The sequence below is a fragment of the Streptomyces sp. NBC_00536 genome (assembly GCF_036346295.1).
GTDB lineage: Bacteria > Actinomycetota > Actinomycetes > Streptomycetales > Streptomycetaceae > Streptomyces.
This window is the reverse complement of sequence record NZ_CP107819.1, coordinates 1,089,788-1,205,130: the sequence shown is the minus strand read 5'-3', so window position 1 is coordinate 1,205,130 and position 115,343 is coordinate 1,089,788. Positions and strand designations below refer to the sequence as shown.

General features: G+C 70.3%; 79 protein-coding genes and 3 pseudogenes (2 of these 82 running past the window's edge). 43 read left to right on the top strand and 39 right to left on the bottom strand.

Annotated features, from left to right (window positions below):
- The 9 genes from OHS33_RS05035 to OHS33_RS04995 form a co-directional block, all read right to left on the bottom strand.
- Positions 1 to 1,028: the 5' end (the start) of a bi-domain-containing oxidoreductase gene (locus OHS33_RS05035; protein ID WP_330329160.1), read on the bottom strand. 1,174 nt of this gene lie to the left of the window's left edge; 1,028 of the gene's 2,202 nt are visible here — the first part of the coding sequence; the start codon lies at positions 1,026 to 1,028; the stop codon falls past the left edge of the window.
- A gap of 51 nt (positions 1,029 to 1,079) precedes the next feature.
- Positions 1,080 to 3,008 (bottom strand): asparagine synthase (glutamine-hydrolyzing), encoded by a 1,929-nt coding sequence (gene asnB / locus OHS33_RS05030; RefSeq protein WP_330329159.1) that lies wholly within the window; start codon positions 3,006 to 3,008, stop codon positions 1,080 to 1,082.
- A gap of 3 nt (positions 3,009 to 3,011) precedes the next feature.
- The gene (locus tag OHS33_RS05025) at positions 3,012 to 4,532 is read right to left on the bottom strand and encodes a Wzz/FepE/Etk N-terminal domain-containing protein (protein WP_330329158.1); all 1,521 of its coding nucleotides are present in this window, start codon (positions 4,530 to 4,532) and stop codon (positions 3,012 to 3,014) included.
- Positions 4,529 to 5,956: a Wzz/FepE/Etk N-terminal domain-containing protein gene (locus tag OHS33_RS05020; protein ID WP_330329157.1), complete on the bottom strand. Its 1,428-nt coding sequence runs from the start codon at positions 5,954 to 5,956 to the stop codon at positions 4,529 to 4,531. Before OHS33_RS05020 ends, OHS33_RS05025 begins: the two co-directional genes overlap by 4 nt.
- A complete protein-coding gene (locus OHS33_RS05015; RefSeq protein ID WP_443065226.1) occupies positions 5,953 to 7,263 on the bottom strand; it encodes a glycosyltransferase family 4 protein in 1,311 nt (436 codons plus the stop codon). Before OHS33_RS05015 ends, OHS33_RS05020 begins: the two co-directional genes overlap by 4 nt.
- On the bottom strand, positions 7,253 to 8,569 hold the full coding sequence (locus OHS33_RS05010) for a nucleotide sugar dehydrogenase (RefSeq protein ID WP_330329156.1): 1,317 nt from the start codon (positions 8,567 to 8,569) through the stop codon (positions 7,253 to 7,255). The genes OHS33_RS05015 and OHS33_RS05010 overlap by 11 nt, the downstream gene beginning before the upstream one ends.
- A gap of 73 nt (positions 8,570 to 8,642) precedes the next feature.
- Complete coding sequence (locus tag OHS33_RS05005; RefSeq protein ID WP_330329155.1) at positions 8,643 to 10,106, bottom strand: sugar transferase; 1,464 nt, start codon at positions 10,104 to 10,106, stop codon at positions 8,643 to 8,645.
- Between the two features lie 728 nt (positions 10,107 to 10,834).
- Positions 10,835 to 11,203 carry a DoxX family protein gene (locus tag OHS33_RS05000; protein ID WP_330329154.1) on the bottom strand — a complete coding sequence of 123 codons (369 nt, stop codon included), beginning with the start codon at positions 11,201 to 11,203 and terminating at the stop codon, positions 10,835 to 10,837.
- Positions 11,200 to 11,739, bottom strand: coding sequence for a cupin domain-containing protein (locus OHS33_RS04995; RefSeq protein WP_330329153.1), 540 nt, complete (start codon positions 11,737 to 11,739; stop codon positions 11,200 to 11,202). Before OHS33_RS04995 ends, OHS33_RS05000 begins: the two co-directional genes overlap by 4 nt.
- Before the next feature lie 80 nt (positions 11,740 to 11,819).
- On the opposite strand from OHS33_RS04995, the gene OHS33_RS04990 reads away from it, so the two are divergent.
- Positions 11,820 to 12,791 (top strand): LysR family transcriptional regulator, encoded by a 972-nt coding sequence (locus tag OHS33_RS04990; RefSeq protein WP_330329152.1) that lies wholly within the window; start codon positions 11,820 to 11,822, stop codon positions 12,789 to 12,791.
- A gap of 3,939 nt (positions 12,792 to 16,730) precedes the next feature.
- On the opposite strand, the gene OHS33_RS04985 is transcribed toward OHS33_RS04990, so the two are convergent.
- The 7 genes from OHS33_RS04985 to OHS33_RS04955 form a co-directional block, all read right to left on the bottom strand.
- The gene (locus tag OHS33_RS04985; protein ID WP_330329151.1) at positions 16,731 to 16,925 is read right to left on the bottom strand and encodes a hypothetical protein; all 195 of its coding nucleotides are present in this window, start codon (positions 16,923 to 16,925) and stop codon (positions 16,731 to 16,733) included.
- Positions 16,926 to 17,970: 1,045 nt separating this feature from the next.
- The gene (locus tag OHS33_RS04980) at positions 17,971 to 18,507 is read right to left on the bottom strand and encodes a SixA phosphatase family protein (RefSeq protein WP_330329150.1); all 537 of its coding nucleotides are present in this window, start codon (positions 18,505 to 18,507) and stop codon (positions 17,971 to 17,973) included.
- A gap of 71 nt (positions 18,508 to 18,578) precedes the next feature.
- Positions 18,579 to 19,733 carry a substrate-binding domain-containing protein gene (locus tag OHS33_RS04975; protein WP_330329149.1) on the bottom strand — a complete coding sequence of 385 codons (1,155 nt, stop codon included), beginning with the start codon at positions 19,731 to 19,733 and terminating at the stop codon, positions 18,579 to 18,581.
- A gap of 26 nt (positions 19,734 to 19,759) precedes the next feature.
- Positions 19,760 to 20,803: an ABC transporter permease gene (locus tag OHS33_RS04970; RefSeq protein WP_330329148.1), complete on the bottom strand. Its 1,044-nt coding sequence runs from the start codon at positions 20,801 to 20,803 to the stop codon at positions 19,760 to 19,762.
- The gene (locus tag OHS33_RS04965) at positions 20,800 to 22,356 is read right to left on the bottom strand and encodes a sugar ABC transporter ATP-binding protein (RefSeq protein ID WP_330329147.1); all 1,557 of its coding nucleotides are present in this window, start codon (positions 22,354 to 22,356) and stop codon (positions 20,800 to 20,802) included. Before OHS33_RS04965 ends, OHS33_RS04970 begins: the two co-directional genes overlap by 4 nt.
- A gap of 123 nt (positions 22,357 to 22,479) precedes the next feature.
- Positions 22,480 to 25,359, bottom strand: coding sequence for a SpoIIE family protein phosphatase (locus tag OHS33_RS04960; protein WP_330329146.1), 2,880 nt, complete (start codon positions 25,357 to 25,359; stop codon positions 22,480 to 22,482).
- 148 nt (positions 25,360 to 25,507) lie between these two features.
- Positions 25,508 to 26,449 carry a cyclase family protein gene (locus OHS33_RS04955; RefSeq protein ID WP_330329145.1) on the bottom strand — a complete coding sequence of 314 codons (942 nt, stop codon included), beginning with the start codon at positions 26,447 to 26,449 and terminating at the stop codon, positions 25,508 to 25,510.
- Between the two features lie 287 nt (positions 26,450 to 26,736).
- On the opposite strand from OHS33_RS04955, the gene OHS33_RS04950 reads away from it, so the two are divergent.
- Genes OHS33_RS04950 through OHS33_RS04940 form a run of 3 tightly spaced genes read left to right on the top strand, consistent with a single transcriptional unit; the run spans position 26,737 to position 29,228 of the window.
- The gene (locus OHS33_RS04950) at positions 26,737 to 27,015 is read left to right on the top strand and encodes an ABC transporter permease (RefSeq protein ID WP_330329144.1); all 279 of its coding nucleotides are present in this window, start codon (positions 26,737 to 26,739) and stop codon (positions 27,013 to 27,015) included.
- Positions 27,016 to 27,047: 32 nt separating this feature from the next.
- On the top strand, positions 27,048 to 27,821 hold the full coding sequence (locus OHS33_RS04945; RefSeq protein WP_330329143.1) for a hypothetical protein: 774 nt from the start codon (positions 27,048 to 27,050) through the stop codon (positions 27,819 to 27,821).
- A 6-nt stretch (positions 27,822 to 27,827) separates the two neighbouring features.
- Positions 27,828 to 29,228, top strand: a complete 1,401-nt coding sequence (locus OHS33_RS04940; protein ID WP_330329142.1) for a hypothetical protein — start codon at positions 27,828 to 27,830, stop codon at positions 29,226 to 29,228.
- A gap of 66 nt (positions 29,229 to 29,294) precedes the next feature.
- Here the strand turns inward: OHS33_RS04940 and OHS33_RS04935 are convergent, their stop codons facing one another.
- The 6 genes from OHS33_RS04935 to OHS33_RS04910 all read right to left on the bottom strand — a co-directional run bounded on the left by OHS33_RS04935 (position 29,295) and on the right by OHS33_RS04910 (position 35,880).
- Positions 29,295 to 30,368, bottom strand: coding sequence for a M14 family metallopeptidase (locus tag OHS33_RS04935; protein WP_330329141.1), 1,074 nt, complete (start codon positions 30,366 to 30,368; stop codon positions 29,295 to 29,297).
- Positions 30,369 to 30,378: 10 nt separating this feature from the next.
- Entirely contained in the window at positions 30,379 to 30,705 is a 327-nt protein-coding gene (locus OHS33_RS04930; RefSeq protein ID WP_330329140.1) for a hypothetical protein, read from the bottom strand.
- 84 nt (positions 30,706 to 30,789) lie between these two features.
- Entirely contained in the window at positions 30,790 to 31,533 is a 744-nt protein-coding gene (locus OHS33_RS04925) for a TetR/AcrR family transcriptional regulator (protein ID WP_330329139.1), read from the bottom strand.
- A gap of 100 nt (positions 31,534 to 31,633) precedes the next feature.
- The gene (locus OHS33_RS04920) at positions 31,634 to 33,493 is read right to left on the bottom strand and encodes a peroxidase family protein (protein ID WP_330329138.1); all 1,860 of its coding nucleotides are present in this window, start codon (positions 33,491 to 33,493) and stop codon (positions 31,634 to 31,636) included.
- 39 nt (positions 33,494 to 33,532) lie between these two features.
- The gene (locus tag OHS33_RS04915; protein ID WP_330329137.1) at positions 33,533 to 35,485 is read right to left on the bottom strand and encodes a GMC family oxidoreductase; all 1,953 of its coding nucleotides are present in this window, start codon (positions 35,483 to 35,485) and stop codon (positions 33,533 to 33,535) included.
- Positions 35,482 to 35,880, bottom strand: a complete 399-nt coding sequence (locus OHS33_RS04910; RefSeq protein WP_330329136.1) for a hypothetical protein — start codon at positions 35,878 to 35,880, stop codon at positions 35,482 to 35,484. Before OHS33_RS04910 ends, OHS33_RS04915 begins: the two co-directional genes overlap by 4 nt.
- Positions 35,881 to 36,145: 265 nt before the next feature.
- On the opposite strand from OHS33_RS04910, the gene OHS33_RS04905 reads away from it, so the two are divergent.
- From OHS33_RS04905 to OHS33_RS04835, 15 genes are all read left to right on the top strand, one after another.
- Positions 36,146 to 39,268: a hypothetical protein gene (locus OHS33_RS04905; protein WP_330329135.1), complete on the top strand. Its 3,123-nt coding sequence runs from the start codon at positions 36,146 to 36,148 to the stop codon at positions 39,266 to 39,268.
- A 382-nt stretch (positions 39,269 to 39,650) separates the two neighbouring features.
- Positions 39,651 to 39,890 (top strand): hypothetical protein, encoded by a 240-nt coding sequence (locus OHS33_RS04900; RefSeq protein WP_330329134.1) that lies wholly within the window; start codon positions 39,651 to 39,653, stop codon positions 39,888 to 39,890.
- A 99-nt stretch (positions 39,891 to 39,989) separates the two neighbouring features.
- Complete coding sequence (locus OHS33_RS04895; protein ID WP_330329133.1) at positions 39,990 to 40,796, top strand: HlyD family efflux transporter periplasmic adaptor subunit; 807 nt, start codon at positions 39,990 to 39,992, stop codon at positions 40,794 to 40,796.
- Positions 40,793 to 43,066 carry an NHLP family bacteriocin export ABC transporter peptidase/permease/ATPase subunit gene (locus tag OHS33_RS04890; protein ID WP_443065224.1) on the top strand — a complete coding sequence of 758 codons (2,274 nt, stop codon included), beginning with the start codon at positions 40,793 to 40,795 and terminating at the stop codon, positions 43,064 to 43,066. The genes OHS33_RS04895 and OHS33_RS04890 overlap by 4 nt, the downstream gene beginning before the upstream one ends.
- A 1-nt stretch (position 43,067) precedes the next feature.
- Positions 43,068 to 46,013 carry an NHLP bacteriocin export ABC transporter permease/ATPase subunit gene (locus tag OHS33_RS04885; protein WP_330329132.1) on the top strand — a complete coding sequence of 982 codons (2,946 nt, stop codon included), beginning with the start codon at positions 43,068 to 43,070 and terminating at the stop codon, positions 46,011 to 46,013.
- A 233-nt stretch (positions 46,014 to 46,246) separates the two neighbouring features.
- Positions 46,247 to 47,170 carry a permease gene (locus OHS33_RS04880; RefSeq protein ID WP_443065415.1) on the top strand — a complete coding sequence of 308 codons (924 nt, stop codon included), beginning with the start codon at positions 46,247 to 46,249 and terminating at the stop codon, positions 47,168 to 47,170.
- Positions 47,167 to 47,982, top strand: a complete 816-nt coding sequence (locus OHS33_RS04875) for a TIGR03943 family putative permease subunit (RefSeq protein ID WP_330329131.1) — start codon at positions 47,167 to 47,169, stop codon at positions 47,980 to 47,982. The genes OHS33_RS04880 and OHS33_RS04875 overlap by 4 nt, the downstream gene beginning before the upstream one ends.
- A gap of 1,479 nt (positions 47,983 to 49,461) precedes the next feature.
- A complete protein-coding gene (locus OHS33_RS04870; RefSeq protein WP_443065414.1) occupies positions 49,462 to 50,967 on the top strand; it encodes a GMC family oxidoreductase in 1,506 nt (501 codons plus the stop codon).
- Between the two features lie 143 nt (positions 50,968 to 51,110).
- Positions 51,111 to 51,929, top strand: coding sequence for an inositol monophosphatase family protein (locus tag OHS33_RS04865; RefSeq protein WP_330329129.1), 819 nt, complete (start codon positions 51,111 to 51,113; stop codon positions 51,927 to 51,929).
- Positions 51,930 to 51,973: 44 nt separating this feature from the next.
- Positions 51,974 to 52,570: an NADPH-dependent F420 reductase gene (locus OHS33_RS04860; RefSeq protein ID WP_330329128.1), complete on the top strand. Its 597-nt coding sequence runs from the start codon at positions 51,974 to 51,976 to the stop codon at positions 52,568 to 52,570.
- 527 nt (positions 52,571 to 53,097) lie between these two features.
- The gene (locus OHS33_RS04855; protein WP_330329127.1) at positions 53,098 to 54,084 is read left to right on the top strand and encodes a helix-turn-helix domain-containing protein; all 987 of its coding nucleotides are present in this window, start codon (positions 53,098 to 53,100) and stop codon (positions 54,082 to 54,084) included.
- Between the two features lie 39 nt (positions 54,085 to 54,123).
- Complete coding sequence (locus OHS33_RS04850; RefSeq protein ID WP_330329126.1) at positions 54,124 to 54,372, top strand: maleylpyruvate isomerase N-terminal domain-containing protein; 249 nt, start codon at positions 54,124 to 54,126, stop codon at positions 54,370 to 54,372.
- Between the two features lie 496 nt (positions 54,373 to 54,868).
- Entirely contained in the window at positions 54,869 to 55,246 is a 378-nt protein-coding gene (locus tag OHS33_RS04845) for a hypothetical protein (protein WP_330329125.1), read from the top strand.
- A gap of 51 nt (positions 55,247 to 55,297) precedes the next feature.
- Positions 55,298 to 55,840, top strand: coding sequence for a hypothetical protein (locus OHS33_RS04840; RefSeq protein WP_330329124.1), 543 nt, complete (start codon positions 55,298 to 55,300; stop codon positions 55,838 to 55,840).
- Positions 55,841 to 56,456: 616 nt separating this feature from the next.
- Complete coding sequence (locus OHS33_RS04835) at positions 56,457 to 57,020, top strand: RICIN domain-containing protein (RefSeq protein WP_330329123.1); 564 nt, start codon at positions 56,457 to 56,459, stop codon at positions 57,018 to 57,020.
- A gap of 265 nt (positions 57,021 to 57,285) precedes the next feature.
- Here the strand turns inward: OHS33_RS04835 and OHS33_RS04830 are convergent, their stop codons facing one another.
- The gene (locus tag OHS33_RS04830) at positions 57,286 to 57,699 is read right to left on the bottom strand and encodes a transposase (protein WP_330329122.1); all 414 of its coding nucleotides are present in this window, start codon (positions 57,697 to 57,699) and stop codon (positions 57,286 to 57,288) included.
- A 152-nt stretch (positions 57,700 to 57,851) separates the two neighbouring features.
- On the opposite strand from OHS33_RS04830, the pseudogene OHS33_RS04825 reads away from it, so the two are divergent.
- The 5 genes and pseudogenes from OHS33_RS04825 to OHS33_RS04805 form a co-directional block, all read left to right on the top strand.
- A pseudogene (locus OHS33_RS04825) lies at positions 57,852 to 58,868 on the top strand (ISAzo13 family transposase); the annotation flags it as partial.
- Positions 58,869 to 59,420: 552 nt separating this feature from the next.
- On the top strand, positions 59,421 to 60,851 hold the full coding sequence (gene ltrA / locus OHS33_RS04820; protein ID WP_330329121.1) for a group II intron reverse transcriptase/maturase: 1,431 nt from the start codon (positions 59,421 to 59,423) through the stop codon (positions 60,849 to 60,851).
- Positions 60,852 to 60,975: 124 nt separating this feature from the next.
- Positions 60,976 to 61,692: pseudogene (locus OHS33_RS04815) on the top strand (ISAzo13-like element transposase-related protein); the annotation flags it as partial.
- A gap of 324 nt (positions 61,693 to 62,016) precedes the next feature.
- Positions 62,017 to 62,433 carry a hypothetical protein gene (locus OHS33_RS04810; protein ID WP_330329120.1) on the top strand — a complete coding sequence of 139 codons (417 nt, stop codon included), beginning with the start codon at positions 62,017 to 62,019 and terminating at the stop codon, positions 62,431 to 62,433.
- Between the two features lie 69 nt (positions 62,434 to 62,502).
- Complete coding sequence (locus OHS33_RS04805) at positions 62,503 to 62,820, top strand: hypothetical protein (protein WP_330329119.1); 318 nt, start codon at positions 62,503 to 62,505, stop codon at positions 62,818 to 62,820.
- A gap of 268 nt (positions 62,821 to 63,088) precedes the next feature.
- Here OHS33_RS04805 and OHS33_RS04800 read toward each other — a convergent pair whose 3' ends face one another.
- The 3 genes from OHS33_RS04800 to OHS33_RS04790 all read right to left on the bottom strand — a co-directional run bounded on the left by OHS33_RS04800 (position 63,089) and on the right by OHS33_RS04790 (position 65,894).
- Positions 63,089 to 63,292: a cold-shock protein gene (locus tag OHS33_RS04800; RefSeq protein ID WP_330329118.1), complete on the bottom strand. Its 204-nt coding sequence runs from the start codon at positions 63,290 to 63,292 to the stop codon at positions 63,089 to 63,091.
- A 342-nt stretch (positions 63,293 to 63,634) separates the two neighbouring features.
- Complete coding sequence (locus OHS33_RS04795) at positions 63,635 to 64,504, bottom strand: hypothetical protein (RefSeq protein ID WP_330329117.1); 870 nt, start codon at positions 64,502 to 64,504, stop codon at positions 63,635 to 63,637.
- Positions 64,505 to 64,731: 227 nt separating this feature from the next.
- Positions 64,732 to 65,894, bottom strand: a protein-coding gene (locus OHS33_RS04790; protein WP_443065222.1) for an IS3 family transposase whose coding sequence is annotated in 2 segments (ribosomal slippage) — positions 64,732 to 65,607 and positions 65,610 to 65,894 — 1,161 coding nt in all. Because the reading frame shifts where the segments join, the coding sequence is not laid out codon by codon here.
- A gap of 441 nt (positions 65,895 to 66,335) precedes the next feature.
- Here OHS33_RS04790 and OHS33_RS04780 point away from each other — a divergent pair.
- Together OHS33_RS04780 and OHS33_RS04775 are read left to right on the top strand one after the other, a co-directional pair.
- On the top strand, positions 66,336 to 66,719 hold the full coding sequence (locus OHS33_RS04780) for a profilin (protein ID WP_330329115.1): 384 nt from the start codon (positions 66,336 to 66,338) through the stop codon (positions 66,717 to 66,719).
- A gap of 297 nt (positions 66,720 to 67,016) precedes the next feature.
- A complete protein-coding gene (locus OHS33_RS04775) occupies positions 67,017 to 68,630 on the top strand; it encodes a YVTN family beta-propeller repeat protein (RefSeq protein ID WP_330329114.1) in 1,614 nt (537 codons plus the stop codon).
- A 239-nt stretch (positions 68,631 to 68,869) separates the two neighbouring features.
- On the opposite strand, the gene OHS33_RS04770 is transcribed toward OHS33_RS04775, so the two are convergent.
- The 7 genes and pseudogenes from OHS33_RS04770 to OHS33_RS04740 form a co-directional block, all read right to left on the bottom strand.
- Positions 68,870 to 69,418 carry a terpene synthase family protein gene (locus OHS33_RS04770; RefSeq protein WP_330329113.1) on the bottom strand — a complete coding sequence of 183 codons (549 nt, stop codon included), beginning with the start codon at positions 69,416 to 69,418 and terminating at the stop codon, positions 68,870 to 68,872.
- Positions 69,419 to 70,328: 910 nt separating this feature from the next.
- Positions 70,329 to 70,976: a 4'-phosphopantetheinyl transferase family protein gene (locus OHS33_RS04765; protein WP_330329112.1), complete on the bottom strand. Its 648-nt coding sequence runs from the start codon at positions 70,974 to 70,976 to the stop codon at positions 70,329 to 70,331.
- 63 nt (positions 70,977 to 71,039) lie between these two features.
- Positions 71,040 to 71,240, bottom strand: a complete 201-nt coding sequence (locus tag OHS33_RS04760; protein ID WP_330329111.1) for a hypothetical protein — start codon at positions 71,238 to 71,240, stop codon at positions 71,040 to 71,042.
- 250 nt (positions 71,241 to 71,490) lie between these two features.
- Positions 71,491 to 72,231 (bottom strand): 3-oxoacyl-ACP reductase family protein, encoded by a 741-nt coding sequence (locus tag OHS33_RS04755; protein WP_330329110.1) that lies wholly within the window; start codon positions 72,229 to 72,231, stop codon positions 71,491 to 71,493.
- Positions 72,232 to 72,668: 437 nt separating this feature from the next.
- Positions 72,669 to 73,371 (bottom strand): annotated as a pseudogene (locus OHS33_RS04750) (Clp protease N-terminal domain-containing protein).
- A 107-nt stretch (positions 73,372 to 73,478) separates the two neighbouring features.
- Positions 73,479 to 74,684 (bottom strand): cytochrome P450, encoded by a 1,206-nt coding sequence (locus OHS33_RS04745; protein ID WP_330329109.1) that lies wholly within the window; start codon positions 74,682 to 74,684, stop codon positions 73,479 to 73,481.
- Positions 74,681 to 75,358 carry a TcmI family type II polyketide cyclase gene (locus OHS33_RS04740; RefSeq protein WP_330329108.1) on the bottom strand — a complete coding sequence of 226 codons (678 nt, stop codon included), beginning with the start codon at positions 75,356 to 75,358 and terminating at the stop codon, positions 74,681 to 74,683. The genes OHS33_RS04745 and OHS33_RS04740 overlap by 4 nt, the downstream gene beginning before the upstream one ends.
- 206 nt (positions 75,359 to 75,564) lie before the next feature.
- On the opposite strand from OHS33_RS04740, the gene OHS33_RS04735 reads away from it, so the two are divergent.
- Together OHS33_RS04735 and OHS33_RS04730 are read left to right on the top strand one after the other, a co-directional pair.
- Entirely contained in the window at positions 75,565 to 76,506 is a 942-nt protein-coding gene (locus OHS33_RS04735; RefSeq protein WP_330329107.1) for an aromatase/cyclase, read from the top strand.
- 141 nt (positions 76,507 to 76,647) lie between these two features.
- On the top strand, positions 76,648 to 77,652 hold the full coding sequence (locus tag OHS33_RS04730) for a methyltransferase (protein WP_330329106.1): 1,005 nt from the start codon (positions 76,648 to 76,650) through the stop codon (positions 77,650 to 77,652).
- Here OHS33_RS04730 and OHS33_RS04725 read toward each other — a convergent pair.
- Positions 77,619 to 78,440, bottom strand: coding sequence for a TetR/AcrR family transcriptional regulator (locus OHS33_RS04725; RefSeq protein ID WP_330329105.1), 822 nt, complete (start codon positions 78,438 to 78,440; stop codon positions 77,619 to 77,621). The genes OHS33_RS04730 and OHS33_RS04725 overlap by 34 nt on opposite strands.
- Positions 78,441 to 78,527: 87 nt before the next feature.
- On the opposite strand from OHS33_RS04725, the gene OHS33_RS04720 reads away from it, so the two are divergent.
- The 6 genes from OHS33_RS04720 (at position 78,528) to OHS33_RS04695 (ending at position 85,984) form a co-directional block, all read left to right on the top strand.
- Positions 78,528 to 79,499, top strand: a complete 972-nt coding sequence (locus tag OHS33_RS04720) for an ATP-binding cassette domain-containing protein (RefSeq protein ID WP_330329104.1) — start codon at positions 78,528 to 78,530, stop codon at positions 79,497 to 79,499.
- A complete protein-coding gene (locus tag OHS33_RS04715) occupies positions 79,496 to 80,281 on the top strand; it encodes an ABC transporter permease (RefSeq protein ID WP_330329103.1) in 786 nt (261 codons plus the stop codon). Before OHS33_RS04720 ends, OHS33_RS04715 begins: the two co-directional genes overlap by 4 nt.
- A 117-nt stretch (positions 80,282 to 80,398) precedes the next feature.
- Positions 80,399 to 81,853 carry an FAD-dependent oxidoreductase gene (locus OHS33_RS04710; RefSeq protein ID WP_330329102.1) on the top strand — a complete coding sequence of 485 codons (1,455 nt, stop codon included), beginning with the start codon at positions 80,399 to 80,401 and terminating at the stop codon, positions 81,851 to 81,853.
- Positions 81,854 to 82,176: 323 nt separating this feature from the next.
- Positions 82,177 to 83,376: a cytochrome P450 family protein gene (locus OHS33_RS04705; protein ID WP_266975150.1), complete on the top strand. Its 1,200-nt coding sequence runs from the start codon at positions 82,177 to 82,179 to the stop codon at positions 83,374 to 83,376.
- A 99-nt stretch (positions 83,377 to 83,475) separates the two neighbouring features.
- Positions 83,476 to 84,741: a beta-ketoacyl-[acyl-carrier-protein] synthase family protein gene (locus OHS33_RS04700; RefSeq protein ID WP_330329101.1), complete on the top strand. Its 1,266-nt coding sequence runs from the start codon at positions 83,476 to 83,478 to the stop codon at positions 84,739 to 84,741.
- Entirely contained in the window at positions 84,734 to 85,984 is a 1,251-nt protein-coding gene (locus OHS33_RS04695) for a ketosynthase chain-length factor (protein ID WP_330329100.1), read from the top strand. Before OHS33_RS04700 ends, OHS33_RS04695 begins: the two co-directional genes overlap by 8 nt.
- 99 nt (positions 85,985 to 86,083) lie before the next feature.
- Here the strand turns inward: OHS33_RS04695 and OHS33_RS04690 are convergent, their stop codons facing one another.
- Entirely contained in the window at positions 86,084 to 87,088 is a 1,005-nt protein-coding gene (locus OHS33_RS04690) for a ketoacyl-ACP synthase III family protein (protein WP_330329099.1), read from the bottom strand.
- Between the two features lie 249 nt (positions 87,089 to 87,337).
- Between OHS33_RS04690 and OHS33_RS04685 the strand changes: the two genes are divergently transcribed.
- The 4 genes from OHS33_RS04685 (at position 87,338) to OHS33_RS04670 (ending at position 90,507) form a co-directional block, all read left to right on the top strand.
- Entirely contained in the window at positions 87,338 to 87,598 is a 261-nt protein-coding gene (locus OHS33_RS04685) for an acyl carrier protein (protein ID WP_266975142.1), read from the top strand.
- Positions 87,599 to 87,640: 42 nt separating this feature from the next.
- A complete protein-coding gene (locus tag OHS33_RS04680) occupies positions 87,641 to 88,450 on the top strand; it encodes a class I SAM-dependent methyltransferase (protein WP_330329098.1) in 810 nt (269 codons plus the stop codon).
- A 576-nt stretch (positions 88,451 to 89,026) separates the two neighbouring features.
- Positions 89,027 to 89,683, top strand: a complete 657-nt coding sequence (locus OHS33_RS04675) for a response regulator transcription factor (RefSeq protein ID WP_330329097.1) — start codon at positions 89,027 to 89,029, stop codon at positions 89,681 to 89,683.
- Positions 89,684 to 89,757: 74 nt separating this feature from the next.
- Entirely contained in the window at positions 89,758 to 90,507 is a 750-nt protein-coding gene (locus OHS33_RS04670) for an SDR family oxidoreductase (protein ID WP_330329096.1), read from the top strand.
- A 77-nt stretch (positions 90,508 to 90,584) separates the two neighbouring features.
- On the opposite strand, the gene OHS33_RS04665 is transcribed toward OHS33_RS04670, so the two are convergent.
- Positions 90,585 to 91,397 (bottom strand): AfsR/SARP family transcriptional regulator, encoded by an 813-nt coding sequence (locus OHS33_RS04665; RefSeq protein WP_330329095.1) that lies wholly within the window; start codon positions 91,395 to 91,397, stop codon positions 90,585 to 90,587.
- A gap of 221 nt (positions 91,398 to 91,618) precedes the next feature.
- On the opposite strand from OHS33_RS04665, the gene OHS33_RS04660 reads away from it, so the two are divergent.
- Positions 91,619 to 104,977: a type I polyketide synthase gene (locus tag OHS33_RS04660; RefSeq protein ID WP_330329094.1), complete on the top strand. Its 13,359-nt coding sequence runs from the start codon at positions 91,619 to 91,621 to the stop codon at positions 104,975 to 104,977.
- Complete coding sequence (fabV, locus tag OHS33_RS04655) at positions 104,964 to 106,163, top strand: enoyl-[acyl-carrier-protein] reductase FabV (protein ID WP_330329093.1); 1,200 nt, start codon at positions 104,964 to 104,966, stop codon at positions 106,161 to 106,163. The genes OHS33_RS04660 and fabV overlap by 14 nt, the downstream gene beginning before the upstream one ends.
- Before the next feature lie 75 nt (positions 106,164 to 106,238).
- Here the strand turns inward: fabV and OHS33_RS04650 are convergent, their stop codons facing one another.
- Positions 106,239 to 107,078 (bottom strand): NAD(P)H-binding protein, encoded by an 840-nt coding sequence (locus OHS33_RS04650; protein WP_330329092.1) that lies wholly within the window; start codon positions 107,076 to 107,078, stop codon positions 106,239 to 106,241.
- Positions 107,079 to 107,380: 302 nt separating this feature from the next.
- On the opposite strand from OHS33_RS04650, the gene OHS33_RS04645 reads away from it, so the two are divergent.
- The 3 genes from OHS33_RS04645 to OHS33_RS04630 all read left to right on the top strand — a co-directional run bounded on the left by OHS33_RS04645 (position 107,381) and on the right by OHS33_RS04630 (position 112,708).
- On the top strand, positions 107,381 to 109,174 hold the full coding sequence (locus OHS33_RS04645; RefSeq protein ID WP_330329091.1) for an ABC transporter ATP-binding protein: 1,794 nt from the start codon (positions 107,381 to 107,383) through the stop codon (positions 109,172 to 109,174).
- Positions 109,171 to 111,087, top strand: coding sequence for an ABC transporter ATP-binding protein (locus tag OHS33_RS04640; protein ID WP_330329090.1), 1,917 nt, complete (start codon positions 109,171 to 109,173; stop codon positions 111,085 to 111,087). Before OHS33_RS04645 ends, OHS33_RS04640 begins: the two co-directional genes overlap by 4 nt.
- Before the next feature lie 745 nt (positions 111,088 to 111,832).
- On the top strand, positions 111,833 to 112,708 hold the full coding sequence (locus OHS33_RS04630) for a hypothetical protein (protein WP_330329088.1): 876 nt from the start codon (positions 111,833 to 111,835) through the stop codon (positions 112,706 to 112,708).
- Here the strand turns inward: OHS33_RS04630 and exaC are convergent.
- The gene (gene exaC / locus OHS33_RS04625; RefSeq protein ID WP_330329087.1) at positions 112,705 to 114,228 is read right to left on the bottom strand and encodes an acetaldehyde dehydrogenase ExaC; all 1,524 of its coding nucleotides are present in this window, start codon (positions 114,226 to 114,228) and stop codon (positions 112,705 to 112,707) included. The two genes, OHS33_RS04630 and exaC, sit on opposite strands and share 4 nt — an antisense overlap.
- Positions 114,229 to 114,283: 55 nt before the next feature.
- Positions 114,284 to 115,343: the 3' portion of a GAF domain-containing protein gene (locus tag OHS33_RS04620; RefSeq protein ID WP_330329086.1), read on the bottom strand. 437 nt of this gene lie beyond the right edge of the window; 1,060 of the gene's 1,497 nt are visible here — the last part of the coding sequence; its start codon lies beyond the right edge, outside the window; the stop codon is at positions 114,284 to 114,286.

Here is a 115,343-nt window from a genome sequence, read left to right as displayed (position 1 = left end):
GAGATCAAGGGCTCCACGTCGACACGGCCGCGGGCGAGGAGATCGAGGAAGCACGCCAGATTGCGGCGCTCGGTCCAGCGCACGTAGCCGATCGGGTAGTCCCGCCCCTCCAGCTCGTACGCCGGGTCGTAGCGCCCGGGCCCGTACGAGCGCGAGAAGCGGACGTCCAGCTCCTTCTCGTAGTACGCGTTCCACGGCAGGTCCAGACGGCACTTGCCGATGTCGACGACCCGGCCGCGGTCCCGGCAGAGCTGCGCGGCCAGCTCGACGGGCTGGTTGCTGCCGCCCCCGGCGGCCAGGTACACCTGGTCCACGCCGTGACCGCCGGTGAGTTCGGCGACGGCGCCCGCCACGGTCGTGGACGCGGGATCGCCGCAGGCCGCGGCGCCCAGCCGCGCGGCCAGCTCGCAGCGCGCCGGGTCCGGATCCGCCCCGATGACCCGGACTCCCGCGGCGGTCAGCAGCTGCGCCACCAACTGCCCGATCAGCCCCAGGCCGATGACCAGCGCCACCTCGCCGAGCTGCGGCTCGCCCTGGCGGACGCCCTGCATCGCGATCGACCCGACGGTGCCGAAGGCCGCGTGCCGCGGCGCGAGACCGTCCGGCACCGGCGTGTAGAGGTTCTTCGGGACCCAGTTCAGCTCGGCGTGCAACGCGTGCTCATTGCCCGCACAGGCCACGAGGTCACCGACCGCCACGTCGTCGATCCCGGCGCCGACCTGCTCGACCACCCCGCACAGCGAATAGCCGAGCGGCGTGTACGAGTCCAGCTTGCCCATCACCTTGCGGTAGGTGGCGGGCACCCCGTTGGTGGCCACGCTCTGCATGACCTTGGCCACCTGGTCCGGACGGGAGCGGGCCTTGCCCACCATCGACATCCCGGCCTCGGACACCTTCATGAGTTCGGTCCCGGTGGAGATCAGCGAGTAGGCGGTCCTGACCAGCACACCGGCCGGCTTGCACCCTGGCACCGGCACGTCGAGCAGTGCCAGCTCGCCGCTCTTGTAGTTCTGCACAACCTGTTTCACCAGAACTCCTGTTGTTCTACGCCGTCACGTCAGTGCTCAGTGCTCAGTGCTTCAGTGGTCGGTGCTCCGGCCGGAGCCGGAGGTCGCGCCGCGGTACCAGTACTCAAGGGTCAGCACGTGCCACAGGTGCTTCGAGAAGTCCCGCTGCCCGGCGGCGTCCTCCGCGACCATGCGCGCCAGCGCGTCGCGGCGCAGGAACCCGGAGTTGACGAGCACCCCGTCGTTCACCACCTCGCGCACCAGCGGCGCCAGATCCCGGCTCATCCAGGCCCGCAGCGGGGCGCTGAACAGGCCCTTGGGCCGGTAGACGATCTCCTTGGGCAGGATCGAGGTGGCCGCCTCCTTCAGGACGGCCTTGCCCTGCCGTCCGACGATCTTGCGGTTGCCGGGTACCGCGAACGCCGCCTTGACCACCTCGACGTCCACGTACGGCACCCGCACCTCGGTCGACGCGGCCATGCTGGAGCGGTCCGTGTAGGCGAGGTTCAGGCCCGGCAGGAACATCCGGGCGTCGCCCAGGCACATGCGGTTGACGAAGTCGTCGAGGTCGTTGTCCTGGTAGACGTCCGCGTGCTCGGTCAGTACGTCGTCCACCGTCCCGGCCAGGTCCGGATCGATCAGGGCGAGCAGTTCGTCCTGGTCGTACATGGTGTAGCTGCGCCGGAACGCCGTCTCCTCCGGCAGATCCGCGAAAGAGAGGAAGCGCTTCGCGAACCGCACGGACCGGTACCCCCGGCGGGCCGTGGCGACCGGCAGCCGGTCCACGGCCGCCGACACACCGCGCCGCAGGGGCCGCGGCACGCGCTGGTAGCGCAGCGCGAGCAGGTTGGCCAGGTGCTTGCGGTACCCGGCGAACAGCTCGTCGGCGCCCATCCCCGAGAGCATCACCTTGACCCCGGCCTCCCGGGCGGCCGAGCAGATCAGGAAGGTGTTGATCGCGGCGGGATCGCCGATCGGCTCGTCCAGGTGGTAGGTCATCTGCGGCAGCAGGTCGAGGACGTTCGGAGCGATCTCGATCTCGTGCAGGTCGACCCCGAACCGCTCGGCCACCTGCCGGGCGTAGCGCAGGTCGTCCGGCATCGCCTCGAACTTGGCGTCCTCGGCGCGGAACCCGATCGTGTAGGCCGAGATCCCCGGGTGGTCGCGGGCCGCCAGCGCGGTCAGATAGCTGGAGTCGAGACCGCCGGAGAGGAAGGTCGCCACCGGCACGTCGGAGAGCAGGTGGTGCCGGGTCGACTCCTCGATGACGGCGGCGATGTCCGGCAGCTCGCCGGAGCGGGCCCGCTCCTGGCCCTCGGCGGCGACGTCCCGCAGGTTCCAGAACCGGCCGCGGTCCACTCGGCCGTCGGGCCGGCACCGCAGCCAGCTCCCGGGCGGCAGCTTCTCCGCCTCGCGCAGCGCGCAGCGCGAATCCGGCACCCAGTAGTACAGCAGGGAAGCCACCAGCGCCGCGTGGTCCACCTCCAGTGACCCGCCGGTGGCGGCGGCGAGCGCCTTCAGCTCGGAGGCGAACACCAGGCCCCCGCCGCGCCGGAGCAGGAACAGCGGCTTGATGCCGAGCTGGTCGCGGGCGAGCACCAGCTCACCGGTCCGCTCGTCGAAGATCCCGAAGGCGAACATCCCGCGCAGCCTGGGCAGGCAGTCCGTGCCCCAGCGCCGCCAGGCCTCCAGCAGCACCTCGCTGTCGGAGGTACCGCGGAAGCGCACCCCGGCGGACTCCAGTTCGGCGCGCAGTGCGGGCGCGTTGTACAGCTCGCCGTTGTAGGTGAGGACGAGTCCGTCCCTGACCATCGGCTGGGCGCCGGTCTCCGACAAGTCGATGATGGCCAGCCGGCGGTGCCCGAGGTGCACCTCGCCGTCACCGGCCGGGTGACCGTAGCGCCCCGCCCCGTCCGGACCGCGGTGGGCGAGGGTATCGGTGAGCCGGTCGGTCACGGCCTTCCCGTCCGGCCATCGGTACGTGCCTGCGATGCCACACATGTCCTACCGCGCTTCCTGGTCGATGTCCGGGACCCGTGCCCATGACGGCCGCTCCGGCCGCGGCCGTATCCCGTGCTGCCGGGCCGTCCGCTCGTTCTGGCCGTGCGGCGCGCCCTGCGGCCCGTCCCACAGCGTGCCGTCGGTCCGGTCCCGCGGATCGGGGTCGATCAGCACCACGCCGATCACCACGATGCCCAGGTCCGCGAGCTGCCGCGCCACGGTGTGCAGCCACGCGGCGCTGCCGTGCCCGGCGCGCACGACGAGCACGGTCCGTGTGCCGAGGTACTGGAGGTCGGTCCACGCCGTGCCCGGCGCCACCGAGCCGACCCCGATCCTGCGGTCCTCCGGCGCCGCGGCCGCGGCGCCCTCGCCGCTGACCACCGCCGGGTCGCCCGGCTTCGGGCGGCGGTTGGCGAGCGGCAGGCCGGGCAGGCCGTCGATGACCACCACCGGACCGTCCTGTCCCAGCGCACCGGCGAGGTCCAGGGTGATCGCACCCGTGCTGTGCGCACTGCCCAGCTCCAGCAGCGACACCGGCTCCGCGGAGCCGCGTACCGTGCGGGCCAGGGTCGCGGTGAGCCGGGTCCGTGCCGCCCGGGTCCGCCGGCGCTGCCACGGCCTGGCCGGCCGACGGGGCGTGCGCGGGAGTTCCGCGAGGACCGAGGCGCCGAGGTTCGCCGCGATCTCCCGGCGCAGTACGGGGCGGTCCGCGACCACCGCACCGACCGCGGCCACCGCGAGTCCGAGGACGAGCCCGAGGACGAGTCCGATCGCGGCATTGGTGGCAGCGGTCTTGGGCAGCGAGTGCCGCTCCGCGCGCGGCGCGTCCACGATCTGCGTCCCGGCGATGAGCTGGGGCGTACCGATCCGGGCCTCCGCGGCGCGCTGGCCGAAGTCGGTGATCCGGGAGGTGAGTTCGGCCCGGCGGGCGAACAGCGTCTCCAGGTTCGCCGAGGTCTTCGGCCCGCTCTGCGGGGACGCGTCCCCGATCGACTTGTTGACCTGGGTGAGTTCCTCCTGCATGCGGTCACGCTGTTCGAGCAGGGTCTTGGCCTCCGCGTCCGCCGCTTCCTGGATGCGCCGCACGTGGTCCGCGACGAACGCGTCGGCCAGCGCCTTGGCCCGGGCCACCGCTTCCGCGTCGCTGCCGCCCGTCACGGTGATCTGCAACAGGTTGTTGGACAGGCCGAGTCCCGAGTACTCCAGCATGAAGTCCTCCGGCTTCTGCGGGGACTTGAGGGTCTGGAGCGCCTTGCCCGCGATCCGGGTGGTCTGCAGCAGCCCGACGTCGGTGCGCATCAGCGTCCCGGGGTCGTTCGGCTGGTCCGCCTGATGCGCGACCAGCACCTTGGTCACCGCCGTCGGCGGGGGCGGCATGAGCACCGCCACCGCGGCGCCGAGGAGCAGCCCCAGCAGCGCCATGGTGCACCAGAGACGGCGGCGCCTGCGCACCGCGACCACCAGCGACTGGAGGTCCAGCAGCGGAGCGGCGGCCGACGGATCCGAAGCCGTGCTCGTCGTCACGCCGCACCTCCCGCCGCGTCGTGGCCCACCGAGACCGCCGGTACGACGGCTTCCGGGGGAGGACCGGCGGACCGCGCCGGACGGGCCCGGACCAGGCCGGCGAGGACGATCCCGACGACCTCCTGCCGGGCGTCCGCGCACGCCTCGGCGATGCCCGCGAGTTCCCCCGCGGTCCAGCTGCCCGCGCTGAGCACGACCACGACACCGGACTCGCCGTCGCGGTCCGGCACCAGGGGCCGGGACACCGACACCTCCACCACCCGCAGCACGGGGTACCCGCTGCCCGGAGAGCTTGCGGAGGGATCGGCTCCGGACCCGTTAGCGGACTCGTTCCCGGCTCCGGACTCGGCGACGAGCTGCCCCGCGGCCCGCAGGGCGGTCTCGTCCCCGTCCGGGACGACCACCAGCACCTGCCGGGTGGCCGGCAGCCGGTCCCGTAGATGGGCGCACACCCGCCGGTAGCGGATCCGCCGGTCGGCCTCGTCGCCGGAGGCCTGCGGGGCCGGCGTGTCCCACCGGACGTCGACCCCGAGCAGCCGCCGGATCCGGGCCCGCGGGCCACGGCCCTCCGGCCGGTGCGCGCGCCGCTCACCGGGTACGTCGACGGTGCCCAGCAGGGCCGAGCCCAGCGCCGCCGCGATCTCCGTTTCGGTGCGCAGCCGACGGCTCATCCGCGCGGCGGTGAGATGGCCGATGACCGCGGCCAGGAAGAACAGCAGCGCCCCGCCGCCGATGAGCTGCGTCCTCGTCGGCGGTGCCTCGCCGGGCGGCCGGGGGGCCGGCCCCATCACGACCATGTTGGCCTTGCTGGCGGCAGGGTCGACCTGGTCCAGCTTCTTGATGGCCTCCTGCAGCGCGGTACGCAGCTTCGCCAGCTCGGTACGGGTCTGCACGCTCTCCACTGTCTTCCCCGGATCGGTGGCATCGGCCAGCTCGGTGATGCGGCGGCTGGTCTGCGTCACCATCTGCCGCAGTGCCTCGGGCTGCGCCGCCGCCGCGGGATCGGTATTGGCGCCCGCGATCCGCGCGGCGAAGGTGACGAACTGCTGGGCCACCTGGTCGGAGAGCTGCTGTGCGCGCCCCGGAGTGTCCGCCGTACCCGAGATCTTGATGATGTTCCCGTCGGAGGCCGTGGCGGTCACCCGGTCCCGCAGCTCGCCGCCGCCGACCCCGCGCCAGCCGAGCGTGGCGGCCGCGCGGTCGAGCACCACAGAACTGGTCGCGACCTGAGCCTGGGTCAGCAGCTCGCGCTCCTGCCACGCCCCCGGCAGCAGCACCGATGCCGACGTCGTGTAACTCGGCGGGAACAGCAGAGAAGCGCCGTAGCCGACGAGGGCACCCACCAGGGCGAGGAGGGTGAGCAGACGCCAGCGCCGACGGATGATCCGGCCCATCGTGACCAGGCGTATCGTGTCATCGCTCAACGGTGCGGCCTCTTCCCCGCCCTGTCGGTGTCGCCCGCCGCCAGCGGAGCGCCGTCACCGCAGGCCGCGGCGTAGGCGGCGAGCAGCGACGCCTGCGAGTTCCGCCAGGAGAGCGGCCCGCTGATCCGCTCCTGGCCGATCTTGCCCATCCGGGCCCGCTGCTCCGGATCGTCCAGCAACCCCGCGACGAGCCGGGCGAATGCGGCCTCGTCGTTGGCGGGCGCGTAGACGGCGGCGTCTGCGGCCGAGACGCGCGCCTCCCGGAGGTCGAACGAGACGATCGGCCGCCCCATCACCATGTATTCCAGGACCTTGTTCATGGTCGACACGTCGTTGAGCGGATTGTGCGGGTCGGGGGACAGGCACACGTCCGCGGTGGACAGGTAGCGCGCCAGGTCGGCGTCCGGGATCCGCCCGGTGAACTGCACCTGCTCCGAGAGCCCGAGCCGCCGGGACAGTTGCACCATCGCGTTGAAGCTGTCGCCGGAGCCGATGAACACCGCGTGCCAGTCGCTCCGCCCCAGCTCGTCGCGCAGCTTCGCGAGGGCCCGCAGGGCGTAGTCGACGCCGTCCTGCGGCCCCATGACGCCGAGGTAGCACAGCAGATGGGGCTTGCCGCGCTTCAGCTCCGGCTCGGGCGGCACCGGCCGGAACCGGTCGGTGTCGGGCGCGCTGCGCACCACGAAGACGTCCTCGGGCCGCCGGCCGCCGCGGCGCAGCGCGACGTCCCGGTAGCTCTCGTTCGTGGCGAGCACGATGTCCGCGGCCCGGTAGGTCCGCCGTTCCAGCGCGCGCACGCCGCGGTACAGCAGGTCCTCGCCGCGGTTGAACCGGGAGAGGTACAGCTCGGGTACCAGGTCGTGCTGGTCGAAGACGAACCGCGCCCCGCGCCGCTTGAGCCACAGCGCCGGCAGGAACAGCAGGTCCGGCGGATTGCACGCGTGGACCACGTCGACGGGGCCGATCCTGCGGGCGAGGCGGACGGTGTGCCACAGCGCCGCCCCGTACTCCTGCAGGTAGCCGGCCGGTCCTCCGGTGGCCGCGCGCAGCGGGTAGCGGTGGATCCGCACCCCGTCGATCTCCGTCTCCAGTTCCGTGTCCCGCTTCGTCCCCCGGGGACAGATGACGTGCACCGTCCAACCCGCGTCGCGCAGCGTCGTGCACTCCTGCCACACCCGCCGGTCGAAGGGCACCGACAGGTTCTCCACCAGGATCAGCGCGCGACGGCCCCGCCCGCCGCGCCCGGCCGTGCTGCCGGACGCCGTGGCGCCCGACGCCTTGTCGTCGAACGCCGCGTCACCAGGCAAGGCCCACGTACCCCGGTTCGGCCCGGCGCGCGTCGGCGTCGGGAAGGTGGACGAGGTCGACGATCACCGGGGTGGCGCCGTGCGGCAGGGCCGCCAGCACCGCCGGGTCCCTGGTCCCGACCAGGCACACCTCGGCATGGTCGAGCACCTCCTCGACGGACTCCGCGAGCAGCTGCGCGAGGTGCGGCAGCCGGGTCTCGATGTACTCGCGGTTCGCGCCCAGAAGCCGGGAGAGGTTCACGTTGGGGTCGTAGATCCGCAGGTCGTACCCCTTGCCGAAGAGCCGCTCCGCCAGCTCGACGAGCGGGCTCTCGCGGAGGTCGTCGGTGCCCGGTTTGAAGGACAGACCGAACAGGCCCACCCGGCGCTTGCCGGTGCGCGCGACCAGCTCCACCGCGCGCTGCAAGTGGTCGGAGTTGGAGGGCAGTACGTGGGCGAGGATGGGCACCGAGACATCGGCCCGCTGCGCCGCGTGGAGCAGGCTGCGCAGGTCCTTGGGGAGGCAGGAGCCGCCGAAGGCGAAGCCGGGCCGCAGGTAGGCGGAGCTGATGTTCAGCTTGCGGTCGGCCAGGAACACGTCCACCACCTGGTGCGAGTCCACCCCGAGCGCCTGGCACACCGCGCCCAGTTCGTTCGCGAAGCCGATCTTGAGGCCGTGGAACGCGTTGTCCGCGTATTTGATCGCCTCGGCCGTCGGGATCGGCACCCGGAACACCTCGCCGGGCAGTCCGTCGTACAGCGCCGCCACCACGTCGCCGCTCGCCGGGTCCAGCTCGCCGATGACGGTCTTGGGCGGATCGAAGAAGTCCCGCACGCTCGTGCCCTCGCGGAGGAACTCCGGGTTGACCGCGACGCCGATGTCCACCCCGGCCGTGCCGCCGACGTGCTTCTCCAGGATCGGCACCAGCAGGTTCAGGCAGGTGCCGGGGAGCATGGTGCTGCGGAACACGACGGTCTGCCGACCGCCCCGCTCGGCCACCGCGGCCCCGATCTCCTCGGTGACCCGCTCCAAGTACGTCGTGCACAGGCTGCCGTTGGGCTCCGACGGCGTGCCCACGCAGACCAGCGACACATCGCTGCCCATGATCGCCTCGCGGACGTCCGTGGTGGCCCGTAACGCTCCGGTCCGCACGACCTCGGCTATGAGCTCGCCGATCCGCTCCTCGACCACCGGGGCCTTGCCGTCGTTGACCAGGTCGACCTTCACCTGGTTCACGTCCACACCGATGACCTCGTGGCCCAGGCTGGCCAGGCACGCGGCCGACACACAGCCCACGTAACCGAGCCCCAAGACGCTGACCCTCATAACCCGTTCCTCCCCCCAGGCAGGCCCTTGTGGCCTGCTGTCCGCGAGCCGACCGCGTGATGCCCCCCGCGCATCAGTAGGCCCCTTGTCCCTGCAGCACCGCACGCAGCGTCTTCCACAAGATCACCGTGTCGAGGGCGAGCGACCAGTCCTCCACGTACCGCAGGTCGAGGCGGACCGCCTCGTCCCACGGCAGGTCGCTGCGCCCGCTGATCTGCCACAGGCCGGTGAGCCCGGGCTTGACCAGCAGCCGCCGCCGGATGTCCGGACCGTAGGCGGCGGACTCCTCCGGCAGCGGAGGCCGTGGACCGACGAGTGACATCGATCCGGTGAGCACGTTGAAGAGCTGCGGGAGTTCGTCGAGCGAATACCGGCGCAGCACCGTTCCGACCCGCGTCACCCGCGGATCCCGGCGGAGTTTGAACAACAGGCCGGCGCCCTCGTTGCGGTCGGCCAGCCCGGCACGTGCCCGGTCCGCCCCGGCGACCATGGTCCGGAACTTGACGATGGTGAACTCGCGCCCGTCCTTGCCCACCCTGCGCTGGCGGTAGAACACCCCGCCACGGCTGTCGACGAGCACGAGCAGCCCGACGAGCACCATCAGCGGCGCGAACACCATCAGCAGGGCCGCCGCGCCCAGCCGGTCGACCACCTCTTTGACCGCCCGGCGCCCCCCGGTGAAGATCGGCATGCTCACCCGCAGCAGCGGGATCCCGAGCACCGCGTCCACGTGCAGCCGCGGCCCGGCCACCTCCATCAGCACGGGGGCCACGACCATCTCGGCGTCGCAGCCTTCGAGGTTCCAGGCCAGCCGCTGCAGCCGGTCCGGTGACCAGTGCGGGTCCGGAGTGAGCGCGACGACACGGTAGCCGTCGCGGCGCACGTGCAGCGCGACGTCGGCCAGTCGGCCGACGACCGGGACTCCGTCCAGCCGGTCACCGTCGAGCCAGAAACCGTCCGGCGTGCACACCGCCTCCACCCGCCACCCGAGGTGCGGGAACTTGCGGGTACGGGCGATCAGGTCGCGCACGGTGGCCAGGCTCCCGGCGGCGAGCACCGGGCGCAGGCAGCGCCCTTCCTGGCGCTGTCTGTGCAGCCAGACCCGCAGCAGATACCGCTCGGTCATGGTGACGAGCGCGATCGCCGGGATCGCGACGAAGATCCAGAGTTTGATGTTGTGCGAGGCGAGGGCCACCCCGCCGAGCGCCAGCACGACGGCCGCCGTGAACAGCGAACGTCCGAGCCGGCGGAACTCCTCGGCGCCCTGGCCGAGCACGGCCGGAGCCCACGCCCGGCTCACCGCCAGCGCTCCGAGCACCAGCAGCTCGGTGCCGAAGGCCAGGATGTTCCACTTCTCATGCCAGTTGGCCGCGTCCCGGACCCCGAAGAAGCCGCCTATGGCCGTCACCACGAAGGCGGTGGCCACGGTGTCGCTGGTGATCACCGCACGGCGGTAGCGCTGCTCCCAGTCGGTGGCGGGACGGCTGATCGCCCCGTCCACCGGAAGCCCGCGCACCGCTAAGAGCGGGTCGGCCAATTCCCCTTCCCTCTGCTTCACAATTCCCCCCCAGGTCGCCAGTGGACTCGACGTGTTCGTTCCACACGGTCACTCCCCCCGGGGGACCCGAGCCCCCCGCCCTGTTGCTCCCCTCGGGAGGCTCCGCCTCCCGCGCCGCGCTGTTCCTCACTCCGGGGGCACCCCTGTCCCCCCGCGAACGGCATGCCTGCCCGTGGCGGCGCTACGTGAACACCCCACCGGCCGACCGCGGATTCGTACGTCCTGCCCGAGTCCCGAGGAACGAGGGAACCTGACGGTTGCTCCCCACGTCCAGGGGCCCCTTCCCGGGCTCCAAGAACCGGTCACCCCCACGTTGGGCGCAGGGGCGACTACTGACTGTCCGAAAAGACGGACCTGTAGATCATGATTTGTCGCCTCGTGTCCAAGCATGCGAAGCAGGGTCAATCTAGAGCATGGGTACGGGTCTTGAGAGGGGAATGTATGCAACTTGTGCTCAGGCTTTGAAGGTTGGTGCGCCGCGTGGTGTCTGCACCTGCTTTCCGTGAAGCCGTGAAGTGCCGTGTGACCTGTGATGACGGCAGTCCTACGGGGCCACCGCACCGGCGGGAAGGAAGCGCCCCGGACCTCCCGGCCGGGCCGCCCCGGCGCACGTAGCGGAGCCACCCGGGCCGCCCCGGGCGGCGGACCGGAATGTGGCCACGTGTTGACCCTCCAGTGGGGTGGAAGCTTTACGTTCGTTACGTTCGTTACGCGAGTCCGGCGAACCCGGCGAGCGCGGCGGTCACGGCCGCGGCGGCCATGAGCGTGACGTTGAGGGCGATCCGACGGTCGCCCCGGCTCAGGTGAACCCTGGTCGCGCCGATCTGCAGGAGCACGAACCCGATGGCCGCGGCCAGGGCCGGCCAGGGTGCGATGCCGGTCAGCGGCGGGAGGACCAGCCCGGTCGCGCCGAGCACTTCGATCACCCCGATCGTCCTGATCGCCGGCATCGGCGTGGTGTCCACCCAGGCCATCATCGGACGGAGCCGCTCACGGCTCCGGACCGCCTTCACCGCGCCGCTGTAGAGGTAGAAGAGGGCGAGCGGGACCGCGACGGTCCAATAGGCGATGTTCATGATTCCCGGCCAAGGACACCGGTCGCGGGAGCGAAGTCGGTGGCGGGCTCGGTGGCGTAGCGGCTCATCGTCCGGACGGTCGCCCGCGGGGTCAGGGCCTCACCGGCGGCGATCATGTCCTGGAGGTCCCGGAAGTACTGCACGTACAGGTCCGGTGTGAACGTGCTGAGCATGACGGCCGGTTCGCCGGTCGTGTTGGCGAAGGTGTGCGGGGCTCCCGTCGGGACCATCACGAACGTGCCCGCGGTCGCCTCGTGGTCCTCCTCCCCGACCGTGAACCGCACCGTGCCGGAGATGACGTAGAAGCCCTCGTCGTGCTGGGCGTGGCGGTGCTGCGGCGGTCCGGGCGTGTGCGGCGCGAGGACGCACTCGGCGAGCCCGAGGCGGTGACCGGTGTTGCTGCCGTCCTCCAGGACGCGCAGTCGCGTGGTGCCCAGGACGATCGTCTCGCCGTCCCCCGGACCGACCACCGATACGGCGGGTCCGGCACTCGGCTCACCGGCTTCGGGTTCACTGGTTTTCGGTTCGTCAGTCATGCCTCGATTCCACCGCCGGGGCGTGCGGGCTGTCCAAGACCCATTCTGTGGCGCCGATACCGTACGGGTATCGTCGCGGCATGGAGCTACGTACGCTGCGCTATTTCGTGGCGGTCGCCGAGGAACTCCACTTCGGCCGGGCCGCTTCCCGGCTGCACATGAGCCAGCCGCCGCTGAGCCGGGCGATCAAGGGCCTGGAGACCGAGATCGGTGCCGCGCTCTTCGACCGGTCTTCCGCCGGGGTCGCGCTCACCGAGGTGGGCGCGGTCCTGCTGGAGGAGGCCCGGTCCCTGCTGGCCCGGGCCGAACGGGTACGCGTACGGGTCGCCGCGGCGGCGGGCGCCGCGACCGTCACCATCGGCATCCTCGGCGACAGCACCGACCCGGCGGCGACCCGGCTGGCCGACGCCTACCGCCTCCGGCACCCGCGCGTCGAGGTCCGCGTCCGGGAGGCCGATCTGGCCGACCCCACCTGCGGGCTGCGCGCGGGACTGGTCGACGTCGCCCTGACCCGGGCGCCGTTCGACGGGACCGGCCTCACCGTGCGGGCGCTGCGGGCCGACCCGGTGGGCGCGCTGCTGCGCGCCGACGACCCACTGGCCCGTCGCGCGGCCCTGGAACTCGCCGACCTGGCCGACCGCCGGTGGTTCCGCTTCCCGGAGGGCACCGATCCGCTCTGGCAGTCGTACTGGAACGGCGGCGAGCCCCGGGAGGGCCCGGTGGTGCGCGCCGTACAGGAATGCCGGCAAGCCGTCCTGTGGAACGGCACGGTCGGCATCACCCTCCTGGACCACGAGCCGGGGGAGGGCCTCACCGTGGTGCCACTGAGCGACATGGAACCGAGCCGTGCGGTGGTGGCATGGAACGCGACCGCCACCGATCCGCTTCTCCGCTCGTTCATCCGGCTCGCGACCGCCGCATACCGCGAGTCACCCTCCGCGGGGGCGATGGGGGCGGGTTCGGCCCGACAGCCTGGTGCCCGTTCAACACCTCCAGAACATCCCGCACCAAGGTCCGCACCGCCTCGCCGTCCAGGATCGCGAGTTCTCTGATGACCTTCGGGCCGAACGAAAGGGACACGGCCTCCGCGAGGAGCCGGGGGGAGTCCGTCGCGCGGGCGATTCCGGCGAGGGCGCGGGCCCGGTGGCCGGGGTGGGGGAGTGCACGGGCGAGGTCGAGGCCCTGACTCGGAAGACCTCCTTCGGCGAGGGCCACCGAGATCTCGGCTCGTGCCGCCTCTCCCAGCCTCGGGGCGAGGGCGAGGGCGAGAACAGGGCCGGACGCGCCTTCGCCGTGTCCGGCCCTGGCCGCGGCCACCGCGATGCCTGCCAGAGCGTCTGTCCTGTCGTCCTCGTCCGTGATGGTACGGGCGAGCTCCACCGCGTCCTGGTGGTCCCCGGCTTCCGCCACGGCGACGGCGATGCCTGCGAAGGCCTCGGCCCGCAGTTCGGCGTGCGGGATGGTACGGGCGAGGTCGAGCGCCGCGTCGCGTTCACCGAAGGCCGCCGCGAACCTGGTGATGCCCGCCAGGGTCCGAGCCTGAAGAACCGGAAGGGTGAGCGCACGGGCGGAATCGACGGCGGCCTGGAAGTCCCCGACCTCCGCCAGGGCCACGGCGATGCCCGCCCGCGCTTCCTGGCGCTGGGCCGGGTGGGGGAGAGTGCGTATGAGCTCGACCGCCGCGTCGTGTTCCCCGCCCCTGGCCATCGCCGCGACGATGGACGCGATGGTCCGCCCCTGCCATGAAGGGACGTCGATCGTGCGGGCGATCCCGATCGCGGCCTCGTGTCGCCCCGCCGCCGCCAGGGCCGTGGCGATGTCCGCGCACGCCCAAGCCCGGGGATCGCCGTAGGTGATGGACTCGGCGAGTTCGACCGCCGCGTCGTAGTCGCCGGCTCCGGCCAGCGCCCGGGCCACGTCGGCCAGCGCCCAAGCTCGCTCCTCATGGTGCGATACGGCCCGGGCCAGCCCGGGAATCGAGCGGGCCAACGCGGCGGCATCCGGTCCGAAACTGGACGCGGACCCGGCTCCCGCCACCACTGACGCCTCGATGGCGGCAGCCAGCAGTCGCATCCGGTGGGCCGTGGCACTGTCGTGGGCGAGGCGGGCCGCCCGCTCGGCCAGTTCCTTGCCGGCTGCCGCGTTTCCCGCCTCGGCCATCGACGCGGCCGTGATCCCGAGCAGGCCGAGGTCCGTGACGAGATCCGCGGCGTCACAGGCCAGTTCGACGGCCGCCTGGTGGTTACCGAGACGCGCGGCGGCCAGGGCGATGCCCTCGAACGCGCTGGCCCGGGCGTCGGCATCGGTGATGGTACGGGCCAGGGCGACCGCCGATCCGTGGTCCCCGTCCTCGGCCATCGCCCGGGATATTCCTGTGAACGCCCAGGCCTGTGTCTCGGGGTCGGTGATGGTACGGGCGAGCCCGATCGCACCGTCGGGATCCCGAGCTGCCGCCATCGCCCGCGTGATCCCCATGACCGCGCGCGCCTGCTGTTCGGGGTCGGCGATGGTACGAGCGAGGGTGACCGCCGGTCCGTGGTCCCCGTCCTCGGCTATCACCCGGGCGATCTCAGTGAACGCCCGCGCCTGTTGCTCGGGGTCGGTGATCGTACGGGCCAGTCCGATCGCGTCGCCCTCGTGGTCACATGCTTCCGCCATGGCCACCGCGATGCCCGTGAGCGCCTGGGCCCGCTGCCCGGGATGGCCGAGGTCGCCAACGAGCCCGATCGCCCGGCCGTACTGTCCTCCCTCCGCCATGGCCACCGCGATGCCCGCGAACGCCCAGCCCTGTTGCTCCGGGTCGGCGATGGTACGGGCGAGTGCGACCGCCCCGGTGTGATCGCCCGCCTCCGCCATGACCCACGCGATGCCGGTGAGTGCCAGAGCCCGCTGCTCGGGGTCGGTGATGGTACGAGCCAGCCCGACCGCATTCTTGTGCTCACCGGCCTCCACCATCGCCCTGGCCACGCTGGCGACGGCCTGGGCCCGCAGCTCAGGGACGGCGATGCTCCGCGCGGTCCGCACCGCGGCACCGAACTCGCCGGCCGCCCCCATCGCGACGGTGACGCTCGTCATGGCCTGCGCCTGCTGGTCGGGATCGGCCAGGGAGGAGGCCAGCCGGATCGCGCGCTTCCACTGGGAATCGGCGGCCAGGGCCTGGGCGATCTCCGCCAAGGCCCTGGACCGGGTCTCGGGAGTGGTGAACGCCTGGGCCGCCTCCATGACGTGCTCGCTCGCCTCCGCGGTGGTGCCGGCCGCTGTCAGGATGCTGCCCAGCAGTGTCTGCCCCGGGGTGGCAGCCAGTTGGCTCCGTTGCATGGCGGCTGTGATGGCCCGGCGCAGTAGGCCCAGTCGGGCCCAGGTGGTGATGACGGTCGTTGGCAGTGCGTCCGCGGTGTGCTGAAGGCCTTCCCGGTGATGGGCGAGCCGGGCGCAAGCGCCGAGGTCGCATGGGGCCGTGCTGGCGAGGTGGAGGCGGAAGGCGTCGGCGATCTCCGTGAAGGCCTGGCTGTCGGTGCCGGTCGTCTGCCACAGGCATTCGTGCCGGGCGCGGTCGGTGGCCAGCGCGGTGAGCCGCGCGGTGTCCCCGAGTTCGTGGAGCAGCCGGGGGTAGCCGTACAGCAGGTACTCGGATGTGGATGCCGGCCACCCGCCGCGCCGCGCGTGGTCGGCCAACGTGTGGATACGGGACCGGTAGGCGCCCAGGTCGGCAGGATCGAGGAGGCTGCGGGCACCGTGGAGGAGATCCTGGTGGGCGAACGAGTACAGGGCCTGCGCCCGGCCCTCGGCGTCGGTCACCCACTGGGCAGGCCGGTGCTCGAACGCCCTTCCTGTGCTGCCTCCGAGGACGAGTTCGATGCGCCGCTGTGCCACTCCACCGAGCTCGGCGAAGTCGGCAGGACTGAGCCCGCCCCCGGCGGCCGCGGTCAGGCCGACGAGTTCCATGCTCAGACCGCCAGAGGCGATGAGGGCTTCGAGGTTGCGTTCGGCGTCGGCGCGCACCGCCTGAGCCGCGGGCGAAGCGGCCAGCTCGTGGTCGATGGCGGTGCCGAGCAGGGGGCCGGTCAAGACATCGGCGGGGACTGGCGGATGGCGACGACCGGCGACGATGACCCTCATCCCGGCGGGTGGAGTGTGCGGCAGACAGGCGGCGATGCTGTTGCCGCCCACCGCACTGGGGACCCCGGTGTCCTCGTCCATGCCGTCTATCACGAGTACTACGCGACGCCCGGCGGCCATGGCCCGGGAGGCGGCCCGTTCCAGCCCGTCGAGGAATCCGCCGAGGTCGGTGCAGTCGATGCCGCCGTCCTGGAGGTAGGCGCGGAGTTGCCCTTCGAGCGTGCTCAGGAAAGCTGTACGGTCCGCGCGGCCGGCCATCCGCGCGGTGACGAAGAAGGCGAGGACGTCGACACCGGCAGGCGGGTTGAGCACGAACTGGGCCATCAGCGCCGTCTTCCCGGCCCAAGCGGGCCCCAGCCACCGCCAGTACCCACCGTGCCGTCCACCGCGTTCGTCGTCTTCGGCGGCCGACGCGAAGGCGGCCATGGCGGCGAGCTCCTCGTCGCGGCCCTCGAACCGGGTGGTGGCCGCGAGGTGCCGTACCTCACGCCAGTACGCCGACCGGGACTGCGGCGCCATGTGACCGAGGACGACATCACCCTCGATCCGAATCCTATTGCCGTCACCACTGACCCCGAGCCCGATCGAACCACCAGCGGCGACTGAATGCTCGACACCCACCACGGACGCCCGCTCCACGGGCCCCGAGTCGAGGACCGCGCCCGGGGGTGGGGCCGGTGGGCGTGCCTCGGCGGGGCTGGGCGGCCGCGCCTTTCCGCCTGGGTGGGGCGGGCCGGCCTGACCAGCCGGGTCGAACGAGCCGGCCGGCTCGGGCGTTGGAGCCGGCGATTCGACCGTGCGGGCGGGAGGGGCCGGCCGCGGCGCGTCCAGGACCGCACCACGGGGTCGCCACCGGCGGGATAACCGCCACCTCACCGCTGCTCGTTCCCATCGCCGGTGACTGCCTCACCGATACCGCCGGCCGCGGCGACGCCGCGCTCACCGGGAACGGGCGTGCCGGCGACCGGGGCCGAAGGCGTGCCGACGGCGGGCACCCGGGGCGCCGGCCCGGAGAACCGGTTGTTGTCACCGGTGACGGCGCGCCCGATGCCCTGCCCGGACTGCACCGAGCGACTCCCGGAAGCCGGCACACCGGCTTGTGCCTGTCGGTTCAGACCGTGCAGGGACAGAGCCAAACCAGCGACACCCGCCACCGCACCCACGACACTGGCAACTCGGTCCCCGGTGTCCAGATCCACCACGAGGGAAACGAGCACCAGGGCGACGGCCACCGCCGCTGACACGACGCAGACCGCCCACCAGACCCACCGTCCGCCCCCGAAACCGGCCATTGCCCGTCACCTCTCCCTTACGGCGCCGTCAGATCACACAGATGAGTGTCCGGCTTGCCACCGAGGTCTGCTACCCCTCCGTGGCCCACCCCTGCCTCAACCCAGTCGAGCCGAAGTGCTCGGGGAGGTCTTCTTGAGGCGGTCACCTCGGCTGTGCCACCTTGCTGAAGAAGCGGCTGAAGCGTTCGATGCCGACCGTGCCGGCCTTCGTCGCGAAGGCGCCGACGACGTCCCATTCGGGACGCGCCCTTGCCCGCGATGGCCCCGACGAACGCCCGCCCGCTCTGCCGGACGATCACGCCGGCGGCCTTGTTCGTGCGGGCCGAGGCCCACCCCGACCTCGGCGTCGGGATGGATCGCGCCCAGCGTGCGCGCCAGGCGCTCGACGGTGTGCTCGCCCGCCAGCTCGCTGGGCAGGGCGACGACCGTGAGGATCACCGAGCAGCAGGTCGGTGTTCTCCTCCGCGGAGGCGGCCAGGTCGAGGGCGGAGAACTCCTCGGGAACGGAGAACGTCAGCGGCAGGTCGACCCCGGCCCCCGCCGCGGGCACGCGCTCCAGCACCCACTGCCGGTACGGGTGGGTATCAGTGGGGTCGTCCCACACCTCGACCCGCGCACCCGCCGCGTCGTCGTGGTTGTGGACCTTGAGTCAGTGCCCTCCCGCCACCAGCTTCAGCGTCCAGGCATCCGTCCCGGGCGGTCTCCTTGACGACCTCGGTCTCCTTCAGCGCCGCAGGGGTGACGCTGACCTGCCCGCCGCCGGACCCCGGGCCCGCTCGGGCGGCATCCCTGGGCGGCCATTCGGACGCAGGCCCGTACGTCAGCGGGCGGCGCCCCGGGGGACGGCGAAGCGGGTCAGGCGGGCCGAGCCCGGCGCGAGTTCCTGCCAGGGGCCGGGGCAGGCGAGCACCGCGATCGCGGAGGTCGGGAACTTCTGGGACAGGCGGTCGATCTCCGCGGCCTCCGTGGGGTCCACGGCCTCCTGGGCGAGGCTGACGGCAAGGTCCGCCAGGCCCGGGTTGTGGCCGACGAGCAGCAGCGTCCGTACCTCCTCCGGTACCTCGGACACCACCTCCAGCAGGTCCTCCGGCTCGGCCGCGTACACCCGCTCGTCGAACCGCACCGGGACCTCGACGCCGAGCTGTCCGGCTGCCAGTGCCCAGGTCTCGCGGGCCCGCCGGGCGGTGGAACAGATGACCAGTGCGGGCAGGCAGTCGGCATCGCGCAGCCAGCGGCCCGCCGCGGGCGCGTCCCGCAGGCCGCGCGGGCCCAGTGGCCGCTCGTGGTCCGCGACGTCGGGCCAGGCGGATTTGGCGTGGCGCAGCAGCACCAGGCGGGCGGTGGCTCCCGTGCTCATGCCCCCAGCCTCGCACGGCCCACGGCTCCGGTCCACGGTCCACGGGACCGGGCGGGCTGCCGGGCCCCGGGTCACTTCACCCGCCAGATGCTCCGGTACGCCTCTTGGTAGCCCCGCGGGTCCCAGGACGTGGCCCCGCCGCTGTTCTCGGCCGTCACCACATGAGCGGGTGCGACGTAGCCGCTGGCGGGCCGGCCGGCGAAGGCGCGGTTGAACTCGTCGACGATCTGCCACCCCTGCTGGGCCAGCGGTTCCGGGACGGTGGCGGCCTGGAAACCCCGGCTGTTGATGCGCTGGAAGGCGGAAGGATCGCCGTCGCCCGCACCGATGTTGAAGGGCGGCCCCTCGCCGGGGCGCCCGGCGCCGCGCAACGCCGGGGCGGCGTCGGCGAAGTAGAGGTCGTTGATCGCGACGGAGTGGGTCCACCGGCCCCGGAAGCGGGACACCAGGGAGGAGACCTCCCGCGGGGTGCGCTGACTCGCGTCCGGGATGGGGATGTTCTCGGTCGCCAGCAGTGTCACCCCGGGGCAGGTCGCGAGCTGCCGTTTGATCAGCTCGGACTTGTCGCGGGCGAACGGGATGGAGTCGTCGGTGAAGAGGACGACCCCGGCGTCGCCCGCGGACCGGGCGATGACCCAGTCCGCGCTGACCCGCGCGACCTCCTCCACCTTCGTGGTGATGTTGGTGAACAGCCGGGGACTCGTGCTCGGCCCGGGGGAGCCGACCGCGTGCCAGCCGATCAGCGCAATGCCCGCGGCCGCTGCCAGCGCGGTCTGCTGCGCGGTGAGCAGGGGATCGAAGCCGCCGATGACGATGCCCGAGGGCTTGAGGGTGACCGCCTGGCTGAGCGCGGCCTGGATGCCCGCGGGGGTGCCGTCCCCGTCGATCACCCGGACCTGCCAGCCGATGGCCGCAGCGGCTTCCCTGACGCCCTTGGCGACTCCGGCGACACCGGGGTTGGTCATGGTCTGGGCGACATAGACGATGACCTTGTCGGGAACCGCCTCGGGGCCGGTCGTGGGGCCGTTCCAGGAGACGCCGGTGCGCTCGGCCCGCCCGACGGCCTCCTTGGCACGCACGAGAGCGGCCGGGCAGCCGGCGGCCGGGGGTGAGGCCGAGGCCGCGTCAGAGGCCCGCGACGAGTCGCCTCCGCAGCCCGCGACGAGGGTGGTGGCGGCCGCCCACAGGGCCGCGGCCGCGAGGACACTGGTGCGATTCGGGTACACGGTGCTCCTGACCGGCGTAAGTGGTTCTATCGGGCTTCGTCCGTCCGCGCCGCCGAGGGCCCGGGAGGTTCGTCGGGCGGGTGGGGGTCCGTCGCGGCCCGGGTGCGCAGCCGTCGCCTGGCCGCGTAGCCGGCCAGGCCGACCGCCAGCAGCAGGGTGCCCCCGTTGAACAGCGGCGTGGCCCAGAACTGGGCGCCGAGCTGGCCGATCCCGGCGAGCCCGATGGCGAGCACGCTGACGGCCACGAGGGTTCCGAGCGCGTTGGCGCGGCCGGGCTTGATCGTGGTGGAGCCGAGCAGCGCGCCGACGAAGGCGGGCAGCAGGTAGTCCAGGCCGACGCTCGGGTTGCCGATCTGCTGCTGCGCGGCGAGGAGGACCCCCGCGATGCCCACGACCAGGCCCGATCCGGCGAAGGCGTAGACGGAGTACCTGTGGGTGGGGATGCCGATGATGTCGGCGGCGCGGGGGTTGGAGCCGACGACGTACAGGTACCGGCCGAACGGCAGCCGTTCCAGCACCACCCAGAGGACGACGACGGTGGCGAGGACGTAGAAGGCGGGCACCGGCAGACCGAGGAACCGGGCGTCGTACAGGCTGGTGAAGGCGGCGGGCAGGCCTTCCGGGCCGGGCACGATCCTGCTGCCGTCGGTGAGCCATCCGGTGAGGGCGTACATGATGCTGCCGGTGCCGAGCGTGGCGATGAAGGAGTCGATCCGGGCGAATTCGACGACGGCGCCGTTCACGGCGCCGACCAGCGCCCCGCCGAGGACGACGGCGAGAGCGGCGAGCGGCCAGGGCGTCCCCTCCTCGACGATGAGGTGCATCACCAGTACGTGGGCCAGGCCCAGCCCATAGCCGATGGACAGGTCGAACTTGCCGGTGGCGATGGGGATCGTCGCCCCGAGTGCGAGAAGGGCGGGGACCGCCTGGTTGGAGAGGATCGAGGACACGTTGTCCCGGGTGGGGAAGGTGTCCGGCAGGACGACGGAGAAGACCAGGAAGAGCAGGGCGGCCAGGACCGGCAGACCGTGGGTTCCGATGACGTGCCCGCGCGGGGACCGGGGGGTCACGGGGCCGTCGTGCTTCCGGTGATCGCGGGCATGGCCGAGGCGGCACGGGTGAGTTCGGCGGGCGTCAGGGCGGCGCCCGCCGGCTCGGCCACCACCGATCCGCGGACGAAGACCAGAGCGCGGTGGCAGAGGTCCGCGACCTCCTCGAAGTCGGTGGACACCAGCAGGACCGCCAGGCCCTCGGCGGCCGCGTCGTCGAGCAACCGGTGGATCGCCGCCTTGGCGCCCACGTCCACGCTCGCGGTCGGCTCTTCGAGGATCAGCAGCCGCAGCCGGCCGCGCAGCGCCCGGCCGAGGACGACCTTCTGCTGATGGCCGCCGGACAGGGTGGCGAGGGGCACCTCGCTGTCGCGGGGGCGCACCGAGTAGCGCTCGATCAGGGCGGCGGCCTCGCGCCGCTCGCGCCGGGGACCGAGCCAGCGCCACGCGGGCACACCGGCCGCCCGGGGGTTGGCCAGGAAGTTCTCCCGGACCGTCAGATCGGGGGCGCAGCCCTCCTCCTGGCGGTTGGCGGCCACGATGCCGACGCCCCGGCCGAGGGCGGCGGCCACGGTGCGCGGGTGGTACGGCCGGCCGTCGAGCAGCGCCCGCCCGCCGAGCAGCGGCAGCGCGCCGGCGAGGGCGCGGCCCAGGTGCATATGGCCGGCGCCGGTCAGCCCGACCATGCCGACGATCTCCCCCGGCGCCAGATCCAGGCTGACGGGCCGGGTCCGCCGCGTCGTCACGGCGTCGAGGCTCAGGAGGGGAGGACGGCCGGCGGGCAGGACGGCGGCGGGCCCGCGCCGGGCCGGTACGCCGCCCGCGATGTCATGGACCAGGCGCGCGGGACCGTACCCGGCGAGCGGTCCGCCGCTGACGAGGCGGCCGTCGCGCAGGACGGCGAACGCGTCGGCGACCCGGTACACCTCGTCGAGCCGGTGGCTGACGTACAGGACGGCGTGCCCCCGGTCGCGCAGTGTGTGCAGCACGTCGAAGAGCCGGGCGCAGTCCGCGGCGGGGAGCGTGGCGGTCGGCTCGTCGAGGACGAAGAGTTCCGCCCGCCGCGCGAGGGCCCGGGCGATGGCCACCAGGGACCGCTCGGCGGGCGCGAGGTCCGCGATGCGGGCGTCGGCGTCCAGGTGTCCGGCGACGGTCCGCAGGGCCTCGGCGCACCGCTCCCGGGTCCGCCGCCAGGAGATCAGGCCGTGGCGGAGCGGGTAGCCCGTCCCCAGGGCGATGTTCTCGGCGACCGTCATCCACTCGACCAGGCCGAGGTCCTGATGGATGAAGGACATCCTTCCGGACGCTGCTTCGGACCCGAGCGGGTGCCCGGCCACCGTCACCTCGCCCGCGTCGGCCCGGTGGACCCCGGCGAGCACCTTGATCAGCGTGGATTTCCCGGCGCCATTGGGGCCGAGGAGGGCGAGCACGCTGCCGCCGCGGAGGTCGAGGCTGACCCCCTCCAGCGCGACGGTGCCGCCGAACCGCTTGCCGAGACCGCGTATCCGCACGAGCGGTTCCCCGCCGGAGTCCCCGGGCGGGCGGTTCGGCGAGGTGCCGGAAGTACCGGACATGTCGGAAGCGTCGTGAGCGTCATGCACGGATGTCTCCGGGGCCGACCTCGGATCCCCCTCTCGGAGGGTGGGACAGGCAGGATGCTACTGGCAGGAAAGCAGCAATTGCCCGTACAACGGCTGTTACGTCGCATCAAGGGCGCATTCGGCCCAGATGACCTTGCCGCGGGGTGTGTAGCGGGTGCCCCAGGACTGGGCCAGGTGCGCCACGAGGAACAGGCCGCGCCCGCCTTCGTCCGTGGTGGCCGCCCGCCGCAGGTGCGGGGCGGTGCTGCTGCCGTCGGAGACCTCGCAGATCAGCGCGCGGTCGTGGATCAGGCGCACCTGGATCGGCTCGGTGCCGTAGCGCAGCGCGTTGGTGACCAGCTCGCTCAGCAGCAGCTCGGCGGTGAACGAGAGTTCGTCCAGGCCCCATTGGGACAGCTTCCGGGTGGCGGCGGCGCGGATGCCGGACACCCGCGCCGGATCGGTCGGCAGGTCCCACGTCGCGATCCGGTCGGCGGGCACGGTGTGGGTACGGGCGACGAGCAGGGCGATGTCGTCGCGAGGATGCTCGGGCGCCATGGCGGCCATGACCGCCCGGCACGTTTCCTCGGGGCTCCGGCCCGCATGGGCCAGCGCCTGCCGCAGCGCGTCGAGGGCGACGTCGATGTCGCGGTGGCGGTCCTCGACGAGCCCGTCGGTGTAGAGGACGAGCGTGCTGTCCGGGGGCAGCTCCATCTCGGCCGTCTCGAAGGGCAGGCCGCCCAGACCCAGCGGGGGACCGGCGGGCAGGTCGGGGAAGGTCACGGTGCCGTCGGGACGGACCAGGGCCGGCGGAAGGTGGCCGGCCCGGGCCATGGTGCACTGCCGCGAGGTGGGGTCGTAGATGGCGTACAGGCAGGTGGCGCCGACGATGCCGGTGCTGCTGCCCGTGGTGTGGTCGTCGCCCTCCTCCCGGTCCAGCCGCACCAGGAGGTTGTCCAGGTGGGTGAGGAGCTCGTCGGGCGCGAGTTCGAGTTCGGCGAAGGTGCGCGCGGCGGTCCGCAGCCGCCCCATCGTGGCGGCCGCGTGCAGCCCGTGGCCGACGACGTCGCCCACGAGGAGGGCGACCCGGGCCCCCGACAGGGGGATGACGTCGAACCAGTCGCCCCCCACTCCCGACTCGGCGGGCAGATAGCGGTGGGCGACCTCGACGGCGCCCTGCTCGGGCAGACCGCGCGGGAGCAGGCTGCGCTGGAGCGCCAGGGCGAGGGCGTGCTCCCGGGTGTACCGGCGGGCGTTGTCGATGCACAGGGCGGCGCGGGACGCCAGCTCCTGGGCCAGCCGGGCGTCGTCGTCCCCGTAGGGGGCGGGGTCCTGCGCGCGGTAGAAGCTCGCGATGCCGAGGAGGACGCCGCGGGCCAGCAGCGGGACGGCGATCAGGGAGTGCACGCCGCGCGCCATGATCCGCCGGGCGCGATCGGGGTCCTGTGCGATCCAGCCGGCCGCGGACTTCAGCTCGGGTTCCAGGAACGTGCGGCTTTCGGTCAGGCAGCGCAGGACGGGGTTCGCGGAGCCGAGCTCCACGTGCTGTCCGGCCGGGTGGAAGGGGCAGTCGTCGCGGATGCCGTGGACCACCGTCCGGTACAGGTCGGTCCCGGGACCGGCGGGTTCGTCGCCGCGCAGCACCGCCTCGGGCAGGTCCACGGTGACGTAGTCGGCCAGGGCCGGGACTGCCGTCTCGGCGAGTTCCAGGGCGGTGCGGTTCACGTCCAGGGTGGTGCCGATGCGCGTGCTGGCCTCGGCCAGCAGCTCCAGGCGGCGCCGCGCCGCGACGGCGTACTTGCCGACCTCCGGCTCGCCCACGAGCACCAGGCCGCGGACCATGCGGGGGCGGGGCCCGACGGCGGGTGCCGATCCGGGGGGCGGCGATCCGGCGGACGGTGATCCGGTGGCCGGCGGTCCGGCAGGCGACGGTCCGGTGGCCGGTGGTCCGGCGCGGGAGGGTACGGGGCGGGGCGCGACGGAGAGGTGATGGACCGGAGCGGTGTCGCTGCTGAGCACGGCCTCGACGACCATTCCCCCCACCCCGGAACGGCTCGTGACGGGGCGGCTCAGCAAGGTGGCCTCCCGGCCGTGGGGGAGCACCACGTCGACGGCCGCCCGCCGGGACGAGGAGATCAGCTCGGTCGCCCTCTCCTTGAGGATCGCCTGATCGTGCGGGTCGAGTTCGAGATCGACCAGTTCGTCCAGGCCGTCCAGCCCGTTCAGCCCACCGGACCCGGACCCGGACCCGGACCCGGACCCGGACCCGGACCGCAGGGCCGGGGCGGTCGGCCCGGTGTGGTGCCCGTCCTGGGCGCCCCCGCCCGACAGGCCGCGCCGTTCGGCATCGAGGTACGCCCGCAGCAGCCCGCGCTCGCGCGCCGAACTCTGCTCGGTCAGCCGCCGCTCGATCGTCTCGGCCGCCCGTCGGAGCAGGACGGGGAGGGCCGGATGCTCGTAGGCGTGCGGGTACCCGAAGCAGAGCACGCCCGCGATGCGCCCGCTGAGCTGGTCACGGATGGGTATGGCGCAGCAGGCGTTGGACTGGGCGCGCTCGGCGAAGTGCTCCGCGCCGTAGACCTGGATGGGGCCCCGCTCGGCCAGGGCGAGGCCGATGCCGTTGGTCCCGCCGAACCGCTCGGCGAAGACGAAGCCGGGCACGCGCTGGATGGGGGGCAGGCTCCGGGCCAGGGAGGGATCGCCGAAGCGGCGTTGCAGCACCGTGCCGTCCGCGTCGGCGACCGAGACGTTCATCCGGCTCCCGGAGAACCGGGACTGCAACTGGTCGAGGACCGGACGGGCCGCCCGTACGAGCCGGCTGTCCGGATCGAAGTCGTCCCGGTACGGCAGCTCGGTCTGGTCCGGTGACAGCCCCAGCATCCGGCAGCGCAGCCACGAATTCAGGATCGGGCTCCGTACGCCGGTCTCGACCGACTCGCCCACCAGGAACCGCTCACGGGAGCGTGCGGGGCCTATCTGCTCTCCCGTGACCCCCATCTGCATCACTTCCCTAACCGCCCGGCGCGTCCGCGGTCGCTCCGAGCGATGATCCGCGGTCGCTCCGTGCGATGAGTCGAATCAGTCAGGTTTGAGTATATTCCTGACTACTTGCCTCCCGGCTATTTGACGCTTCACGCTTCACGCTTCACAGGAGAGCGACCGGATTGACCGGTGATCCCGTCCCGCCGGGGACGTCGAGGGGCGTCACGACGATCATGAACTCGTAGCGCCCCGCCTCCGCGCACGCGGCGGACAGCGCCTCCAGGTCCAGGTTGTCCAGCAGGGGCACCCCCATGGCCGCGACGGCGAGGGCGTGCACGGGGGAGTGGACGCCCTCGACCGGGGAGGGCCGGACGTCGCTGTCCCCGTCCGCGCCGAGCAGGCTGATCGCCCGCTCGGCCAGCAGGGGCATCGCGTCCACGTGGAAACCCGCGCTCGCCGCGTCGACGTCCCAGGGACCCAGCTCGCGGCGGCGCCGGAACCGGCCGGAGCGCAGCAGAACCGCGCACCCCTCGTCGATCGCGACGCCGAGCGCCCGCTCGGCGGAGATGACGTCACGGGCGTGGACCGCGTGTCCGGGCTCCAGCCAGTCGGTCCCGAGGACGACCGGCAGGTCGAGGAGCACGCCCCTGGTCACGAGCGGGCCCAGCGCCGCCACCGAGCCGAAGCGGGCACCGCCGGAGCCGATGACCTCGCGCGCCGGGATGCCCCCGTAGAGCAGCCCCCGGTAGGCGACGTGCGACAGCGCGTCGAGGTGGCTGACCGCCTTGCCGTGGTAGTCGACGGCGAGGAAGTCCTTGTGGGTGGCAGGTTCCGGGGGCTCCACATCGCCGAGGTCGGACATGTAGTGCAGGGCGGGCTTGGCGTTGTCCGGGCCGGGCCGGGTGTTCCAGGGCAGCCCCAGGGGCACCGCCGTACCGTCCCGGACCAGGGCGGCGGCCCGCCGCACATGATCCGGGGTGACCCGGTTCCAGGCGCCCCGGTCGGCCGCGGCCCAGCGCCCCCACGTACGGACCGAGTCGAAGAGGGCGTCGAATTCCCGCCGGGACACCCGGGGAACCCCGGCGGGGTCGGTGCTCACGGGCATGCGGCGCTCCAGTCTCGGCGGGCGGCGGGGCGACCCGCCGTTTCCGCATCCCTACCCGCTCCCGGCAGCGGCCGGACACCCGCGGGGCCGTCCGGCGGGCCTTGACCGGGTTTGCAGGCGCGCGGAGACTGGACGTAGTACGTGTGCATCGTAGGTATACGCCGCTCCGCTCCCTCTGACGGGCGCCGGCGGCGGCGAGGTCGCGGCTCCGCGACCCGAACCCTTGCCCCGAGCCGGTGCCCCGCACGGGAGACGCACCGGCACAGTCACAGAGGGGAGGCCGCGCGATGGCCCTCCACAGACTCCAGCACCACCCTGTGGGCCCGGTCCGCACGCGCTTCTGGGCGGAGACCGCCCTGGGAACCCTGTCCGGGCTGCTCTTCCTGGTCACGCTCGTCTGGCGCGACTGGATCGAGCTCCTCTTCGGCGTCGAGCCCGATTCCGGGAGCGGCGCCCTTGAGTGGCTCATCGTGGCCGTTACGGCCCTGGTCACCGTCCTGTGCGCCCTCGGCGCGCGGATGGAGTGGCGCAGAACCCACCCAGCCGGCGCGCTCGCCTCGCGGTAGCGGAGCCGGGCTGAGGCGAGAGGAGGATCGCCATGCCTGAGGACGTGAGGGAACTCATCCGGAAGACGCCGCTGAGCTTCGTCGGTACGGTCACGCGGCTCGGTGACGCGCGAGTGGCGGACGTACCGGTCGACGAACGGACCGCCGTGGTCCAGGTGGACGCGGTGCTGCACGCGCCCGACGCCTTCAAGAAGCTCGCCGGCAGCGAGGTCACCGTACAGCTGTCGGCGGAACTCGACCCGCCGGCCGTCGGCGACGCGGCCGCGTTCTTCACCGACGGAACGGTCTACGGCCGGGGACTCGCCGTCCATGAGGTCGGACGGCTGCCCGCGGACGCGGTCCAGCCGCACCTCTCCCGCGCCGCCAGAACCGCCGACGCGATGCCCTTCTCCGCGCTGGAGCGCGATATCGAGGACGAGGACATGGTCACGCACGCCGACGCAGCAGACGCGGTCGTGATCGGCGTCGTCGTGGGCCTGGAGCAGGCGGGCCCCAGCCGGGCGGGCGGCGAGCGGGCGAGCGCCGAGAACGTCTCGGAGCACGCCCCCAACTGGTGGCTCGCGCGGCTCGACGTGGGTCACGTGGAGCAGGGGGAGGTCGCCGAGGGGCCGATCACGGTGCTCTACCCGAACAGCCGGGACTTCCGCTGGTTCCAGGCGCCGAAGCCGCACGCCTCGCAGGAGGGAATGTGGTTCCTGCACGCCACCGAGGGCGCCCTGGCCGAGTGGGCCCCGTTCCAGATCCTCCACCCCGATGACTACCAGCCGGTGCAGAAGCTTGAAACGCTGCAGGCGGCACGGAGGTGAGCGGACATGCCCACGCTCAAAATCGTCAACATCACTCCCGTCGCGCTGAGCGGCGACCGCACCCAGGACGCCGAGCCCGACCTCGCCGTCAACCCTGAGCACCCCAACGAGGTGGTCGCGACCGCGTTCACCCCTGACCCGATGGGAGGCTCCCTCGCCCCGGTCTACGTATCCACCGACGGCGGCGACAGCTGGATCCTGAGGAGCATCGTCCCCGGCGGTACCCCGACGCTGGGCACCGGGGACATCTCGGTCAGCTTCGCGTCCAAGGGCGGCGCCCTCTACGCGGGCATCCTCAACGCCAAAGCCTCCCTGCAGGACATCCTGCGCATGCAGATCCTGCGCTCGCCGGGCATCTCCTCGACGGCGCCCATGGAGGTCCTCGTCTCCCGGGACAGGCCGGACCAGCCGTCCGTCGTGGCCGGGAGCTTCGAGGTCAACGGAGTCACCCGCGACCGCGTCTACGTCGCCAACAACGACCTGGGGCGGAGCCCCAGGAGCGCCGCCGTGGACGTTTCCGACGACGCCCGCACGGCGCCGGCGCCCGCCGGATTCGCGCGCAACCGCGTCGAACAGCGCACCCCGGACGGCCAGGACGGGCCGCCGGTACGGATCGCACTCCACCCCGAGGGGACGGTCTACGCGGCTTTCGAAAGCTGGCAGAACGCCACCAACGGCGGCGGCGACATCGTGAACGTCACCTTCGACGTCGTGGTCACCCGTGACGACGGCGGAGGCGTCGGGACGAACCCCTTCCAGGACCTGAAGGACGCCGACGACTCGGCCATCGGCCAGCGCGTGGCGACGGAGCGGGTCGAGAAGTTCAACGTGTTCATGGGCCAGGAGCGCCTCGGCGGCGATCTCGCGATCGCGGTGGACCCCACGGACGCGGCCCGCGTCCGGGTGGCCTGGTGCGACCGCGTCGGCGCGTCGGCGGGGGTCGGCTGCATCCTGCACGTCCGCCACTCGGCGGACTTCGGACAGGCCTGGTCGGACGACGCCCGTACCCTCACGAACGCCAAGAACCCGGCGCTGGCCGTGAACACCGACGGCTTGCTCGGACTGGCCTACCAGCAGTTCGGTCAGGGGCAGTGGGCGACGGTGCTGGAGCTGACGGCCGACGACTGGCAGACCCCGCCGGAGCGCCACGTGCTGCACCAGGCGCCGGCCAATGTGCCCGTGGCAGGCTTCCTGCCGTTCCTGGGCGACTACATCCGGCTGCTCACGGTCGGCCGCGACTTCTACGGGGTGTTCTCGGGCAACAACACGCCCGACCACGCCAACTTCCCGGAGGGCGTGACGTACCAGCGCCACGCGGACTTCGTGAGCCACCAGTTGCTCGACCTGGACAACGTGACGCGGGTACCCCCGTCCATCGACCCGTTCTTCTACCACCGGACCGCATAGGCCTGGACGTGGGCCTGGCGCGGTTGAGGCGCCCGCCTGGCGGGCGCCTCAACGTACGTCACGGCACTAGGTGCGAGCGGTCAGGCAGAACTGCACGAGCCCGGCGTCGACATCGAGGACGATCTTCTCCATCTCCGCCCACGGCGGGTGGAAGCTCTTGCCCCACTCGACCGTGAAGGCCAGGATCTTGCCCTTCTGCGGGTCGACGATGTGGCGCGCGTAGGCGTAGTCGTCGCTGGTTCCGCAGGTCGGGTACAGGTCGAAGGCGGACTGGGGGGTGTACACCTTGCCCCGGACGCCCTTCAGCGCCTTGCAGAACTGCTCGGCGAGCACGGCGGAGTCGTCGGCATCGGTCTTCGGGACGAACTCCGCGTAGAGCAGGTCCTGTTTCAGTCCGCGCTTGCCGTCGAAGGCGGGGTTCTGGAAGTTCCTGTTCGGATCGATGGACTGGTTGTTGTCGTCGCCCCACACATAGAGCATGTCCTGGGTGTAGCTGTGCACGTCGACGAACCAGCGGGTCCGCGGGAACGCGTCGAGCAGCCAGCGGACGTTGCGCGTCTCGGGCTCCGAGAAGGCGCTGGGCCCCTGGTACACCTGATCCAGGTCGCCCGGGTCGGTCGAGACCCGGACCGGGGCGTCCGGGTGGAAGGCGGTCCCGAAGTCGAAGAGGTGGTCGTAGTTGCGGTTGATGTCGACGCCGATCGCTTGCGGGTCGCCGCCGGACTGGGCCGGATCGCGGTTCCTGCGCCACATCGGATCGACGGTCTGGCTGTAGTGCCGGCCGTCCGGATTGACGAGCGGGAACACGACGACGTCGAGTCCGTCGAGGATGCCGCGCACCTGGGCGGAGCTGAAGCTCGTACCGCCGTAGGCGAGGCCCGTACCGCCGCTCCGCGCGTGCAGGAGGTCGGCCGCGAGGTTGACGAGGATTTCGCAGCTGCCCCATTCCCGGGCATGTGCGCCGCCGATCAGTACGACGGCGTCGTTGGCCCCTCGCTGGGCGGCGCCGATCCGCAGCGCGTGGGCGGCCCGGCCCTCGAAGGAGCGCTCGGGCAGGTCGATGAGGTCGCAGGTGTCGGGGAACGCGGTGGCCAGGCTGGTCACGGCCGACTCGACCTCGGTGATGTTCAGGTACGGCATGGCGTCCCTCCTAGGCGTACTTGGTGTCCTGCACCTTGAGGGCGAGTCCCTGGGGAACCGCGTCCGCGGGAGCGAACCGGTCTCCCTCGCCGACCTCGGCCTGCCGGGCGCGTCCGGTGGCGGCGGCGTCGCCGTCCAGGGTCCTGACCGTCACGCCCTCGCGGGGGAGGGCCCGGGCCTTCTCGGGGGATACGTAGGCGTCGAAACTCAGACTGCCGTCCTCATCCCGGCCGACCCGCCCGCCGACGTCGGGACGGGTATCGCGTAGGAGCGCGCGCAGGGTGTCGGCGTCCTTCACCGTGACCCGGACGCGGAGGATCGTGTACTCGTTGGACATGACGGGCCTCCTTCGGGCGCCGTCGGGCTCACATCAGCGGTACGTGTATGTCCGATGTGTATGTCCGATGTATACCTTGTACCCTCAGCCTGCGCTTCCGCCGTAGAACGAGTCAAGGGGCGCCTCGGGCACCCGGCTCAGCAGGGCGTCGAGGCCCGCGATCATTTCCTGCTCGTCGTCGTAATCGGCCAGTCGCGGGACGAGTGCGCGCAGCCGCGGGTACTCGGCGGCGGGCATCCGGTGCAGCCCCAGGCGCAGCATGAGGTCCGGCTCCTCGGGGTTGTCCACCGTCTGGCGCTTGTCGACGAGGAGGCAGCCGAGGATCCAGGCCACGAACGCGCGGTAGATCGTCAGCGTCGTGGCGTCGTCGAAGCCGGCCCGCCCGAGCACTTCGAGGATGTGCTCGGTGAGCCTGAGCACCGGCGCGGGGCGCCGGGCCACCGGCACGCTGAGCGGGCGCGTGGCCACCACGGGCAGGATCTCGGGGTGGGCGTGCACCGCGGCGGCGAAGGCGCGGGCGATCCGGCGCAGTTCGGCGCGCCAGGGCGCGTCGCCCGATGTGATCCCCCGGTCGGCGCGGATCTCTTCGGCCGAGGTCCGCAGCCGGTCGTTGACCTCGGCGAAGAAGGCCTCGACCAGGCCGTCGAGCAGGGCCTCCTTGCCGGCGGTGTACCGGTAGATGGCCATCGGCTCCACGCCCAGGTCGACGGCGAGGCGCCGCATGGTCAGCCGGGCGAGCCCTTCCCGGTCGACCAGGGCGACGGCCGCGGTGAGCACCAGCGGGCGGCTCAGGTGCCCCCGCCTCTCCGGGACGTCCTGTTCGGCCATGTCGGTACTCCCCTCACGGGCGACCTGCGCATGTAGGGATACCAACCAAATATAGTCCATAATTGTACGGAATATCCTGCCGCCGCTCGCGAGGCGCCCGTCAGGAGGGTGTGCCGCCGGAGGCGGTGTGCCAGGGCGCGAACGCGTTCTTCAGCCCGGCGAGAGACGTGCGCAGCTCCGGGTAGTGCCGTAGCAGGACGGTGATCATGCTGTTGTCGTCGATCCAGGCCATGCCGGCCTTGGAGTACACCTCGGGGGTGTAGTAGTCGGTGAAGAACCGGTCGCTGTTCAGCCGGCGCGAGGCCATCAGGATGAAGATGCGAAACGCCGTGTCGCTGAAGGCGAATCCGGCCGGGAGTTTCTCCGCGTACATCCCGACCGTCAGGTCGACCTTCTCGATGTCGCCGTCGTAGAGTCGCTTGATCTCCTTGGCCCACACGGGGTTGTCCGTCAGCTCCTCGAAGCTCGCCGCGGGCTTCAGCCGCAGCAGTCGCCGGAACGCGTTGTAGCGGGGGACGCCCAGTTCCCGGCTGCGCAGGATGTCCGTGGCAGCGAGGTCCTGCCGGTTTCCGTCGGGGCGCTCGAAGTCCTGGAGGAACGTGGGGAAGTTGTGCAGGGTCACCAGTCCCGGGTGGAGGGTGCCGAAGCTGTAGAGCAGGTTGGCCATCCCTTTGGTCTTCAGTACGTTGAGCGCCTCGGGCCCGGCGATGTCGCGGAAGGTGCACTCGCTGAGGGTGGAGTCGTCGGTGGCGGAGCGCAGGTGCCAGTCGTCGCGGATGAGCGGGTGCATGCGATAGACGGCCACGAACTCCTCCGTGAGGGAGTACGGGATGCCGTAGTGGTCCGTCTTGCTGCCGGGGATGCCGCTTACGGTCTCGCTCTCCGAGATCCGGCCGAAGAGGTCGTGGACGCGCTCGCCCGCGATGCCCCACCAGTTGGCTCGCAGGGCCTTGACGGTGGTGGGGTGGCTGATGACGGCCGGTGTCCACTCCGCCGTGTGGATCTTGGCGAGGAGCGCGGCGTTGACGAGCCGCGCCCGCTGGAACAGCTCCTCGTCATTCCAGGACGGGTAGGCGGAGTGCAGATGGTCGCAGATCGCGTTGTGCTCGTGGGCGAACAGGTTCTGCATCATGACGAGGCCCAGCCAGAAGCCGGGCATGCGCGAGGGGTCGCGGGAAGGATCGGAGGAGAGCGGGCTCGACGCGTTGTCGAAGAGGTGCAGTTTGCCCATCTTGCCGGTGCGCAGCTGGAGTTGTTCCGCCTCGTCCGTCCCGTAGATCTGGGACGCGTCCCACCAGTGGGACGAGACGTTGACATGGGTGTCGGGAGTCCCGGCGGGCGAGCGGGGGTCCCGGGTCGGGTCGTCCGGTGTCCGCATGATCAGCATCGGGCGGTCCGGCCACGGATCGTCGTCCATGAGGGGGACGTCCCAGGGCCGGTCCTTGGGGCTGGTTCCGTGACTGAACCAGTCGTGGACCATGAACTGCAGCCAGGCGGCCACCAGGGAGTTGACCGACTCGGCCGGGATCAGCTCGTGGCGGGTGAGGAGGGCGCGGCTGACCTCGCGCGGGTTCGGCCGCGACAGCACGCTCTCGGGCGTGGCCGGGACGATCTTGTCCAGCGGGATGTTCCGGCCGAAGCGGGTCCCCGCCATGCCCATGCGCGGTTCGTCGAGGTCGTTGTGGCTGCCGTCGGCGGTCCGGTTGACCCGGTGGCTCTCGGAGGGCGGCGCGGGTTCGGGGAGATTGACGGAGGGCAGTCGGGAAGTGTCGTGGAGGTTCTTCTGCCGGAGTTTGACCCGCAGCCCGAGAAGGACCAGCAGGCCGGGCGTGACCGCCAGGTTGTTCCAGCCGGTGCGCCGGTCGACGAACTCGGCGATGCGGATGATGATCCGCCAGGGCAGGGACGATCGGTATCCGGAGCCGGACCGCCCGGGGGCGGCGCGTCGTTGCGTACTCATCGTGGTGCTCCTCGGATGCTGCTGTGTGTGGGGGCCCGGTCAGGTCGGGTGTCGCGATGTGGCCACGGCGGTTCGCGTGCGCGACACGTCGCCGAGGATCACGTCGCTCGCCTTCTCGCTGATCATGTAGATCGGAAGGGCGATGAAGAATCCGGGAATGCGGGGGAAGACCGAGGCGTCGACGATCCGCAGGCGGTCCACACCGCGCACCCGGAACCGGCTGTCCACGACGGCCGAGGGATCGTCGGCCCGGCCCATCCTGCAACTGCAGGACGCGTGATGGCCCCATGCCTCGTCCTGTACGAAGCGGCGGACACTCTCGGTGCCGGCGACCTCCTCGCCGGGCCACAGCTCCTGGCGGATCACGGAGGCGGCGCCGCGGTTCATACCGCGGACGAACTGCACGGCGGAGACCATCGCTTCGAGGTCCTGGGCTTCGTCGTCCGTGCCCTCGGCGAAGGAGTGGAAGTTCACCAGCGGGGTGTCCCGGGGGTCGGCGGAGCGCAGTCGCACCCGGCCGTTGGTGTTGTGGGTCCGGCTCTTGAGGATGGCCCACGTGAAGCGGTCCCGGTGGCGGGTCAGGTCGCGTGAGTAGCCGGGGTAGTAGCCGCGGAAGTCGAAGGGGCCGCCGAAGACGAACAGGTCGGGGGCGTCCAGCGACGGGCGGGACTTGCGGGTGATGCCGACGACGGCGCCGTTGGTCGTGTACAGGCCTTCCCCGTACTGCCAGGCCCGGTAGCAGCGGTCCGGTTCGGCTCCCGGCCGCGGCGCGTGGAAGTCGCAGTCCTTGATGACCGGGAACGCGCGGTCCATCTGGCTCACCACGCCGATCTCGTACCGGTCCTGGAGGTTCGCGCCCACGCCCTGGAGCGCAACGCGTACGGGAATGCCGTGCCGTTCCAGCTCCTCAGGCGGCCCGATGCCCGAAAGCATCAGCAGTTGGGGCGTGTTGAAGGCCCCCGCGGCCAGGACCACTTCACGGCCGGCGAGCGCCCTGCGCAAGGCCGGCGGCGCGGGACCGTCATGGGCGCCGTCCTGGGCTCCGGGGTCGGCGCGGTAGGCGTGCGGCTGGTCCAGGTAGTCGACCCCGGTCGCCGCCCCGTCCTCGTCCAGCACGACCCGCGTCACCAGTGCGTTCGTCCGGACGACCAGGTTGTCCGGGTGGCCGCGCTGTACGGCCCGCACGCGTTCGCGGGCGGCGCTGCGCCGGCCGTCGGCCGTGGAGACCGGGATCTGCCACAGCCCTTGCAGGCCCTCGGTCTGCACGCTCCAGTCATTGGGATCGACGAAGGATCCGAGCCCCTCCAGAGGGGACAGCGGCCGACCGAGGAAGCCGACGAGCGTGTCCTCGGCGGCGGACAGGATGACCTTCAGCAACTCCTTGTCCTGGATGATCAGTTCGGGGTCGGCGAGATGGGTCGGCAGCCACCCGTCGAACCCGTGCCGTGAGTCGTTGCGATACCGGGCCCCGACGAAGGGGAGAAGCTCCAGGAGGGCGGCCAGCAGCCGATTGCCGGGGGGCTCCTTGGGTCGGGGGCGGTACGTACAGCGCTCCAGCCGCTCGAAGTACCGGCGCATGGCATCGCTGCGCCATGACGCGTCACCGGTCTCCCGCGCGATCTCGTCCCAGTCGCGGTTGTACGGGTAGACGGTGATCAGCGCGTGATGCGCGGTGCAGCCGCCGACGGTTCCGGCCCGCGGATAGAGGATGCCCTTGCCCGGTACGAGCTTGCTGTCGCGCAGTTGCTGCTGTTCGTCCGCGTAATGCCGTACGAAGTAGTCCCAGCGCTGGACGGGGTCCTCGGAGGCATCGGCGTGGAAGGCGGGCACCAGGTAGTTGTCGTTCTCCTCGGCGCCGCCCGCGTCGAGGAGCAGGACGCGCATGCCCGCGGCGGCGAGGTTGGCCGCCAGCGGTCCACCGCCGGCGCCCGCGCCGACGACGATGTAGTCGAAGCCCGTCTCGGCCGGCGGGGCACCGGACCCCGTGGTCACTTCCCTTTCCTCTTCCCGAAGCCGGCCGCGCTGGCGGCCAGGGTCGTATTGACCGCTGAGATGAGTGTGGTCAAGGCGGCGGTGCGGGGCGGCAGTTGGCCGCGGATACCGAGCAGAGCGGCGGTGGCGGTGTCACTGCCGTGGATCAGGACGCCCTCACGAAGGTCTTCCTGGAGCCGCTGGCCGCGGTTGGTGAGCAGATCGAGACCGAGCAGGATCGTACGGATCCCGAAGAGCCGGAATGCGTAGACGGCCGCCGGACTGAGGTCGCGGTCGGGGTCGAGGCGCCGGATGAGCACGGTGGGCGTCAGCAGTCCGGTGATGCCGTTGAAGAGCCGGATGCCGGCCAGTGCGTAAACCGAGGCCGGACGGCGGGCAGCGCGTTGGCTGGCCATGGTGTCTCCCTGGAGTGCAGCGGCTTCTGCGGCACAACTAGCCCCCGGGAATGAACTTGAATGACATGAATTACCCCATAGCGATAGTAGTGGGGTGGCTTTGCGCTTGCATGTCGAGGCCGACCGACCGGCCGGCTTCGAGGCGCACCCGTTCGGCGGCTTACCCCTGATCACCACCGGTGACCACGATGGGGCGTGTCGACCGAGTGGGAGCGCCCTTATGCCCGAGGAAGTGAAGCGGTGGCCACAGAGGATGCGGTGGTGGGTGGCGCCGGCACTGGTCCTGTTGACGGTCCTCTTCATCGCCGCGGGCCGGGTGGACGCCGGTCTCGGCCGGATCGAGGCACCGGGATCCCCGTCCGCGACCTGGGGAAGTCTGGTCTCGCTCGACCCGAGCTCCGAGGAAGCCCGTACGGAGGCGCGCACGGCCTGGTGCGTCTGGTTCAGCACCCTCCCCGACCGGCAGAAGCCGCTCATCACCCAGGACACGGACAAGGGCTCCGATCCGGGTCCGCGCGTGCAGTCCTGCCTCGACGCGTTCACGAGCGGGGGACACCGCCGGGTCTTCACCCCACCGACCGGGGGAGCGGAGGCGCGACTGCTGATCCGCTGGTACGTCGGAATCGACGCGGTTCTCGTCCTGCTGTACCTCCTGCTGCTCTCCCGGGCCCTGATCGCCCTCCGCGCCCTGATCCCCCAGCCGGTGGACCCGACGAGCGTCTCTCTGCTCTGGGCCGCCGCGCCCTCCCGGCGTCGGCTCCTGATCGGTGCTCTGCTGCTGGCGGAAGCGGTGGAGGACACAAGCCAATGGAGGCTGTCCGCGCACGGCACGACACCGGACCGGATCGATGACCTCTACCAGATCGTGGGCTGGTCGGCCGTCGCCAAGTGGGCCCTGGTGGGTCTGGCCGCGCTGCTGCTACTGGTGCTGATCGCCCGCACCAGGGTGCTGACGACGCTGCCCTGGCGGGAGAACCTCGGGGTCCTGCGCGTGCAGGTCTTCGTATCGGCCGTGCTGTTGCTGCTCATCGCCGGAGTCGGGACCGATCAGGTGCCGGACATCCAGCTGGGCCTGCTCGACCACATGTCCACCGCGGTCGCCACACCGGTCGCGGTCTTCGTCCTCTCGCTCCTGCTCTGGCGCAGCGTGCACCGTACGGCCCTCACCCAGGACAAGGCGCTGGCCCCGGTCGGACAGTGGTGGGTGCTGGGCGCGGCACTCGTCAGCGCGGCCCTGGGTTTCACCCTCGCCCGTGGCCTACTGGGACTCGCCATCGTCCTCGGCTTCGTCTTCTTCCTGTCCTGGATCGGAGGTGCGACCTTCGGGTCCGACGCGCAGCGGGTCGCCGGGGCCGCCAAGGCCAGGAGGACGACACAGAACCGCGCCGACATGATCACGGGCAGGCGGCGGAGGAGTCTGAGGACCACCGCACGGCTGCTCGCCGCGCTGCCGCTGCTGGTCCTCGGGGTGTTCGCCGTACGTTCCGCCGTGGCGCCGGCCATCGTCGGCCCCCGCCGCTGGCCGGCGGCCCTCCTCATCCTCCTCGGACTGCTCGCGGCCCTGACCGGGCTCGTCCTGCCGTACCTGTTGAAGTGGGCTCACTGGAAGCGGTGGCGCTGGGCGATGCCGCCGTCGAGGAGGCACAGCAGGTCCGGCCTCTATCTCGTACTCTCCCTCGTCTGCGGGCTGTTCGTCGCGTCCTCGGTCGCCACGCTCATCTGGGACCGGACATGGAACCTGCCGGTCTGGGCGGGCCCGATGGCCGTGCTGTCGGTGTTCCTCGGCCTGGCGCTGGTAGGGCTGAACGAACTGCAGCGGTGGTCCGAACGGGCCACACCGGTCCCGGGATTCCGGGCCCTGACGCTGGAGCGCACCCCCGTCTTCGTCCTGTTGGCGGCCTGGTTCCTGATCGCCTCGGTGGTCGACCAGCAAGGCCATCACCAGGTGCGCATCCGGAAGGCCGAGGCCGGGTCACCGGTTCTGTCCAACGGCATGGACCTGGACGCGGCGTTCGAGAGATGGGCCGCCGCCAACTGCGCGACGGCGGCGTCCCCCGCCGATGTGGCGGGTGATCCCCGGACCAACCCGTCCGTGCCCCTGGTGATCGTCGCCGCATCGGGTGGCGGTGTCCGTGCGGCCTACTGGACCAGCTCCGTGCTCGACGAGCTGTTCCCCCCGGGGCCCGTCCGGCCGGCTGCCGGGTCCGGGTGCACCCCGTCGGACGGACGGGCCCCGGTCTTCGCCGCCAGCGGCATTTCGGGCGGCAGCCTCGGAGCGATGTCCTGGATCGCACGGACCGCACCCGATGTCCCGGGCCGGACCCCGAGCCACAAGGAGGTCTTCGGGCACGATCACCTGTCCGGAGCCGTGGCCTGGCTGGCGTACGTCGACCTGCCGCGGGCGTTCATCGGCTTCGGCGGGAAGGACCGGGCAGCCGTGCTGGAGCAGTCCTGGGAGCACCGGCAGAAGGAGCTGAAGGACCCGTTCTACGCGACCTGGCAGACCCGGACCGCCACCGCTGGCTGGACACCGCTGGCGCTGCTCAACGGCACCGCGGTCGAAAGCGGATGCCGGGTGCTGACCTCCCCCGTCCAGCTCGGCGCCTTCGACCGGCCCGTCGGGGCGACCTCCTGTACGCAGCGCCCCGAGCAGCCCCGCCGGTCCGCCGCCAGTCAGGAAGAACCCCAGGTGGGCGGGCCCACCCTGATCGACCTGCGCGGCGGATTCCTGTGCGGGAAGCAGGACGTCAACCGGTCCACCGCCGCGCTGCTGTCCGCACGCTTCCCCTGGATCACCCCTTCCGGAAGGCTCGTCGACGGCACATGCGGGTACCCGGGAACCGGGCTGTCCGTGGTCGACGGAGGCTATGTCGAAGGAACCGGCAGCATGACCGCCGTCGATCTGCGTGAGCGGCTCGACCGGGTGATCGCCTGCCACAACCAACGGGTGAAGGGCGGCCCGGCCGTGGTGGGCTGCAAGGCCACCGGCGGCGCCGTCCCGGCCCGCCCGGTGGAGGTGGTGCTCGTCCAGATCGACAACGGCTACAACAGCGTGGCGACAGCCCCCTCGCCGGGCCGGCCGCGGGAGCTCCTGGTACCGGTCCAGGGCAAGGCGGCAGCGGTGAACACGACGGACGCGAACGTACGCCAGCGGGCCTACGAGGCGTTCGGCTGCGCCAACTATCTGCCGTTCGCCAACGTGCGGGGCCCCGGCACACAGGCACCCCTGGGCTGGGTGCTGTCGAAGAGCGCCCAGCAGGACCTGGACGACCAGTTGAAGAGGCTGAAGGACAAGGCATCGGGTAACAGGCTGACGTTGAGCGGTCAACGTGCCGACACCGCGGCGGCGTGCAGGACTCACGGACAGGTCACGGGCTGGAGCCCTTGAGGTGACGGGCCCGTCACGCCACGTGCTTTCGGGAAATCTGCACATCGTGTGCGTGGCGGGGTGATCGGCCTGCGCGGTTCCGCGAAATGCCGGACTTGTCCCATGCGTTTCGCTTGTGTTCGTCCCTTTGATTCCGTGTGGGTGACGGGTCGCCCGTATCTGTTACTCGATCTTGCGGAGAACTTGTCACCATTCGGTGAATGAAACGCCACACCGGTCGTCCGAGGCGGCCGTTTATGAGTGAGGGGGAGCCGGCCGGATTGGCTGGGTGGCCCGTTCGCGTGCTTTCATCTTGCCCGCTGCGGCCGTCGAAAGAATGGTGGCCAATTTTCGGTCAGCCGGGCCGCCGCTGAATCCCCCCAACAAATGAAAGGTGCGCATTATGCGTAACGACATCGAGACCCGTGAGATCGCCGACGCCGAGCTGGACGCCGTTTCCGGCGGCATCATCAGCGTGTCCGGTGGCCTGGTCGGCGCCGTGACCAGCGACGTCAGTGACGTCGTGGGCGTCGTCGGCTCCCTCCACACCGTCCAGGCCGCGACCGGTCTCGTCTCCCACGTCCCCGGCCTGGTCTCGGGCATCACCGGCGTTTCGGTGAACCCCGGTCACGCCGGTCTCTGATCGGGATAAATCCATGAACCCCGGATCATCCCCCACGGCTCCGGGGTTCATGGGCGCCCGCGTGCCCGGCCGATACGAACGCAGTTGAAGGAATAGTCCGTGCAGTTTCGCCAAAAGGCTCTTTCCCAGCTGCAATCGCCCGAGGAACTCGATCTGCCCGTACGCTTCGCGCGCCCGCAGGGGCGGCTCGTGCTGGCCGTCACCGTCATCGTCATGGCTGCCGCGAGCTTCTGGGCCCTCACCGGCACTGTGTCCTCCAAGCTGAGCGCACCCGGCATCCTCACCCACGCCGAGGGCAGTTACGTACTGCAGAGTCCGGTCGCGGGACAGGTGACCGGCGTCCTCGCCGAGGAGGGCCGACTGCTGGCCGCCGGTGCACCCCTGCTCACCGTCCGTACCGAGCAGGGGGACCGCTCCGTACGCGTGGTGACCGGCGGCCGGTTGACGACACTGGTGGCCAAGGTGGGTTCGGTCGTCGCCACCGGTGCGGACGTCGCGACCGTCGAACGGGTGAAGAACCAGGACGAGCCCCTGGTGGCCATGTTGTACGTGCCGGGCGGCGACGGCTCGACGATCGCGGTGGGCGCCCCGGTCGACCTGAGCGTCCAGTCCGTCCCGCGGCAGCGGTTCGGCGTGCTGCACGGCCGGGTCAAGGCGGTCGGCCGCGCGCCCCAGACGCCGGCACAGATCAGCGGCTTCCTCGGCGACAGCGGGCTCGCCGGACAATTCTCCCGGCACGGCAACCCCGTCGCGGTGCTCGTGCAGCTGGAACGTTCCTCCGCCACCACCTCCGGCTACGAGTGGTCCTCCGCGGACGGGCCCCCGTACGCCGTCGACTCGACGACGCCGGTCACCGGCGCCGTCCACCTCGCCGCGCAGCGCCCCGTCGACTGGCTGCTGCCGTGACCGCCCAGCGGTCAGCGGCGCCCCAGCTGCCGCCCGCCGGGCGCCGGCGCCACCGCCCCGAGCCCAGGGGCGGCACGCGCCGCAAGCCCGCCCCCGCCCCCAAGGGCATGACGCCCAGGACCGTACGCACCCCCACCGTGCTGCAGATGGAGGCGGTGGAGTGCGGTGCCGCGGCCCTGGCCATGGTGCTCGGCCACTACGGCCGCTTCGTCCCGCTGGAGGAACTGCGCATCGCCTGTGGCGTCTCCCGCGACGGCTCGCGCGCCAGCAACCTGCTCAAGGCCGCCCGCGGTTACGGGCTGAAGGCCAAGGGCATGCAGATGGACCTGGCCGCGCTCGCCGGGGTGAGCGCCCCGGCGGTCCTCTTCTGGGAGTTCAACCACTACGTCGTCTACGACGGCACGGGCCGCCGCTTCGGCCGCAGGGGCGTGTACGTCAACGACCCCGGCAAGGGGCGCCGGTTCGTCTCCATGGACGAGTTCGACACCAGCTTCACCGGTGTCGTGCTCACCTTCGAGCCCGGCGACGGCTTCCGCCGCGGCGGCCGCAGGCCGGGCGTCCTGGGCGCCATGCCGGCCCGCCTGCGCGGCACTTCGGGCACCATGGCCGCCGTCGTGATCTCCAGCCTGCTGCTGGTGGCGGTCGGCGCGTCGGTGCCCGCACTGAACCGTACGTACATCGACATGTTCCTCATGGGGGACCAGACGTCCCTGCTGGGCGTGCTGTTCGCGTCGATGGCCGTCACCCTGGTGCTCACCGCGACGCTCACCGCACTCCAGCAGGCCAATCTGCTGCGCGGGCGGATCATCTCCGCCACCCTGGGCAGCGCCCGCTTCCTGCGGCACCTGCTCAGACTTCCGGTCACCTTCTACTCCCAGCGCAGCCCGGCCGACCTGGTCCAGCGCCTCCAGTCCAACGACGCCGTCGCCGAGACCCTCGCCCGTGACCTGGCCGCTGCGGGCGTGGACGCCGTGGTGGTCCTGCTCTACGCGGTGCTGCTCTGGACGTACGACCCCCAGCTCACCGTCCTCGGCGTGCTGATCGCGCTGCTCAATGTCGTGGCCATGCGGATCGTGATCCACCTGAGGGCCACCGGCACGCAGAAGCTGCGCGCCGAGAGCGCCCGGCTGACGAACACCTCGTACAGCGGTCTCCAGCTCATCGAGACGATGAAGGCCACCGGCGGCGAGAACGCCTTCTTCCGCCGCTGGGCCGGACAGCACGCGGTCACCCTCGACGTGCAGCAGAGGCTCGGCGTGCCCAGTGCGTGGCTGGCGATCGTCGCGCCGGCACTGGCCGGCCTCAACAGCGCGCTGATCCTGATGATCGGAGGCCTGCGGGCGGTGGAGGGGCATCTCTCCGTCGGCCTGCTCGTCGCCTTCCAGGCCCTGGTGACCAGCTTCACCGCGCCCATCTCCCGCCTGGGCGGCGTCGCCGGACGCATCCAGGACTTCGCGGCCGATGTCGCCCGCCTCAAGGACGTCGAGAACTTTCCCGTCGACCCGGTCTTCTCGCGGCGCGAGCCCGCCGCGGGCACCGGCACCCGCCGCCTCAAGGGCCATGTGGAGCTGGACCGCGTCACCTTCGGCTACAGCCCGCTGGACGCCCCGCTGCTCAAGGACTTCTCGCTCTCGGTCGGCCCCGGACAGCAGGTGGCGCTCGTCGGCGGTTCCGGCAGCGGGAAGTCCACCGTCTCCCGGCTGATCTCCGGCCTCCACACCCCCTGGGAAGGGGCCATCCGCATCGACGGGATGCGGCTGGAGGACATCCCGCGCGGCGCGCTGGCCGCCTCCGTCTCCTTCGTCGACCAGGACGTCTTCCTCTTCGAAGGAACCGTCCGCGACAATGTCACGCTGTGGGACCCCTCCATCCCGGACGAGGCCGTCGTCGCCGCGCTGGAGGACGCCGCCGTCCACGACGTGGTCGCCCGCCGCCCCGGTGGCATCCACAGCCGTGTCGAGCAGGACGGCCGCAACTTCTCCGGCGGCCAGCGCCAGCGTCTGGAGGTCGCCCGGGCGCTGGTGCGCCGTCCCAGCATCATGGTCCTCGACGAAGTGACCAGCGCCCTGGACGCGGTGACCGAGCAGGTCATCATCGACAACCTGCGCCGCCGCGGCTGCGCTTGCGTGGTCATCGCCCACCGGCTGAGCACCGTACGCGACAGCGACGAGATCGTCGTCCTCGACCGGGGCACGGTCGTGGAACGCGGGCGGCACGAGGACCTGCTGGCCGCGCGGGGCCCGTACGCCCGACTGGTCGAGGAGCACTGACGTGACGTACCCGCACCACGCCACGGCCGCCCCCGCACACCCGGACCGGGCCGCGGCCCGGTCCGCGGCCAGGGACGTCGACGCGGTCGTCGCGGCCCTCGGCGGACTCGGTGCGCCGGTCGACTGCACGGGCCTGCGCAGCCTGTCGCTGGAGGGCCCGCTCGTGCTGTGGCTCGTCGTGCACGGCGAGCTGGACCTCTTCGCCGTCGACGCGGCGCAGGCCGGCCACTGGCACTTCCTGGGCCGGCTGGAGGCCGGCACGCTCCTGCTGGGCCCGGCCGAGGGCCCTGAGCACACCCTGGTCGCCCGGCCCCTCCAGGGGTGCCTGCTGCGCCGCATCGAGCTGCGGGAGCTGCCCGGCCCGGAGTACGGCGCCCCGTACCAGCAGGGGTGGGCCGACCAGGCGGCGTACGGCGCCCCCGCGCCCCGGCTGAGCCCGCTCGACGACGCCTTCGCGCGGGGCATCGGCCGCGGCTTGCGCGTGCTCTACCAGGCACCGCTGGACGGCCGCGCCACCACCGGGCAGGGCGGCGGGGCCGACGACGACATCCTGTGGATGCAGATCACCCCGGGCTCCGTCCAATACGGAGCCGCGTACGAGACGGAGGCGGTGGGCACCGTCCTCGTCGACACGGCGATGTGGCAGGGCATGGTCGAGCAGCAGTACCGGCTGCTGTACGCCCTGGACCGCTGGATCGAGCAGCTCGAACGCGCCCACGAGGACCGTACGGCGGCCGGTATCGAGGCCGGTCAGGCCGCGCGTACCCAGGCGGACCGGGCGCTGCTGGCCTCCATCGGCCGCTCCGGCGGCCGCTCCCGACGGGGCGCGGGCGCCGACGCCGACGCGACCTTCGCCGTGTGCCGCCTGGTCGCCCACGAGGCCCGCATCACGCTGTGCGAACCGGGGTCCGAACCGGGGTCCGCACCGGGCGGGGCGAGTTCCGCTTCCGATACCCCTTCCGGTACCCCTTCCGAGCGGATGGACCCCGTCGAGCGCATCGCGCTCGCCTCGCGGATCCGCACCCGTACGGTCAGGCTCGGCGGGCCCTGGTGGCGGGAGAACAGCGGCCCCCTGGTGGGCCGGCGCGAGCAGGACGGGACGCCGGTCGCCCTGCTGTGGCGGCGCGGCGGCTACGAGGCGGTCGACCCCGCCACCGGCACCCGGGAACGCATCGGCAAGGCAGACGAAGCCGCGTTCGCACCGCGCGCGGTCATGTTCTACCGCCCGCTCCCCGACGGGCGGGTGGGCTTGGCGGCGCTGCTCCGTTTCAGCGTCCGCGGCACCCTCCCGGAGTTGCGCGGCCTCATCCTGGGCGGGCTGGTCGCGCTGGTCCTGGGCGCTCTGGTGCCCATCGCCACCGGCCAGGTGCTCGGCCGGTACGTACCCGATGCCGAGAACGGCCTCATCGTGCAGACGGCCCTGGCACTCATCGCGACCGGCGTCGTCTCGGCCGCCTTCATGCTGCTGCAGAACATGTCCATCCTGCGCATGGAAGGCCGCATCGAGGCCACCTTGCAGCCCGCGGTGTGGGACCGGCTGCTGCGGCTGCCGACGAAGTTCTTCGCCGGCCGCTCCACCGGCGAGCTGGCCAGTGCGGCCATGGGCATCAGCGCCATCCGCCGCGTGCTGTCCGGTATCGGCTCGGTATCCGTACAGGCGAGCGCGGTGGGCACGACGAACCTCGTGCTGCTGCTCGTCTACAGCGTCCCGCTGGCGATGGCCGCCGTCGCCATGCTGGCCGTCATCGCCGCGGTCTTCCTGGGTCTGGGGCTGTGGCAGCTGCGCTACCAGCGTCGGCTGATCAAGCTCGGCAACCGGCTCAACAACCAGACCTTCCAGACCCTGCGCGGGTTGCCCAAGCTGCGCGTCGCCGCGGCCGAGAGCTTCGCCTACGCCGCCTGGGCCCGGGAGTTCGCCCGTACCCGCGAGCTGCACCAGCGCATAGGCCGGATACAGAACGTCATCACGGTGCTGGGCGCGGTCCACCTGCCGCTGTGCACGCTGGTGATGTTCGTACTGCTGGCCGGACCGGCGCGCGGCGCCATGTCCGCCGGCGAGTTCCTCACCTTCAGCACCGCTCTGACGATGCTGCTGTCCTCGGTCACGCAGCTGACCGGCGCGCTCATCTCGGCCGCCACGGTGCTGCCGATGTTCGAGCAGGTCAAGCCGCTTCTGTGGGAGCTCCCCGAGGTGGCCCCCTCCAGCACCCGCCCGGGCGAGCTGACCGGCGCCATCGAGGCGGAGGACCTGTCGTACCGCTACAGCGACGACGGCCCGCTGGTCCTGGACGACATCAGCTTCCACGTCCGGCAGGGCGAGTTCGTCGCGATCGTCGGGGCCAGCGGCTGCGGCAAATCCACCCTCCTGCGCCTGCTGATCGGCTTCGACAAGCCGGTCTCGGGCAGCGTGCTGTACGACGGCCAGGACCTGGCGGCGCTCGACCAGGCGGCCGTGCGCCGCCAGTGCGGCGTCGTCCTGCAGAACGCCCAGCCCTTCACCGGGTCCCTCCTCGACTGCATCCGCGGCGCCGGGACCTTCTCGCTGGAGGAGGCGTGGGAAGCCGCCGCGATGGCGGGCCTGGCCGAGGACATCAAGGCCATGCCGATGGGCATGCACACCATGCTGTCCGACGGCGGCACCACGGTCTCGGGCGGCCAGCGCCAGCGGCTGATGATCGCCCAGGCCCTCATCCGCAAGCCGCGCATCCTGTTCTTCGACGAGGCCACCAGCGCGCTGGACAACGAAGCCCAGCGCGTGGTCATCCAGTCCACCCGCGCCCTGCGCACCACCCGCATCGTGATCGCCCACCGGCTGTCCACGGTCATGGATGCGGACCGCGTGCTCGTGATGTCGGACGGCCGCATCGTCCAGCAAGGCCCGCCCACCGCCCTGCTCGCCGACACGACCGGCCTCTTCCACGACCTGGTCCGCCGCCAGCTGAGCTGACCCGCTGAGACGAAGCCGACCTTCTCCGGGGAGCAGGGCCGCATCAGCAGACGAATCGCGGACGAGCGGGCAGTCGGTCCAGTCCTCCTGGCCTGACACCGGCTATATTTCGATCCGAACGTCCGACATGCGGAGATGGCGTGCACAAGATGGCTGAGGTTGCCGGGGTCGCCGCCCCATCCGACGGCGCCTCCATCCGCGAACCGGTCCCCGGCTGGGTGTACCTGTGGGCCATGGCGATGGCCGTTTGCGGTGTCGTGATCCTGGTCGGCGCCGGATGGCTGGACGCGGCGGCGGTGCAGGCCTGGCGGACCGTCTGTCTCGCCGTCATCGTGCAGGCTCTGCCGTTCCTGCTGCTCGGCACGGCGCTGTCCGGTGCCATCAACGCCTTCGTGCCCGAGGGCGTGTTCACCCGGGTGCTGCCCAAGCGGCCGGCGCTCGCCGTCCCCGTCGCCGGCCTGGCCGGAGTGGTCCTGCCCGGCTGCGAATGCGCGTCGGTCCCGGTCGCCAACAGCCTGATCGGCCGAGGAGTCACCCCGGCCGCGGCCTTCGCCTTCCTGCTGTCCGCCCCCGCCATCAACCCCGTCGTCCTGACCGCCACGGCCATCGCCTTCCCCGGCAGTCCCGCCATGGTCCTGGCCCGGCTCCTCGCCTCGCTCGCCACCGCCGCGGTGATGGGCTGGCTCTGGCTCTGGCTGGGCCGCGAGGAGTGGCTGCGTCCTGTCGCGCGGTACGCCGGTCATCAGACGGGGCGCAGCCGCTGGAGCGAGTTCCGGCTCGGTTTCCAGCACGACTTCCTGCACGCCGGGGGATTCCTGGTCCTCGGAGCGATGGCGGCGGCCACCTTCAACGTGGCGGTCCCGCGCTCGGTCCTCGACGTGGTCTCCGGCTCGCCCTGGCTGTCCGTGCTCTTCCTTGCGGCCCTCGCCATCGTCCTCGCGGTGTGCTCCGAAGCCGACGCCTTCGTGGCGGCCTCACTCACCGGCTTCTCGCCCCTGGCGCGGCTGGCGTTCATGGTGGTCGGCCCGATGGTCGACCTGAAACTCATCGCCCTGCAGGCGGGCACCTTCGGCCGGCCCTTCGCGGTCCGCTTCTCCACCGCCACGACCGTCGTGGCGGTGCTGTCCAGCGTCCTGATCGGAGGAGTGCTGCTGTGAAACGGTCGGCACAGGCGTTCCTGCTCCTCCTCATCGGCTCCGGCCTGCTGCACGTCTCGCTGTTCACCGACCTGTGCCTGAGGTACGTCAAGCCGGGCATGCGGCCCGTACTGATCGTCTCCGGTGTCCTGCTGCTGGTGCTGGCGACGGCGGACGTCTGGTCCCACCGCGGACCGAACGCGTGGCGCAGGCCCACGAAGACCCACGAGCACGCGGCCGCCGACGGCGACGAGCCCAACGACACGGTCCAGCCCGCGCACGCACACGCCCACGGCCACGGCCACGGCCACGACCATTCCAGCGTCCCCCGGGTGGCCTGGCTGCTGTTCCTGCCCGCCCTGAGCCTGCTCGTGTACGCCCCGCCTGCCCTCGGCTCGTACACCGCCTCCCGTGAGTCCGCCAAGGTCGTCACGAAGCAGCCGAGCTTCGAGGCGCTGCCCGCCACCTCACCGCTGCCGATGACCCTCACGCAGTTCACGCGACGCGTGCAGCAGGACAGCACCCAGGCCATCAAGGGACGGACGGTCCAGATGAGCGGCCTGGTCACCCTCGGTCAAGGGCACGACGGCTGGTACCTCACCCGGATCATCATCTCGTGCTGCGCCGCGGACGCACAGTCCGTAAAGGTCCACGTCCAGGGCGCACCCTCCCTACCCGCCGACACCTGGGTCGCGGTCACCGGCACCTGGCACCCCGGCGGCACGCTCGGCACCCAGTCCGCCCCGGTCGAACTCGACCCCGCCACGGTCGAGGAGATCGACCCGCCGGTCAACGGGTACAGCGACAGCCTGCCGCTCGTCCCCTCGCGTTGACAGCCCACTGACGGCAGCCCCGAAACGAAGGCGGGCCTGAACGGACTGGGTCGCTGGGTCGCCGGGTTCCGAAGTCGCACCAGGTCTGTCGAGGCGATCGACGAACCCATCCTGCTCTCCCCTGAGCAGAGTGGCGCGCTCATTCGGTGGGTGGGTGAGCAATCCGAGTACGGGCATAAAATGCCTGCGTTCTGCCTGTCGTTGGCAGCGCCGCGCTGAGGCCGCCAGAGGCCGCCGGGCTTCGCGTCCGAGACGCGACCTTGCCGAGCTGGGCCTTGGCGAATGGGCGATCCCTCACCGGCGGCGCGAGCAGGCTGAGGGTTTGTCGGCCCGGGCCGTGGCCCGGGAGCAGAAGGCGCCTGCTGGGCAAAAGCCCAGGTCAGGCGCCTTCTTTTGTGTGCTTAGAAGAAGCCGACCTTCTTCGGGGAGTAGGAGACCAGCAGATTCTTCGTCTCCTGGTGGTACGGGAGGCACACCCATGCTGACCAGCGGAAACGTCAGTTGATGCGCCCCCTTGGTCTGGGCTGGTCCGGAGCTGGTCCGGATCTTTGCCCGGGCGCTCCTGGCGTGGGTGGGCCGGGAAGTTCTGGGCATGATTGCTGGGAGGCTTCCGTCGTCCGCCGCGCGGACAACCGCGCGGCGGACCATCGTCTCGTACCAGCCGGAGCCCCACCACTCGCCGATCGACTCGGTGTGGGAGCCGTGCAGGAGAGCAGGCGGAGGGTGGCTTCCGGGCCGAGGTTCTCGTCGACCTGCTGCCAGAGGTCGATCTCTCGGTGGACGGACGTCAGGATCGACGCCCATCCCCGATGCCACGGGCCCGCCGTGGCCGGAACTGCGGCCGCCCAACGTCCTTGCTGCCGACCCAGGTTCACGCGGCCGTCGGTGGGAAGGGGCGGCCTCCTGAGGCAGGGCAAGAAGTCGGTCGGCGTGTACGAGCAGCCTGACCCAGTGCTGTGTGACGCCGACTGTCTCGCCACACGTATGGCGCTGAGGTTCCGAACGAACGTCGCGGAGGTTCAAGTACGCGCCGCGTCCGTATTCCTAAGATTCGACGGCAGAAGGGAAACCCGGGCTGTTCCAGGACGGGTACACACCAAGGACAAGAAACGCGTGAAACAAGAGAAGTCCAGCCGGAAGGCCGTCATCGCAGGCACCGGCGCCGGCATGGACATCCCCAACGGGGTGATCGGTAATGGCCGGACCGGGCGCTCCCAGGCCCGTCGGATCAAGGTGATCGTTTGCCGCCGGGCCACCTCGGTGTCCGTCAGCACCAGCAGCGCGCGCGGCCTTCCTGCGGACAGCCCCGCTCCACTGGAGCCCGCTCGCTGCTGATCAGCCGGTTCCACGCCTTCTGCGCGCCGGGCTCGGACTTCTCGGCCCCTTTAGTACGTGCAAGCAATCAGCTCTTTGATCGTCGAGGAGCCTTTTTCTGAAACCCGGTGGCCGGACAGTGCTGCCGTGGGAAGCGGAGACATGATGGGCCAGAGTCCTTATGACTATGTCGTGGTGGGAGCGGGGACGGCGGGGTGCGTGATTGCCTCCCGGCTTTCGGAACGCCCGGGCGTGCGGGTGTTGTTGCTGGAGGCGGGAGCCCGGGACGCGACCGAGGCGATGGCATCTCCTTGGGGGTTCCTGGGGTTCGACCCGTCATCCCTCTGGCTGGGCGCCTCGACCGTGCAGGCCGGTACAGGCAGGGCCGCTGACGTGCTGCGCGGTAAGGCGCTCGGCGGATCGTCGAGCATCAACGGCCTCTACCACCTGCGGGGGCACCGGTCCGGTTACGACGAATGGCCCGGACTCGGTGCTCCGGGCTGGGGTTTCGACGATCTGCTGCCTTATTTCCGCCGCAGCGAGAGCACTCGCAGTCGTGATGCCTCCGTGCGGGGCACGGACGGGCCGGTCGCGGTCGCCCCGGTCCCGGAACCCCATCCCCTGGCCACTGCGGGCGTCGACGCCGCAGTGGAGGCTGGGTTCGCACGCGCCGATGACATCGGCAGCGGGCTGGAGACCGGGTTCGGGTGGAGTGACATGAATCTGCCCGGCGGCGCCCGCCAGAGCGCGGCCGACGCCTACATCCGTCCGTTCCTCGACCGGCCGAACCTGGACGTCGTCACGGACGCGACCGTCCAGCGGCTGCGCATCACCGCCGGCCGCTGCACCGGCGTCGAGTACACCGTGGGTGGCGAGCACCTGTTCCTCGACAGCGCCGAGGTCGTATTGACCGCGGGAGCCATCGGTTCCGCGCACCTCCTGATGCTGTCGGGGATCGGCCCGGCCCAACACCTTGAGGAACACGGTATCGACGTCGTCGCCGACCTGCCGGGAGTGGGATCCCATCTGCAGGACCATCCGATGGCGGGCGTGGTGTACGAGGCCGACCAGCCCGTACCGTTCGTTCCTGCCAACCCGCCGGCCGAAATGATGGGCCTGCTGTTCAGCGATCCCGCCGCGGCCCGGCCGGACCTTCAGGTCTACATCGTCGCCGCACCGCTCCCGTCGGCTTGGGGCCGGCCGCCGGCCAACGGCTACTCCATAGCGTTCTCCGCGATGGCTCCGCACAGCAGCGGCACCGTGCGCCTGGCGGACGCCCATCCCGCCAGTGCTCCCGTCGTCGACCCGGGCTACCTGAGCGACGACCGTGACCTGGAGGTCATGCGCAAGGGCCTGGCAGTGGCACGCCGCATCGGCGAGGCCGACGCGTTCGCCGACTGGCGCAAGCAGGAAGCGGTGCCTGGCTCCGGGACGAGCGGCGAATCCGCAGACGAGTTCATCCGCAAGGCCACCGGCCCCTACTTCCACTTCACCGGCACCTGCCGCATGGGAACCGACGCCGATGCCGTCGTCGACCCTGCGAACCTTCGCGTGCACGGAATAGCCGGACTGCGGGTCGCCGATGCCTCGGTGATGCCGTCCATCCCCTCGGCCAACACCAACGCGACCGTTTACGCCATCGCCGAACGGGCCGCCGAACTGATCGACTGAGCCGCCTTCCGCGCCCACGGCGCTTCCACAACGCGCTTCATCCCCCCGTCGTCCGTCGTCCGTCGTCCGTCGTCCGTCGTCCGTCGTCCGTCGAACGCGACCCCGACCGGCCTCATCACCCCTCCTCAGACAGGAGCACCACCATGCCCGAAACGCTTCAGACCACTGACGTCGTCACCTCCGACGCCGACCTGCTCGACCGCACCGCGACCGCCGTGCGCGCCGCCGGTGCGGCGCTGCGCGAGCGTTTCGGCGATGTGGTCCGTTACGAGACCCGTGACGAGCTGATGCGTGCGCTCGCCGTCAACGACGACACGGCCCTGGACATCCTGCGCCCCCGCCTCACGAGCCTGCGCCCGGAGGCCGGCTGGGTGGAGGACGAGCTGGACGGCGGGGCGCTGCCGCCCGGCGAGTGGTGGGTCGTGGACCCGGCCGAAGGCAACGTCAACCACCTGCACGCGCTGCCGGAGTGGGCGGTGACCGCGACCCTCGTGCGTGAGAACCAGCCGGTGCTCACCGTGGTCCACCTGCCGCTGACCGGCGAGACCTACACCGCGCTCACCGGCGCCGGCGCCTACCTCGACGGCCGGCCGCTCCACGTCTCCCCGACCGCGGACCTGGCCTTGAGCATCGTGGCCACCAGCCAGGCCCGGCCGGACGAGGACGAGAGGGTCGTACGGCGCGTCGGCTCCTCGATCACCGCGATGCTCTTCGACGCGCTCGTCGTCCGCACCGCCGTGCCCGCGACCCTGCACCTCACGAACGTGGCCGCCGGCCGCATCGACGCCTTCTGGCAGTTCGCCGGCGCCCGAGCGGACCTGCTGCCCGGCGCGCTGCTCGTCACCGAGGCCGGCGGACAGATCTCCGACGCCGAGGGCCGCCCCTGGACCCCGCAGAGCGAGAGCTTCCTGGCCGCCGCGCCCGGCGTCCACGCCGAAGCCGTCGCCACGCTCTCCCGCTGACCCCGCACACCACAACCCGCACCCAACGCAAGGACCAGAACATCATGACCACGATCGCAGTTCTCGGAAACGGCCGCGTCGGCGGCAACCTGGCGAAAGCCCTCACCCTGGCAGGGCACGAGGTGACCGTCGCGGACCGCGCGCCGGGCGCCGCCGCCGATGCCGCCCGGGCGGCCCGGATCGTCATCAACGCCACCCCGGGCGCCGGCTCCCTGGAACGTCTCGCCGCCCTGCGCGAAGAGCTGCACGGCAAGATCCTCGTGGACGTCTCCAACGCCACCGTCGACGGACCGGACGGACTGCCCGCCGCCCTGATCCACCCCGGTTCAAGCCTCGCCGAGCAACTCCAGGCAGCGCTCCCCGAAACGCACGTCGTCAAGACGCTCAACACCATGCTCTTCCCGGTGATGACCGCCCCGGCCACGCTCACCCAGACGCCAACCGCCTTCCTCTCCGGCGAGGAACCGGAGGCCAAGCGGACCGTCCTTGAACTGCTCATCGACCTCGGCTGGCGCAAGGAATGGATCACCGACCTCGGCGGGATCCAGACCGCCCGCGCCACGGAGGCCGCGATACTGTTCGTCCCGCACGTCATCCGGTCCATCGGATTCACCCCCTTCGCGATCTCGATCGCCCGCTGACCGTCGAGCCGCGCAACCTGCAGGTGACCGGAGCCGGCACAGGCACGGATGGGTTCCCGGTGGGACACGACCGCGACAGGATGATCTCGGCCGACACGGCTTGGCAGGCCGATCGGCATGGCCCGCCGGCCTGGGCGTGGCCGACGCCATCGGCCCACACGGCGAACTGCGCGCCGGCCACTCACCGTTACCTCCGGAGAAAGGTCCGACCGAGGTGGCGAAGACGTCCCCGGCACGAGCCCATGAGGGAGGACCGAGCGCGCGTGCGACCCCTGACGATCAGGCTGCGACCTGATCGTCAGGGGTCGCGTCGTTCATCTCGCCGCATCAGAAGCATCAGCTCTGCCTCCCGGCCGCTGCAATGCGAGCCGTCTATAGGAAGATTGGCACGGTGTCCACATGGGTCATGGCGCCGTCCTGCGGAACACGACCACCACAGGACGGCGTTGAAGCAATGAAGACGAGGGGATCGCAGAGGGATGCACGGTACTGGAGCGGAGGTCGACGGCGCGCGCGGGGTGTTCGCAGTGGACTCGACCGCCCCGGATTCCGCACCGCGGGGACTCGACGTTTTCCGGCGCGGGTGGCAGACGCAGGTCGGCGACGATGTCTTCCAACTGCCGGCCTTCAGCCCGGACACGATCGGTGACTTCCGGGTCAAGGGCAAGGTTGCCAAGGTGCATGGCGCGGCGATCGCCGATCTCCACGCCGCGTCGGCAACCCGGACCGCGGACGTCCCGGGCGGCGATCAGGATCTGGTTGCCATGTATGTCGTGCGGAGCGGCGCATGGACTCTGGGCGGCCCGTCCGGCTACGGCGACCAGACCGTGTCGGCCGGGCAGTTCCTCGTCCGGCACCTCGGGCGCCTGACGGCCTTCGAGACGACGGCGCACCTCACGGCGAAGTTCCTCGTCCTGCCCCCCGGCGAGCTCAAACCCCTGCTCGGGAACCGGGTCGTCACCGGGCCGGCGGACTCGGCCGAGGTGCGCTTGCTGACGGCCCTTGCAGACATGATCCACATGACCGTGGCCGACCTCGGCCCGGCCGGTGTGGCAGCTGCCCAAGGTACCCTGATCGAGCTGACCAAGGCGGTGGTGAAGGGCCGGTTCGACGACGTAGAGCCCCGGTTGGCTCCCGCGCTCACCCAGGCAGCCAAGGACCTCGCGGACCGTCGGCTCGCCGATCCCGAACTTTCTCCGGCGATGCTTGCGCGTGAACTCAACGTCTCCGTCCGCACGCTGCACCGGGCATTCGCCGCGGTGGGAGAGCAGGTGAGCACCTACATCCGCCACCGGCGACTGCATGAGGCCCGGCTCGCCCTCGTCTCGCCGTCAGGGCGCCTGAGCATTTCGGAACTCGCCGCACACTGGCAGTTCGCGGACGGCAGTCACTTCACCCGCGCCTTCAAGAAGCACTACGGTCAGACTCCCACCGAGTACGCCCGCTCGACCGGACCGGCCTCGCTCTCGCCGAACCGGCACCCGCCGGGCCACGGGTCGGCCGATAGCGCGTGACCAGAGGTACGGCCGCAGTTCAGCGGATGCCGCCGACCCGTGTCCCAAGCAAGGCAGCGGGGCGCTGTGGGCGGCCTGGGCCGCCCAGCACGGAGCGGCCTTCGCAGCCGAGACCGCCGCATTCGTCGCCACGGTCACGGGAGCCGACCCTCCACCCCGCAGCCGACCTGCCCCGGCGGGACTCTCGGGGACCTCACGCGGCACGTCGGCAGCGAGCACCGGTGGTTCAGTGAGCTGCTTCGCCGACGCATCCAGCAGCAGCCGACCAGGTTCGCAGTAACTGACTAGAACGTTTTTGGAGTGCTGGTGGTACACGCGCCACACAGTTCCTGACCAGGCAAAATGAAGGTATCGGCCTTCTGTGGGCCGGTGCTGGCCCGCAACTGGCCCGGATCTTGGTTGTGGGGGGAGCGAGGGCGCACTGTCGTTCCGTGGCCAGGGCCCGCAGCGATGGTCGTCGGTGGAGGGCCTCAGAGCTCGGGCTGCGCCGACGGCGTGCCTGCGAGTGGCGGCAAGTTATTGCCAGCCCACGCCGGCGGTGGTGGCGAACGTGCCGGGAGCCGATAGAGCCGGTCGTCCAGGTGCTTGACGACCGGTTCCAGCTGTGGCGTGGTCGTCATCCCGACGATCCGGCGTCTACGGATGAAGCCTCCAGGCAGTGTCAGTCGGACCCTCGGCGTTGACGAAGGACGGAGCGCGGCGCGAAGTGACCGCTCGAAAGCACTGTCCGGCGCCATACAGTGAGCGGCCCATCGGGCGCGCTCGACGGGCGAAGGCGCTGGAGTTGGTCGAGCGTCTGGTCGCCGAGGCGCGCGTCCGTCTCGCCGACCCCGATGACGACGAGGTTGCGGAGTGGCGGCGCGTAGTCGATTACGCCAAGCGGCACGGCCTGGAACCGAAGGGCAGACGCATCGAGAAGGCCCGCTTCGGCGCACGCGGGCTGGAGATGTTCCTCACCGAGGGCCCGCATCCCAACTCGCGGACTCAGCGGCCGAAGGCCGATGCTTCGGTGGTGCCGGTCCCCACGCGACCGAGTTCTCCCCATCCGGCTGTGGCTGCGCTCAAGGACGATGACGGACAGCCGGTCATTCCCGCTGTGCTTCGTCGCCGATCACTCTTGATGCTGCAGGCGCTGGCTTCCGAGACGGTGCGGCGAGGGTAGGAGGTCAGGCAGAGCCGGTCGTGCTATTCGCGGCGCGAGGCCGGAGTGGACGTGGTGGCCGACGGCTTCGCGTGCGCCATCACCGTCAGGCAGGAGTTTCCGCAGTCGACGAATCCAGAGCGCTCCGCGCGCCTTGTCGTCGAGCTTGACCACGGCCGGTCCGGTCGGTCGGGGCGCTGGCGAGATGGCAAGAGCAGGGTGCTTGAGGACGCCTTGGGGGTGATCCTTGGGGAGATCGAGGCGCGAGCGCTGGAGGACACTCGAAGCAGGGAGTGCGAGGAGCGGGCCAGGGCAGAGGGCGAGGTCCGCTGGCGGGCGGCCATGCAGGAGGCGAGGAGGCGAGTTGTTCGGGATCAACTCGCAGAGGTGCTGAGCGAGGAGGCCGGACGCCGGCAGGAGGCCGCCGTGCTCAGAGCGTATTGCGATGCTCTGGAACGCCGGCTTGCCGAACCGGGCAGCGGCGTGGACGAGCTGGCACTGAAATCGGCCAGAAGCTGGTTGGAGTGGGCACGTGAAATGGCCCCGGCATCGAGCAGTGGCATGTCGGCTCACTGTCAACCGCCCGGCGGCCCTCAGTGCACGTTTTCCCGATGACTCATCATGTCGAGTGCGTCGCGATCCTTGAGCCCGTTGGAAAGAGCCTCTGACCTGCAAGTTAGGGCAGTGTGCATTATGTGCGCTGTGTGCGTTACGGGCGATATCTTGACGCAGATCTGACGCACGCGACGCACGTTTGACGCACGCCGTCGGCGATGACTGATGAGTCGTCAGGTGTGGATGGGCGCCTTCAACGGCAGCCGGTCGACCGGCGGCCAGAAAATTGCGAGCATGACCTCGCACGGTCCGGCACTGGCCTCCCACTTCGGACAGCTCCACCACGTCCACCACGGCCCACAACAACAGCCGGATGTGGCACCGCACCTGGGGCAGCACCAACGGCTGGAGTTCGGATCGCCAAATGCCCTGCCCATGAGACCGTGTCGAATCCGGCACTGGTGGACTAGCGGTCGCCGGGCCCTCGGCCACCGACGGTGTTGCGGGCTGTCGGCGGCTCCCGCATGGTTGATCCGCCTACCTCGGCGGCCATTTGAGCATACTTGCGCCCCTCAGGGGTGAATCGCGTACACAATCCCTTCTTCCGTTTGGCGATCCGCGCTCTTCTAGGTCGTGCTTCCCGTACCAGGGGGGTGCACAGAGAAGGGGATCCGTCATGAACCTCAAGAACGGTGCCAGAAGGTGCGGGTTCGTAGCAGCGGCCGTGCTCAGTTCAGCCGCGCTGGTCTGCGTGCAAGTCGCTCAGGCATCTACGGTCAGAGACGAGAAGAGCCGCAGCGTCAGCCGCGTTGGATCTCAGGGCTCGGAGAGGCTTGCGAGTCGGGTCCTCTCACTGGTGCCCTATATGGCCACGGGACGGTGTCTGGAATCCCCTGGATCCGACACGGCCAACGGAACCCCGGTGGACATCTTGGACTGCAACGGCGGGAACAATCAAAAATGGAAGTTCGATCCGGGTTGGCCTAGTTCAGCAGTTCTTCAGGTCGGAATCTCCAAGTGTCTGGACGTGAATGGAGGCGTCCTGGCCCCGGGGGCACGGGTCGTCATCGCGGACTGCAACAACTTGGAGAGCCAAATCTGGGCAATGCAAACGGACGGAACGATCCACGCGGCGGTCTCGGGCCTGTGCCTGGGCTTGATGAACAGCAGCGGCAGCGGCAGCGGGGTTCGAATCTGGACCTGCGACGGATCGAACTGGCAGAAATGGGAGGCCAAGTGATCCGCTAGCAGCCTCACGCCCCTCCCGTTCGATGACGTAGCGGAGCTTGCCCAGGCTGTGGATGTCGGGTGAGCCTTTGCGGGAGATGACCGGCAGGATTCCGTGTTTCTGCAGTTCACGCCGGTTTGGGTTGCTGTCGTAGGCCTTGTCGCCCCGCAGGGCGTCCGGACGTTGCGGCGGCGGCCGGGCCGGCCGGCGACGGGTGGGATGCCGTCGACCAGATTCAGCGTCTGCGTGACATCGTTGACGTTGCCCGCGGTGGTGATCACCTTGAACGGGGTGCCTTGCCGTCGCAGATCAGGTGGTGTTTGCTGCCGGTCTTGCGGTGGTCGACCGGCGAGGGACCCGTCGCCTCGCCCCCTTTTTTCGCCCGCACATGGGAGGTATCCACGCAGACGCGTGTCCAGTCCAGCTCTCCGGCCACATTCAGCTCGGCCAGTAGAAGGTGGTGCAACGCGTCGAAGACGCCGGCCTCGTGCCAGCGGCCGAGCCTGCGCCAGCAGGTCTGGTCGGAGCCAAAACCGAGTTCCAACGGCAGCTGCTGCCAGCCGATGTTGCAGTACAGCACGTACAAGATGCCCTGCAGACACCGTCGGTCATCCACTGGCCGAGGGCCCGGCGACCGCTCTGGCCACGGCGGCAGGACCGGCTCGATCAGCGCCCACAACTCGGCATCCACGATCCACGGCCTGATGCTCACGAATCACGAGCGGCCGCATCGTCGTACCGGTCACGCTTCACCAGCCGCGCTCACCGTGATCGCGTTATGAGCTTTAAGGGCTTGCCGGGAAACAAGTCGTGGCTTCCAACGGTCGGACTCGTTGTTCTGGTATGGGGAGACCAGAGGGGATCGAGGATGTCCTGGCGGCGAAGTTCCAGTTGTTGTTGCCGCATCTCGATGAGCGTCAGCGTCGGCTGGCCATAGGAGCGGAAGCGCTATCGCTGGGGCGTGGTGGGATCAGGCTCGTCGCCGCGGCGGCCGGGGTTCGGGAGGGTACGGTCTCTCGCGGAGCGGCCGAACTGGAGTCTGGCCAGGCGTCGTTGGGGCGGATTCGTCGACCTGGTGGTGGCCGGAAGAGGGCAGCGGACCTCGATCCGGGGTTACGGCCGGCTCTGCTTGGGTTGGTCGAGCCGGACGAGCGGGGTGATCCGATGTCGCCGCTGCGCTGGACGACGAAGTCGACCCGGAAGCTGGCAGCGGAGCTGACCCGGCAGGGCCATCGGGTCTCCGCCGACACGGTCGCCGGCCTGCTGCGGGAGGAAGGCTTCAGCCTGCAGGCCAACGCCAAGACCATCGAAGGTGCTCAGCACCCCGACCGGGACACCCAGTTCCGCTACCTCAACGAGCAGGCACGAGACCACAGGGACGCCGGTGACCCGGTGATCAGCGTGGACAGCAAGAAGAAGGAACTGATCGGCGACTATAAGAACGCCGGGCACGAATGGCAGCCCGCAGGGCAGCCCGTGAGGGTCAAGACCCACGACTTCCCCGGCCAGGCCGAGAAGGCGATTCCGTACGGAATCTACGACATGACAGCGAACACCGGCTGGGTCAGCATCGGCACCGATCACGACACCGCGGCGTTCGCTGTCGCCTCGATCCGGCGCTGGTGGCAGGCCCGCGGCCGACACGACTACCCCCGTGCCCGCCGGCTGCTGATCACCGCCGACGGCGGGGGCTCCAACGGCTACCGCACCCGCGGCTGGAAGACCCACCTCGCCGACCTCGCTGCCGAGACCGGCCTTGAGATCACCGTGTGCCACCTTCCGCCCGGCACCTCGAAGTGGAACAAGATCGAGGTGCGCCACGAGGCGCCACTGTTACCGGGCAGGGGTGCAAGACCCCTGCTGCCGGACTGTCGCAGCAGTCCGGTGAAGCTGAGGGCAGCCGATCCGTGGAGACGCACGGGGAGGTAGGAGCAGCCCTGACAACGACGGAGCGCGTCGGTACTTCCAGACGGCGCGGGTCCGGCAAGCAAGACGAGACGCCGTACGAGAGGAACCAGTGCCTGACGTCCCGTAAGTGTTCCACCGGCTCCAATCTGGAGGATATGGGCCGGGTGCAGCGCACGCCGCCTGTCGGGCGGCGACTTCGAAGCCGGTCTTTCGATGCTGGTGAGGAGGCCACGTTGAATGCCTGCGGCGTAGGCGTGGCGATGCTGTCGGGGTAGAGCTGGGCGGCTCGCTCGTCGACCGGTAAGTGGTGAACGTGGGAAGCGTGCTGGAACCGCCCTTCCCGGCTGATATCCAGTCAGCCGGTGGGCAGGCCCGTTGTCGGCTGATGGCTCCAGTACGTGGCGGAGGCCCCGTAGTAGTCCGAGCGCGTTAATGGCGCGTACATGGCGAAGGGGGCCAGTAAGTCAGTGGCCGAAGTGCTGGAAGACCAGGAGGTTCTCGCCGGTGAATACCGACGAACTTGAGGCCGTCACCTATGGGGCGGAGCGACGGGTACTGGAGATCCAGACCAAGCTGCACCGTTGGGCCCGCGATGATCCTCATCGCAGGTTCGATGACCTGTTCAACCTCTGTGCCGATCCCGCGTTCCTGCTGGTCGCGTGGGATCAGGTGCGGGGTAACAAGGGTGCGAAGACCGCCGGGGTGGATGGCCGCACCGCGGCGTCCATCGCGGAGCGGACGGGCGTCGAGGAGTTCCTCGGCAGACTGCGGGAGAGCATCAAGAACCGTAGTTTCCGTCCGCTGCCGGTGCGGGAGCGGATGATCCCCAAGGCGGGCGGCAAGTTGCGCCGTCTGGGGATCGCCACGATCGCGGACCGGGTGGTGCAGGCATCCTTGAAGCTGGTGCTGGAGCCAATTTTCGAGGCGGATTTCCTGCCGTGTTCCTACGGGTTCCGTCCGAACCGCCGGGCTCATGACGCGGTGGCCGAGGTGCGGTTCTTCACGTCCAAGTCGTATGAGTGGATCGTGGAGGGCGACATCAAGGCCTGCTTCGACGAGATTTCACACTCCGCTCTGATGGACCGGGTGCGCAAGCGCGTCGGAGACAAACGTGTCCTGATCTTGGTGAAGGCATTCTTGAAGTCGGGCATCCTCGGTGAGGACCGTGTACTTCGAGAGACCACCGCCGGTACCCCACAGGGTTCGATTCTCTCGCCGTTGATGAGCAACGTGGCGCTGTCGGTCCTGGACGAGCACATCGCCCAGTCTCCGGGAGGCCCGAGGTCCACGCCTTGGGCGCGGACCAAGCGGCTTCGTCAAGGTCTCCCCAACTACCGGCTGACCCGGTACGCGGACGACTGGTGCCTAATGATCAAGGGCACCAAGGACGACGCCGAGTCTCTGCGCGAGGAGATCGCGGAGGTATTGTCCACGATGGGCTTGCGCCTGTCCGTGGAGAAGACCCTGATCACCCACATCGACGAGGGACTGGACTTCCTCGGGTGGCGCATCCAGCGCCACCGCAAACGAGGTTCCAGTCGCAGCTACGTCTACACCTACCCCTCGCGCAAGGCCCTGACGGCCGCGATGGGCAAGGTCAAGGCGGTACGCCGCAGAACGGCCACCGGCCTGCCACTGGACGAACTGCTCATCCAGATCAACCGGATGCTGTTCGGCTGGTGCATGTACTTCCGCCCCGGGGTGTCCAGCGCGACCTTCCAGTACCTGAGCTCGTACACGTGGAGCCAGGTCATGAAGTGGCTGCGTCGCAAACACCTCCGGATCAACAGGAAGGATCTCCGCCGTCTTTACTGCGGCGGGGGATGGTGGCCGGCAGGGGAGGAACGGACACTGTTCGATCCCGGCAAGGTACGCACGACGCGCTACCGATACCGGGGAACGGTCATCCCTTCCCCCTGGCCGACCATCGGATGAAGATCAACAGGGGCAGTGAGACGGGACTTGTGGAGCGCCCGGTGCCATGAGAGTGGCACGCCGGGTGCGGGAAGAGGCCCGAAGAAACGGCTCGCTCGAAAGACGAGACCGCGCTTCGGGCCTACTTCACCACAGACTGTTCTCCCACATCACCATGAACTGGCGAGGCAGGCCCCTGACCAGCCACGAAGTCATGATTCAGACCATCGCCGCAACCACCAGCCGGACCGGCCTCACCGTCCAGGCTGAACTCGACAGTGGCGAGTACCCCACCGGCATCCGCATCAGCGACGACGAGATCGCTGCCCTGCCCATCACCCGCCATCGCTTCCACGGCGACTGGAACTACACCCTCCACTCCCAGCCGGTGGACGCGGCGGCCAACGGCACCACACCGGACGAGGCCCTGGCGGACCGACCGACTCACCTCACGCGGCATGCACTCCAGGACCCGGAACTGACCGGAATGACCCGCCGGCAACTCAGTGAAGTCATCGACGCGTTGATTCCAGAGATGGAGCTTCAGCGTGAGCAAGTACTCCGTGCGCGTCGAGGCCACGAGCGCAGGGTCGCCCCTGGCGCAGGTGCCAAAGCCAAGCTCACCTCAGCTGACCGGGTCCTGGCCACCGTGCTCCACCTGCGAAAACTCGCGCCCATGGACCTCCTGGGCCAGCTCTTCAATACCACCGCCATGACCATCAGCCGCGCAGCGAAAGACGTCCGCCCGCTCCTGGAAGCCCATGATGTTCACCCCACCGCCTCAACAGCCCGTTTCCACACACCGGAAGACGTCGCCAGGTTCCTCGACACCGACAAATCCAAGATCAAACCGGCGTGTTGATTCCCGGCAAGTCCTAAGTAGGCCAGGGGGAAATGGCTGCTATGTGGAGGCCGCCCAAGAAGTCGGTGGCGGTCTTCTCATAGCGGGTGGCGACGCCCCGCCACTGCCCTGAAGGGTTGATGCATCCTCCGGCGGTGTTGCGCTGCTTGCATGTCTCACGGTCGATGGCGGGCGGCCGACCGCCGTGGCTTCTGTCACAGGCCGCCCCTTTGCGTCACCTTGTCGAGATCCAGCCGTTCCGTCGAGAGTTATTGTCCGTACACATTGGGTGCTGCGACGCTCTGACCGGGCCGGCAACGCGTTGGCCAGGAAAGGGCACTGGGCATGGCAGACGAGCAAGCGGCACCCGAAGCAGCTGACTTGGGCGAAATTCAGAGCAGCAACGGCGCGGACACCAGCGGCATTCAGCAGATCCCGGCACAGCTTCAGGTACAGGAGTCACCGACTGTTGCGGTAGCCCGTGAACGGCTCGTAGAGGCCATCGGGCGGGAAGCCGCATTCCTCGTCGACCAGCGGGCCGGGCAAGCATCCGCAGGCCTGGAATCCCTCGCTCGCGCCTTCAGCCTCGTGGTTTCCGGACCCATGGTCGGCGTGACCGCAAGCCAGGCAGAGCCCATCACGGCGGCCCTCCACGGCAGGTACCTCGAAGAGCTTTCGCCACCGAACGGGTCCCCGATCGGAGATGACTACGTCGTCACCGATGTCCCCAAGCCCATCATCAGGCCCACCACTACGCGATAGCCCCAGCAACCGGAGAACTCCAAGTTCACCACCGATCGGCGCCATGTCATGTAAGCAAAGGACGCACGCATGTCTGAGACCGAAGCAACTGACTCGGGGCCGATGCTCTCGCAGGCCACCGCGACCGGGTCACCAACCGTTGCTGTAGCCCGCGAACGGCTCGTAGAAGCCATCGGCCGCGAAGCGGCATTCCTCGCCGACCAGCGAGCCGGACAGGCATCGGCGGGACTCGAAGTACTGGCCCGAGCCTTCACGCTGGTGGCGCCAAGCCCGTCTCTGGTCAGCCCTGGTGGGCTCAACCCCTCCGCCGGAGACACAAGTGCACCGCAGAGCCGCATGATCATCAACCACAACATGAACGCGATCAACACCAACCGCGTCTACTGAACTCACCGGCCTCTCGCCCTGACGTACGTTTCCCGCCACCCTGCCGTGCGGGGGCCGCGCTGCAGGGCGAGGGCGGGAGCCGAGGTAGCGATCGGGTCTGGGAAAGCCTCAAGCCACCGACCCTGGCCTCGTGTCCCACCAGGCCGGATACCAGTTGGCGAAGTCCTCGTCGACACACACTCGTCCAGGCGGTCAGGTCAGATCGGCGGTCAGCATGCCGCGATGCCCCGCACCCACCAACCGGTGCGGGGCATCGCGTCCACAAGGGTCAGGCGGGGATGATGTTCTCCGCCTGCGGGCCCTTCTGGCCCTGGGTGACGTCGAAGGTCACCTTCTGGCCTTCTTGGAGTTCGCGGAACCCCTGGGCGTTGATGTTGGAGTAGTGGGCGAAGACGTCAGGGCCGCCGCCATCCTGCTCGATGAAACCGAAGCCCTTTTCCGCGTTGAACCACTTCACTGTTCCGCTGGCCATGTGTTGCTCCCAAGGTCGGGGGCGAGGTAGGCGCCGGTGCCTACCTCAAGGGATGAGGTGATCGCCTGGGTCCTCCGACTGCTGGTCGAGCGGTACAGCGGATCCACGACTGCCGGAGTGGACGCTACCCCCAGGGGCCCCGGATATGAGCTCTTCTGCGATCTTCGGTGGGCAGCCACGGACCGGCAACGTGCGAGGGACCGCGGGCGTTCCATGACAACTTAAGATCATTCACGGCATGGCGGCGCGACGCTCGGCCAACGGTCCCGTCTCGGCGAACCTCAATCGTTCTCTCCGATTGACTGCCTGGTGCTGGAAGCCCGGCACCGGGGCTCTGGGGCATCAGGCCGGCTTCCAGGTGATCTTGACTCGGCCATTGCTGGCTTCGTCGCGGTTGGTGGACGGCTCGATGGTCGTGTTGCCGGTGCCGCCGCCGATACTGGTGCCGCCCTTGCCGGGCTGAAGACTCTTGCCGGGAGCGCCGTCACCACCCCGTTCGATCAGCGTGGAGTTGCAGGCGGAGTTGTCCTGGCGCAGACCGCCGCCGCCGTGCCCGCCACCACCGTGGATGGTGCGGTCGAAGGAAGCGCCGCCGCCCCCGCCGCCTCCACCGGCGGTGACGTATCCGTCGAGGGACGTCGCGCCGCCCCCGCCCCCACCGGAACTGCCGGTGTAGGCGCCGCCGACGTGGGCGTTCGCCCCTTCACCGCCCTTGCCGGGGTGGTCGCTGAGCGCCTGGCCTGGCGCTGCACCTTTGCCGCCGTTGCCCCGGCCGGCGATGTTCATGAAGGCGCCCCCTTCGCCGGCGCCGCCGGTGGTCACGGGGCCGGAACCTTCCCCGCCGCGCCCTCCGGGATCGCCGACGCCCCAGGCGCCGTTGTGGCCGCCGCCGCCGACGAAGCCGGTGATGGTGCCACCCTGGAAGTTGTAGATCTCGCAGGTGACCGTGCCGCCGCCTCCGCCGCCGCCCCCCGAGGAGTCCTTGTGCTCCGTATTGATGCTCCCGCCCGCGCCGCCCCCGCCCCCGCCGGCGACAATGATGACTTTCGAACCTGCCGGGATCTGGGGGCTGTTGAACGTCCCGAAGGTCGTCGTGGTGAATGTGCCGCTCGGTGCCGGAGCTGCGGCGGGGGCGCCGGTCGCGGTGCACAGCGTCAAGACGGTGGCGCCGATGACGCAGCCCAGCGCCGAACGGCCAGTAGTGATCTCCATGGAGAAGTCAACGATCAAGCAAGCGCCGGGGCACGAGATCCGCGGTGATCGAGGCGGGCGCTCGACCTGAGCGGCGCCGATAGGTACAGCTCCGGGCGCGACCGCCGTTACTGACTTCGGCGCTTCAGGGTGAGGCTGGGTTGTCGAAGGTGAGGCTGGTGCCGGCTATGAAGCCGTCGAGTGTGTGGGGCCGGTGGGTCTGATGCAGGTTTGGGTGACAGGTTCGGTTACGCGGCCTGGAGGGCCGGTGTCGTCATGACGGTCTCGAATTCGACGGGGGTCAGCCGGCCGAGTGCGGCTTGTCTGCGGCGGCGGTGGTAGGTCCTCTCGATCCAGGTGACGATCGCGATCCGCAGTTCCTGGTGGGTGGTCCACGTCCGGCGGTCGAGGACGTTCTTCTGCAGCAGGCTGAAGAAGGACTCCATGGCCGCGTTGTCGCCGGCCGCCCCGACCCTCCCTATCGATCCGGCCATGCGGTGCCGGTCGAGCGCCCGGACGAATTTCCGGGACCGGAACTGCGATCCGCGGTCGCTGTGCAGGATGCATCCGGCGACGTGTTCACGCCGGGCCACGGCGTTGTCCAGGGCGGCGACGGCCAGGCGGGACTTCATGCGCGTGTCGATGGAGTAGCCCACGATCCGCTTGCTGAAGACGTCCTTGATCGCGCAGAGATACAGCTTCCCCTCGCCGGTGGTGTGTTCGGTGATGTCGGTGAGCCACAGCCGGTTCGGGCCGGTCGCGGTGAAGTCGCGGCGAACGAGATCGTCGTGCACCGGTGGGCCGGCCTTCTTGTTCCTGCCACGCTTCTTGCCGAACACGCTCCACCAGCGGTTGTCCCGGCAGATCCGCCACGCGGTCCGGTCGGCCATGCCGGATCCCGCGCGGCGGGCCTCGTCGGCCAGGAAGCGGTAGCCGAACTCCGGGTCCTCACGGTGGGCGTCGAACAACGCGTTCGCGCGAGCGGCCCGCTCGACCTCGGCATCGGTCACCGGCCGCTCCAGCCACCGGTAGTAGGGCGCTCTGGCGAGCTTGAGGACCCGGCACGTCACCGTGACGGGCACCCCGTCCACGGCCAGCTCTTTCACGAGCGGGTAGATCCTTTTCCCGGAAGGTTCGCCTGGGACAGGTAGGCCGCGGCCCGGCGCAAGACCTCGTTCTCCTGCTCCAGCAGCTTGATGCGCCGACGCGCTTCGCGCAGCTCCGCGCTCTCCTGGCTGGTTGTTCCGGGCTTGGCCCCGTCGTCGATGTCCGCCCGGCGCATCCACTTCCACAGCGTCATCGCATGGACTCCGAAGTCGGCGGCCACTTGCTCGACCGTCACGCCCGGGCCGCGGTTCCTCGCGACCCGCACGACATCCTGACGGAACTCTTCCGGATAAGGCTTGGGCACAGCGACATCCTTCCCACCTACCCCACAGGGCAAGCCAGATCAGATGTCACCCGATCGTGCGGCAGACCCGGTATTTTGACGGCTGCCTGGGCTGTCCCGTTCGAGCACGCTCTTCCCGTACGCGCCTCCACGTCCTACCGCCGGCAGCGCAACCTGCCGGGCCCGGTGGTGGTCGGCGACGACGGGCGGTCGCGTGGGATACGAGTCGTGGCTGGAGCGGGACCAGGTGATGCTGCTGGACTTCGATCCGGCGGTTGTCGTCGACTGCCGCCCGGCCGAGCGGCGCCGTGCCCGTGATCAAGCCGGACCGGCCAACAAATCTCTGTTTCCGGCCGCGCAAGTTGATTTCCATACTTTGCCCACCCACGGTCCAGAACACTTCGCTAGACCGGGCCAACTGCGGCCAGGGTTCCTGACGTTGCCCTGGAAAGTAGGTATGCCATGTCCTCCTGGCAAACGCTCGTCGATGACCTCGTAGCGTCCGGCAAGGTACGGGGAGCAGCCATCATCAGCGCCGCGGACGGGGCGGTCTGGGCCAACACCCCCACGCTCGTCCTCAAGGCCGGCGAGGGTGCGGCCCTCGTCGCCCTCTACAAGAACCCCACCCTGGTCTTCAGCTCTGGCGTCACCGTCTGCGGGGTGACGTACCAGGGCAACAAGGGCGACGAACGGTCCATCCGGGGTGCGAGGAGCACCGCTGGCGTCGGGCTGGCCCACACCGGACAGGCCATCGTCATCGGCTGCTACACCGCGGGCCAGATACCTGGCGAAGCCTATAACCGTGTGGAAGTCACCGCCGACTACCTGATCGAGAACGGCTACTGACCGTCGCAGCCTCGCACCTCCTGTAGCCCAGCGACGGGGTGCCTCATCGGTTCAGGAACGCGTCAGGCCCGGTCGTCAGGCGGGTTCGTGCGGCCGTCGCCTCGGGTTCCCGTGGCGACGGGGTGGGGACGTTCCAGGGCCTGGGGAGTGGGGCGTCTGGCTGGATCGCGTCCATACCGGTTCCCAGGGGCCTTCGGCCCCGCTGGTGTGTCGCGGCACGTGAGGGGGAATTTCGTCATGGTTGCAACTGGTACGTTGCGTTCTTCTGCGCGTGGGCGGTGGTGGTCACGGTGCACCGTGCTGACCCTGGTGATGATGCTGGGCCTGGGCGGGGCTCTGACCGGGGCCGGTCCGGCCCTGGCCGCCGCCGGGGAGCGGCTGTACGTGGTGGATCACATCGGCCAGGACGTAAAGGTGCTGGACGCGGCGACCCATGCGGTCTTGAACACCATCCCGGTGACCGGCTACCCCGAATCGATCGCGGTCTCCCCGAACGGCACGCGGGCCTACGTCACGAGCATCAACGACAATGACGTGGCCGTCATCGACACCACCAGCAACAGCGTGCTGACCACGATCCCGGTCGGTGGCGGGCCGGACCCGCTGACGATCAGCGCGGACGGCTCGCGGCTGTACGTCGTCAACCAGAACGACGGCACGGTCTCGGTCGTGGCCACCGCCACCAACACCGTCACCGCGACGCTGACCGGGCTGAGCACCCCATGGTGGCCGGCGCTCAGCCCGGACGACACCCGCCTGTACGTCTCCAATGTCGGCGACAACACCGTGAAGATATTCGACACCGCCACCAACACCCTGGTCTCCACCCTCACCGGGTTCAACGGACCGATCGACGTCGGATTCAGCCCCAACGGCGCCACGGCCTACGTCGCGAACAACGGCAACAACACCCTGGCCGTCGTGAACACCGCCACCGGCACGATCACCGCGACCGTCCCGGTCGCTTACGGACCCTGGAATCTGGCCGTCAACCCGGCCGGCACGGCGGTGTACGTCGTGAGCCAGAACAGCGGCGCCGTCACGGTCGTCGACACCGCCACCAACACCACTGCCGCCACCATCGCCGTCGGCAGCTACCCGCAGAACCTGGCGTTCTCCCTGGACGGCGCCACCGCCTACACCAGCAACCTCGGCAACGACACGGTGTCGGTCATCGACACCGCCACCAACACCGTCACCACGACCCTTCCCGGCTTCAACCAGCCCTACGGGATCGCGTTCGGCCCCGCCCCGCTGCCGCCGGCCCCGACGGTGACATCGGTCAGCCCGGCCTCCGGCCCGACCGCAGGCGGCACCCCCGTCACGATCACCGGCACGAACCTGACCGGGGCCACGGCGGTCACCTTCGGCGGCACGGCCGCCACCGGCATCACCTGCACTGCGACCTCCTGCACCGCCACCGCCCCCGCCCACCCGGCCGGGACCGTTGATGTGCGCGTCATCACCCCGGGCGGTACCAGCGCCGTCACAGCAGCCGACCAGTACACCTACCTGGCGCCGCCCGCCGACCTCGATGTCGACCTGAGCGCACAGCCGCACCTGGGCATCCTGGTGCCCTACCTGACCTACACCCTGACCGCCCACAACACCGGCCCCGGCGCCGTCGCCTCCGCGACCCTGACCGCCACCCTGCCGCCAGGCGCCTCCGCCACCAACCTGTCCGCCGGCTGCACCACTGCCGCCACCACCGTCACCTGTACCTACGGCGCCATCCCCAACGGTACGAGCGTGAACAAGACGTTCCGCGTCCCGCTGCACCTGCTGACCCTGGGCCCGGTCACGGTCACCGGCCTGCGCACCACCTCCGCACCCACCGACCCCAACCCCGCCAACGACGCCGCGAGCGCGACCTGCACCGTCCTCTCCATCGTCCTGGTCACCTGCCCCTGACCGCCCGGTGACCTCGCGTCCCCGGTAAGCGCGGCCCTTCACCAGCCCACAGGCCGGTGGAGGGCCGCTGCACTCCGCTGACGAACTCAGGAAGGTGCCGTTGGCCCAGCCACGGGCGCGAACCCGTCGTCGTATGCGGTGGAGTGCGGCCCCGACGTGGGCCACGCCCATCGTCGCTCCTACGAAGAGAAAGGGGTCGAAGCCAGCCCGGGAGCCTCACCCGGGCGCCGCCGGAGCGCTTACGCTCCGAGGACGTTTTCGAAGTAGCCGGGGCCCGAACTCGGTACCACCTCGGGGGCGCTGGTGTAGCGCAGGGTCTGGCTCTGCCAGGCGCTGTAGCCGCTCATCCAGGCGGTCATCACCTCGACGTACGTGTCTGCCGCGACCCGCTCCCAGGAGGTGAGGCCGAGCTGGTCGCACACGGCCGGCACCTGGCCGGCCAGCTCCTGGAAACGGGCGCAGCGCCGGTGCACTTCCTCCCCGGCAGTGGCCACCGCTGCCTGCCGGGACACCTGCCGGTCGTTTTCGAGGAACAGGACGAGGTTGTCGACGTCGCCGCGAGCCTCCTCCTTCTCCAGCGAGTACACGTCGTTGCACATCAGCGGGACGTCCACCGCCAGCTCCCGCATGATGCGCAGTTGGGGACTGTGAAACGCTGTTGCGGGGACATCGATGCCGGCGGCCCGCTCGCCCATGGACACCGTCAGAGCAGTACCGGCGATACCACGGCGGGCCTGGAGGATGGCCTCGTGGGCCTGGGACGCGAAGTAGTACTCCCACCCATGCAACCCATGCGCTGGTGCGTCCTGGCACCGACCTCGGCGCCATCCCGTCCGGCGAGGCCCAGCCGCTGGGTGATCTACCGGTCGTACGCACATGCAGGCAGGGACTCTCGGCAGGTCGGCGATGGGACTTGCACAAGGCAACATCGGGTCGTCCCCGTGTCGTTGTTGTCCGCGCCCGCGCCCGGTGAAGTCAACCCGCCTGGCCGGTCGCGCGACTGCCTCACGCACGGTTACGACAACGCGGCCGATCCGCGATCTGGACGATCAGGGCCAGGAAGGCGCGGGGGCGAGTGGCGTCGGGAGCCGTCGCCGCGGTGCTCGGGCGGGTAAGAAGCGTCAGGCCACTGCGCATGCCGCACACTCTGCACGTAACGCACACCGGCAGCCTGTCCGAATTGCGCTACACGAGCCTTTGACCTGGGGTTTCCATTCACATGTTTTTGATAGATCTTATTTCAAGGACCCACCACGTGGAGTGCGTGGCGATCCTGGAGCCTGCCGAAAAGGGCCGCTGACCGGCTGTTTCTCCGAGTGTGCATGATGGGTGTTACGTGCGTTATGTGCGATATCTTGACGCATGTTCGACGCACGTTTGACGCACGAACGGCGCGATTCCTGACGGTTCGTAGTGCGCGATTGATGGCCGCCGGGTGAAGCGCTCGCGCGGCGTGGACGAGTCGCCAAGCCTTGGTCGACCCCGTCCACTCGCCTCTCGGTGCTGACGTCCCGTGATGCTCAGTGGGGCGTCACACGAGTGGCGTGTTCGGCTGCACCGGTCTGAGGGGCTGTCGGCCTGGGCGGGGCGCGAGCTGCGGCCGGCCTGTTTTGCCGATGGATCCCGTTTCGCGGGCCTTCTGCCGGCCTTGCGGGCTCGCCCACTGGTCAACCGGAACCGGTGGCGAGGCCCCTACACCTACTCCACGGCCACGGCCGTGAGCACATGTCCGCTGTCGGCGGCCCAACGTCCGTGCACACAGGCGAGTTCGGGCGGGGCGGGGACGAGGATGCGGGCGGTGAACGTGCCGTCTGGGGCGAGTTCGAGGAACGCCTCCTGGAAGTCCAGCCGACGGCGGGTCACCGGGTACCACGCCTTGTATACGGACTCCTTGGCGCTGAACAGGAGGCGGTCCCATGCGGGCCCGGCCGCCGCGGCGGGTAAGGCGGCAAGTGAGGCCAGGGCGGAGCGTTCCTCGGGGCGGGTTACGGCTTCCAGTATCCCTTCCGGAAGCGGGGAGTTGGGCTCGGCGTCGATGCCGAGCGCGGTCATCTCATGGGCGTGGGCCACCGCGGCGGCACCGTAGCCTGCGCAGTGCGTCATGCTGCCGACGACCCCGGGCGGCCAGCCCGGGGCGCCCCGCTCGTCCGGGAGCAGCGGAACCGGAGCCAGGCCGAGCGCGGCCAGTGCCTCGTGGGCGCACGCGCGGACGGTGGTGAACTCGTTGCGCCGTTTCGGGACGGCTCTCGCGATGAGCGCCTCTTCCTGAGGGGACAGAGTGATGTCCAGCCGATGGGTGAAGGACTGAATGGCGCGGGCGGCGGGGGGCAGGAGGGAGTCGATCATGCGACGGTTTCCGTGTTCGCGTTCGTGGTGGTGTCGGGCCGGTGCGGGACCTGCTGGGCCAGGTCAGGCATGGCCCGAGGCGGCGCCACTCCCGCGGGTGGCTGAGGGGTACTTCTTCGAACGGCACGCCTCGTAGACGGTGTTGCGGGAGATGTGTAGAAGCCCGTAGACGCAGGTCCGTACATCGAAGTGGGTGTGCCAGTGCGCGGTGCGCACCATGCCGAATTGCCGGATGATCACGTCGAGGCGGAGGCGCATCGCCACCAGGGCCTTGTAGCGCCGTACTCCACGCAGTGGGCTGGTCTCCTGATTGACGGTCCACAGTTCGTGATTGAGCTTCCGATGACGATGCGGCGGGGGTTGGTCATGTCGTGGTCCTTCCTCGGCTTCAGTACGGGCTGGAGGGGATGCTTGCGCCTCCACAGTCAGGTCCGGTTCCGGTGACGGGACTTCGCACGCGGAAGGCTCCGCGGACTCCTCCAGCGGGGCGCGCGGTGGCCGTCCGGCACGGCGGTCACGAGATCGACATGCCCCCGTCGATGGACAGCACCTGACCGGTCATGTAGTCGGCGTCCAGCAGCAGTTCGATGCCACGGGCCACCTCGTCGGGCGTGCCCATGCGGCCGAACGCGGTCCGCGCCACGAGCGTGGCGCTGACCTCGGGCGGCAGGTCCTCGGTGAGCGCGGTGGCCATGAGGCCGGGTGACAGCGCGTTGACCGTCACATTGAACCGCCCGCACTCCAAGGCCAGGCTCCTGGTCATCCCCAGCACACCGGCCTTGGCCGCCGAGTACGCCGTCTGGCCCCGGCTGCCGAGGAGGCCGGCGGGCGAGACGACGTTGATGATGCGTCCCCAGCGGCCCCGCATCATGTCCGGGAGTACCGCCCGGCAGGTATGGAAGGTGCCGATCAGATTGACAGCGACGGTCCGGGTCCAGTCGTCGACGGACTGGGTGGCCATGAGACCGTCCCGGCGGATCGCACCCGCGTTGACGAGAACGCTGATGCCTCCCAGCTCAGCGCGTACCCGGTCGACCATGTCCCGGGTGGCAGCCCAGTCGGCGACATCCGCCCGCACGAGGGTGCTCGGCCCGCTGAGCGTGGCCGCTACCTTGCGGGCCCGGTCCTCACCGCTGGTGTAGTGCAACGCCAGCCGGTAGCCACGGTGGTCGAGGACCCGCGCCACAGCGGCGCCGAGTGCTCCCGAAGCGCCGGTGACGAGAGCGACACGGCCGTCGGTACTCGGCGTCGCCATCAGACGGGCGCTCCCGTACGCGCGCCGACCGGCCGGCGCGGCGCGGTCGGGTAGGCCGCCGGTGCGAGGCTTCCCATCGCGGTCTTGCGTTGACGTGCCCTCCGTAGGCGCCGAAGGCCGAATATCCGCGTCCGGTCGAAAGTCATCACACCACTCCGCATGCACGGGGTCGGGAAAGGGAGACGGGATCCGATCCTCCACGGGAGGTCCGGCCGCCATCGCACCCGCGTAGGCGGTTCACAGCGCACAGGGCGCGACGGGCCGAGTCCGGTAGGGGGTCGGAGCGGGGCGCGAGGACATCCGGGCGGGGTGTCACCTTTGACAGGCTCCACCTCGCCCGGAGCTCCCGTTCCGTAACCGTTCGGTTCCCGTGCCGTTCCCATTCCGGGAGTCCGCCACTGTTGGCCGACGTCCGCGGACGGACGCGGTCGGTTTCGCTACGAGGCGACGGACGATTCGTCGGCGGCTTCCGCCACGAAGCGCTCGGCCGCCGCCGTGTCGAGGCCCAGCGAGGCCAGGACCCCGGCGCCGTCCCCCTCCTCCAGCAGCCAGCAGCATGTGGCCGGTGCTGACGCTGTCCTGGTCGAGGCGGAAGGCCACCCGCGACGCCAGTTCCAGCGCCTTCTTCGCGTGGGCGTCGTACGGGATCAGCACCGGATCGGCGTCACTGCGCGGCGGCAGGGCGGCCACCGCCGTGTCTCGCGCCTGGGCGAGGTCGATGCCCTGCGCCCGCAGGACGCCGACCGCACTGCCCTCGGTGCCGAGCAGGCCGAGGAGGACATGCGCCGGGACGATCTCGGCGTTGCCGGCCGCCTTGGCCTCGTTCATGCCGGCGATGATCGCGCTGCGGGCGGGCTGGGAGAACTTCTCGAAGGCATTCGACGGCTTGGCGTCGGGCTTGCCGACGAACCGCTTCTGGGCTGCCTGCCGGGTGACACCCATGCTGCGGCCGATGTCGGTCCAGGACGCGCCGGAGCGACGGGCCTGGTCGACGAAGTGGCCGATGAGATGGTCGGCGACCTCGCCGATGTGGTCGGCCAGCAGGATCGCGCCGCTGAGCTGGTCGAGGGCGGTGGTGTGGTTCTCGGTGATCGCCGTGATGAGCTCGTCGAGCTCGACCGGCGGAGTGATGTGGCTCAAAGTGTCAACCGTAGGTTGTCGGTCGGGTGATGTCAGCCCGAGGTTGTCATTTCTCTCGGTCGGTCCTGGGTCCGCGTGGCCACCGCGCTCCGCGGCGGCCTTCGCCGCTACCAGGTGACCGGCATCTCGGCCGGGCCGAACGCCTGGATCGAGTGGTACTTGTACGTCAGTTCCGCCTCGGGCACGGCGAGCGCGAGCGTCGGGACCCGCTCGAAGAGCGTCGTGTAGACGATCTCGAGCAGGCTCGGGACCAGGCGGTCCGCCGGACACTTGTGCGGTCCGTGACCGAACGCCAGGTGCCGGGCGGGCTCCTCCCGCATGATGTCGAGCTGATGGGGATACGGGCACACCGACGGGTCGCGGTTGACGGGCAGCGTCGGCGCCGCCACGCCGTCACCGGCCCTGACCAGTGTGTCGCCGATGAGTATGTCCTCGGTGGCGAGCCGCATGGGGGTTCCGTCGTTGACCGAGAAGTACCGCAGCATCTCGTCCACGGCGATCGTCATCCGGTCCGGATGGGCGAGCAGCGTCGGCCGCTGCTCCGGGTGGCTGAGCAGGGTGAGCACGCCCAGCGAGATCATCGCGGACACCGAGTTGTGAATGCCCTGGGCGTTCGACAGCATCAGAGGCGCGAGTTCGTACCAGTCGACCTCGCCGTGCTTCTCGCGTTCCTGCAGGATCAGACGACTCATCATGTCGTCGCCGAGGTGCTTGGCCTTCTCCTTCAGGACCTCTTCCGCGTGCCCGTTCAGGCGGTCGGCCGCTTCTCTCTCCTCGGCCTCGGTGGTGGTGCCGAGCAGTAGCTTCCAGACGTTGTCCCGCATCGTCTGCAGCTCGGCCGCGGGGATGCCGAGGAACATCTCCTGCAGCCGCCACGCGATGGGGAACGCCAGCTCCTTCACCAAGTCGACCGGCTTCGTCGGCTGCCGCAGCATGTCGTCGATCTTCTCCTCGACGTCGACCCGCAGGCGTGGCAGCAGCCGGGCGAGTCCTTCCGGGGAGAACTCGTCCATGATGGACTTCTTCTTCTTCAGGTGTTCCGGACCGTCCAGGTTGATCATGAACGGTGCGCAGTACCGCAGCTTCATCAGCGAATTGGGTGTCAGCTTCGGAAATCGGTCATCCGTCTTGTCCGAGCTGAACCGCGGGTCGGAGAGCACGATGCGGGCGTATTCCGGCCTCACCACCATCCAGACGAGTTTGCCCGTGGGCAATTCGACCTGGCCGATGCCTCGTTCTCGCAGTGTCTCGTACTCGGCCGGTAGCACGCCGGGGAGCTGCCGACGAATGGGGTGGGTCGGGAGTTTCGTCATGCTGACACCTCTGCAGCCCAGTGGTAGAAACGGGTGGCCAGTGAATTGCCCTGCGGGTCGTACGGCGGAATGATCTCCGTGAGGTCGTCGACGAGCTGGAGGAAGCGGGGATCTCCTTCCGTCCACACCTCGCTGATCGCCTCCATGCTGTTGGCTACGGCGAAGTCCTGGATGTGCAGGTAGATTCCGCGCCACAGATAGATCTGGCGGCGCAGCGTGCCCATCTTCTGCGGGATGTCGGTCGCGTCCGACTCTGCGAACAGCCGTGACGCCTCGGGGATGTGTTCCTGCCGCTGGGTGTTGACGATCACCGCGCTGTACGTCTGCTCCAGGTCGTCCAGTCGCTCGGCCGGCCACAGGTAGAAACGCTCGGCCGTCGGCTGGTCGACCGGGCCGTCCCAGTCCTCCGTCGCGGCGTGATTGCCGAAATGGGTCGACAGGCGTTCGTTCAGCCGCGTGCACCGGGGGTCGGTGCTGATGATCCGGTATGCCTCGTCGGCGTCGGCGACGTCCCAGTCCTGCATGTGCACGTAAAGGTCGCTGTAGCTGAATACCTGGCGGCGGCGCAGCTGGGGCAGTTCGGACGCGACCTCGCCGTCGAACTCCTGAAGGATCTTGGTGACGTCGGCGACGTTACCACTGTCGAATGTGCCGACAGTGACGATGCTCGGCATAGCGTCTCCTCACGAATAGGCGGGGTGCGTTTCGGGGGTGCGCCCAGCTTGCGCCCGCGCCTTCGACGCCGGATCGACGCCCGGTCAACGGCCGGGACCGACCGCGGACGGCGAACTCGAAGGGTCCTCGAATCGAGGTCGATCGAGGACGGACATCGTCGGTCGCGACGGATCCGGATGTGACGACGCTTGTGAGGTGTCTTGTTGTGTCGAGTACACAGCGGCGAGTTGACCACGCCATCACCATCGAGGCCGACGTGGAGACGGTGTTCGACCTGATCGCGGACATCGCGCGGTGGCCGCAGTTCCACCGGTCCGCGGTGCACGCGGAGACGGTCCACGCCAACGAGAAGGGAGAGTTGGTCAGGCACTGGGCTCTGGCCGGAGACGCCGCCGTCCGCACCTGGCAGACCGTGCGCCGCACGGACCGGCCGGGGCGCCGCATCACCTTCGCGCACATGGAACCCGAACAGCCCGCCACCGACCTCCGCGGCGAGTGGGTCTTCACCGAACTGACGCCGAACCGGACCCGGGTCGAGCTGAGTCACCAGGTCGTCGCGCCGGCCGACGCTGATCTCGGCCCGTTGCCGGACAGGATCGCGCAGGAGAGCGAGGACTGCCTCGCCACGCTCCGCGACACGGCCGAGCGCCGGGCCGACCTGGACGAACTCGTCGTGTCCTTCACCGACCCGCTGTTCATCGCCGGCTCCGTCGAGGACGCCTATGACTACCTCTACCGGGCGGACCTGTGGCCCGAGCGCATCCCGCACGTGGTGGGGCTCGCCATGACCGAGGACGTGCCGAACGTCCAGTTCTTCGACATGGACACCAAGGGCCCGGACGGCAGTACGCACACCGTCCGCTCGGTGCGGATCTGCCTCCCGAACCACCTGATCGTGTACAAGCAGATCTCGCTTCCCACGATGCTGGACGCGCACACCGGCCACTGGCGGTTCACCGAGACACCGGAAGGCGTCATCGCCGAGGCCCGGCACACCAGCACGATCAAGCGCTCGGCGCTGTCCCAGCTGGGCAGCGCGACGACGGTCGCCGAGGCGCGCCGGTACCTGCGACGGCTGCTGAGCGGCAACAGCATGAGCAACCTCCGCCTCGCCAAGGCGTACGCGGAGGAGCGCGCCGGCTTCTGAGCCGGCCGCACCGGCCTCCGAGAGACCTCGCCGCAGCGCGAGGGGCGAGGAACCACCCGGCCGGACGTGAGCTGCCGCACCGGCACCGACACCGTCCCGGCCGGGTCCCACGAACAGAGAACCGTCGAGTCAGGAGAAGTCATGGCCAAGGAGACGACCCCCCGAGGCGGGGGAGTGTGGGCAGCCGCCGATCTGCTGACCCCGATGGCCGTCCGGGTGGCGGCGACATTGCGGCTGGCCGACCACATCGCCGCGGGCGCCCGGACGACCGAGGCGCTGGCCGAAGCCGTCGGCGCCGACCGGGACGCGCTGGGGCGGCTGCTGGACCACCTGGTGACCGCGGGCGTGCTGTCGGGCACCGGGCACGGCGCCTACGACCTGACGGCCATGGGCCGCCACCTGTGCGAGGGCGCGCCCGAGGACATGCGGGCCATACTCGACATCGAAGGCGCCTTGGGACACGCAGAGTTGAGCCTCGTCCACCTGTTGCACACGGTACGTACGGGTGAGGCCGCGTTCCCGCAGCAGTACGGTGTGACGTTCTGGGACGACCTGTCGTCCGACGACGGGCGCGCCGAGTCCTTCGACACCTTGATGGGCGCCAGGCTGACGGCGCACTCGCCGGCCGTGGCCGGGGCGTATCCGTGGGGAACGCTCCGTCATGTGGTCGATGTCGGCGGTGGCGACGGCACCATGCTGATCGCCATCCTGCAGTCCTACCCCGATCTGAGGGGGACGGTCGTCGACCTGCCCGGCCCGGTGCGCCGCGCCGAGAAGGCCATCGCCGCGGCCGGTCTCGATCACCGGGCCGACGTCGCGGCCGGCAGTTTCTTCGACGATCTTCCCGCCGGAGCGGACGGATATCTGCTGTCGAGCATCCTGCACAACTGGGACGACGCGGCGGCCGCCCGTATCCTGCGCCGCTGCGCCGACGCGGCGCAGACGACGGGACGTGTGCTCGTCGTGGACTACTTCGGTGACCGGACCGTGCAGACGGAGGGCGACCTGCGCATGCTGGGCTACTTCGGAGGCCGACAGCACACCCTGGAGCAACTGGCCGAACTGGCGGGAACCGTCGGCCTGCACACCACCTCGGTCACGTCGGCCGGCCGTTACTCCGTCGTCGAACTGCGTGCGGTTGGCTGACCGTTCGCGCGTCGCGCCGCCGGCGCACCGCCGCCGGTGTCGCCGACCCGCCGGCGCGATCCGTCCTTCCCGATGGCCGTCGGGAAGTGGGCTTCGATTCCGTCCAGGACGATCTCCAGGCCGTTCGCGAACCGCTCGTCCGCCTCCCCGATCTCGGAGGCCTGGACCATCCGGCTCAGGTGCGGGAACTCACCGGTCTCCAGTAGGGACTTGAGGTACGGCTCCATCCGCAGCCGCCAGGCATGGCGATCGAGGCCGGACTGATTCGCGGTCGCCCGCTCGGTCAACTCGGCCTGCACGGCGCCGCCGACCCAGGAGTGGAGCAGGTTGAGCACGTGGATCGTGTCGTCCAGGCCCAGACCACAGCCGGCGAGAACGGCGAGGTCGCGTTCCATGCCGCGCATGAAGTTGGGGCCCATGATCGGGCGGGTGGCGAGGAGCGGGGCGAGCCAGGGGTGCCGCAGGAAGATCTGCCGGCGGCGGCGTGCCAAGGTCGTCAGATCCGCACGGAGATCGCCGGTCGGCTCCTGCGGCTCGAAGCCGGTCGCCTCGTCGATCATCACCGTGTACAGGTCTTCCTTGGTCGGCAGGTAGCGGTAGAGGGTCATCGCACCGGTGCCGAGTCGCTTGGCGATGGCGCGCACCGACGCGGCTTCGATGCCTTCGGAGTCCGCGATGTCGATCGCCACCGCGGCGATCTGCCCACGACTGTGCGCCGGCGCGGGGCCTCTCGCCGGCTTCTCCGGTCGCATCCAGATGATTGGTTTCGAGTCCGACACGACAGTCATCCTACGCGTCCGCCGCAGAGTTGCGTACGACGCACTCAGTTGGCTACGCTAAAATCGCGTACGCCGTACTCGGTGAGGGGTTGATGCATGGAAGACGCGATCATGTACACCGAGGATGTGAGGAAGCAGTACGGGGACGTCGTCGCGCTGGACGGCCTGGACCTCGTGGTGCCATCGCACACCGTCTACGGCCTGCTCGGCCCGAAGGGCGCGGGGAAGACCACCACCGTGCGGATCCTGACCACCCTGACCAGGCCCAGCAGCGGGCGGGCCGTCGTCGCCGGCTTCGACGTGGCCCGGAATCCGGCTGATGTGCGGAAGGTGATCGGCCTGGCGGGTCAGGACGCCTCGTTCGACGACGGACTGACCGGCCGGGAGAACCTGCGGATCCTCGGCCGCCTCTCGCGGCTCGGCTCGCGCGGCGCCCGCCGGCGCGCCGACGAGCTGCTGGAACGGTTCGGTCTCGCCCACGCCGCTGATCGGCTGGTCGGCACGTACTCCGATGGCATGCGCCGCCGGATCCACCTGATCGCCAGTCTGTTACGGGCTCCCGCGGTGCTCTTCCTCGACGAGCCGACCACCGGGCTCGACGCCCCCAGTCGCGCCGAGATCTGGGAGAGCGTGCGGAGACTGGTGGCTGACGGCACCACGGTCCTGCTCACCACCCCGTGTCTCGAGGAGGTGGAGCGGCTCGCCACGGCGGTCGGCGTGATCGACCGCGGCCAGCTGATCGCCGAAGGCAGCCCGGCCCAGCTCAAAGCCCAGATCGGCCGTCACATCGACGTCGTGGTCGAGTCGGCGGACCATGTGCCGAGTGCCATGGCGAGGCTGGAGCGGCTGACCGGCCGGTGCCCGGAGGCCGACGGATCGCGCATCGTCGTGGCCGCGGTGGATCAGGCGCCCGCCCTACCGCTGATCGTGAGTGAACTGGACGCGTCCGGCGCGGTGATCAGGCACATCGGGATCCGCGAGCCCGGCCTGGACGACGTCTTCCTGACGATGACCGGGCAGACCGTCGAACCGGCGCAACCGGTCGAGACGCCCGAGGCGGTGTCGTGAACCTCCTGGCCGACGGCTGGACGCTGACCCAGCGAAGGCTGTTCCGGCTGCGCCACGAGCCCTCCATCCTGCTCACCATGCTGATGATGCCGAGCGTGTTCGTGGTGCTGTTCGGCTTCGTGTTCGGCGGCGCGATCGGGGTGCCGGGCACCTCGAACTACCGCGAGTTCATGATGCCCGGCCTGTTCGTGATGACGACCGGGACCGCCCTGTCCACCGCCATGGCGGAGGTGGCGACGGACCAGGCGCGCGGGGTGATGGAGCGCCTGCGTTCGCTTCCGATCCACCGGGTGTCCGTGCCGCTCGGCCAGAGCGGCGCCGAGGGGATCCTCGGGGCCTACGGCCTCGCGGTCCTGATGGTGTGCGGTCTCGTCGTCGGCTGGCGGCCGCACGACGGCGTTCCGCGGGCGCTGGCCGGCATCGGCCTGCTCCTGCTGTTCCGCTGCACGCTGGCGTGGGTCGGCACCTACCTGGGCCTTGTGGTGCGTTCGGCACGGACCGCGGCTCGGCTGGCACCGCTCACGCTGTCGCTCACCATGGTGTCCAACGCCCTCGTGCCCACCGACCGGATGCCGGTCGGCCTCCGGGCGCTGTGCGAGTGGAACCCGCTCAGCTCCGCCGCGGCCGCCGCGCGCGAGCTCTTCGGTAACCCCGGTGCTCCCGGGCCGGACGCCGCGTGGCCGCTGACCCACCCGGTGACCGCGAGCCTGCTGTGGGCCGGCCTGCTATTGCTGATCTTCGTGCCGCTCTCGGTGCGCCGCTTCGCCCGCGCCGGACTCTAGATCCGTACGCGCGTCTCCCGCCCGGGGACGCGACGGGTGAGCGGAGGCGTCTCCAGTACCGCCACGGGTGCGACGTACCCGTGAGGAAACACCGTTCTCATTCTCGGAGGGACAAGCATGCGCGTAGTGATCGTCGGAGGCGGCACGGTCGGGTTGTGCACCGCCGTCTTCCTCGCCCGTCAGGGTGTCTCGGTCCATGTGCTGGAGCGCCGGGCACAGCTCAACGACCATCCGCGGGCCTTTGGCATCACGGACCGGTCGGCGGAGATCCTCCGGGAGGCCGGCATCGACATCGAGACGGACCATCTCGTCCGGGGCCTCATGACGGGCACGAGCCTGGCCGATCTGACCACCGTCACGGCCAAGTTCGAGCCGCCGGAGATCGGCCCGGCGAAGCTGGGAAGCTGCCCGCAGGACCGGGTCGACCGGGCCGCGCTGGCACGGCTGCGGGAGTTCGGCGGCCAGGTGGACTTCGACAGCGAGGTGGTCGCGGTGACGGACGGCGGCGTCACCACCGCGGACGGCAGGACCGTCACGGCGGACTACGTGATCGCCGCCGACGGAGTCCGCAGCCGGATGCGTGACCTGCTCGGCATCGGCGTGACCGGCCCGGGACCGCTGAGCAGTTCGCACATGCTCAACGTGCTGTTCCGCGCGGAACTGCCCACCCCGCCGACGTCCATGACGTTCCTGCGCAACGAGCGGGCGTCCGGGATCCTGCTGAAGGTCGACGAGACCGCCCGCTGGGTCTTCCACATCCCGAACGGTGACCCGCAGACCCCCGTCGAGCGGATCCAGCAGCAGATCAGGGACGCCACCGGCGTCAGCGACATCGAGCCGGAGATCATCAGCCTGCTGCCCTGGTCGTCGACGGCGCGGGTCGCCGACCGCTTCCGGCAGGGCAACGTCTTCCTCGTGGGTGATGCGGCCCACGTGGTGCCGCCGGTCGGGGGTCTCGGACTCAACGTGGGTATCGCCGACGGCCACAACCTGGCGTGGAAACTGGCCGCCGGCGGTGACACCCTGCTCGACACCTACGAGGCCGAGCGCCGGCCGGTCGCGCTGTTCACCATGCGGCAGACCGTGCTCCGCGCCGAGAACCGTGACCTGCACTGGGACAACGACGCGAGCCGGGCTGCCGACCGGGCGGCCGTGGGCATGGCGGGCATCATGATCCCCGTGATCGGCTACCGGTACGACTCCGGCGCGGTGGTCGACCCGGAGCCGCTCTCCGACATGGAGAACCTCGTCCTGGACGGCGCCCCGGGCAGCCGCCTGCCGCACCGGTGGCTTCCGGACGGACGGTCCACGGTCGACCTCGTCGACGGATTCACGCTGATCACCGGGACCGCGGCCGACCACTGGCTGGACGCGGCACGGGACCTGGGCATCGCGGCGCACGCGGTCGAAGGGTGGGCCGAAGCCGCCGGCATCAAGGAGGACGGCGCCGTGCTCGTCCGCCCGGACGGGTTCGTCGGCTGGCGTACGGCCACCACACGGCATGCCGTGGAGACCAGCACGCAGCACCTGCGGGACGTCCTCGACCGGATCCTGTGCCGGCAGAAGGCCTGACGCGGATCCGTACCCCTGGCATGCGGTCGACACCGGCACGGTCGGTGTCGGCCGCATGCTGTCTCGGCGCCGGGAGGCGCCCCGGACCGCCTCCGTACGCCCCCCTCCTTGGGTCGAACCACACACGAACTCGCCTCGAACCGCTGCCGCGAGCATCGGCGCCATGTGGTCCCTCGACCACCGACCTCAAGCGAACGTGCGCTCGGCGCGCCCTGTTCGCGGATGTTCCCCGCGCGATGGTGAAGGCCGGGCCGGCAGGGATCAGGTCCGGGTGGGACGCGAGGCCGGTCAGGAACCGAACACCGAGGCAGAGGAGGCGGAGGATGGATTTCGGCGCTGATCCCTATCCCGAGTACGCGTGGTTACGTGCGGAGGAGCCGGTCCGGCAGGTCCTGGAGGGCCGCGGCCTTTACGGACTGCTGGTGACCCGGTACGAGGACGTGCGCAAGCTGCTGTCCGATCCCCGGATGAGCAAGGACCCGCGCAACGCACCGCTCGACTGGCAGGAGGCGGGCAAGGGGAGACCGCTGGAGGACCGGACCGGGCTCGGGACGCATCTGTTGACCACGGACGCGCCCGAACACACGCGGCTGCGCCGGCTGGTCTCGACCGCCTTCACCGCCCGCCGCGTCGAGGGCCTGCGCGCACAGGTGCAGCACATCACGGACGGGCTCCTCGACACGATCGTGCCCCGCGGGCAGGCCGACCTGATCGGCGACTTCGCGTTCCCGCTGGCGATCACGGTGATCTGTGAACTGCTGGGAGTGCCCAAGGCGGACCAGGACGTGTTCCGCCAGTGGACGAAGGACTTCCGGCGGTGGACGAACACCGACTCCGCCCAGGCCGACCGCGGTGACGCGCGGCCGGTCGGACTGCGCGACCTCCTCGAATATCTGACCCGACTGGTCGAGAAGCGCCGTCAGGACCCGGCCGACGGACTGGTCGACGCGCTGATCGCGGCCCGGGACGACGACGACCGGCTGAACGAGGCCGAGTTGCTGTCCATGATGTCCCTGCTGCTGGTCGGCGGCTTCGAGACGACGGTCAATCTGATCGGCAACGGCACCCTGGCTCTGCTGCGCCACCCCGACCAACTCGCCCTGCTGCGCGAGCGACCGGAACTGGTGGACTCGGCGCTGGAGGAGATGCTGCGGTACGACGGGTCGTTCGAGACGGCGACGTGGCGGTTCCCGCTCGAACCCATCGAGGTGGCGGGCACGCGCATCGAGAAGGGCCACCCGGTGCTCCTGTCCCTGGCATCGGCCAACCGGGACGGGGCGAAGTTCCCGGCACCGGATGACTTCGACGTCACCCGCGCGGACCCCGCGCATGTGGCCTTCGGGCGGGGTGCGCACTTCTGCCTCGGTGCTCCCCTGGCCCGGCTGGAGGGCCGGATCGCGTTCCACGGACTGCTGCGCCGGCTGCCCGGCCTTGCGCTGTCCGTACCGCCGGAGCAGTTGCGATGGCAGCGGAGCCTCACGGTCCGCGGACTGGATGCCCTGCCGGTCACCTTCGATGCCTGAACCCGGCATCGATGATTCCGATTTCTCGCCATGGACTGTCATCAGAAAAGAGACCCACATGCCGAATACAGCAGTCATCGCGCGAGCGGTGAGGGCACGATGACCCGCCGCATCGCCATCACGGGTATCGGAGTGCGCGCCCCGGGCGGACGAAACGCCAAGGAGTTCTGGGAGCTGATCTCCTCCGGCACCTCGGCCATACGCACCATCTCGCTCTTCGACGCGTCCGGGTTCCGCTCCCGGATCGCGGGCGAGTGCGATTTCGACCCGGTCGCGGAGGGCTTCTCCGCGCAGGAGATCCGGCGCATGGACCGGAGCGCGCAGCTCGCCGTCGCCGCGACCAGGGAAGCCGTCGCGGACGCCGGACTCGACCTGGCCGAGATGGACCCGCATCGCTGCGGGGCCAGCGTCGGCAGTGCCATCGGCGGCACGATGAGCCTGGACCGGGAGTACAACGTGCTCTCCGACGGCGGCCGCAAGTGGCTTCTCGACCACGAGTACGCGGTGCCGCACATGTACAACTATCTCGTCCCGACGTCGATCGCCGCGGACGTGGCCTGGACGGCCGGGGCGGAAGGCCCCGTGTCCCTGGTGTCCACGGGATGCACCGCGGGCATCGAGTCGGTGTCCCACGCGGCGCGGCTGATCCGCGAGGGCTCTGCCGACGTGATGCTGGCCGGCGGCTCGGACGCGTCCCTCTCACCGATCTGCGTCGCCTGCTTCGACGCGATCAAGGCGACGACGCCGCGCAACGACGAACCGGCCACCGCGTCCCGCCCGTTCGACCGCACACGGAACGGCTTCGTGCTCGCCGAAGGCAGCGCGATGCTGGTGCTGGAAGAGCTGAACCACGCCAGGGAACGCGGCGCGCGCGTCTACGCGGAGATCGGCGGATGGGACGTGCGTGCCAACGCGTACCACATGACCGGACTCAGGACCGAGGGCCCGGAACTGGCCAAGGCCATCGAGGTGTCGCTGCGGATGGCCGGGCGGGTACCCGAGCAGGTCGACTACGTGAACGCGCACGGCTCCGGTACGAAGCAGAACGACGCGCACGAGACCAACGCGTTCAAGCGCACTCTCGGCGACCACGCCTACCGGACGCCGGTCAGTTCGATCAAGTCCATGATCGGGCACTCGCTGGGCGCGATCGGCTCGATCGAGATCGCGGCATGCGCGCTGGCCATCGACGCCGGGCTCATTCCGCCGACCGCCAACCTGCACGAACCCGACCCGGAACTGGGGCTCGACTACGTGCCGCTGACGGCGCGACAGGCGGACCTGCGGACGGTGCTCAAGGTCGGCAGCGGGTTCGGCGGTTTCCAGAGCGCCATGGTGTTGACCAAGGGGGGATCCGATGAGTAGGGCAGTCCCGGAGAACGACAACGGCACGACGTCGGAGCGTCCTCGCGCGGTGATCACTGGTCTCGGGGTGGTCGCGCCGAACGGGTTCGACACCGACGAGTACTGGGACGCCGTCCTCCACGGGCGGGGCGGCATCGACCGGGTCACCCGCTTCGATCCGGAGCAGTACCCGGCCACACTGGCGGGCGAGGTGGCCGACTACGACGTGCGCGCACACATCCCCGGACGTCTGGTGCCGCAGACCGACCAGACCACCCGGCTGGTGCTGATCGCGGCGGACGCCGCTGTCCGGGACTCCTCGCTCGATCCGGCCGCGCTCCCGGAGGACCAGGTCGGCATCGTCACCGGTCTCTCCGCGGGCGGGCTCGAGTACAGCCAGCGCGAGCTGGAGAAGCTCTGGAGCCTCGGCAGCGACCATGTGAGCGCCTATCTCTCGTTCTCGTGGTTCTATGCGGTGAACACGGGTCAGATATCCATCCGGCACGGGTGGCACGGCCCCGGCAGCGTCCTGACCGGGAACACCAGCGGCCTGGACGCCATGGCGCAGGCCCGTCGGTACGTGGTCGACGGCCTGCCGGTGGTGATGTGCGGCGCCGTGGAGAGCGCGATGTGCCCGCTCGGGTGGACGATCGAGCTGACCACCGGCCGGATGAGCACGGTCGCCGACCGGACCCGGGCGTACCTGCCGTTCGACACCGCCGCGTCCGGCTACGTACCTGGAGAGGGCGGCGCCATGGTCGTAGTCGAGGAGGCCGGACACGCGCGCGGCCGAGGCGCCCGGCCATACAGCGAGATCGCCGGGTACGCCACCACCTTCGACCCGCGGCCCGGTTCGGCACGGGAGCCCGGGCTGCGCCGTGCGATCGAGTCCGCGCTGTCGGACGCCGGTGTGACGCCCGACGAGGTCGACGTCGTGTTCGCGGACGCGGCCGGGGTCGGCGAACTCGACCGCGCGGAAGCCGCCGCCGTCACCGCCGTCTTCGGTCCACGGGGTGTTCCGGTGACCGCGCCGAAGACGATGACCGGCCGGCTGTACTCCGGTGGCCCGGCGCTCGACGTGGCCACGGCGTCGTTGAGCATGCGGCACGGCGTCATCCCGCCGATGATCAATGTGACCGACCCCGTCCGGTCCGACCAGCTCGACCTGGTGCTCGACCGGCCGAGGGAGACGACCGTGTCCACCGCTCTGGTGCTGGCCCGCAGCGACGGCATCAACTCCGCAATGGTGCTGACGGCGGTATGACGAACGCCGGTGGCAGCCGTCCATGACGGCTGCCACCGGCGTCGCCCCGGACGAGGCACCCGCTGGTGACGCGGGCACCTCGACTCGGCGTCCTCCGGCTTACGGCCTGGCGATGATCTCCAGGATTCCGGCCGTCCAGGTGAAGCCGGCGCCGACGCCTGCCAGCAGGCACGTCTGCCCCGGCTCCAGTGCGCCCTCGGAGACGAGATGGGCGAGACCGGCGAACTGGTCGCCCGCGCCGAGGTGCCCGACCCGCCGGCCCCAGGACCAGGTCGAGCGCTGCGGATCGATGCCGAACGGGTCGAAGTACTGCGCCCGCATCCGGGTCCGGCCCAGGTTCGGCAGCACGTACCAGTCGATGTCGCCGAGTTTGACGTCCGCCTGGGCACAGGCCCGGTCGAACGCCGCCCGTTGCCCCGCTTCGATGCGGTTGAGCAGGGCCTCCACTCCGAGTTCGCGTACCAGGGAGTCGCTGTTCAGGTCGATCGGCGCTCGCGCGGCCAACGGCGCGTCACTGAACCGCTCGCCCCGGCTGCCGTGCTCCAGCCCGGGATCCGACACCGTGACGAGTCCGCGCAGCCGGGCGAAGCCGGTGCGGGTGGACACCACCACCGCGGTGCCGCCGTCGCCGCAGATGGTGCTCGGGTCGCTGCGCCACCGGTCGAAGCCGGGCAGGCTGAACCGGTCGGCCGTGGTGACCAGGGCGGTCGACCCGCCGTACGCGCGCAGGTGGCCGGCCGCGAGTTCCAGGGCGATCATGCCGCCGTTGGACATCTGGCGGACCTCGACGGCCGGGTAGGAGCCACCGCCGCAGAAGCGCTGGACGTACGACGCCGCCGGCCACATGTCGTGACCTTGGTGGTACGCGCAGGCGTGCAGCAGCAGCTGCAGGTCCTCCGGCCCGACCTCGGCGCGGCCGAGGGCGTCCCGTGCCGCCAGCACCGCCATCTCCGGCGCCGACTTGTCCGGGGAGACACACGCCGACTCGATGCCGGTGTTCCAGACCCGCGCCCGATCGGCGAGGCCGGCCTGCTCCGCCTCGTCGAGTGTCAGCCGCTCGGGCAGCCAGGAACTCGCGGCGGCGATGTAGAGTCCGTCGCTCATCTTCTTCCTCCCACGGATCGGATTGTCTCGGGTTTCCCCTATGCGGTCATGGTCGTCATGTCCGGCGGAGGCTCGTTCGAGGCCCAGGCCAGGCCTCGCCGTGGTGTGTACGAGAAGCCTTGCCGCGGTGCCACGCACCCCGACGGTCCCAAGGCCGAATATCGGGAGCCTCCGTCGATCGGAACTCGATTGGGTGTCGAAGCCTCCCGGCGATGTTGGTTTCGACGTCACGAGACGAAGGGATCGACAATGGCGACTTTCACTCAGGCGGACCTGGTGGGTTACATACGCCAGGCGGCCGGCGAAGACGAGGGATTTGACCTGGACGGCGATATCGCCGACATCACGTTCGCCGATATGGGCTATGACTCGGTCGCGATGGTGGAGGTGACGCTCCTGGTCGAGCGTCAACTCGGCATGAGCCTGCCCGACGACGACAGGGCGAGCAAGAACTCGACCCCGAAGCAGTTCGTCGAACTGGTCAACGAGCTGCTGCCCGCGTCGATCTAGCCGCGGGGCCGGTGGCGTGGACGGCTCACCAAGGAGAAGACCATGTACAGCACAGAGCACGAGCAACGCTTCGACAACGGCGCGCCGGAAGCACCCGAGCAGCTCGGCCTGCTCTCCGAGATCCTCAACAGGGAGACCTTCCGCACCCTGGGTGAGGAGGTACGCGTCGGGCATGGGTGGCGTTGCTGGGAGGTGGGCGCCGGGGACGGCTCCGTCGCCCGCTGGCTGGCCGCCAGAGTGGGGACGTCCGGACATGTCGTGGCCAGCGACCTCAAGCCCCAGCACGTACCCAGCCATCCGCGGATCGAGGCGATCCGCCACGACCTCGTCGAGGACCCGTGGCCGGAGCCCGCGTTCGACCTCATTCACGCGCGGCTGGTGCTGATGCACGTGGCCGACAAGGAAGCGGTCGCGGCGAGGCTGGCCGCACATCTCCGGCCGGGCGGTGCGCTGGTGCTCACCGACTGGTACTGCGGTTGTGCCGACGAGGGCATCATCAAATCCCCGGTCGACGCGTACACGGCACGCATCTTCCAGGAATACCACGACGGCGTGCACAAACTCGCCGGAGAAACCGGTATGGATTTCGAATGGGCGGCGCGTGTGCCGGACGTTCTGTCCGCCGTCGGCTATCGGGACATCACGGTGCGCGACTTCCGGGCACCGGGGGAGGGCGGGGCGCCGACCGCGCGGCTCGCCCGGCTGCACAGCAGCATGCTGGAGCCTTTCCTGCTGAGTCAGACATCTCTGACCGAAGCCGACCTCTCCGTAATCCGGGAGAAACTCCTGGACCCGGAATTCGAGATGGTGACCAACCACACGTACACGACCGTCGTGCGGGTGCCGAAGTAAAGGCGATCCGCAGGAAATAGGTGGCGTCGAAAGAGGGGCTCCCAGGAGTTCCGAAGGGGTCGGCCGCCGCGGCGCGCGTCCTGACTCCGTCCGCCGCACGTACAGGCTTCAACGGTCATTGCAGGGTAAACCGGGACAGGCCACCGTGTACCCCCGGGGTCGCGCTCTATCGCTCCCCCTCCGGGTGCCGCACGGTGGCTCCTGCCTGTTGAACAGCCGTGAACCGAAGCGGTGGGGCAACGCCTGGCATGTACTCCCGGGCTTGCCGCCCTGAACTCCTTCACCAAGAAATGTTAAAGCGGCTCGATTCGATCTTGTTGGGGAGTGGAGCCCCGGGCTACGGTATGTCGTGCGCCAGCGAATACGGGGGAGTTATGGCAGCTGTTGCGACAAAAACCTTAGCGGTAAAACGACATGCCAATTTCGCAGTCCGTAAAGTCAAGCGGAGGCTTGAATGGAAAGCGGCAGAGCCCATCAGCGCCGGCTCCGTAACGGAGCCTGCAAGATTTTCCGTACGCCGCTTGGCGGGAATTCCGGCACCGTCGTGGGAACCGCCGCCCGATCCGGGGCCGCGGCATGCAGCCTGACCGCTCCGGCCAGTTACGGATCGTACTGATCGACGACCACGCGCTGCTGCGCGAGGTGGTGTGCGAGACGCTCAACGTGGAACCGGACATGGTCGTCGTCGGCGTCGCCGCCAGCGGTGCCGCCGGCATCGCGCACTGTGAGATCGAGCAACCCGAGGTCGTGCTGCTCGACGGGAACATCTCTGACGAGTCGGTGACCGAAACAGTGCATGCCATCCGCTCGGCCTCGCCGAACGCGAGAATCCTGATCGTCAGCATGCCCGACGATCCGGCACTGGTGCGCCAATTGCTCGACTGTGGCGTCCGGGGCTATCTGAACAAGTCGGCGAGCCGGAACGATCTGGTGTCCAGCATCCGCGCGGTGTGCGCGGACAGCATCCGCATCGTGCTTCACGTATCCGTCGAAGCACTGACGCACATCGCCACGACGGCGAACTGCCAGGACAAGCTCACCCGGCGGGAGATGGAAATCCTGACCCTGGTGAGCAGGGCCATGAGCAACCGGCAGATCTCGCGGCGACTGACGATCGCCGAGGGAACCGTGAAGCGCCACCTGGGCACCATCTTCACGAAGTTGGGCGCTCGCTCCCGGCTCGAAGCGGTCAACAAGGCGGTTTCCATCGGGCTCATCGCCCGCGCCGGGTGAAACGTCGGGAGAAATGCCGTCGGCTGACAAGGCGCAAGAACCGCAGGTGCAGATCAAGGGAAGGTACGCAGACTGTGGCAAGTTTAAAGGGCAAGACCGCGCTGGTGACGGGCGGTCGGACCGGTCTCGGCTTCGGCATCGCCACCGCGTTGGTGGAGCGGGGCGCGAACGTCGTGATCACTTCACGCAATGAGGAAGAGCTGCGCAAGGCGGCCGCCGCACTCGGCGAGGAACGGGCCCTCGCGGTCGCCGGTGACGCCCGCGACCCCGAGCATCAGCGGATCGCGGTGGAGACCGCCGTCGACCGGTTCGGATCCCTCGATCTGCTGGTCAACAACGTCGGCGGTACGGAGCGGACAGCCCGCCGGTTGGTCGATGTCGATGTGGCGTCGTACCGGCGCACCGTCGAGATCAACCTGATGTCCGCCCTGACCTGGGTCCAGACGGCCTGGCATGGCTGGCTCGGCGAGCACGGCGGCGCCATCGTCAACATCTCCTCCATCGCCGGCGATCTCGCCGTCCCCGACGGCACGGCCTACGGGACGGCCAAGGCGGCGCTGAACCACTTCACCCGGCAGATGGCGAACGAGCTCGCCCCCGCGGTCCGGGTGAACGGCGTCGCGTCCGGCACGGTCCTCACCGACTTCACCCGGGCGAACGTCGAGGGCAGGGAGGACAAGGTCATCGGCTCCATCCCGCTGAGGCGCCTCGGCGAACCCGCTGACGTGGGCGCCGCCGTGGCCTTCCTGCTGTCGGACGAGGCGTCCTGGATCACCGGGCACACCCTGGTCGTCGACGGCGGTCGGCTCCTGCACAACAGGTAGGACGACACCGGTGCGGTCGAGGATCGCCGCGAGGCGATCCTCGATCCGTCCCCGTGGCCTTCCGCGCGGGGCGGTGACTACCGAGTGAGCTGCTCCGCGAGGGGCCTCCCCGAGACCCCCCAGTCCGACCAGGAGTCGCGTCCGGCCAGCACCTCCTGATGGAGTTCCCGCAGCATCCCCGAAGGTTCGAGGCCGAGTTCGGCCGACAGAATCCGGCGCAGATGCTGGTAGGCGACGAGCGATTCTTTCCGCCTGCCGCTGGAGGCCAACGCCTTGATCAGCTGCGCGTGGTACCACTCGTTGAGCGGGTCGGCCAGCAGCATCGCCTTCAGCTCCCCGACCAGTTCCCGGTGCCGTCCCAGCATTGCGTCCGCCTGGATGCGCAGTTCGACGGTGTGCGCCCGCTGCTCCGTGAGATGGACGACGTGCGCCTGGATCGACGGGCCGGCGGTCACATCGGCGAGCGCCGGCCCCGACCAGAGATGGAGGGCCTGTCGCAGTATCCGCGCGGCCGCGGCCGGATCGCCGGCGGCGAGCGCGGTCTGCCCCTGCTTGGCCAGCCGAAGAAACGCTCCCAGGTCGAGCTGCTCCGGGTCCACCCGGAGCATGTAGCCGGTGCCGCAGGTGGCGAGCACGTGCTCGACCGTACCCTCCGGCACCCACGGTTCGAACTGACGCCGCAGCTGGTAGATGTACGTCTGCGCGGTGGGGACGGCACTCTTCGGCGGTTTGTCACCCCATAGTTCATCGATGATCGCGTCGAGCATGACGATGTTGTTCGAGCACAGGAGCAGCTGCGCCAGCACCCGCCGCGCCATCGGCGCGCTCGGCGTGCAGTCGCCCAGGTCATTGGTGACGGTTAGGCGGCCGAGTACCTGAAATCGCAACACGGGCGAATGCCTCCACACAGTGATCGTCGGGTCGGGCCTCGAACCAGACTCTGCCGATCGTTTTGCCGGGCAGGCAATGGTGCGAGGCGAAGGTCCCACCCCGGTGACCGAATCGGATCGTGTCCTCTACAACCTTCGTCGCATTGCCGGGACGAGAGGTTTGCGAGCGGCGGCACCGGCCGAGCCCACCCTTCCCGAGAGCAGAGTGAGATTCCGCTGTCATGACAGAGAACTTCGTGAAAGCGAGTGGTCAGGACGTCGTCGCGGTGGTCGGTCTGTCGTGCCGCCTTCCGGGCGCGAGCTCCCCCGAGGCGTACTGGGAGCTGCTCGCGGCCGGCCGGGAGGCCGTCGGTGGGGTTCCCGCGGACCGCGCCGTCCACATCGGCACACGGGTGGCCAGGGCCGGTCTGCTCGACGGCGTCGCGGACTTCGACGCGGGCTTCTTCGGGGTGTCGCCCCGCGAGGCCGCGGGGATGGACCCACGGCAGCGGCTGATGCTGGAACTCGCGTGGGAAGCACTCGAACACGCGGGAGTCGACCCGACGGCGGTGCGGGGCAGCCGGGCCGGAGTCTTCCTCGGGGCGATGGGGGACGACTACGCCGGTCTGGTGCGCGACCAGGGCGCCGGAGCGATCGACAGCTTCACCCTGTCCTCGCTCCAGCGTGGTGTCCTCGCGAATCGGATCTCCTTCTTCCTGGGACTGTCCGGCCCGAGCGTGGTCGTGGACTCGGCACAGTCCTCCGCCCTGGTCGCCGTGCACCAGGCGTACGAGAGCGTGCGGCGCGGGGAGTCGGCGTGGGCGCTCGCGGGCGGGGTCAACCTGATCCTCTCGCCGGAGTCGACGGCGACCGCGAGCGAGTTCGGCGCGTTGTCGCCGGACGGCCGCTGCTACACGTTCGACGCACGCGCCAACGGCTACGTGCGCGGTGAGGGCGCCGGCCTGGTCGTGCTCATGCCCCTGTCGGACGCCCACGCGCACGGCCACGACGTCGTGTGCGTGATCCGCGGCGGAGCGGTGAACAACGACGGCGGCGGCGAGCAGCTCACCACGCCGAGCCGGGCGGGGCAGGAGGACGTCCTGCGGGCGGCCCTCACCGATGCCCGGACGCGGTCCGCCGAGGTCGGATACGTGGAGCTACACGGCACCGGAACCCCGGTGGGGGACCGCGTGGAGTCGGCGGCGCTGGCCGCGGTCTTCGCCGACCGGGCCCGGCCGCTGGTGGTGGGGTCGGTGAAGACCAACGTGGGGCACGCGGAGGGAGCGGCGGGGGTCGTCGGCCTCATCAAGGCGGCCCTGGCCGTCCAGCACGGCCAGGTCCCGGCGAGTCTGAACTTCGCCGCCCCGGCGGACGACATCCCGCTCGCCGAGCTGGGCATCGAGGTCGCCGCCGAGCTGCGTGCATGGCCCGGCGACGAGCCGCGGGTGGCCGGCGTGTCCTCGTTCGGGATGGGCGGCACGAACTGCCATCTGGTGCTCGCGCAGGCCCCGGATCCGTCCCCGGCCGAGGAGAACCACGGGGTGAGGACGGGCACCGTTCCCTGGCTCGTGTCCGGCGGCACCGAGCGGGCCCTGCGGGTCCAGGCCGAACGGCTGGCCGGACACCTCGCGGCACAGGACGGCCCGGACGCGCTCGACATCGGGTTCTCGCTGGCGACCACCCGTGCCGCGCTGCCGCACCGCGCCGTCGTCATCGGCGAGGACCCGGCCGAGCTGAGCGAGGGACTGGCCGCGCTGGCGGCGAACCAGCCGGCGCCGAACGTCGTGTCCGGTGCGGTCGCCGAGGGCGGGACGGCCTTCATGTTCACCGGGCAGGGCGCGCAACGAACCGGCATGGGACGGGATCTGTACGCGCGTTTCCCCGTGTTCGCCAAGTCCTTCGACGCGGTGTGCGCGGAACTGGATCCGTCGCTGGGCGGAGAGCTGCGGGAGATCGTGTGGGCCGACGCGGACCTGCTCGGCCGGACCCGGTACACGCAGGCGGCGCTGTTCGCCCTGGAGACGGCGCTGTTCAGGCTGGTGGAGTCGTTCGGAGTACGTCCGACGCACCTGATCGGCCATTCCATCGGTGAGGTCACCGCCGCGCACGTCGCGGGGGTGCTGTCGCTGTCCGACGCCTGCACGCTCGTCGCGGCACGCGGACGGCTGATGCAGGCGGCCCCGTCCGGTGGAGCGATGGTGGCCATCAACGCCGACGAGGGCGACGTGCGAGTGCTGCTGCCCGAATCAGGGGTGAGCATCGCCGCCGTCAACGGGCCCCGCTCCGTGGTGATCTCCGGCGACACCGACCTGGTGCTCGCGACCGCGGAGTCCTTCCGCGCCAAGGGAGTGAAGACCAAGCAGCTGAACGTCAGCCACGCGTTCCACTCCCACCATCTTGCAGGAGTCCTCGACGAGTTCGCCGACGCCATCCGCGGGCTGACCTTCCACGCTCCTCGGATCCCCGTCATCTCGAACCTCGCCGGACGCCCCGCCACCACGGAAGAGCTGACCGACCCCGGCTACTGGGCACGCCAGATCCGTGGCACCGTCCGCTTCGCCGACGGCATCCGCGCCCTGCACGACGCGGGCGTCTCCCGCTACCTCGAGCTCGGCCCTGACCCCGTACTCGCCGGCATGGCCCGGGAGACTCTCGCCGAGCAGGCCCCGGCGGCGGTGTCCACGATGCGCACCGGGCAGGCGGAAGTCCGTATGCTGCTCAGGGCGCTCGGCACCATGCATGCCACGGGGGCGGCAGTGGACTGGACGCCGCTGCTGGACGGCGGCCGCAGGGTCGCGCTGCCCACCTACGCCTTTCAGCGCCGCCGACACTGGATCGGCGAAGCGCGCGAGGCCGCACCCGCCGCGGAACCGGCACACATCCGAGACCGCGAGGGCCTGCTCGATCTGGTGCGCACCCACCTCGCGGCTGTCCTGGGGTACGACGCGGTCGACATGACGCCGCTGACGTCGTTCAAGGACCTCGGGTTGACGTCGCTCACCGCGGTCGAGCTGTGCGCCGGGCTTTCCTCGGAGCTGGGTCTGGCCCTGCCGGGATCGCTGGTGTTCGACCATCCCACCCCTGATCGGTTCGCGGCGTTCCTGCACACGGAGCTCACCGGGCACGGCGATGCGGATGACACGGTGAGCGTCCCGGCACCCCGGGACGGCAACGCCGACGAACCGATCGCCATCGTCGGGATGGGCTGCCGGTATCCCGGCGGCGCGTCGTCGCCGGACGAACTGTGGGAGCTGGTGCGGTCGGGTCGGGATGCTGTGTCCGCGCTGCCGCGCGATCGCGGCTGGGATCTGGACAACCTGTTCGACCCGGACCCGGAGACCTCGGGGCGGACCTACGTTCGACATGGTGGGTTCCTCAACGACGTCGCCGGTTTCGACGCCGGGTTCTTCGGGGTGTCGCCGCGCGAGGCGCTGGCGATGGATCCGCAGCAGCGGTTGCTGCTCGAGACCGCCTGGGAGACGCTGGAGGACGCCGGGATCGAGCCCGGTTCGCTGCGCGGCAGCAGGACAGGCGTGTTCATCGGTGCCATGGCGGGCGACTACGGCCCGCGGCTCGACACTCCGCACGGCGGGGTCGACGGATACGTGCTCACTGGTAACACCGGGAGCGTCACTTCTGGCCGGTTGGCGTACTTCCTCGGTCTGGAGGGGCCGGCGGTGACGGTGGACACGGCGTGTTCGTCGTCGCTGGTCGCGTTGCATCAGGCCGCTCAGGCGGTGCGAAGCGGTGAATGCTCCCTGGCGGTGGCCGGTGGCGTGACCGTGATGTCCTCGCCGGGCATGCTGGTCGAATTCTCTCGGCAGCGTGGGCTGTCTGCCGACGGGCGGTGCAAGGCGTTCGCGGAGTCGGCGGACGGTACCGGTTGGGGTGAGGGTGCGGGGCTTGTGGTGTTGGAGCGCCTGTCCGATGCCCGTGCCCGTGGGCATCGGGTGCTGGCGGTGCTGCGGGGTTCGGCGGTGAATCAGGATGGTGCTTCGAACGGGTTGACCGCGCCGAACGGTCCGTCGCAGCAGCGTGTGATTCGGCTGGCGTTGGCGGATGCGGGGCTTGGTGCTGCGGATGTCGATGTGGTCGAGGCGCATGGCACGGGGACGAGGCTGGGTGATCCGATCGAGGCGCAGGCGTTGCTGGCCACGTATGGGAAGGGGCGTTCGGAGGACCGGCCGTTGTGGCTGGGTTCGCTGAAGTCGAATATCGGTCACACGATGGCGGCGGCCGGGGTCGGTGGTGTGATCAAGATGGTGGAGGCGCTGCGTCGGGGGGTGCTGCCCGCCACGTTGCATGTGGATGAGCCGTCGTCTCATGTGAACTGGAGGGGTGGGGGAGTTCGGTTGCTCACCGAGTCGCGTGAGTGGCCTTCGGCCGGTCGGCCGCGTCGTGCTGGGGTGTCGTCGTTCGGGATCAGTGGCACCAACGCTCATGTGATCTTGGAGCAGGCGCCGGTGACGGAAGAGGAGTCCCGGTCCGAGCAGGAGCCTCGGACCGGGCAGCCGGGTCCGGTCGGGTGGGTGTTGTCGGCGCGGAGTGATGAGGCGTTGCGGGCGTATGCAGGGCGGATCGCTGCGGCCGCTGGTTCTGGGCTGTCGGTAGTGGATGTCGCTGCGACGCTGGCCGGTCGTACTGCGTTCGCGCATCGCGGTGTGGTGGTCGGGACCACGCGTGAGGAGTTGCTGGCGGGGCTGAGTTCTCTCGCGGAGGGTGTTCCTTCCGATGATGTGGTGACGGGGGTCGCCGGGGCCGGCAGGACGGTGTTGGTGTTTCCGGGGCAGGGTTCGCAGTGGGGTGCGATGGCGCGGGAGTTGTACGCGTCCGCTCCGGTGTTCAGGGCGCGTCTTGAGGAGTGCGCGAAGGCGCTGTCCGCGTTCGTGGAGTGGGACCTGCTGGAGGTGCTGCTGAGCGATGACGGTGGTGTGCTGCTGTCGCGGGTGGATGTGGTGCAGCCGGCGTTGTTCGCGGTGATGGTGTCGCTGGCCGCGTTGTGGCGTTCGCACGGGGTGCGGCCGGATGCGGTGGTGGGGCATTCGCAGGGAGAGATCGCTGCCGCGTGTGTGGCGGGGGCCCTGTCGCTGGAGGACGCGGCGCGTGTGGTGACGTTGCGCAGTCAGGCGATTCGGGCGCTGGCCGGGCGGGGTGGCATGGTCTCCGTCGCGCTGCCGGTCGATGAGGTGCGGCGGCGTCTGGAGCGGTGGGCCGGCGACATCGACGTCGCCGCGATCAATGGTCCCGCGTCCACCGTCGTGTCCGGCAGCGCGCTGGCTCTGGACGAACTGCAGGCCGCGTTCGAGGCGGAGGGCGTGCGCACCTGGCGCATCCCCGTCGACTACGCCTCACATTCCCCTCACGTGGATGAGATCCGTGATCAGGTCCTGGACCTGCTGACGCCGATCCGGCCTCGGTCCGGTGAGGTCCCCTTCTACTCCACTGTCACCGGGCAGCGGATCGACACCACCGCGCTCGACGCGGATTACTGGTTTCGCAACCTTCGCAACACCGTCGAGTTCGAAGCCGCCACCCGGCTCCTTCTCGAAGACGGCCATGACGTGTTCATCGAGTGCAGTCCGCACCCGGTTCTGGTTCCGGGTGTGCAGGAGACCATCGACATTACGAACACTCCGGCCCACAGCGTCGGGACTCTGCGTCGGTACCACGGTGATCTGACCAGCTTCCTGCGCTCCGCCGGCGAGGCCTTCACCGTCGGCGCCCCCACCCATTGCACCCCCGCACATCCGCACGATGGCCGTCATGTCGGCCTGCCCACCTATCCCTTCCAGCGAGCGCGCTACTGGCTCAAGCCCGACACCGGCCAACGTGACATCGGCGCCGTCGGACTGACCGCGGCCGGCCATCCACTGCTCGGTGCTGTCACCGAGGGTGCGACCAGCCTGGTCTTCACCGGTCGGATCTCCCTGGCCACTCACCCCTGGCTGGCCGACCACCAAGTGGCCGGCACCATCGTGTTGCCCGGCGCTGCCTTCGCCGAGCTGGCGGTGCATGCCGCCGACCGGGTCGACTGCGGCACCGTGCGTGAGCTGACCGTGCAGACTCCGCTCGTCCTGCCCGAACAAGGTGCGGTCAGGCTCCGGGTGGAGGTCGGCGAGCCGCTCACCGGCGACGGTGCGCGACCCATTCGTATCGACGCACGACCGGACGCAGGCACTGACATCTCTTGGACGTGTCACGCCACGGGTGTCCTGGACGTCGACACGCCTTCCCCGGACTGGGACCTGACCGCCTGGCCCCCTGCCGGGGCACGGCCCGTGGACGTCTCCTACGAGACCCTGGCCGCCCAGGGGTACCACTACGGTGCGGTGTTCCAGGGGCTGCACCGGATGTGGCGCCACAACGACCACGTCTACGCCGAGGTCGCCCTCCCCGCCGACCCGGACGACTACACCATCCACCCCGCCCTCCTCGACGCCACACTCCACGCCGCACTGATGAGCCAGGTCCTGCCGAACGACGGCCGGGTACGACTGCCGTACGCCTGGGAAGGTGCGACGCTGCACGCTTCCGGCGCCTCCGCGCTGCGCGTGTCGGTGACGACCGTGGGGGACAACGCGCTACGGCTGCGCGCGGCGGACGGTGCCGGCATGCCGGTGGCAGAGGTGGCGTCGCTGGCCATGCTTCCGGCCGACCTTGCCGACCTGGGATCCGCGGCCGTGAACCGGGACTCCCTGCTGCGCCTGGAATGGACACCCGCGCCGTCGGCGGACGCGGCACCGCCCACCGGGCTCTCGCTGCTCGGCCCCGACTCGTTCGGCCTGCGCTCGGCGACGGCCGGCGGCGTCGACTGGCAAGAGTTCACCGAGCTCTCCGCGATACCCGGCGACTCGTCCGACGTGGTCGTGTGCCTCGAAGGTGACGATACGACAGACATCCCGGGAGCCGCCCGCACGGCTCTGTACCGTGCGCTCGATCTGGTCCAGGCATGGGTGTCCGACGACCGGTTCGTGGACGCACGGCTGGTCGTGGTGACCCGGCGTGCGGTGATGACCGGACACACCGAGCCCGTACCGGACCTTTCCACCGCGCCCCTCTGGGGGCTGCTCCGCTCCGCGCAGAGCGAGAACCCCGGCCGGCTGATCCTGGCCGATGTGGACGACGATGACCACTCGCTCGCCGCGCTGCCGTCCGCGCTGGCCGGTGACGCCACCCAGTTCGCGCTGCGTGACGGACATGTCGTGGTGCCGAGACTGGTCAGGGCGAGTTCCAAGGACCGTCCACGGGAACCCGAGGGCACGCCGAGGCGGCCGGAGCCGCTGTCACGGTGGGACACCGACGGCACCGTGTTGCTCACCGGCGGTACCGGAACACTCGGCAGTTTGTTCGCCCGGCACTTGGTCACGAACCACGGGGTACGGAACCTGTTGCTGGTCTCCCGGCGCGGGCCGGACACTCCGGGAGCCGCGGACCTGGTCGCCGAGCTGTCCGGGCTGGGCGCCGAGGTGACGGTCGCCGCGTGCGACGTGGCCGACCGGGCCGCGCTTTCGGCACTGCTCGCGGGAATCCCGGCGAACCACCCGCTCACCGGCGTGGTGCACGCCGCCGGGACCCTGGACGACGGGCTGATCTCCGGGATGACACCGGAAAAGATCGACGCCGTGCTCACGCCGAAGCTGGACGCGGCGTGGAATCTGCACGACCTGACCCGGGACCTGGGGCTGTCCGCGTTCGTGCTGTTCTCCTCGATCATGGGCACGATCGGCAACGCGGGCCAGGCGAACTACGCCGCCGCGAACGTGTTCCTCGATGCGCTTGCCCAGTACCGCCACGCCACCGGACTGCCGGCGACCTCGCTCGCGTGGGGATTCTGGGGCGAGCGCAGCGAACTGACCCGCGATCTGAACGGCGCGGACATCGCTCGAATGGCGCGCACCGGGCTGAAGCCGCTTCCGTCGGACGAGGGCGTCGCGCTGTTCGACGCGGCGTTCGCCCGAGGTGAGGCCACCGCTGCACCGGTCGCGCTCGACCTGGACCGGCTGCGTGCGCAGGCCGCGGGGGCGACCCTGCCGGAGGTGCTGCGCGGGCTGGTCCGGGCGCGGCGCGCGGCGACCGACGTCACGGCGACCGCGTCGACGCTCGCCAACCGGCTGGCCGGCCGCCCGCCCGAGGACATCGACCGCGAGCTGCTCGATCTGGTGCGCTCCCACACCGCCACCGTGCTCGGCCACGCCGGCGCCGACTCCGTACAGCCGGCCGTTGCGTTCAGGGAGCTCGGCCTCGACTCGCTGTCCGCGGTGGAACTCCGCAAGCGGCTCAACGAGGCTACCGGACTGCGGCTGTCGGCCACCGTGGTGTTCGACCGGCCGACCCCGTCCGTGCTGGCCGCGTTCCTGCGCGAGGAGCTGCTCGGCGGGAGCACCCGGGCCGTCGGTCCGGCCGCTGCGGCCGCCACGGCGGAGGACGACGATCCGGTCGCCGTCGTCGGGATGGGCTGCCGGTTTCCCGGTGGCGTGTCGTCGCCGGACGCTCTGTGGGAGCTGGTGCGGTCGGGTCGGGACGCGGTCGGCGGGCTGCCGCGCGACCGAGGCTGGGATCTGGAGAACCTGTTCGACCCGGACCCCGGACGGACCGGCAAGAGCTACGTGGAGAAGGGCTACTTCCTCGACGACATCGCCGGTTTCGACGCAGGGTTCTTCGGGGTGTCGCCGCGCGAGGCGCTGGCGATGCACCCACAGCAGCGACTGCTTCTGGAGACCATGTGGCAGACGCTGGAGGACGCCGGGATCGAGCCCGGTTCGCTGCGCGGCAGCAACACGGGCGTGTTCATCGGTGCGATATCGCAGGACTACGGGCCGCCGATGCACGAGGGTTCCGCGGAGGCCGATGGGCTGCTGCTCACCGGTACCAGTGGGAGCGTCACATCGGGGCGGTTGGCGTACTTCCTGGGTCTGGAGGGGCCGGCGGTGACGGTGGACACGGCGTGTTCGTCGTCGCTCGTGGCGTTGCATCAGGCCGCCCGGGCGGTGCGGAGCGGTGAGTGCTCGCTCGCGGTGGCCGGTGGCGTGACCGTGATGTCCTCGCCCGGGGTGTTGGTGGAGTTCTCCCGGCAGCGTGGGTTGTCCGCTGATGGGCGGTGCAAGGCGTTCGCGGAGTCGGCCGATGGGACCGGCTGGGGTGAGGGCGCGGGGCTGGTGGTGCTGGAGCGGTTGTCCGTGGCGCGTGCGCGGGGGCATCGGGTGTTGGCGGTGCTGCGGGGTTCGGCGGTGAACCAGGATGGTGCGTCGAACGGGTTGACGGCTCCGAATGGTCCGTCGCAGCAGCGTGTGATTCGTCTGGCGCTGGCGGATGCGGGGCTGGGCGCGGGTGATGTGGATGTGGTGGAGGCGCACGGTACGGGGACGAGGCTCGGTGATCCGATCGAGGCGCAGGCGTTGCTGGCCACGTATGGGAAGGGGCGTTCGGAGGACCGGCCGTTGTGGCTGGGTTCGCTGAAGTCGAATATCGGTCACACGATGGCGGCGGCCGGGGTCGGTGGTGTGATCAAGATGGTGGAGGCGCTGCGTCGGGGGGTGCTGCCCGCCACGTTGCATGTGGATGAGCCGACGTCTCATGTGGACTGGAGTGCCGGGGGAGTTCGGCTGCTGACCAAGTCGCGTGAGTGGCGTTCGCAGGACCGGCCGCGTCGTGCGGGGGTGTCGTCGTTCGGGATCAGCGGCACCAACGCTCATGTGATCTTGGAGCAGGCGCCGCCGACCGGACAGTCGGTGGCGCCGGAGACCGTGCCGCCTACGGAACCGGTGTCTTTCACGGAGCAGGCGGGGCCGGTCGGGTGGGTGTTGTCGGCGCGGAGCGAGGAGGCGCTGCGGGTCCACGCGGGCCGGATCGCCGAGGCCGCCGCTGATACCGGGGTGCCGTTGGAGGACGTGGCGGCGACGCTGGCTGCCCGTACCGCGTTCGAGCGGCGTGGCGTGGTGGTCGGTTCCACGCGCGAGGAGTTGCTGGAGGGTCTGCGGTCACTGGCAGAGGGCGCTGCCACCAAGGGCGTGGCGACGGGGGTCGCCGGGGTCGGCAGGACGGTGTTGGTGTTTCCGGGGCAGGGTTCGCAGTGGGGTGCGATGGCGCGGGAGTTGTACGCGTCCGCTCCGGTGTTCAGGGCCCGTCTTGAGGAGTGCGCGAAGGCGCTGTCCGCGTTCGTGGAGTGGGATCTGCTGGAGGTGCTGCTGAGCGATGACGGTGGTGTGCTGCTGTCGCGGGTGGATGTGGTGCAGCCGGCGTTGTTCGCGGTGATGGTGTCGCTGGCCGCGTTGTGGGAGGCGCATGGAGTGCGCCCGGATGCGGTGGTGGGGCATTCGCAGGGAGAGATCGCTGCCGCGTGTGTGGCGGGGGCCCTGTCGCTGGAGGACGCGGCGCGTGTGGTGACGTTGCGCAGTCAGGCGATCCGGGCCTTGGCCGGGCGGGGCGGGATGGTGTCGGTCGCGCTGTCGGTGGAGGAGGTGCGGCGGCGTCTGGAGCGGTGGGGCGGCGATATCGGGATCGCCGCGATCAACGGTGCCACGTCCACTGTCGTCTCCGGCAGCGCGGGGGCTCTGGACGAGCTGCAGGCCGCGTTCGAGGCGGAGGGCGTGCGCACCTGGCGCATCCCCGTCGACTACGCCTCACATTCCCCTCACGTGGACGAGATCCGTGATCAGGTCCTGGACCTGCTGTCCCCGATCCGTCCTCGGTCCGGTGAGGTCCCCTTCTACTCCACCGTCACCGGGCAGCGGATCGACACCACCGCACTCGACGCGGACTACTGGTTCCGCAACCTGCGCAACACCGTCGAGTTCGAAGCCGTCACCCGGCTGCTCCTCGAAGACGGCTATGACGTGTTCATCGAGTGCAGTCCGCACCCGGTTCTGGCTCCGGGCGTGCAGGAGACCATCGACAGCACGCACACTCCGGCCCGCGCCATCGGGACTCTGCGTCGCCACAACGGCGACCTGGCCGCCTTCCTGTGCTCCACCGGCGAAGCCTTCACCGCGGGGGCCGTCGACCGCTGGAACCTGGCGGACCAGAACCGTGGCGGACATGTCACCCTGCCCTCCTATCCGTTCGAGCGGACGCGGTACTGGCTGACCCCGGACACCGGCCGTCGTGATGTCGGTGCGGTCGGGCTGACCGCGGCCGGTCATCCGCTGCTCGGCGCGGTCGTCGAGGGTGCGGCCGGCACGGTCTTCACCGGCCGGGTGTCTCTGGCCACTCATCCCTGGCTGGCCGACCACCAGGTGGCCGGCACCCTCGTGTTCCCCGGCGCCGCGTTCGTGGAGCTGGCGGTGTACGCGGCCGACCGGGTCGGCGCCGGCAGCATCCGTGAGCTGACCGTGCGGTCCCCGCTCGTCCTGCCCGAGCACGGCGCCGTACGGCTGCGGGTGGAGGTGAGCGAGCCGGCCGCCGGTGAGAGCGGGCGTACGGTGCGGATCGACGCACGGCCGGACGCGGGCACGGCCACGTCCTGGACGTGTCACGCGACGGGTGTCCTGGACGCCGAGACGCCGTCCCCGGACTGGGACCTCACGGCCTGGCCCCCCGCCGGGGCACGGCCCGTGGACGTCTCCTACGAGACCCTGGCCGCCCAGGGGTACCACTACGGTGCGGTGTTCCAGGGGCTGCACCGGATGTGGCGCCACAACGACCACGTCTACGCCGAGATCTCCCTCCCCACCGAGCCCGACGCCTTCGCCATTCACCCCGCCCTCCTCGACGCCACCCTCCATGCCGCGTGCACTGAGGGCCCCCGGCTGGCGACGTCGTGGCGCGGAGTCGCCGTGCACGCGGTTGGCGCGTCCGCCCTGCGGGTGCGGATCGGCCCGGACCGCGCCGGCTCGGTGTCGGTGACGCTGGCCGACACCATGGGCGATCCGGTCGCCGAGTTCACCGTCGGTACCACGCTCGTCGAACCCGGGGAGCTGCGGGCCACCGGGGTCGTACAACTCGGCGTGCTCCACCGGGAGGCATGGGTCGACCACCTCGCGAAGTCGTCGCCCCGGAAGGCGAACTGGGCCGTCGTGGGAGCGGATCCGCTCCGCGCCGCGGCGGGACTGACGGCCGCAGGCGTGTACGCCCGGGCGTACCCGGGACTCGACGCCCTGGCCGAAGCCGACGGGGACGCGCCGGACCATCTGCTGCTCACCGTGCCGGCGGGCGCGGAGGTCGCCGCCACCGTGCGGGAGACCATGAGCCGGCTGAACGCGGTGCCGTCGACCGAGAGGCTCGCCACGGCGACCGTGGTGTTCCTGACCACCGCCGCTGTGCCGGCCTTCGACCCTGCCGGCGCCGACCTTGCGGGCGCCGCGGTGTGGGGGCTTGTCCGGTCCGCGCAGGCGGAGAACCCCGGACGGTTCGTCCTCGCCGACGTGGACGCCGACGAGGCGTCCTGGCGTGCGCTGCCGAGGGCCGTCATGTCCGGCGAGCCGCAGATGGCCCTGCGCGAGGGTCGGGTCAGGGTGCCACGGCTCACCCCGGGCGCACCGGCGGACACGACGGAGCGGTTCGCCGGCCACGAGGGCACCGTGCTGATCACCGGCGGGACCACACCCATGGGCGAGCGACTGGCGCGGCACCTCGTCGCTGTGCACGGGGTACGGCATCTGCTGTTCACCGGCGCCGAAGCCCCCGAGCCGACCGCGGAACTCACCGCGCTGGGCGCCGCCGTCACCACCGCGGCGTGCGATCCGGCCGACCGCACGGCGTTGCGGGAGCTGATCGGCCGTCTGCCCGCGGAGCATCCGCTGACCATGGTCGTGCACATACTGCAGGCTCCGCCGCACGACAGGACCCTGTCTGCGCCACCGTCCCAGGCCCCGGACGCGCTCGCCGAGGTGGTGGGCGCGATGGTCGGTGCCGCGGAGGTCCTCGACCAGGAGATCGGGGAGGCCACCCTCGTCCTGTGCTCGTCGTTCGCCGGAACCGTCGGTGGTGCCGGAACCGCCGCCACGGCGGCGTCGGCGGCCGCGCTGGACGCGCTGGCCCGACGGCGCCGGGCGCGCGGCGCCCCCGCGGTGTCGCTGGCCTGGGGGCCCTGGACGGGGGGCGACGCACCGTCCCGTGGCGGGAACACGGGAGTGGGCGTGCTGGGGGTGCGGGAAGCCGTCGCGCTGTTCGACACCGCTTGCCGCGCGGACGAACCCGTGTGGATCCCGGCCAGGCTGGATCTGGCCGAGCTGACCAGGCAGGTCGAGGCCGGGGAGGCGCTGCCGCCGCTGTTCAGGTCGCTGGTCAAGACCACCGGCAAACGCACGGCGAGCGGAGGCGCGGTCTCGGTCACATCGCTGCGGCAACGGCTCGCGTCGATGGCGGAGGCCGAACAGGACCTGACGCTGTCCGGCCTGATCTCCACACAGATCTCGGCGGTGCTCGGGCTGGAGTCGGCCGACGTGGTGCGGCCGAACCAGATCCTGCTCGACTTCGGCTTCGACTCGCTGTCCATCCTGACCCTGCGGAACCGCCTCGCCTCGGCGACCGGTGTGCGTCTGGACACCACGTCGATGTTCCACCGGTCGACACCGGACGACCTGGTCCAGCACCTCAAGCAGGCACTGCTCGACAACCGATCCGGCAGAGGAGCCGATGATGCACCCACCGATGACACAGTCTGAGCGCGTCGTGGAACCGACAGGACGTGGCTATCTTCTGCTCGACGCGCATCCGGCCGGATGCTTCCGCAGCGTGGAGCTGATGCGGGCCGAGGTGCCGGTCCCGGAGAAGCCACCGGCGCGGCGGCCGACGGCGCTGGTCATCGGGTCGAGCTCGGGCTACGGTCTGGCGAGCACGATCGCCGGGCTGGTGCGGTACGGCATCGACGGCGTGGGGATCGGTCTCGAACGGCCGGCCGGGCATCGCAGCGCGAGCGCTGGGTGGTACCGCACGGTCGCCACCGACGCGATCGCCCGCGAGCTCGGGGCGGACTTCTCGTTCCGCAACGCCGACGCCTTCGCCGACACCACGAAGACCGAGACGCTGGATCTGCTGGCCGAGCGGTTCGGCGGCGTGGACTACCTGATCTACAGCGTCGCCGCGCCCCGGCGCACCGACCAGCGGAGCGGCACGACCTACCAGTCGGTGCTCAAGCCGCTCGGCGCGCCGCACACTACCTGGAACCTGGAGTTCGCCGACGACGGAGCCGCGCAGGTGCGGGAGGTCACCGTCGCCCCGGCGACCGAGGCCGAGGCCACCGCGACCGTGGGGGTCATGGGCGGCGAGGACTGGTCCCGCTGGATCGCGGCGCTGGCCGAGCGCGGGCTGCTGCGGAGCGGCTTTCGCACGGTCGCCCTCACGTACATCGGCTCGCCGCTGACCTCGGCGATCTACCGCGGGGGCACGATCGGCGCCGCCAAGGCCGACCTGGAGTCCACCGCGCGCGCCCTGACCGAGCGGCTGGCCGCGGTGGACGGCCGCGCCTTCACCTCGGTGAACGGCGCCCTGGTCACCCAGGCGCTGACCGCCATCCCGGGCATCCCGCTCTACGTGAGTCTGCTCCGTGGCGTTCTCGGCGACCGTTTCCCGTCTCCCGTGGCGCAGTCGCTTGACCTGTGGCACCAGCTCACCGCGCGCCGGCCTGACGTGGACGACTCCGGCCGCATCCGCCTCGATCGCTGGGAGCTGTCCGAGCCGGTCCAGGCGGCGGTGGCCGAACGCTGGCGGTCGATCACTCCCGGGACCGTCACCGCGCTGGCCGACACCGCGTGGTTCCGGGCCCAGTGCCGTGCCCTGTACGGCTTCGACGTCCCCGGCGTCGACTACACCGTCCCGGTCGAGACCGACCTGCCCTGGCCCGAGTCGTAGACATGGGAGCCCACCCATGGGCGTCTCGTTTCTCCTCGGCCGACCACCGCACGGCGGTCAGCCGAGGAGGACGGCTCAGCGGAAGTCGTCGGCGTGATCGGCGGCCCACTGCGCGAACGTGTGCGCGGGCCTGCCGGTGATCCTGTCGACGATGACCGAGACCGGGGCCGGAACGCCGTCGGCGGCGGCCCACATGCGCAGTAGCGCTTCGGCCACATTCGACGGCGCCCTCTCGGCGAATTCCTCCCGCGCCTGCTTGGCAGAGACCGTCTCCACCCGGATCGGGCGCCCGAGGGCCTCACCGATGTGCTCCACCTGGCGCCGCAGCGTCAGCGACTCGGATCCGTGGACGGTGTACGCCTGGTGGGAGTGACCGGGCTCGGTCAGAGCGGTCACGGCGAGCGCGGCCATGTCCTTCTCATGGACGGGTGCGTTCTGCGCTTCCGGGTACGGAAGGCGCACGAGGCCCTCCCCGCGGATCGATTCCCCCCACCACCAACGGGCGTTGGTGGCGAACATGCCCGGCCTGATGAACGTCCAGTCCAGCCCCGACCGCTCTATGGCCAGCTCGACCGTCCGGTGCATCCGGGCTATCGGGTTCTGTTCGGAGGTGGCCATCACGACCGACACCGACGACAGCAGGACCACCTGCCGGACGCCGGCGGACTGCGCCGCTGTCACGAAGGCCTCGATCTCCTCCGGTTTGGCGTACAGGAACACCTTGTCGGCACCGGCCAGCACCGCGGGCAGCGTCTCGGGGCGCTCCAGGTCGGCCTGGACGACCTCCAGCGTGGACGGGAAGCCGCCCGCTTCCGGGTTTCTGCTGGTGCCCCTGACCTTCTCGCCGGCGGCCAGCAGGCCGGCAGCGACATTGCGGCCGACGTTTCCACGTGCGCCGAAGACAACGGTAACCAATGATCCGACCTCCGCGTGGTTGATGGCACGGGTGGAGCATGCATCGACCGTTCAGGTCTGCGAGCGGACTGGAAGGGCACGTTCCGTGAGCTCGGGGTCCGCTCGTCGGCCTCCGCCCGGTGACCGAGGCTCGCACGGGTCGCTGAAAAAAACAAACTGCGTACGTTGTACCTTCTTTTGCTATCCTGAATCCGTGGGGCCCACACATGGACCATCGAACACACGCTGCTCCATGTGCAGTTGATGCTGCTTTGAGCAGGCCGAGTGGGTCGCCCGCGAGGGCGTGCACAGAGAGGAATCAGGTGAACGAGACGTATCCGCCGCCCGGCGCGGCGATCGACCCCGACCCGAGCAGGTCCTGGTTACGGCGAGCGTGGCCGCTGGTCCGGGCACACCGGTCGATGTTCAGCGCGGCCCTGGTGATGTCCGGGGCCAGCATGCTGGTGGCCGTACAGGTGCCGAGGCTGATCCAGGATGCGGTGGACAACTCGATCGTGTCGGACAAGGTGCCGCTGTCGCACTACATGTGGTGGCTGGTCGGGATGACGGTGATCATGCTGGTCGTCGGCTACCTGTCCAAGCAACTGCTCTTCCGCGCCGCGGCCAGGATCGAGTACGACCTGCGCAACATCGTGTACGAGCACCTGACCGCCATGTCGTTCCCGTTCTACGATCGGATGCAGAGCGGGCAACTCATCTCTCGTGCCAACTCCGACATCCGCGCGGTGCAGATGTATCTGGCGTTCGCGCCGTACCTGCTGGTGCAGTCCGGTATCTCGCTGGTGTCGTTCGCGTACATGCTGGCGATCGACGTGCCGCTGGCCATCCTGGCCATGCTGCCGATGCCGCTGATGTTCGTGGCCAGTCGGCGCATGCAACGGTCCCTGTTCCCGGTGTCCTGGCTGATCCAGGCCCGGCTGGCCGATGTCGCGACCGTGGTGGACGAGAACGTCAACGGCGTGCGCGTGGTCAAGTCGTTCGCGGCCGAGCGGAGCCAGCTCGCCTCGCTGCAGAAGGCCGCGACGAGCGTCGCCTGGGCGAATGTGAAGGATGCCGATCTGCGCGCGCGGTGGACGCCCCTGGTGCAGAACCTGCCCCGCGTCGGCATGGCGATCGTGCTGCTGTACGGCGGATACCTGGTCATTCACGGCGAGCTGGGCGTCGGCGCGATCCTGGCCTTCAACGCCTATCTCATGATGCTCCAGGTTCCGTTCCAGGTGATCGGCAACCTGATCATGCTGGGGCAGCGGTCGTCGGCCGCGGCCAAGCGGCTGTACGAGGTACTGGACGAGAAGCCGGAGATCGCGGACGCCCCCGACGCGCGGGAGATCACCGGGCCGCGCGGTGACGTCCGGTTCGACGATGTCACCTTCGGCTACGGCGACGGCCTCGACGTGCTGAAGGGGTTCTCGCTGCGGCTCCGCGCCGGCGAGACCGTGGCGCTGGTCGGCCGGACCGGCACCGGAAAGTCCACCGCGGCCAGACTGCTGCCGCGTTTCTACGACGTGCGCGCCGGCTCCGTCAGCGTGGACGGGCACGATGTGCGGGACCTGACCCTGCACAGCCTGCGGGACGCCGTCGGCGTCGTACTGGACGAGCCGTTCCTGTTCTCGGCGTCGGTCCGCGACAACATCGCCTACGGGCGGCTGGACGCGGACATCACCGACATCGAGCGGGTGGCCCGGCTGGCCGGGGCCCACGAGTTCATCACCGAACTGTCCGAGGGCTACGACACTGTCATCGGCGAACGCGGCTACACGCTGTCCGGCGGGCAGCGGCAGCGCATCGCGATCGCCCGGACGCTGCTGGTGAATCCGCCGGTGCTGGTGCTCGACGACGCCACCAGCGCCATCGACGTCCAGGTCGAGCAGGAGATCCACGCCGGGCTGCGGTCCCTGTTCGCCGGTCGGACGACGCTGATCGTCGCCCACCGGCTGTCCACGATCAGCCTGGCCGACCGCGTGGTGCTGCTGGACGGCGGCCGGATCGTCGCGGACGGCACGCACAAGGAACTGCTTGCGAGCACGCCGCTGTACGCGGAAGTGCTGGCGCAGGCGGACGAGAGCATCGAGGAACGGGGGGGTGTGGGCCGATGACGTCTCCCACGGGAGGTGGCGCCGCGTTCAACGGAGGCGGCAGGGCCACCGCGCCAGGTCTGCCCTTCGCCGGAGTGCCGCCGGAGATGCAGGCGAGCGTCGACACGTTGCTGAAGACCGAGCCGGAACATCCCGAGCCCGAGGTCGTGTTCGAGCACGGCCGGCCCGATCCCGACGGCGCCGAGCTGAGTCTGCGGCGGCTGATCCGCCCGTACTGGCCGGTCGCGCTGCTGGCCGGCGTGTTCGTGGCCCTGGAGGCGCTGACGCTCCAGGCCGGTCCGAAGCTGACCCAGATCGGCATCGACGACGGCATCACGGCGAAGGACACCGGCACACTGGTGCTGGTCGCGATCGCGTACCTGGTCAGTCTGGTGGTCACCGGTGCCGCGCAGGCCGCGCGGGTCAAGGTGACCGGGCGGATCGCCGCGTGGGTGATGAACGACCTGCGGGTACGGGTCTTCACCCAGTTGCAGCGGCTCTCGCTGAACTTCTACACCGGCGAGAAGTCCGGCGTGATCATGACCCGGATGACCAGCGACATCGAGAACCTCCAGGCGTTGCTGCAGGACGGTCTGGCACAGTTCGCCGTCCAGGGCCTGACCATGGTCGTTGTCACGGTGGTGCTGTTCACCTTCGACGTGCGGCTGGCGCTGATCACCATCGTACTGGTCGTGCCCGTCCTGACCGTGCTGTCCGTGTGGTTCCACCGGGCGTCCGGCAAGGGCTACGTGCGGGTGAGGGACACCATCGCCGCCGTCATCGCCGATCTCTCCGAGAGCCTCCAGGGAGTGCGCATCGTCACGGCGCACAACCGGCAGCGGCACAACATCGAGCAACACCGACAGGTCACGGGCTCGTACTACGACGCCAATGTCCGCACCGGACGGATCAACTCGATCTACACGCCGAGCACCCAGGTCATCGGTGTCGCGGGGCAGCTCGCGCTGCTGGCCATCGGCGCCGGCATGGTCGCCGACGGGGAGCTTACCATCGGCGAGCTGGTGGCGTTCCTGCTCTCCCTGGGCGCCTTCTTCCAGCCCATCCAGCAACTGGTGCAGCTCTACAACACGTACCAGCAGGGGCAGTCGTCGATCGTGAAGCTCAGGGAGCTCCTGAGCACGCGGGCGGAGGTCGAGGAGGCTCCCGGAGCCGTCGACCTGCCGAAGGTCGAGGGCGAGATCGTCTTCGAGGACGTCACGTTCGGCTATGTCCCCGACCGGCCGGTGATCTCCGAGGTGTCGCTGGACATCCGGGCCGGTGAGACCGTGGCGTTCGTCGGCCCCACCGGTGCCGGCAAGTCCACCCTCGCCAAACTGGTCACCCGGTTCTACGACCCGACGTCCGGCCGGATCCTCATCGACGGGCGCGACCTCCAGGACGTGCGGATAGAGTCCCTCCGACGGCAGATCGGCGTCGTTCCGCAGGAACCCTTCCTGTTCGCCGGGCCGCTCCGGGACAACATCCGTTTCGCCGTCCCGGACGCCTCCGACGACCAGGTCCGGGAGGCGTTGCGGGTGGTCGGCCTGGTCGACGTGGTCGAGCGGCTGCCCGACGGCCTCGACACCGTCGTCCAGGAGCGGGGCCAGTCGCTGTCCTCCGGTGAACGGCAACTCGTCGCCCTGGCACGGGCCTTCCTGGCCCAGCCCCGGGTACTGGTCCTGGACGAGGCCACGTCCAACCTGGACCTCCAGTCCGAGACCAAGATCGAGCAGGCCCTGGACGTGCTGCTGGAGGGCCGCACCGCGATCCTGATCGCACACCGGCTCTCCACCGCGATGAAGGCGGACCGCATCGTCGTCGTCGACGAGGGCCGCATCGTCGAGGTCGGTGCGCACGACCAGCTCCTCGCCGCCGACGGCAAGTACACCCAGATGTACGCCGTCTGGACCAATCAGGCCGCCGAGGCCCACTGAGGAACCTCGCGAGTCCCGCTCCCGGCCGCGGAGCGGGCCGCGAGCGTCCGGGCCACGGGCACGAGGACATGGTCCGGCGACCCTCTGCGCAGTTGAGGAATGTCGACCGGCGGCTGTCGTCGCGATGGGCGCTGCCCGCTTCCGGCCCCGCACGACACCCTCCGGGTCGTTGTCTTCAGTGCCGTCGGTCGTTCTCGGGTTGACCGCGCTCGCCAGATGCCGTCGGTACGTGCCGCAAAGGAGCCCCGGACGCGAGGAGGAGTGGAAGAACGACTGCATCTACTCCCAGCTCAAGAGCTGTTCCTCCTCCGAGGGCGCAGCGATGACCGAGGGCCTGCTGCGACACTGCACGGACGCAGAGGCCGGGTCCGACTGCGTCGACACCCGCGGCGCGCCAGTGGTCGGGTTCGCCCACCGAGTTGCTCGACTTCCGGCCGCTGCCCCGGCTGAAGAACATCGGCAGCATCCGCCTGTACCGGCCTGACGGCGACCCGCCCGGCCGGCAGGCTCGGCGGCTCCCTGGCCCGGGCGATCCGCTGGGGCCTGATCGTCGAGCAGTACCACCAGATGGTCAAGTATGCCGCCGCCTGCGACTGGGCACCGCCGAGGCGGAACAGGTGCTGCGGCGCTGGCTGACGCACTGGCTACCATCACGCCTGCGTTGGTGCGACCGGGGGTGGCCCATCCCGAACCAAGAGTTCTCCGGCGCGCGTTGTATTCGTGGGCGTTCAACAAGAAGGCGTGGGTGGGCGAGCCGCCGGACGAGTGGAAGCATGCCCTGGATTGGATAAAGCGGCATTCCCTCCCCGTCAGTGAGCTGCTGGAACCGGACACGGTGCGACGTGCGTTGGAGGCCCTCAGTCGCAAGATCGACGGCAAGCCCGCCGCAGCAAAGACTGCGGTGCGTAAGCGATCGGCCTTCAGCGAGGTCCTCGGAACCGCCGTTGACAAGGGGTACTTCACGGAGAATCCGCTCGCCAGGGTCAAGTGGAATCCCCCGGCAGTCGCGCCGGCGGAGGTCATTCACCTTCAGCTTTCCCAGTGCCACCTGCCGACGTCAGGTTGGGGCATGCTCAACCTGACGGGCGGGATTGTAGCGGCGGGCAAGGGGTGGACGGACGACGGGTCGGTCCACGAGGTGCACTCACTGAAGCGGCGAGCCCTCAAGGCCACACGACCTGTGCCGATACCACCGTCGTTCGTGGCCGTGCTGCGCGAACACATCGACCGTTTCGGAGTGGCGCCAGACGGCCGACTCTTCCGTAACGCAGCTGGCAACTACGTCGAGGCGGGGGCTTACGGAATCACGTGGGCGCGGGCGCGCAGGAAGGCCCTGGCGGACCATGAGCAGTCGTCATCGCTCGCCAAAAGACCCTACGACCTGCGCCACGCTGGCATCTCGTTCTGGCTGTACTCCGGCGTGGACCCCGCGGAATGTGCGCGCCGGGCCGGCCAGAGCATCCAAGTGCGGAGGCTGCGGACTGATCCCGGATCTGGCCCGTGTATGGCCCGGAACAGCTGGTCAGGGGTGGGAAACGGGTGGGAGGAACTGGGATTAGTGATCGAGGAAGGCGCCTGCCGGGCAAAAGCCCAGGTCAGGCGCCTTCTTTTGTGGGCTTAGAAGAAGCCCAGCTTCTTCGGCGAGTAGGACACCAGTAGATTTTTGGTCTGCTGGTAGTGGTCCAGCATCATCTTGTGGGTCTCGCGGCCCACCCCGGACTGCTTGTAGCCGCCGAAGGCCGCGTGTGCCGGGTACGCGTGGTAGGAGTTCTGCCAGACCCGGCCCGCCTGGATCGCGCGGCCCGCGCGGTAGGCGGTGTTGACGTCGCGCGTCCACACCCCGGCGCCCAGGCCGTACGGGGTGTCGTTGGCGATCCGGATCGCGTCCTCGAAGTCCTGGAACGAGGTCACCGACACCACCGGGCCGAAGATCTCCTCCTGGAAGACCCGCATCCGGTTGTTCCCCTCGAAGATGGTCGGCTGTACGTAGTACCCGCCCGCCAACTCGCCGCCGGGATCGATGCGCTGACCGCCCGTCAGGATCTTGGCGCCTTCCTGCTGGCCGATCTCCAGGTACGACAGGACCTTCTTCAGCTGTTCCTCCGAGGCCTGCGCGCCGATCATCGTGTCCGTGTCCAACGGGTGGCCCGGCACGATGAGTTCGGTACGGGCGATGGCCGCGTCCAGGAAGTCCCCGTACCGGCCCCGCTCGATCAGCGCGCGCGACGGGCACGTACAGACCTCGCCCTGGTTGAGGGCGAACATCGCGAAGCCCTCCAGCGCCTTGTCGCGCAGCTCGTCGTCGACCGCCCAGATGTCGTCGAAGAAGATGTTCGGGCTCTTGCCGCCCAGCTCCAGCGAGACCGGCTTGAGATTCTCGGCCGCGTACCGCATGATCAGCCGGCCCGTGGCGGTCTCGCCGGTGAAGGCGATCTTCGCCACGCGGGGGCTGGACGCGAGCGGCTTGCCCGCCTCCTCGCCGTAACCGTTGACGATGTTGATGACGCCCGGCGGGAGCAGGTCCGCGACCAGGCTCATCCAGTAGTGCACCGACGCCGGGGTCTGTTCGGCGGGCTTGAGGACGACCGTGTTCCCGGCGGCCAGTGCGGGCGCCAGCTTCCACACCGCCATGAGGATCGGAAAGTTCCAGGGAATGATCTGTGCGATCACTCCGAGCGGCTCGTGGAAGTGGTAGGCCACGGTGTCGTCGTCGAGTTCGCTGAGGGTGCCCTCCTGGGCCCGTACCGCGCCCGCGAAGTACCGGAAGTGGTCGATGGCCAGCGGGATGTCCGCCGCCAGGGTCTCCCGTACCGGCTTGCCGTTCTCCCAGGTCTCCGCGACCGCCAGCGCCTGGAGGTTCTGCTCCATCCGGTCCGCGATGCGCAGCAGGACCAGCGAGCGCTCCGCGGGGGAGGTGCGGCCCCATGCGGGCGCCGCCGCGTGCGCCGCGTCCAGGGCCCGCTCCACGTCCGCCGCCGTACCGCGCGCGACCTCCGTAAACGGCTGCCCGTTGACCGGGGAGGGGTTGGCGAAGTACTGGCCGAGCGCGGGCTCGACGTACTCGCCGCCGATGAAGTGGTCGTAGCGGGACGCGTACGACATGAGCGCCCCCTCGGTACCGGGCGCAGCGTAACGGGCCATGGATGTCCTCCCCTTGCCGGGCGCCGTGCCGGACCGGACGGCGCTCGGGAGGAGGCTAGGAGCGCGCAGGTTGCGGATACGTTGCATCCGCCTGGGGGCGTACGCCGGGGCGCGCGGTTACGTCGGTACGCGGGCGTACGCCGCCCAGCTCGGCATCGAGCGCGCGCAGCCGGGCCAGCGCCACCGGGCGCCCCTCCCGCGGCAGCGCGGCGGCCAGCGCCCGCCACACCGCCGGATCGTCCTCGCCCCACGGACTGCACACCCAGTCGGCCAGCAGCCCCGCGTCGGCGCGGGCGATCACCGCCGCCCGCGCCTGGTCCTCGATCCGGCGGCGCAGCCGGACGATGCCGGGTGCCCGCGAGGCGGGCAGCAGGGGCCCGGGGTACCCGGAGAGCGCGGCCGAGACGGCGCCCGCGGCCAGGTGCCGGATCGCGGTGGTGAAGTCCGCCTCCAGCGGCGCGGCCGTCCGGTAGGGCCGCGAGAGCAGGACGCGCGGACCCAACAGGGCGCGCAGCCGTGACATTTCGGCGCGCAGCGTCACCGGTGACACCGCTTCGTCCTCGTACAGGGCGATCAGCAGCTCCTCGCCCGACAGCCCCTCGGGGTGATGGGCGAGCAGCGCCACGATCTCGCTGTGCCGGTGCCCCAGGCGCACCGTGCGTCCGCCCGTCACCAGCAGCGCCTCGTCCTGCCCCAGCGCCGTCAACGTGTCCGCCGCCCCGGCCGCCGGCCGCCCCGCGAAACGCCCGGCCCGCGGGCCGCCGGGCCCGTCAGCCTCCCCTTGCACCCCTTGCGCCCCTTCAGCGTCCCGGGGATCCAGCAGCGCGAGCTGCGACTCGGCCGCCCGGGCCACCGCCTGTACGAAGGCCAGCGAGTGCGGATGGGCCAGCCCGTCCCCGCCCGTGATGTCCACCGCGCCCAGCAGCCGTCCGGTCCGCGGATGGCGCACCGGAGCCGCCGCACACGTCCAGGGGTGCACGTGCCGGCTGAAGTGCTCCGCCCCGAAGACCTGCACGGGCTGCCCGACCGCCACCGCCGTCCCCGGGGCGTTCGTCCCCATGGCCGACTCCGACCAGCGCGCGCCGGGCACGAAGCCCAGCCCGCGCGCCCGGTCC

What these genes read in the sequence shown, in the direction of transcription:
- OHS33_RS04765 (WP_330329112.1), bottom strand. Translation starts at nt 70,976, where the DNA reads ATGATCGACTCCCTCCTGCCCCCCGCCGCCCGCGCCATTCAGTCCTTC.
- OHS33_RS04745 (WP_330329109.1), bottom strand. Translation starts at nt 74,684, where the DNA reads ATGACGAAACTCCCGACCCACCCCATTCGTCGGCAGCTCCCCGGCGTG.
- OHS33_RS04900 (WP_330329134.1), top strand. Translation starts at nt 39,651, where the DNA reads ATGCGTAACGACATCGAGACCCGTGAGATCGCCGACGCCGAGCTGGAC.
- OHS33_RS04685 (WP_266975142.1), top strand. Translation starts at nt 87,338, where the DNA reads ATGGCGACTTTCACTCAGGCGGACCTGGTGGGTTACATACGCCAGGCG.
- OHS33_RS04995 (WP_330329153.1), bottom strand. Translation starts at nt 11,739, where the DNA reads ATGACTGACGAACCGAAAACCAGTGAACCCGAAGCCGGTGAGCCGAGT.
- OHS33_RS04980 (WP_330329150.1), bottom strand. Translation starts at nt 18,507, where the DNA reads ATGAGCACGGGAGCCACCGCCCGCCTGGTGCTGCTGCGCCACGCCAAA.
- OHS33_RS04805 (WP_330329119.1), top strand. Translation starts at nt 62,503, where the DNA reads ATGTCTGAGACCGAAGCAACTGACTCGGGGCCGATGCTCTCGCAGGCC.
- OHS33_RS04705 (WP_266975150.1), top strand. Translation starts at nt 82,177, where the DNA reads ATGGATTTCGGCGCTGATCCCTATCCCGAGTACGCGTGGTTACGTGCG.
- OHS33_RS04795 (WP_330329117.1), bottom strand. Translation starts at nt 64,504, where the DNA reads ATGGAGATCACTACTGGCCGTTCGGCGCTGGGCTGCGTCATCGGCGCC.
- fabV (WP_330329093.1), top strand. Translation starts at nt 104,964, where the DNA reads ATGACACAGTCTGAGCGCGTCGTGGAACCGACAGGACGTGGCTATCTT.
- OHS33_RS04965 (WP_330329147.1), bottom strand. Translation starts at nt 22,356, where the DNA reads ATGTCCGGTACTTCCGGCACCTCGCCGAACCGCCCGCCCGGGGACTCC.
- OHS33_RS04725 (WP_330329105.1), bottom strand. Translation starts at nt 78,440, where the DNA reads ATGACTGTCGTGTCGGACTCGAAACCAATCATCTGGATGCGACCGGAG.
- OHS33_RS04950 (WP_330329144.1), top strand. Translation starts at nt 26,737, where the DNA reads ATGGCCCTCCACAGACTCCAGCACCACCCTGTGGGCCCGGTCCGCACG.
- OHS33_RS04960 (WP_330329146.1), bottom strand. Translation starts at nt 25,359, where the DNA reads ATGGGGGTCACGGGAGAGCAGATAGGCCCCGCACGCTCCCGTGAGCGG.
- OHS33_RS04935 (WP_330329141.1), bottom strand. Translation starts at nt 30,368, where the DNA reads ATGCCGTACCTGAACATCACCGAGGTCGAGTCGGCCGTGACCAGCCTG.
- OHS33_RS04660 (WP_330329094.1), top strand. Translation starts at nt 91,619, where the DNA reads ATGACAGAGAACTTCGTGAAAGCGAGTGGTCAGGACGTCGTCGCGGTG.
- OHS33_RS04720 (WP_330329104.1), top strand. Translation starts at nt 78,528, where the DNA reads ATGGAAGACGCGATCATGTACACCGAGGATGTGAGGAAGCAGTACGGG.
- OHS33_RS04940 (WP_330329142.1), top strand. Translation starts at nt 27,828, where the DNA reads ATGCCCACGCTCAAAATCGTCAACATCACTCCCGTCGCGCTGAGCGGC.
- OHS33_RS04870 (WP_443065414.1), top strand. Translation starts at nt 49,462, where the DNA reads ATGGGCCAGAGTCCTTATGACTATGTCGTGGTGGGAGCGGGGACGGCG.
- OHS33_RS04740 (WP_330329108.1), bottom strand. Translation starts at nt 75,358, where the DNA reads ATGCCGAGCATCGTCACTGTCGGCACATTCGACAGTGGTAACGTCGCC.
- OHS33_RS04755 (WP_330329110.1), bottom strand. Translation starts at nt 72,231, where the DNA reads ATGGCGACGCCGAGTACCGACGGCCGTGTCGCTCTCGTCACCGGCGCT.
- OHS33_RS04925 (WP_330329139.1), bottom strand. Translation starts at nt 31,533, where the DNA reads ATGGCCGAACAGGACGTCCCGGAGAGGCGGGGGCACCTGAGCCGCCCG.
- OHS33_RS04680 (WP_330329098.1), top strand. Translation starts at nt 87,641, where the DNA reads ATGTACAGCACAGAGCACGAGCAACGCTTCGACAACGGCGCGCCGGAA.
- OHS33_RS04865 (WP_330329129.1), top strand. Translation starts at nt 51,111, where the DNA reads ATGCCCGAAACGCTTCAGACCACTGACGTCGTCACCTCCGACGCCGAC.
- OHS33_RS04710 (WP_330329102.1), top strand. Translation starts at nt 80,399, where the DNA reads ATGCGCGTAGTGATCGTCGGAGGCGGCACGGTCGGGTTGTGCACCGCC.
- OHS33_RS04920 (WP_330329138.1), bottom strand. Translation starts at nt 33,493, where the DNA reads ATGAGTACGCAACGACGCGCCGCCCCCGGGCGGTCCGGCTCCGGATAC.
- asnB (WP_330329159.1), bottom strand. Translation starts at nt 3,008, where the DNA reads ATGTGTGGCATCGCAGGCACGTACCGATGGCCGGACGGGAAGGCCGTG.
- OHS33_RS04640 (WP_330329090.1), top strand. Translation starts at nt 109,171, where the DNA reads ATGACGTCTCCCACGGGAGGTGGCGCCGCGTTCAACGGAGGCGGCAGG.
- OHS33_RS04780 (WP_330329115.1), top strand. Translation starts at nt 66,336, where the DNA reads ATGTCCTCCTGGCAAACGCTCGTCGATGACCTCGTAGCGTCCGGCAAG.
- OHS33_RS04860 (WP_330329128.1), top strand. Translation starts at nt 51,974, where the DNA reads ATGACCACGATCGCAGTTCTCGGAAACGGCCGCGTCGGCGGCAACCTG.
- OHS33_RS04955 (WP_330329145.1), bottom strand. Translation starts at nt 26,449, where the DNA reads ATGCCCGTGAGCACCGACCCCGCCGGGGTTCCCCGGGTGTCCCGGCGG.
- OHS33_RS04880 (WP_443065415.1), top strand. Translation starts at nt 46,247, where the DNA reads ATGGCGATGGCCGTTTGCGGTGTCGTGATCCTGGTCGGCGCCGGATGG.
- OHS33_RS04800 (WP_330329118.1), bottom strand. Translation starts at nt 63,292, where the DNA reads ATGGCCAGCGGAACAGTGAAGTGGTTCAACGCGGAAAAGGGCTTCGGT.
- OHS33_RS04690 (WP_330329099.1), bottom strand. Translation starts at nt 87,088, where the DNA reads ATGAGCGACGGACTCTACATCGCCGCCGCGAGTTCCTGGCTGCCCGAG.
- OHS33_RS04675 (WP_330329097.1), top strand. Translation starts at nt 89,027, where the DNA reads ATGCAGCCTGACCGCTCCGGCCAGTTACGGATCGTACTGATCGACGAC.
- OHS33_RS04990 (WP_330329152.1), top strand. Translation starts at nt 11,820, where the DNA reads ATGGAGCTACGTACGCTGCGCTATTTCGTGGCGGTCGCCGAGGAACTC.
- OHS33_RS04810 (WP_330329120.1), top strand. Translation starts at nt 62,017, where the DNA reads ATGGCAGACGAGCAAGCGGCACCCGAAGCAGCTGACTTGGGCGAAATT.
- OHS33_RS04930 (WP_330329140.1), bottom strand. Translation starts at nt 30,705, where the DNA reads ATGTCCAACGAGTACACGATCCTCCGCGTCCGGGTCACGGTGAAGGAC.
- OHS33_RS05010 (WP_330329156.1), bottom strand. Translation starts at nt 8,569, where the DNA reads ATGAGGGTCAGCGTCTTGGGGCTCGGTTACGTGGGCTGTGTGTCGGCC.
- exaC (WP_330329087.1), bottom strand. Translation starts at nt 114,228, where the DNA reads ATGGCCCGTTACGCTGCGCCCGGTACCGAGGGGGCGCTCATGTCGTAC.
- OHS33_RS04730 (WP_330329106.1), top strand. Translation starts at nt 76,648, where the DNA reads ATGGCCAAGGAGACGACCCCCCGAGGCGGGGGAGTGTGGGCAGCCGCC.
- OHS33_RS05000 (WP_330329154.1), bottom strand. Translation starts at nt 11,203, where the DNA reads ATGAACATCGCCTATTGGACCGTCGCGGTCCCGCTCGCCCTCTTCTAC.
- OHS33_RS04695 (WP_330329100.1), top strand. Translation starts at nt 84,734, where the DNA reads ATGAGTAGGGCAGTCCCGGAGAACGACAACGGCACGACGTCGGAGCGT.
- OHS33_RS04700 (WP_330329101.1), top strand. Translation starts at nt 83,476, where the DNA reads ATGACCCGCCGCATCGCCATCACGGGTATCGGAGTGCGCGCCCCGGGC.
- OHS33_RS04835 (WP_330329123.1), top strand. Translation starts at nt 56,457, where the DNA reads ATGAACCTCAAGAACGGTGCCAGAAGGTGCGGGTTCGTAGCAGCGGCC.
- OHS33_RS04910 (WP_330329136.1), bottom strand. Translation starts at nt 35,880, where the DNA reads ATGGCCAGCCAACGCGCTGCCCGCCGTCCGGCCTCGGTTTACGCACTG.
- OHS33_RS04945 (WP_330329143.1), top strand. Translation starts at nt 27,048, where the DNA reads ATGCCTGAGGACGTGAGGGAACTCATCCGGAAGACGCCGCTGAGCTTC.